Raw genomic sequence first — 113,327 nt, 5'->3', positions numbered from 1 at the left:
GGCAAATTAATCGTCCGCATGCGCGACTAACTGATGGCCTCCTGTCTATGGACAGGGGGCTTCTTGTGGAGGGGATGACATGGATTTACGGACATCGTATCAACAGACGTCACATCAACTGAGCGGTCACGGGAAACGAACTGTCGGCGTCTTGCAACAGGCGTTCGCTGAGGTCGACCCGAATCAGGTGAGCGACCACTATGGGACAGGCGAGGTCATCATGCGGTTCGAGCAAAAAATGGCGCAAGAACTGGGTATGGAGGATGCGATTTTCTTCCCGAGCGGCACGATGGCACAACAAATCGCCTTACGGATTTGGGCGGACGAGACCGAAAATCGAAACGTCGCCTATCATCCGCTCTGTCACTTGGAGATTCACGAACAGGACGGGTTGAAGGAGTTGCATCACCTCGAACCGATTTTGCTTGGGGATGACGACCGGTTGATGACGCTCGACGAAGTGAAGGCGTTACCGGATGTCGCCTGCCTGTTGATTGAGTTACCACAACGGGAACTCGGCGGTTACTTACCGTCATTTACTGAACTTGAGGCGATTAGTCATTTGTGCCAGGAGCGAGGGATTCGTCTGCATCTAGATGGAGCGCGCCTCCTCGAGACGCTCCCATATTATGAGAAGACAGCGGAGGAAGTATGTGCGTTGTTCGATAGCGTCTACGTCTCATTCTATAAAGGCATCGGCGGTATTGCAGGTGCCATCTTAGCAGGACCTAAACCGTTCTGTGACGAGGCGAGAATATGGAAACGGCGGTACGGCGGTGACTTGATTGGACTGTACCCGTACATCATCCCGGCTGACTATTACTACGAGCTACGGAAAGACCGAATGGGGATGTATGTCGAGCAGACGAAGGAACTGGCGCGCCGCTTCAATGCGCTCGACGGAGTGTGGACGACACCGGAAGTCCCGGTGACGAACATGTTCCATCTTCATCTCGAAGGGGACGACGAAGCGGTCGCGGCACGGATTCAATCCGTTCAAGAGACGACAGGGGTCGGCGTCACGGGCTATCTCGTATCACATGACGACTATTGTTCGACCGAGATCAGTATCGGGGATGCGTATGGAGAGATTGATGAACATCAACTCAATCGATTATTCGAACAATTAGAGCAATGATGAGCTAGAAAGAAGGGATATCGGTGAAACTAGATTTAGAGAAGACGGTCGATTCGCAGTACATCCAGCAACATCTCGCCAATGAGCGGACGTTCCTCGCCTGGATTCGGACGGCCATCACGGTCATCGGAATCGGCTTTCTCGTGACGAACTTCCACTACTATCGAAGTGAAAATTTGAACGGGGCCGAGCACCAATTGATTACGGCGATCGGCATCTTGTCGATCATCTTTGGGATCGCGACGATCCTCGTCGGGACCCGGTCGTATTTGAAAAAGGTGCATACGATCAACTCTCAGCAGTTCAAATCGGCGAAGATGAGCCTTGTCGCGCTCGCCATCGGGATGGTTTTCATTTTCACGTTGATTTTGATTGTCAGTTACTTTTTATTTTGACGACAAACAAGCACCGTGCCTCGAGAGGGACGGTGCTTGTTGTTATCGAGAGATGATGGCGTCGAGCCGTTCGAGTTGCGAAGAGAAGCCTTCGACGGCCCCCATCTCGACGACTTGCTGGAGCGACTCGGCGTCCGTGAATTCGGAGCGGCTGATGAACAGTGTGCCGTTCGGGATGTCGACAAACTCGTTCGTGATCGTCATGACGGGAAGTTCGGGATTGACGTGTCCGTCCGCGTCCGAAAATGCGTCCGTATAGACGATTTTTCGGTGCGGATCGATTTCGAGGAACGTCGATTTCCCCCATGACTCCATACCGTAATAGTCACCCTGCTCCTTGTCGACACACGTCATTTTGTAATGCCATGTGCCACCTGGTTCGAACTCGAACGTACGAACCTCTGTCTTCCATCCGGCCGGTCCCCACCATGCTTCGAGGTGGGCTGGTGTTGAGAATGCCTCAAACACGAGCGCACGCGGCGCGTTAAAACTGCGTTCGACGACTAATGTTTTGCCTTCGATTTGAGATTTCACTTTTTCCATTAGAAAGACCCCTTTCTCGAGAAAGAAGATACATCTGTCTGATCAATGTAGTCTCTATTCCCGATTCATGGACCTCTTCAACCTCTTCCGTCAAATAACAAATCGAGCACGGTCTCGCCGATCGGTCGTTCCTTGCCTTCGTACGGGAAGGCGTGGATATGGATGGCCGGATTGAAGTTCAGCTCGATGATGCCGTAGTCACCTTCACGCGCGAGCGACGGAATCATCATGTCGACGCCGCATATCGTCGCGCCAATCGCTCGGGCTGACTCGACCGCGATCCGTTTGTATGAATCGGAAATCTGGTCTGTATAGTCGATACTGTCACCGCCCGTGCTGATGTTCGAGTTCTCACGAAGGAAGACGAGTTCGCCATCGGCGAGGACACTGTCTGGCGTCTTGCCTTGTGGACGCAGGAACGCGACGACGATGTCATCGATGTCAATTTTTTCGAGCGGTGTCTTATAGCCTTTCCCGCGGAGCGGATCCTCATTCTTTTTGGCGACGAGTTCACGAATCGTCGATACGCCGTCCCCGGTCACGTTCGCCGGGATACGGTGTAAAATGCCTGCGACCTCGTCACCGATGACGAGGAAACGATATTCTTTCCCGGGTAGGAACGTCTCGAGCAGGACGACGTCGTCAAACGCAAGAGCGTGACGAAACGCCTCGAGCGCCTCCTCGAACGTCGTCCCGTCCTTGAAGATGTGAATGCCGATCCCGAAGTTCGTCGATTTTGGTTTCAAGACGATTGGTTCATTCGCGAACATAGTCCAGGCGTCCTGTAAATCGGCTTCACTGCGGAGTTCGATTCCTCCCGGAACGCGGATGCCATGTTCGGCGAGCACGTGTTTCGTCACCGTCTTATTTTCCATCATGAGGACCGACACGTAGTTGTCTTTCGACGTCTTCGTCGCTTGTTTGACGTACTCGGTCTGGTTGCCGTTCCGGATTCGGATGAACTGATCATCCCGGTCAATCACGTCGACGGCATAGCCGCGTTTCAGGGCCGCCTTCATCAAAATCTGCGTCGACAGCTCCATATCCGTGTAGCCGTGCATCCGGAACCGGTTAGCGTATGCGTCTTGATAGAACAGTTCGGCTTGTCGGAGCGACCACTTTGTATAGCCGTCTGTCATCATGGCGGAGGTGAGGCGTGACGCGTAAGTCGCCTCGACACGGTTAATCCGATTCCGGACAGAGGCGAAGACATCGTCGAACCCGAGGGTGTACCGTTCATTGAACGCTTCAATTTCGTCGAGCAAATCGCGTGCGTACGTCTGAAGTGGCACCGCCTCGCCATTGCGGTACAGCATGAGTGTTGGCGATAGACCTTCTTTCGCGACGCGTTGCTGGTTGTGGAACGCCTCGGCCTGCCAATCCACAAATCGTGTCTCGTCTTTCAACGTCAAGTAGAGCAAGAAGACGTGCAAGAACTTCAAATCGGACAGGGCGATACCGGTCTTCTCGAACGGGTTCAAATCGATATTGCGAATCTCGATGTAATCGATGCCGTTCGTCTCGAGTCGTTCCAAGTCATTGCCTCCTCGTGACGTCTTCAACCGAATCGGAGAGTAGAGCTCGTTCGGGTTGGCGATGTCGCCTTGAACGATGAAGCGACGCACGCTCGCGGTGTAGTCTGAGAGTGTTGAATAGTCCGGATAGAGCGGCTCGACATTCGTGTAGCCGCAGTCACTATTCCGGTACGACAACGCCGTCGTATTCGAATACACGTCCTCGCTGAGTGCCTGCATTTGACTGACGCAACGTTCTTCATAGCTCGTATGGACAGCCGGTGTCCCGCCTAACAGATAGACGACGAGCCAACGCGTCCGTAAATAGTTGCGGACGAGTTTTAAATAAAGGTCGTTCTTGAAACGGTCGTAGCGTTCCGGCGATCCTTCATAGAGGGCGGCAATCAACTCGTCTGCGAACGAGAAGTTGAAATGGATGCCCGAGATGAGCTGTTTCTTCGCCCCGTATTTTTGGAGCAGGTGTTCCCGATAGCGGCCGGCCTCGAGTCCTGAATTGCCGAAATCCGCGAGCGGGATGACCCCACCGTCCGGAAGCGCGCACGGCATCGACTGTGGCCAAAGCCGTTCATCGCCGATGTTCAGTGCCGTGATGTCGTACAGTGTCTCTAAGAAATTGTGCGCCGCTTCGACGGTCGGAAACGTCGGGGTAATCAGCTCGATCTGACTTTCCGAGAAGTCGGTCGTAATATACGGGTGCGTCGCCTTGTCACCGAGTCCTGCCGGATGCTTCGTTACGGCGAGCGTCCCTTCAGGTGTCACGCGGAGCATTTCACGCTCGATGGCGAAACGCCCGTGCAACAGTTGTTTGGTTAGTTGATTAAATTGCTTCTGCAAGGGAACTCACTTCCTTTTTCATTAGTCGGACATAGAGTACGGAGACGAGCCCTTTGACGATGCTTGAGATGGCGATGCTCCACCAGATGGCATCGAGACCGAGATAGGGCTCGAGGGCAAGCGCGAGCGGGATGCGGGCGACGGTGAAGACGATCGAGATCGTCGCTGGGATTTTAGGGAGTCCGAGCCCCGAGAAATAACCGTTCCCGATCATCTCGAAGGAGGCGAAGATGAGCGAGATTCCGATGATCCGTAAATAACTCGCGCCGATTTCGATTGTTCTCGGATCATCGACGAACAGCCCGATTAGGACGTCCGGTACGAATAAAAACACGAGGGTGATCAGCCCGGTATACAAGACACCGAGTCGTGTCGTCACCCGGTAGCCTTCATGGACCCGGTCCACTTTGCGGGCGCCGAGATTTTGCCCCGTGTAACTTGCGATGGCACCGTTCAGTCCACCAATCATCATATAGGCGATCGACTCGATTTGAAGCCCGATGCGCTGGGCCGCGATCGCTTCGGTCCCGTATGAGCCGATCATGCGGGCGAGGAAAATGCTGATGACCGTGAACAAGACGCGCTGGGTCGCCATCGGGAAACCGAGGCGAAGAATTTCTCTATAGTCCGTGCGATTTGGTTCGACCGTCTCTTCCCAATCGAACAAAGCGCGGGCCCGGTGCCAGAAGAAACCGAACATGACGACGTTCGCGACGAGCGTCGCGAGACCGGCTCCGACGACGCCGAGTCCGAGCGGATAGATGAAGAGCGGTGACAGGATCATATTGAGGGTGACCCCGGTCGCGTTGATACGCATCGCCGTCGTCGTATTGCCATAGGCACTGAACAGACGGGCGAACAGCAAGTTGAAGAACGAGAACACGAGCATCGGTGCACTGACGAGCAAATAGCTGTAAGCCAATCGTTCGACAGCCGGTGCGTCCATGTTCAAAAAGCCGATAAGCGCCTGGCCGAACGCGGCGAGGACGGTGACGAATAACAGGCCGAGACCAAGGTTCATCCGCCTCCCGGCCCGGACGTAGCGCTGAATCAACGCCTGATCCCGCCGTCCGACGGCTTGCGACACTTTGATGCCGGCGCCGACGACGATAAGGGATTGAATCGCCTGACCGAGCATGATATAAAAGCTGGCCGCGCCGATGCTGGCGACGGCGTCGCTACCGAGCGCACCGACCCAGAACATATCGACGAGACTATACGTGAACTGTAAAAGCGAACTGCCGACGAGCGGGAGGGCAAGCGCCACGATGACGCGTTGAACCTGACCGGTCGTCAAATCGATGGTTTTCACGATGAAAGACCCCTTCAATACATTTAGTATATAACCGTTTAGTTATATATAAGCACGACGTGACCGAATTCGCAATCGTAGGGAACGACTCGACGAAAAATCGACACAAAAAAAGGAATTCGAGGTGAATTCCTTAACGGGTATAGGCGCGGATCCAAGTCGTCATATAGACGAGTGTCGAGATGATCAGTGTCGAGGCGAGCGCGTAAATCGGATAGGCTGGGAGCGCGTTCTCGAACAGCGGATAAAACATGAACGACGCCATGAGGAGCGGTACGGTGATCCCGAATGAGACGTAGGCCGCTTTCGTCGCTTTCGCCGTGATAATCTGTTCCCGCTCGTCGACTTCGCTAAATTCCGTCATCCGGACCGACCATTGGCCGAAGCTTAAGTTTTGGTTCGGGCGTGTCTTGAACGAATAGATTGTCCAAATGATAAAGAAGCCGACTAACAGCAAGAGCGGTAACAGGTTAAACTCAATCTCGAATCGGTCGGTCTCGATGACGGTCGACACGTTAGACAAGAACGAACTGAACAGAAAAGCCATCAGGACATACAAGATGATGCTGGAGATGGATTGGATGACGACGTGTTTCAATTTGTTTCCTCCTCGATTGTGAAAATAGATTCGACCGGTTCCTCGAACACGCGGGCGATTTGCATCGCCAGCAGAAGCGACGGGGTGTAGCTCCCCTTTTCGAGCGAGATGATCGTCTGTCTCGTCACACCGACCTTGGCTGCCAAGTCGCCTTGGGTCAATTGATGCCGGGCCCGCAACTCTTTGACGCGATTGATTAATGGCATGCCGCCACCTCATTTCTTGTTTCTATCTTCATTGTAAGTAAACTTTACTTAATGTAAAGCTAACTTTACTTATTTGTGGATGGTACAATATAATCAAAGTTGAAAGGGGAGAAGTCGGATGAAGGCGATTTTAGGACAACATCACGTATCGGCGATGACAGGGGACGCGTTGAAGAACTTGCGATTCTATGCGGAGGTACTCGGGATGCGACTTGTCAAAAAGACGGTCAACCAAGACGATCCATCAATGTATCACTTGTTTTACGCAGATGAATCGGGGACACCGGGGACGGATTTGACGTTCTTCGAGCTGCCTTTTCTCGGGCAAACGTATAAAGGGTCGAGCAGCATCTCGCGGACAGCGCTTCGGGTGCCGGACGGGGCATTGTCGTACTGGCTTGAGCGATTTTTCGAATTCGATGTACTCCATGATCCGGTCGAGGAAGTGCTCGGTCGTCCGACGCTTTACTTCGAGGACGAGGAGGGGCAACGGCTCTGTCTCGTCGAGGGCGGATCAGGGACGCCGCGGAAAAACGGACCGGTGCCGGCAGACGTCGCCGTCTTCGGCCTCGGATTTAGCGAGTGGACGGTGCGGCGAATTGAGAAGACGGAGCGGGTACTGACGGACGTGCTTGGTTATCGGTTCACGTCCGAGTTCGAACGGAACGGCCAATCGGTTCGTGTGTTCGAGACGGGGGACGGGGGTGTGGCGACCGAGATTCATCTCGTCGACCGTCCAGATTTACCGTCGGAGCGTCCAGGACGAGGCAGTGTCCACCACATCGCGATCCGCGTCGAGGATGACGACGAGATGGCGCGTTGGGTCGAGCGGCTCGATTCATTCGGCATCAGTCATTCGGGCCTGATCGACCGTTATTATTTCAAATCGATTTATTTCCGTGAGCCGAGCGGGATTTTAGTGGAACTCGCGACGGACGGGCCGGGCTTTGCGACCGATGAGCCGGTCGAGTCACTCGGGGAACGCTTGGCGCTGCCGCCGTTTCTCGAGCCGCGACGAGCTGAAATCGAGGCGAAGTTGAAACCGCTATAATTGGTTACACGGCTAACATAAGTGAGAGGATGAAACGATTGGACGAGCAGGAGGTCAATTTGGTCATTTCTAAACTGTTAGGGGACCTCATCGAGAAATATCCTCCGTATCAATGGGTCAAAACAGTAGAGTCGTTTCCACACCCCTACCAATTCAATAAAGTCAGCTATGACTATTCTGGGGACGTTGAGCCGATGACGAAGGAAGTGTTTCAAACCATCGTAAAAAACCTTGGAGAAAAAGAATGGTACTCGTCTCCATTTGAGGAGTTGTTGCACAACATCCATATTAATCAATGGAAACCGACTTTCATCTCAAATTTCGGAAGGGATTGGATATCTTATCACGATTTGCTTCAAGACGCATATGATGACTGGAAGTATGGACACTTCGAGTTGTACGATGAGGACGGGAATGAACTTGATGAAAGCCTCGAGATTGATTTGAACAATTGTTTATATCATTTCCTGGAATATACTTCTCCTGAGTTATACGTGAAGAAAATTATGAAGCGTTGGTGGGGATGACATGCAAACATCATACCGACATACAAAGAGGCTGGGACATAACTCAGTAGATTTATAACAAAGAGGCCCCCGGGAGCGACTTGTTCGCTCCCGGGGGCCTCTTGTCATTTTTATGGGTTCGTGCACACATTTTGGACTAAACAGATAGGGGCGACCTTTGATAAAGTTAAAGTGACCAAACCATAACTTTGGAGGTGCCCCCATGTACAAAGAGTATACCATGAACCAATTGGTTTTGCCCCTAGATTTAGAAGTCCGTCTCCAGGAAAACGATATCGCCTTCGCCGTCCACGATCTCGTCGAACAGATCCCCGACGAGGCCTTCGAGCCGTTCTGGCGAACGACGGGCTGCCCGGCCTATCATCCACGCATGATGATGAAGATCGTCCTTTGCGCCTACACGCAGTCCGCTTTCTCGGGCCGAAAGATCGAAGGCCTACTCAAGGACAGCCTTCGGATGATGTGGCTCGCCCAGGGCCACGAGCCGAGTTATCGGACGATCAACCGTTTCCGTGTCCACCCGGCCGTCGCCCCGATCCTGAAGGCCGCGTTCGTCGCCTTCAGATGCCATCTCGTCGAGACCGGCGAGATCGACGAGGAGGCGATCTTCATCGACGGCACGAAGATCGAGGCGAACGCCAACCGTTATACGTTCGTCTGGCGGAGGGCGATCGAGCGATACAGCGCCGCGCTCGTCGAGAAGTCGAACCAACTGTACGACGAACTGATGGCCGACCAGGTCATCCCCGAAATCGAACGGGAGAGCCCGGACGCGCTCTCGGTCCAAGAACTCGAACAGGTTGCCGCACGACTCGAAGAAAAAATCGAGGCCATCGACGAAGAGATCGCCTCGACGACCGACGTCGCCGAACGGAAACGATTGCGTGCGGAACGGAAGGTGCCCCGTCGTCTCCACAAACAGGCCGCCGATTTCGCCGCCCGGAAACGCCGATATGAGGAGCACATGGCCATCTTCGGCACACGGAACAGTTACTCGAAGACCGACAGGGACGCGACGTTCATGCGGATGAAAGAAGATCACATGAAGAACGGCCAACTGAAGCCCGGCTACAACGTCCAGATCGCAACCGAAGGTCAGTACACGCTCGCCTATGACGTCTATCCGAACCCGACCGACATGAAGACGTTGATCCCGTTCCTCGACGAGGTCGAAACGTTCCTCGACCTGCCCGCCCATATCGTCGCCGACGCGGGATACGGGAGCCAGCCGAACTACACAGACATCCTCGAGCGCCGGGGGCGCCTGCCCTTGATCCCGCACACGATGTACCGGAAGGAACAGAAGAAGAAATGGCGCGAGGACCCGTTCAACATCGCGAACTGGGCGTACGATGGCGAGACCGACACGTTCACGTGCCCGGACGGGAGACGGCTCCCGTTCAGCCATGAGTCCCAAAGGACCGACCGGGACGGCTTCACCCGCGACTTCCGTGTGTACGAGTGCGAGAGCTGCGACGGCTGCCCGTTCCGAGAGTCGTGCACGAAGGCCGAACCGGGGAGACACCGCCAGGTCAGCGTGAACGGGGCCTGGGAAGAACAAAAACATATGATGAGAACGCTGCTTTCGGATGAGAAAACCGGTGCCCTCTACGCCCGACGTAAGACGGACGTGGAACCAGTTTTTGGATATCTGAAGGCCAATTTGGGTTTCACCCGCTTCTCCGTCAGGGGAAAACAGCGCGTGAAACGCGAGCTCGGCTTCGCCCTCATGGCGGTGAACCTACGGAAGTTCATCGCCAAAGGCATCGGGGGAAGTGCAAAGAAGGGGTCCGGCCACCGAAAATCGGTGACCGGACCCCTCTTTTTATTAAAAAGCTTTAAAGCCGGCTAGTTATGTCCCAGCCTCTTTGTATGCCTAGCAACATGGCGAGTTCGTTCGTCCGGTTGGCGACGAGGTCGGCGATTGTGTAGCGGTCGAGCACGTGCAGGAAGGCGAGCATCGCCTCGTTCAAGACGCTCCGCAAATCGCATGCGGGCGCGATGACACATCGTCCTTCGCCGAAACATTCGACGAGCTCGAACGGTTCCATCGTCCGGACGACGTCGCCGACGTTGATGTCCTCCATCGGTCGGGCGAGCCGGAAGCCGCCACCACGGCCACGCACCGATTCGAGATAACCGTGCTTGCCGAGCTCATAGACGACTTTCATGACGTGATTCTTTGAAATCTGATATTGGTCCGCCACTTCTTGAATCGTTACGAGACGATGGGAGAACGTGGCGCTATACATGAGTGTTCGGAGTGCGTAATCGCACGTTTGCGTGAGCCGCATGATGTTTCACCTCTTCATCCGTTCATTGTACAAGACATCTGACGAAAGCGCGACGATGGAAGATGTGAAAAAAGCGTGGCGGATTCAAGGCGGAAATTTGAACTTGTGTCTAAACAAGTATTTTATATATTGCTTTTGAAGTGACTTACCTCACATAATGGACGTGTACTTTCAAAAAGGGGGAAACAATATGTTAGATCAACAAACCATGGATATCGTCAAAGCAACCGCACCGGTCTTGAAAGACCACGGCGTTGCCATCACGAGTCACTTCTATAAGCGCATGTTCGAAAACAACCCAGAAGTCCGCCACTTCTTCAACCATACGAACCAAAAACGCGGTCGTCAGCCAGAGGCGCTCGCCAACGCTGTCTACGCGGCAGCCGTCCATATCGATCGTCTCGAAGCGATTCTTCCAGCCATCCAACCGGCGCTTCATAAACATAAGAGCTTGAACATCCGTCCGGAACATTATCCGATTGTCGGCGAGAACTTACTCGGCGCGATTCAAGACGTGCTCGGTGAAGCAGCCACGCCGGACATCATTGACGCGTGGGCGAAAGCATATGGTGTCATCGCCGACGTCTTCATCTCACTCGAGAAACAGATGTATGCCGATGCGCCATGGATCGGTTTCAAACCGTTCACGGTCGCTGAAGTGATCGAAGACACGCCGGAAGTGAAACGATTCCGGATCAAAGCGAACGATGGCGTCGTCGGGACGGCCATCCCAGGTCAATACATCTCGGTCCAAGCCCGTATCGCTGGGGAAGACATCTTGCACCATCGTCAATATAGCGTCGTCGAGACGACAGAAGACGGCTACTGGATCGCTCCGAAGGCGGAAGGTCTCGTCTCAAACTGGCTCCATGAGCAGACGGTCGGCACGGAAATTCCAGTGAGTGCCCCAGCTGGCGAATTTGTCCTCGAAGAGACAGATCGTCCGCTCACACTCGTCGCTGGCGGCATCGGCATCACACCGCTCTTCAACATGGCGAAAACGGCACTCGGCCAAGGGCGTTCAGTCACGTTATTGCACGCGGTTCGCAGCACGAACCTCCGTCCGCTCGGTGAAGAGCTCGATGAACTCGTAAACGCTGGTCTCCAGCTCATCACACACGTCGATGACGTATCAGGCTGCATGAGTGCGACACAACTCGAAGCACTTGATGTCGAGGGACACGACGTCTACACGTGCGGTCCGACCGCGATGATGGAGACGGTCGTCCAAACGATTCCACAAGCCCGTTATGAGTTCTTCGGTCCATCGGCCGTACTTGCCAAAGCATAAGAAAAGACGACTGCCAAAACAGTCGTCACATCACCGCAGACCGGTCATCGGTTTGCGGTTTTTATAATTGTTCAGAATGAAGCACATTTCTGTCGCCGTCGAGCGTCTCAAGTGTCTCGAATCTACCCCGTTGTGATTCACCGAGCGTGATCAAATAAGACATGACGTACCCTTCGCCTCGAGGGTCGTTCACGGTGTATGTCTCGCTCCAATCCGAACCGCTCAGTCGCACGTAAGACACATCTTCCGGTTTTTCGTTGAAGCGAATCCCGATGTATTCATCAGTCGTATTGCCAAAGTGAATCGAATCGAATGGTTTTTCTTCAATCGTGTCCCATGTCGACACGTTGAAGCCTCCATCTGAATTCATGATACCGAGACCGAGAATCGTCTCGTCTTCATTCGTAAATAAGACGACGGTGCTGCCTTCTACGTATGTGTACCAGCCTTGGGCGGTCATGTGCTCATGCAGTTTTTGTTGCGCCTGTGCCAAAGGTTGTTTTCGTTGCTCGTCCTGATAATACCCGACGCCGGCCGTGACCGAAATCGCGATGACGATGAGCATGCCCATCAGCAATAGTACGAGTCCACGTTTTGACATCTTTCTCCCCCTTGCCTCAATTTTGATTTCAGATTAATGAATGGTGTCGAGAACTTGCCCATGTTGTTTTAACGTTTGAAGGGTAAAGCTCTTCTTTGGGGCGTTATCTAATATGATGATGTGGGTTGTAGAAAAGTCGTCATCATCAATGGCGTTTAAAGCATGCCTCTCTTGATAATGATTGCCGGTTATTTGAATAAAGGCGACATCTTGAGGACGTTCATTTGCGAAACAAATGAGCAAAGCCCAAGTCAGTCTGCGTGTAGACGTTTTATTCTTCCTCTACAAGTACAGCCCATGCCTCAATCCTGAGCGCATGGGCTGTTTGATTAGTACGTCAAGCTCGCGGCGACGATGATGCCGACGACGAGTGAGGCGGAGAAAAGACTGATCCCGATGGCGAGGTTGCCGTTCTCGACTTCTTTCTCTAAGTTCACGCCTGGCGTCAGGACGTATTCAAACGTCCAGAAGGCGAGCACTTGAGCGAGAATCCCGACGAGTCCCCAGATGAAGGCATCGAGCAAGTTAACGCTGTTCGCCCACACCGTGTAGATGACGATGGCGAGTCCAATCGCTTTTCCCCAAAGTTTCAAGGCGACGGCGACGTTACCTTCTTTAATCAATTTACGTTCCGAATACTTCGTCGTAAGGGCGAAGACGACAAGTCCGGCTAAAATCAGGCCAAACCCTGTGCCGAGGTGAGCGAGGAAGCTCAAGATGGAATCGAGCGTGATGAACGTCATAAGTTATTCTCCTTTGTTGTGCCGATGGCTAAGTAGTAAGACTGGTTGTTCGTGATCATGCTGCCGGCGCGGACACCGAGAGCGGACGGATGGCCGTTCAAGCAAAAACAGCCGACCATATAGTGCGTCTCAAGCGGACCGTTGACCGTGTTCGTCAGACGGGTCGGCAGCTCGATGAACTGTTGATACACCGCCGTCTCGTCCGCGTACGTCTGGAGCGCCTCTTTATGGAACGGGACACCGGCTTGGTCATATAGGATGACCGAGTCGCCTTCCCGGCCGAAGGCGGGCTTTTGTACGTATGCGCTCTTGCCGATAAACGGCTCGGCCTCGAGATACGTCGGTAAAAAATACGTCTCGATGATAGAACGCTCCGCTTCGTCGAAATATGTATCGGCCTCATACAGTTCCCAAATGAGCGCTTGGACGCCTTTGGACTGCATGAGAAACGCCGAGAGCGGATTGAGGAGCGAGACGTGTTTGGCCGCGTTCAGTTCGAGCAGGCGGATGCCGATTAAATCGCCATCGGGTGCCCGGTCGTCGATCAGATGTTCAATCGGGTACGTCTGACGATACAAGACGTCAATCCGCTCCCCGGACGGTGTGAACACGCCGTCCGTATCGACGAGCAAACGGTCGAGCGGGACGAACTCCGACGGCAAGTCGAGCGTCTCTTGGAGGAAACGCGTCGTCCATTTGTCCTCGATGTTGTCATCGTGGGCCGTGAAGACGATTTTCGGTGTCCCGTCCCGGCCGAGTCGTTGCCACGCCGCGATGACGGCTTTTCGAAGTTCGGTCTTGAGCTCGTCGGTCGACGTCGCGTTCGGGTCATCGAGTCCGAATTCTGTCGTCACATAGCCGTTCACATCGAACAGTTCTTTGATGAACGTCGGCGTGTCGGCATTGAACTCCATCAATTTGATGGTGCCGTCTTTGACAATCCAGTCATAGCGGCCAATCACCGTCTCTTGCGGCAGCGCCTTGTCCCGAAGGAACGGCAAGCTCGCCTCGGGATAACCGAGCAAGCGGAGCGTATCGTCCGGGAGCGTTCGCAACAGCCGGTTCGTCTTACGAAAAATCGCATCGACGTCACGCGTCGCCTTTCGAATCTGCCTCACCGCGTCATCCGACATGGAGAGACAGTCGTAAAGGGCGTATTCTTCGTCGTTCAAGTCAGGCCAAAAGAAAGGGATTTGGCCGAATAATGCGTCCCGTTTCATCCCCCGAAGCCGCCTCGTGAGCCGCTCCCGAGTCCCGATTTGGAACTTGAGTTTGATTTGTTCGGGGTGATGCTGTTGGCGCCGCCATTCGAACGGTAATTCTTATAAGACGAGGAGTTCTTCAATGCACTCTTTGAATTGAACAAGCTACCGAGTAAGAAGAAGCTCCCGAAGTGAGGGGAGCGCTCGTCGTCACAGTAATATGACTCCGTCTCATCATCCCAGTCCCAATCGTCGCACTCATAGCCCGTCGGTTCTTCCGGTAACGTTGCTTGTTCGGTTTCGTCGGTGCCACACGCCGCGAGTGAAGCGGTTAATACCGCGGCTGACAGACTGCTCAAGATTTTTTTGCTTGTCTTCATGTTGATTCCTCCAATGTATAACCTGTAGGGGTGACGTAAATGACATAGACGCCACGATCTTCGTCCGCCTCGGCCGAGTCACGTTCATATTCTTTGCCGGCGACGTACAAGTACTGGCTGCCGAGCATGGCGAGCGCGTCGAGATGGCGGTCGACGTAATACGCCTCGAGCATCGGATTGTCGAAGCGGTCGTCGAGCGTGCGAATCTCAACTTTGATGTCGCTCGTCTCGTGTTTGTCGACGGGGCCTTCCGTGTAGCGGTCGACGTAAATCAAGAAGTATTGCTCGCCTTCGAGCGCCGAGGAGCGCTGTTTGTAGGTCATGCCGTCCTTGACGAAAAATTCGCATTCGCGGCGGGCGAGTACTTCATCGAGGCCGAGCGATGTATAATGGTAGAGTGGCTCGAAGGAAAGCTCATTTTTATAAAGTCGATATTCTAAAACGATTGAGTTCATGACGTCGTCCTTTCTTTTTTCTTTCTATACGGAACCGAACGTAACGTGGTTTCGTAAATCAAGTAAGTTGTCTCTAGTATATAGGAAAAGGAGGGAATTTTCTGTGCATATCTTTTTTCGTGTCTGGCGCGGATTATCGAAATTATCGTTTTTGAACGTCGTCTTGGCATCGCTAGGCATCATCTTGACCGGTACCGTCCTCGGGTTTGTGCTCGAGCCCGAGACGTTCCCGTCGATGTTCGACTCGTTTTGGTGGACAATGACGACGCTCACGACCGTCGGATACGGTGACTTTTTTCCGACATCGGTCGCGGGACGTTGGCTCGGGATTTTCTTGTTCCTGTTCGGGATCGGGATTATCGGGGCGTTGATTGGAAAACTCGTTGAAGTCGGTGCGACGTTTCAACGGTTAAAACGGGAGGGGAAGTTAGTGTATCGAGGAGAAGGGCATTACGTCTATATCGGCTGGTCGCCGAAGACGAAAAAGGCAATTGATGAAGTGCTCGTCTATGAGCCAAAGGCCGAGATCGTCTTAATCGATCAGTTGAAGCAAGAACCGTACGACCACGATCACGTCCACTTCGTCCACGGTGACGCGTCGGACGAGTCCGTGCTCTTGCAGGCCAATATTTTAAAGGCGCGCCGGGTCGCCATCTTCGCGGATGCCCGCATCACGGAGACGCTCCTCGCCGACGGCAAGTCGCTCCTCATCGCCTCGGCGGTCGAAGCGCTCTCGTCTGAACGCGGCGTCGATTTGCATACGGTCGTCGAGGTGTGCGAAGAACGGAACATCTCGAAATTCAAACACGTCCGAATCGACGACTTTATTCTCGCGAACGACTCGGTGTCACTCCTCATGGCGAAAGCGACGCTGCAGCCGGGGACGACATCGATTTTCCGTCAGCTGCTTAGTAAACAGTCAGGCGGCAACATCCAGGCGCTCGCGCCGAAACCGGAATGGACGACCATCCGGGACGCTGCGGAAAGCTTGTTGCATCAAGGCGTCACGTTAATCGCCGTCAACGACCGTCTCGATTACGCGACGGTGCTCGATACACCGCTTCAGGCGAGCGATATGCTTTACATCGTCTGTCACGATGACTCGTGGGAGCGACTGAACCAAGGAGGAATTTGATGTATAACGGAACGTTTATCCGCAAGATGACACGCATGCAGAACGTGCAACGATGGGACGAGTATGCACCGCATTATCATGACAATGCGGCAAGCCACAGTTTCCGCGTCGCTGTCTTCAGCTTAATCGCGGCATATTACGAAGAGAACAAAGGACGGGACGTCAACTTGCTCGACGTGCTCGGCAAGGCGCTGTTCCATGATATGAACGAAGTGCAGACCGGTCCAATCATGCACCGGACGAAAAAAGAACCGACGCTCAAAGAACATATCGAACGGATGGAGCGGACGGCGAGTCTCGGACTCGTCGAGTTGTTGTCGCAGTCGCTCCGGCCGCATTTTTATCGTTTCCTCGTCGAGGCGGAGGACGACTCATTCGAAGGACGGCTCGTCGATGGAATCGATTCGTTCGACGCGATGCTGTTCGTCCGCCGGGAAGTCGGACACGGCTCGCCCCATTTCGTCGCGAAGCTTGAAGAGATGAAAGCAGCCCTGCGCAATCATCCGCTCGAATCGGTCCGCTGGCTCTATGAACAAGTCGAGGCCGAGACCGACGTGGCGACGTTCATCGAGAACGTCATGCGGATGGACAGTGTAAGACGGTGGAAAGGCCGTTTCAATACGATCGACGATAACGACGCCATCCATGGATTCCGGGCGGCCGCGCTCGGGCTGTTCAGCGGCTTGTTGGAGCGCGAGAAATATGACGTCGACGTCGATGTCGCCGAATTGACGGCCCGTCTTCTCTGTCACGACCTCGTCGAAGGGGTGACCGGGGACGTGCTCGGCCCGGTGAAACATTCGACCGCCGAGACCGGTGCGGCGTTCGAGGCGTATGAACGAGCCGAGAGCGAGGCGCTCTTGTCGCTCCTCCCGGACTATATGCAGCCGGCGTTCCGCCGCTATATGGCCGATTCGAAAGATGATACGTATGAAGGCATGCTCGTCGATATGATGGACAAACTCGACGCGCTCATCAAGATGAACATGGAGCGGAAGATGAACGGGGCTGAGTACGAGGTCACGTATCGGGAGCAACTTCGTAAAGTGCAGATGCGCTACGAGAACCCGAGCATGTTGTTCTTTTTAGCGTACATCTTGCACGATTTAGATTACGTCACTAGTTAACAAGGTCGCAGACGAACTGTCTGCGGCTTTTTTATATCATTTATTGACATATATCATTAAACGATATATATTTAGAGTAAGATATATCAATGAATGATATAGGAGGTGGCGGGATGCCACGTAACGACACAATCGAGCTCGGAGAATTGACCGACAGCATGCTCTATATCCTGCTCGCCTTGACCGAGGCGCGTCACGGCTATTTGATTATGCAGTTCGTCGAGGAGTTGACGAACGGACGAATCAAAATCGGACCGGCGTCGATGTACACCATCATCAAGAAGCTCGTGAACGCGCAGCTCATCGAGCCGCTCGACGGGGACGGGAAGAAGAAGAGTTATGTGATTACGACCCAAGGCCGCGCACTCGTGGCTGAGGACTTGAAACGACGACAAGCAATCGTTGACGATGCACGCTTCATTTTGGAAGGGGAGGGACACCGATGAAACGGAAATATATGTCGAGTTGGGGACTGGCGTTCGCCGAAGAGCGGGAGATGAAAAAGCTAGGGGAGATGGCAGCCCGGGGCTGGCATTTAGAGAAGTTCGCACCGTTCGGCTATACGCTCGTCGAAGGGGAGCCGATGGACGTACGCTACAGTCTCGATTATCGCAAACAGCCTGACGAGGATTACTTTGAGCTGTTCGCCGCGAGCGGGTGGGAGCACGTGACGTCGACCGGTGATGAGATTCACGTATTCAAAGGCAGTCCGGACGCGACACCTCTCTATACCGATCGCCAGACGACCGAAGAGAAGTACGGGCAAGTCGAACGGACGATGGGCCGGGGGGCGCTTATTTGCTTACTGTTATCACTGGGATTCGTGTTCATGCTTCAACTAGATTGGCCGCAGACGGCGGAAGCCATCATCTTGGTGCTCCAGACGCTCGTCGTCATCGGACTCGTCTTCACCGGTCTGCCATATCTCGGCTTCCTCGTGAAGCGAAAACGTTTGGAACGGAATGACTGACTAGGCGGATGGCACAAGCCATCCGTTTTTGTTTTGGTCGACTGAACGATTCAAAAGATTAAGTAGAAGATGACCATCTCTTTTCGAAACCTTTATATCAAAAAACGAGTCTCGCGACTCGTTTTTAGCGTTTCCAGACCCACTCATCACTCTCATACTTGGCGACGAGCTCCTGAATCTCTTGTTGTTGCGCCTCGGTGAACGTCAGCGGTTCGAACGTCAAATCGAACGCGTCACGGAACCCGTCCGTGAACGCCGCCGCGACCTCGTCGAAGGCGACCGGTCGGCCGAGTGTCTCGTTCAAGGAGACGGCCTTGTCACCAAATCGGGCTTTCGCCTCCGCCTTCGCATCGGCCTCGAGATTGAAGCAGTCGAACAGGACGTCATCGTCAATCGACAATGGGATTGACCCGTGTTGCAAGACGGCGCCTTGGTGGCGCACTTGGGCGCTCCCGGCAATCTTTTTCCCGCCGACGGCGAGCTCGTAGTACGAAGCGGCGTCAAAACAGACGGCCGACTTCGGTTTTCGGAGTGCCTCGCGGTCTGCCTCGGTCAATGGTACCGAGAATTCGGCCGGGACGCCGAGCGCGTGGTAGCCGCGACGCACTCCTTCGGTCAGGAGGCGATAGCTCTCGATGACGTTCGTCGGCAAGGACGGCATCGTCTCAGGGAGAATGACGCTATACGTCAGCTCGTCCGCGTGCAAGACGGCCCGTCCCCCGGTCAAACGGCGGACGACCGGGATGCCATTCAACGCGAGCGCGTCGCGGTCGAGGTCGCGCGTCGCCCGTTGGAAGCGCCCGACGCTGATGGCGTGCGGGGCCCAGGCGTAAAAACGGAGTGTCGGTTTCATGTCGCCGCGTGCGACCCAGCCGGCGATGGCCTCGTCGATGGCCATGTTCTCGGCCGGGGACAGCGGGGCGGTGTGAAGCAAATGCCATGTCGTTCCAGTCATAAACGTCTCTTCTTTCTCTTAGTCGATTGGCAACATCGTATGACGACGCGCCTTGTGGACTTGTTCGTCCGCATGATATGAAGAACGGACGAGCGGTCCGGCTTCACAGTGGGAGAAGCCTTTCGCCAACGCAATCTCTTTCAACTCGGCGAACTCATCTGGATGGTAGTAACGCTCGACGTCGAGATGCTTCTTCGTCGGCTGCAAGTATTGGCCAAGCGTGAGGATATCGACGTGGTGGGCCCGCAGGTCATCCATCGCCTCAATCAACTCTTCGCGTGTCTCGCCGAGTCCGACCATGATCGACGACTTCGTCGGGATGTCCGGGTTCAGCTCTTTCGACCGTTTCAAAAATTCGAGCGTCCGGTCGTACGTCGCTTTGGCGCGGACTCTCGGCGTCAAACGGCGGACCGTCTCCAAGTTGTGGTTCATGATGTCCGGTCCGGCATCGATGAGCGTCTGGAGCGCCGAGAAGTCACCCATCATATCGGACGGGAGCACTTCGATTGACGTCTCCGGGTTCATGCTACGGACAGCGCGGACTGTCTCGGCGAAGACGGTCGCCCCGTAATCGTTCAAGTCGTCGCGGGCGACGGCCGTGATGACGACGTGCTTCAAATTCATGAGACGGACCGATTCGGCGACGCGTTTCGGTTCTTCCCAGTCGAGCTCGTTCGGTTTGCCTGTCGTGACGGCGCAGAAGCGGCAAGCCCGCGTACAGATACTTCCGAGAATCATGAACGTCGCCGTACGGCGGACGGCCCAACATTCGTGGATGTTCGGACATTTCGCTTCCTCACAGACGGTATGTAGATTTTTCTCGCGCATCATGTTTTTGAGACCGGTGTATGTCTCGTTCGTGTTCAGTTTAATCTTTAACCATTCCGGCTTTCGTTTGATTTCCCCTCTTGCCAAGATGATTTCCCCCTTTGTGAAAGTTAACCCCTAACGGAATGAGTTTACCAAAGATGGGGCCGAATTCGAACCAGCGAAATTATTGGCTTTGCCAATACAGGTCAGCTGTGTGTCAAAACAGAACATATATTTCAAAATGGTTACGCTTTCACGTGAAGTGTTGTTTCCCATTTTTTGAATTGCTATACTGACGTTGACCACCTGAATAAGGACCATATGTAACTGATACGATCAGGCATGGGGTGAACGAGCGTTGGTGAGGCAACGCTTCTTCCTCCATGCCTTTTTGTTTGGGGGTCGGGGAAACTTTCAAAAAGGAGTGAAGGAATATGAACAAGGCACTGAACTGGACGGCGACACTCGGACTGACGACAGCATTACTCGTCTCATCGGTCCCGATGGCGAACGCGGTCGTGGCAGAGGAGACGCCGGCCCCGTCGATTGAGCAGCGTGTCGACGCCAAGCTCGATTCGATGACGCTTGAACAAAAGCTCGGCCAAATGATCATGCCAGACTTCCGATTATGGAACGGGGCGAACCATACCGCACTCGCGACAGACGTGGCGCGGGTCGTCGATCGGTTTGACCTCGGGGGTGTCATCTTGTTCGCGGAAAACGTGACCGAGACCGAACAGACGACGAAACTCGTCCACGACCTCCAAGAAGTCGTCAAACAAGACGAAAGCAACGATATACCGCTCTTCATCACGATCGACCAAGAGGGTGGGATTGTGACACGGCTTGGAACGGGCACGAACTTGCCGGGTAACATGGCACTCGGGGCGACACGGAGCAGCCAGTACGCATACGACGCGGGGAATATCATCGGTTCTGAGTTGAACGCACTCGGGGTGAACGTCAACTTCGGTCCGGTGCTAGACGTCAACAACAATCCGGCCAACCCGGTCATCGGCGTGCGCTCGTTCTCGAGCGACCCGGAACTCGTCGGCGAGCTCGGCTCGGCGATGACACAAGGAATTCAAGACCAGGGTGTCGCCGCGACGGCGAAGCATTTCCCGGGTCATGGTGACACGGCGGTCGACTCGCATTACGGGCTTCCGATCGTCGATAAGTCGCTCGAAGACTTGCGCGGTCTCGAACTGTTACCGTTCAAACGGGCCATCACGGAAGGCATCGACATGATTATGACGGCGCACATCGGCATGCCACAAATCGAGGATGAGGTCGTGAACTCGCCACGCGGCACGTTCCCGCTCCCAGCGACGCTCTCGGACGATGTCATCACCGGCGTCTTGCGTGAAGAGATGGGCTATGAAGGCATCGTCGTCACGGACGCCTTGAACATGCAGGCGATCGCCGACAACTTCACGGAAGCGGAAGCGGTCATCAAGACGTTCGATGCGGGCGTTGATATCGCGCTCATGCCGACGATTTTACGGTCGAACGCGGACGTCGTGAAGCTCGAGACGATTTTTGAAGACGTCATGGGCGCTGTCGAGGACGGACGCCTGTCAGAAGAGAAGATTGATGCAGCGGTCGAGCGCATTTTGACGCTCAAAGCGAAACGTGGTATTTGGGACGAGTCGGTCGACACGACGACGCTCGAGGCGAAGATTGCCGAGGCGAACGCGGTCGTCGGCAGTGCCGAGCATAAAGCGAAAGAACGTAAGATCGCCGAAGCGGCCGTCACGCTCGTGAAGAACGACGACAAGACGCTTCCGTTCAAACCGAAAAAAGGTGAGACGGTCCTCGTCTTGTCACCGGCGAAAGACCAGACGGACAGCATGATCAAGACGATCAAGTCGCTCGAGAAGAACGCCGGCAACATGAAAGACGTGAACGTCATCGCCGCGAACTATACGGCATCGACGAAACACTTAGATCAAAACCCAGACTTGAAAGTGAAACTCGATGCGGCCGACTATATCATTGTCGGTTCGAACGTGAACAACAGCGCCAAGCTGAAATCGACGTCGGCGGACAACTACGTGCCGGCCGAAGTGTTCCGTTACGCGAACGAGACGGGCAAGAAGTCAGTCTTGCTCAGCCTGCGTAACCCGTACGATGTGGCGGTTCAGCCGGATGCACCGGCCCAGCTCATCATCTACGGTTTCAAAGGTGACCCGAACGGACCGGATTCAGAGGCGGGCAATGCCAAATCGGCAGGACCGAACCTCCCGGCCGGCATTCGCGCCATCTTTGGTGAAGTGAAACCGACGGGCAAACTCCCGGTCGACGTACCGACGTTCGAGAACGGCGTGTTCGGAGATGACTTGCACCTCGAGTTTGGTGACGGATTCCGTAACTGGAACAAGTAAACTAAAACCGCGAACGCCCCATGAGGATGCTCGCGGTTTTTCGTTTGATTGTCACGCCTCGAAATAGCCGACGACGAGCAAGCCTGGGCCTGTGTGCGCCCCGATGGCCGAACCGACAATCGTCTTCGTGACGCTCGCCGGGTTCACATGTTCCCGTAACAACGCCTCGAATTGGTCGGCTTTGACTGGATCATCGCCGTGGCCGATGAAGACGTGCCCACCCTCGACGAGCGGTTTCGACTCGGTCATCCATTCGACGATGCGGCGTAACACTTTCTTGTGACCGCGCACCTTCTCGATTGGGACGAGCTTGCCGTCTTCGACTGTCAAAAGCGGTAGAATCGTCAACAAATCCCCGATGAACGCGCTCGCTTTTGAGACACGACCGCCGCGCATCAAATATTCAAGCGATTCGACCGTGAACAAATGACGGATTTTGCCGACGAGCGACGTCGCGTAGGCGACCGTCTCTTCATACGTATGATCTTGGCCATATTCAGCGACCGTCTTGACGAACAGTCCTTGGCCGACGGACGCGGCACGCGTATCAAGAATATGGAACGTGCCGTTCGGGTATTCTTCTTTAAGTAGGTTGCCGACCATGACGGCCGTCTGATAGGTGCCTGAAAGCTCACCGGAGAAGGCGAGGTACAGGAACGGGATTTCCGATTCGAGATGTTGACGGAAACATTGTTCGAGGCGGGCCGCCTCGATTTGGAACGTTTTCGGCGTCTTCCCGGCACGCATCGCGTCGTACACGTCTTTTGGTTGAATCGTCTCACCGTCTAAAAATTCGTCGTTGTCGATGACGACACCGAGCGGTAGCATTTCGAGACCGTACTCGACGATCTGGTCTTGGGTCAAATCGGCGCCGGTATCGGTTATGATTTTAAACATGCGGTCACTCCTCTATTAATTGTTGTTCAATCTCACGAATCGGTTCATTGCGCTTCCACATCCGGTCGAGCTGGGTCACGAGCATCGCCTGCTCGTCCGCGTCGAGAGTGCCAGGTATGAGCCGGCTCACGTCACTAAGGACGGTGTAGGCGCGGCGCAACACGTCATCGACGGTGAGCGGGATACCGAGCAAGTCCTCGAGTGACGCCATCGTCTCAGGGACGATGGCCGGGTAGGTGAACTTTGTCGCTTCGCCTTGGATGGCGCGCTCATAAAAATCACGGATGAGGGCGGCGCGTTCGCTCCCGCTCTTGCGGACGCTCAAATAAATTTGGACGGCGACACCGCCACGGACACGGCGCTGTGAGATGCCGGCGAACTTCTTGCCGCCGATGGATAAGTCGAAACTGCCGGGGCAGTAAGACCCAACGATTTCGCCAGCGACAATGTCTGTCGTCACGTCTTGAAACATGAGTTGGATGAGCGACGTCATCGCCTCGTAGCCGCTATCGATTTGAATCCCGTCTTTTTCAGGTAAAATCAGGGATAAGTTCAATACGTCTTCATCCAAGACGACGGCAAGCCCTCCTGAATTTCGCACGACGGGACGGAATCCATGTTCATGTAGAAAACGGATGCCGTCTGACAAGTGAGGCAGGCGGGCATCTTGAATGCCGAGCACGACCGTGTTTAGATGAACCCAGGCCCTGAGGACGGCACCAGACGTTGCGGTCGACGCACAGAGCGTGTCGTCCGTCGCGAACGATTGCTCGGCTTGAAACGCAGGACCGAGCGAGGACTGATCGATGACACGGTAGGTCGGTTGTTGTAATAATGGATGGGTCATATACATAATTCCTTTTCAATAAATAATTTCCTCCCCATTATAGCATGGGAGGAACCACGCGCTAGAAGTCGAATCCAATCATTAATGAAATGTAGGGGGAAACGTCATGTACACGTCACGAGGTCAATTATCGGGGTCGAAAGTGTTCAAAGATCCGGTTCACCGCTATATATATGTCTATGATCATCTCGTCTGGGAATTGATCAACACGAAAGAGTTTCAGCGCTTGCGGCGCATCAAACAGCTCGGGACGTCGTTTTTGACGTTCCATGGTGCCGAACATACCCGGTTCCATCATTCGCTCGGCGTCTATGAGATCGCGCGGCAGCTGATCGACCAATTCCACGAGTATCCAGAGTGGGACGACCGCAACCGGGAGCTGTTGCTCGCAGCGGCGCTTCTGCACGATGTCGGCCACGGTCCGTTCTCACACGCGTTCGAGCACGTCTTCGCCGTTCGTCACGAGGTATGGACCGAACGAATCATCCTTGGCGACACGGAAGTGAACAAAGTGCTGTCGGAGATGGGCGTTGGTTTCCCGGAAGAAGTGGCGGCCATCATCAATAAGACGCACCCGAACCGCTTGCTCGTCAATATACTGAGCTCGCAGCTCGATGTCGACCGGATGGACTATCTGCTTCGCGACGCCCATTTCGCCGGTGTCAGTTATGGGAAGTTCGATCTTGAGCGGATGTTGCGAGTGCTGCGTCCTGATGAAGATCAAGTCGTCGTCAAACAGTCGGGGATGCATACGATTGAGGACTATATCATGCGCCGCTATCAAATGTATTGGCAAGTCTACTTGCATCCGGCGACGCGATCGAGCGATTTATTGCTCAAAGCCGTGCTCGAACGGGCGCAAGAACTATACGAATCGGGTTATTCTTTCGAGATGACTCCAAAGCATTTCTTGCCGATTTTTAACCATGAAGACATGACGCTCGAGCATTATTTGAAGCTCGATGAGACGATCGTCTATTTCTATTTCCAGGAATGGATGGATGAGGCAGACCCGATTTTGGCCGACCTTGCGAGCCGCTTCGTCAACCGTCGTTTGTTGAAGTATAAAAACTTCCCGGAAGCGAACCGCGTCCGCTATATGGACCGCTTGCGTTCAACGATGGAGGCAATCGGTTTACCGACCCGCTACTACTTGCTCGAGGATCAGCTCAGCCAATTGCCATACGATTTGTATAAAGGGCACGGGACATACGAAGGCATCTATCTCAAGATGAATGACGGCGACCGCCGGGAAATTTCGGAAGTGTCGATGCTCGTCCAATCGATTTTAAACTCACGACAGTCCGACGAGAAAATCTATTATCCGGAGGACGTACTGCTCAACTTGAAAGATCACGCATCAGAAAAAACATGGATGTTGTCAACGTTACGAGGCGATTGAATCGTTGAAAAGGAAGTGACACCATGGGAATCGGTACATTGGTCGGGGGAGTCGGCATCTTCCTACTCGGGATGATGCTGTTGACGGATACGTTGAAAAGCATGGCCGGGGAACGCCTCCGGCAACGATTGAATCGCTTGGCTGAAGGACCTGTTTCGGGTGCCTTTCTCGGAGCGACGATGACGACGTTGTTTCAGTCCTCGACCGTGACGACGCTCATGACAATCAGTTTTGTCAGTGCCGGCCTGCTGACGTTCACCCAAGCGCTCACACTCGTCATCGGAGCGAACGCGGGTAGCGCGACGACCGGATGGATCGTGGCGCTCTTAGGTTATAACGTCGATATCCGCGAGCTGTTGCTCCCGCTCATCGGGGTCGGCATGGCGCTGCGCTTGGTTGGGCGGCGCGTCAAACGCATCGGCATGCTCATGGTCGGACTTGGCCTCATTTTTGTCGGCATCGGAACGCTCCAAGAGGCGATGCGGGAAGTTGTCACGTTCTCGTTCGCCAGTTGGGAAGCGGACACACCGCTCCACCAACTTGCGCTTCTCGGTACGGGCCTCTTGATGACTGTTTTATTGCAGTCTTCAAGCATCGGTCTCGTCTTGACGATGACGGCGCTCGCGACCGATACGGTCACCCTTGCCCAAGCGTGTCTGCTCGTCTTAGGGCAAAGCGCCGGTACAAGTCTCGTCGTCGCGCTCGGGTCGATCGGAGGCTGGAAGTCGGCCCGCCGCATCGTCTTGGCGCACGTGCTCGTCCACGGCTCGATTTTACTTATCGGCTGGCTAACCTTCCCGCTCTTGTTCGGCGTCGTCAACGGTGTGGCCGACCGTCTCAATTGGAATGAACTGTTGCGGCTCGCCTTGTTCCACACCTCGTTCCATTTGCTCGGTGTGTTCACGTTTTTGCCGTTCCACGAGGCGTTCAGCCGTCGGTTGCTGAAGTGGGTCCCGAGCCGGGCTGAGAAGCTGACCCGGTTCTTGAACCCGAACATGGCCCGCATCCCGACGGTCGCGCTCGAAGCGGCCCGACGCTCGTTGATTGAAATCGAGCGCTATCTCGCCAAAGAGACGAAACTGTTGCTAGCGGAAGGACGAAAGCGCGACGACGAGCTCCAACTCGTGGAGAAGACGCTCGGGGACGTCCGTGTCTTTTTGAGCACGATTCAATTGGAGGAAGGGCGGGGCCGCAATGACTATGGGCAACACTTGTCGCTGCTTCATACGATTGATCATTTGGAGCGGTGGCTGTTCGTCATGCGAGAAGTCGACCCGGTCGACGCGCTCCGGGACACAGACTTCCTGGTCGCGCGCCAGCTCGTCTTGCATGAACTCGACATGTTGGAGACGCTCAACCATCACACGCCCCCGGAAGAGTCTCGGCAGTGGAAGACGGCCTCGAAACAGCTCGCCGAATATCGAAAAGCACACCGGGCCGAACTGCTCGAGGAGACGGCGGCCAATCAACTCGAGATGGACCAAACAATTCAAAAGGTGCAAGCTCTCCTCTGGCTCGACCGAATCGGCTATCACATTTGGCGCGCGACGCGTCACCTCATTAAACCGACCGTCCCGAGCGAGCGGTTTGAAGTGAATTTAGAAGACTAAACAACGACCGCCCTCCGATTTGGAAGGGCGGTCGTTTCGATTACTTCTTGTCCGCGTGCATAACGCCGGCTTGACCGTAGTGCGTCGCGTCCATTTCTTCGATGAAGACGGTGATGTTTTCTTTCGGTGCGTTCGTCGTCTCCGAGACGGCTTCCGTCACTTTTTCAATCAACGCACGTTTTTGTTCGACCGTGCGGCCTGGGAGCATTTTAACAGTTACGTATGGCATAACATTTCCTCCTTTTAGTTCGTTCCCTTTCATTCTAGTGAAAGGTGGGGCGGGTGGAAAGCAGAAAATCGATTGAGCGGACAGTACAAAGAAAAAATGCAGGTGCGAAATATGTGAAAACGGGGTAATGAACAAGACAGACTAGACGTAGGAGGAACAGGCGGATGAAATGGAAGGGTAGACAAGCAAGTCGTAACGTTGAAGATCGACGGGGACAACGTGTCGGAGGGAAAGGGATTGCCGGGATTGGCGGAGGCTTCGGTCTCATCTTGGTCATCGTCTTCACGTTGCTGAACGGGGGCAATCCGGCAGACATTGTCAACAACATCGGGATCGGCGAACCACAGTCGTCCGAGACGTACCAAGGGTCGGCACGGGAAGAAGAGATGGCGGACTTCGTGTCGGTCGTGCTAAGGGATACCGAGGAAGTATGGACCGATATATTCGCTGAGAACGGATTGACGTATCGGGAACCGACGCTCGTCTTGTATAAAGACCAGGTTGAATCTGCCTGCGGTATCGCGGGATCAGCTGTCGGACCGTTCTACTGTCCCGGTGACCAAAAGCTATACATCGATTTAAGTTTCTATGATGAACTCAGTCAACGTTTCAACGCACCGGGTGACTTCGCGATGGCGTATGTCGTCGCCCACGAAGTCGGCCACCACGTCCAGACGTTGCTCGGCACGACCGATGAGATCATGCCGCTCCGTAACGAGCTGAGTGAGACGCAATTCAATAAATATTTGGTCCGCTTCGAGCTTCAGGCCGATTATTATGCGGGTGTCTGGGCCCACCACGCCCAAGGCATGGGCTACCTCGAGGCTGGCGACGTCGAAGAGGCGATGAATGCGGCGCACCAAATCGGGGATGACACGCTTCAAAAACAGGCACGCGGCTATGTGACGCCAGACTCGTTCACCCATGGGACGTCCGAACAGCGGAAACGCTGGTTCGACAAAGGGTTCCAAAACGGGACGATTCAAGGCGGCGATACGTTCAATGCTAAAAACTTATAACGATCAGGTCAAGCTTCGGCTTGACCTTTTTCATATCCAAGTTGGCTTGTGCAGAAAGAATCCGCTATCATGGAAACAGAAACTAGAAGTAGGAAGGGGATGACCCGATGGAATCCTTACTCAAAAAAATCGAACTCGCTAAAAGTGAGATGACGTCTGTCGAGAAGAAAATCGCAGACTATATTTTGACCCACTCGACGCTCGTTCCGAACATGACGACGAAAGAACTTGCTCAAAAGACGGATGTGTCAGAGGCGAGTATCGTCCGGTTCGCCCGTGTCGTCGGCATCGACAGCTTCAAGGCGTTCAAGCTCGCCCTCGTCAAAGACTTGGCCATCACCGAGACGACACTCACCGACTTCAACGTGTTACAGCAGAAAGACACACCGTACGATTCGTTTCAAAAAGTCATCCATGTGAACAAGATGGCGATCGAGGCGTGCGCCGAGGCGATGGACAAGCGTGAGCTCGAGCATGCAATCGATACGTTTGCCCGAGCGAACCGGGTCGTGTTTTATGGGGTCGGCGGTTCGTCAACGGCTGCCTATGACGCGCAATATAAATTCACAAAGCTCGGCTATGCGGCCCAGACGTCGCAAGACTTCCATTACATGTTGTCACTCATCCCGCATCTCGGACCGAACGACGTCTTTGTCGCCATCAGCACGTCGGGTCGGACGAAAGATGTGCTCGAACTCGTCCGCTTCGCCAAAAAGAAAGGGGTGCCGGTCGTCGCCATCACGGACCTCGATAAATCTCCGCTCTATCGGGAGGCGGACGTCCGTCTTTGCACGCCGAGCGTCGAACGTGACTTCCGAATCGCGAGCATCGCGTCACGGATGACCCAGTTGACGATCATCGATACGCTCTATATGGGTCTGTTGCACCGAAAAGGCGAAAGTTTGATTGACCGTTACGCCGAGGCGCGTGATGAGATGGTGAAGTTGCGCCGATGATTCACGTCTATGATGCGACGTGGCGCGACAAAGTCGCGACGTTCTTATTGCGGCAGTCGGCGTTCGCGAGCTTGAACGGACAGACGCCTGAAGCGTTTCGAGACGAGAATTTGACCGACTTTGAAGCCGAAGGGACCGTTAGCCTCGTGTTTGAAGAAGGGGGCGTCATCGCGGTCGCTGATTTGTTGAAAGAACATCCAGTCGACGGATCGCTCTGGCTCGGCCTGTTCGTCGTCGACGAGCGATTTCATGGTACCGGTGTCGCGCAACGGCTGTATGAGCAACTTGAACAGGAATATATGCGCCCTTTCCAGACGGTGTTTCGGCTCGGAGTCTTGCCGCACAATGAACGGGCACATCACTTTTGGGAACGACAAGGTTATGTGTACGAAAAAGATTCCGTCACGGCATGGGGCGACCACGTCCACGTGATGAAGAAACTGGTCGAATGAAGGGCTCGGTCCGATATGGGCTGGGCTTTTTCTATGGACTGGGAGGCATCCTCATTTCTTTTATGAAATTTTACTTCCTTATTTTTTTAAATTAATTTGACTTTTAATTTCAAGTTAGTACAATGAAATCAGAGAGAAGAAAGGATGGTGGCGATGTTAGACAAACTGGCTACTGAAAGACGGAATGAACGAACGATGCACTTGGACGAGATGGCGGTCGAGGAGTTCCTCGCGGTGATGAACGAGGAAGATCAGTCGGTCCCCTACGTCATTAAAGAAGAGCTATCGGTCATTGCCGAAGTGACGAAGCGTGCCATCGAATCCTTCAAACAAGGCGGGCGTTTGATTTATATCGGCGCAGGGACGAGCGGACGGCTCGGTATCTTGGATGCGGCAGAATGTGTGCCGACGTTCGGCGTATCACCGGACATGGTCGTCGGACTCATCGCCGGAGGCGAGCGTGCGCTCATCAAAGCCGTCGAGGGAGCAGAAGACAGCAAGGATTTGGCAGTCAATGATTTGAAAGCGCTTCACTTGAGCGAGAAGGACACGGTCGTCGGAATCGCCGCGAGCGGCCGGACACCGTACGTCATCGGCGGGCTCGATTACGCCCGTGAAGTCGGGGCGACGACAGCTGCGTTATCATGTAACAAAGGATCAAAAATCAGCGATCATGCCGAGTATAAAATCGAGGTCGAGACGGGACCGGAAGTGTTGACCGGTTCGACCCGTTTGAAAGCAGGGACGGCGCAAAAACTCGTCCTCAACATGATTTCGACGGCATCGATGATTGGGGTAGGGAAAGTGTATCAAAACCTGATGGTCGACGTGCAGCCGACGAACGAGAAGTTGGAAGTGCGGGCCAAACGGATGATTGCGGAAGCGACAGGGGTCGATGAACAGACGGCCGCGCGTTATTTTGATTCATCCGGTGGGCACGTCAAGACGGCGATCGTCATGATTTTAGCCGATGTCCCGCATGCGGAGGCAGTCGAGCGATTAGAGCGTGCGAACGGATTCGTCCGTGACGCATTATAAGGGGGAATCGAGATGAAGAAAGAAGAGGTTCTTGCGCATGCGATACTCGAGCATGTCGGGGGAAAAGACAACATTCGTCAACTCGCTCACTGTATGACACGTGTGCGTTTGGCGCTCAAGGATCCGACGAAAGCGGATCTTGCCGCCTTGAAACAAATCGATGGTGTCATGGGTGTCATCGATGATGAGACGTTGCAAATCGTCGTTGGCCCGGGGACGGTCAACCGCGTGGCGGACCATCTCAGCCGCGAGACGGGGCTCGCCATCGGAGAAGAATCGGTCGACGCGAACTTGACGCCGGACGAACGGGCCGCCATCGAACGACAAAAAGTGAAAGACAAACAGAAGTCGCCGTTCAAGCGCTTCTTACGTCGCTTAGGGAATATTTTCATTCCGCTCATTCCAGGACTTGTCGCTTCAGGTATCATTAACGGAGGAGCCAACTTCGCGAAGAACGCCGGGGTTGACCCGACGGAAACGTGGATGCAAATCCTCTTATTGCTCGGTAGTACGGTATTCGCCTATCTCGCCATTCTCGTCGGTTGGAATACGGCAAAAGAGTTCGGCGGGACGCCGGTACTCGGTGCCATCGCCGGGGGGATTCTCTTCAACCCGGTGCTCGCGGACATCACCATTTATGGGGAACCGCTCGTCGTTGGGCGGGGTGGACTGTTCGGGGTCATCTTTGCCGCTTGGCTCATGACGTACATCGAGAAACATGTCCGTCGCTTCATGCCGACAGCGGTTGATATCATCTTCACACCGCTTCTCACGGTGCTCGTCGTCGGTTTCACGGCGCTCTATGCGATCATGCCGGTCGCAGGCGTCTTATCGGACGGTATCATGCAAGGTCTTAACGCCGTGCTCGAAGTCGGTGGACCGGTCGCAGGAGCTGTTCTTGCTGGATTCTTCTTGCCGCTCGTCATGGTCGGATTGCACCACGGACTCACACCGATTCACTTGGAGTTGCTCAACACGGTCGGTAACACGGCACTCTTGCCGATCTTGGCGATGGCCGGGGCCGGACAAGTCGGGGCAGCACTTGCCATCTTTGTGAAGACGCGCAACCAACGCCTCCGTAACATCATCAAAGGGGCGATCCCGGTCGGATTCCTTGGCATCGGTGAGCCGCTCCTCTACGGGGTCACGCTTCCGCTCGGTCGTCCGTTCTTGACGGCTTGTATGGGAGCAGCGGTCGGAGGCGCATTCCAAGCGACGATGAAGACGGCAGCACTCGGGATTGGGGTCTCGGGTCTCTCGCTCACACCGCTCATCGACAACGGCATGTACTTGACGTACATCGCAGGTCTTGTCATTTCGTACACGGCAGGCTTCGTCTTCACATATTTCTTCGGATTCAAAGAAGAGATGGCGGACGGAATTTAACAACCGAGGCGGCTCTTTGGAGTCGCCTTTTCATTTAATGAGGAGGTTTTCTGATGAAAGGATTATCGGTATATTTGAGCGAACCGCTCACGTCAAACTTCAAGGCATGGGTCGGACGCATGCGTGAGATTGGCTTTACGTCGATGTTCACGTCCCTACATATTCCAGAGGACGACCCATCCGTTTATACGGAACGATTGCGACAGCTCGGCACACTCGCACGTGAACTCGACATGGAGCTGTTCGCCGATATTGCGCCAACGTCGCTTGCCGCGTTCGGCAAAACGTGGGATGATGCCCACACGCTCGTCGAGTGGGGTGTGACCGGACTGCGCGTCGATTACGGCGTGACCCCAAAACAAGTCGCCGACTTGTCGACGCGGATGACGGTCGCCTTGAACGCGAGCACGCTCACAGAAAGTGAGCTCGCGGAGATGAGGCGGCACGGTCTCGTGACGGACAACGTCGAGGCATGGCACAACTTCTATCCGCACCCAGAGACGGGGCTTGATCGAAACTGGTTCGACGACAAGAACGATTGGTTGAAACGCCAAGGATTGAGCGTTCAAGCGTTCATCCCGGGAGATGGGTCACTCCGCGGACCGCTGTTTGAACGGTTGCCGACGCTCGAAGACCATCGAACGTTTTCGACGTTTGCTTGTTACTTGGACCTCGCCGATTCGGTCGATCGCATTTTAATCGGTGATCCGGGACTTGCTGACGAGACGATTGAACAGTTCGCTTCAAACGCCGACGGGATGCTCGTCCTCCGGGCCGAAGCGGAGACGACGATTGAGGCCGCCTTCTATCGCGTCCAGACGAACCGGATGGACCCGGCGCGTGACGTCGTCCGTTCGGTCGAGTCTCGGGCTTACGGCCGACCTGGGGACCGCTTGCTTGAACCGATGGATGCGAGACCGCGTCCGCTTGGGACGATCACGGTCGATAATGCGGATTACGGGCGCTATGCCGGCGAGATGCAAGTGACGAAACGGAATCTTCCGCCTGATGCACGAGTCAACGTTCTCGGCCGGGTCGTTGAGGCAGACCGGCCGCTCATCCGTGCCATCGGACCGGGTACGACGTTTCGGATTGAATGGTGCTGACGTTCCGGATTGCCACATTCCCTCGTCTTTGTGTACAGTAGAGAGGGAGGGAAGTCTATGAAAGAGATTAATTTTAACATCGTCGCTGACGATTCGACCGATGGCCACGGTGGTTTTGGGGTCGGTTCGCTCAGTTTGAACAATATGTCTCCCGTCATCATCGATGTCGAGGCGGGGACCGCGGTCATCGATATGGGGGCCATGCATGCCAAATCGGCGATCGAGAAACGCATCAAGTTTTTGACGGATCCGGAAGCGGTGCCGAACGGCAAACCGTACTGGATCGTCTGGGTCACGGTCGGTCGAAAGCCGGAAGGGTTCTATTATGGCGGTGTCGCGGCCTGTGACATGTCGGTCGACCTCGAGGCACGGCGCGGATACAAGCTGTTGCCGTACCACGTCAACCAGATGGACAAATCGCTCAAAGGCCGTATTCTCATCGATATGATGGACGCTCCGTCACGCAACGTGCTAGCCGCGTTTCTGAAAGAACATCGTCCTGAGATTTGGGAGCAATCGACCGAACTTCAAACCGAACTTGCGCGTCTCGATGCCGAGTGAAAAGATTGGACCGTTTTGGTCTCCAATCTTTTTTGTTTTCGTTCAAGTGAAGATGGGAACATGAACTTGTTATGATGTTGTGATTTCACCGTAATTGTATGAATATTCAGCATTATGCTATACTAAACGCACTGTGCAAAAAAGAAAGGGTGACACGATGAGTGAAACGAAGAAAATTTTAATTGGTCTCGCCTTAGGGGTCCTTGTCGGGCTAGGGCTCGCCGGTCTGTCCGGTAACGTATATGACATCGTCAATACGTATATCCTTTCCCCAGTCGGTACTGTATTTTTGAACTTGATTAAAATGCTGGTCGTTCCGATCGTCTTCTTCTCGATCATTCTCGGCGTCATGGGTCTCGGGGACCCGAAAGAGCTCGGTCGGGTCGGATCGAAGGCGCTCCTCTTCTTCTTGACGACGACAGCGCTCGCCATCATCTTGGCGATGGGTGTCGCTTCGGTCATCAAACCGGGAGAACGTGGTGACTTCCAAACGGCAAACCTTGAATTCGAATCGGGTGCGGCTGAAGAGTCATCAAACATCGTGCAGACATTCGTCAACATGATTCCGACGAACCCGATTCAAGCGCTCGCTGAAGGCAACATGCTTCAAATCATCGTCTTTGCGGCTCTCATCGGATTTGCGATGATCGCTCTCGGCGAACGGGCCAAAACGTGGCGCCGTTTCGTCAAACAAGGCGACCGCATCATGATGCACTTGATTCACTTGGTCATGAAGCTCGCCCCATACGGCGCGTTCGCTTTGATCGCCTCGGCCATCGGAGGGATCGGTTTCGATGCTGTCAAAGCGATGGCGTGGTATATGTTCGCGGTCGTCTTGACGCTATTTTTACACTCGGTACTCGTCTACGGCGGGGCGCTCGTCCTGCTCGGGAAGATGAGTCCGGTCTTCTTCTTTAAAAACTTCTACGAAGCGATCACGCTCGCGTTTTCGACGTCGTCTTCGAACGCGACGCTCCCTGTATCGATGGAACTCGCCCAGAAGAAACTCGGCGTGCCGCGTTCCATTTCCTCATTCGTTCAGCCGCTCGGCGCGACGGTGAACATGGACGGGACGGCGATCATGCAAGGGGTCGCGACGATTTTCATCGCCCAAGTATTCGCGGCTGATTTGACGATGACCGAACTCGTGACGGTCGTCATCACAGCGGTACTCGCCTCAATCGGGACGGCGGGTGTACCTGGTGTCGGGCTCATCATGCTCGCGCTCGTCTTGCAGTCGGTCAACTTACCGGTCGAAGGGATCGCCTTGATCATCGGTGTCGACCGTATTCTCGACATGCTCCGGACGTCGGTCAACATTACCGGCGACGCGACATGCGCGGTCGTTGTCTCGAAACTTGAAGAGAAACACCTTCCACCTGTCGACGAAGACGCGTGGGATGAAGTCGAAGCAAAATAAACAGAAGGCTGACCCGTCATTGACGGGCCAGCCTTTTCACTTGAAGTGAGGGAATTGTATGGAATGGGAAGTGTTACCGCTCCCGTTGTTCATTGTCATCAGCCTTATATTGAATACACTCATCGCCGTCGCCGGTATATTACCGAGCGCATTTTTGACGGCACTGAACGTGCAACTGCTAGGATTTGGACCGGGTGTCGCCGTCTCTATCGTCGGCGAGGCCGTGGGTGCTGTGCTCAGTTTTATTCTTTATCGCAAAGCGCTCCACCGGTTCACGTCACCGGATGGGGAGCGTTTGAAACGGCTCCGCGAAGCAGATGGCGTTGAGGCATGGTTTCTTGTCCTCGGGCTGAGGCTGATGCCGTTCGTACCGTCCGGACTCGTCACGCTGTCGGCCGCGTTCAGCCGAATGTCGCTCCCGTCCTTCGCCGTAGCGAGCACGATTGGGAAAGTGCCGGCATTGTTGATCGAGGCGCTCGCGGTCGCGGCGGTCTTACACGTGGCCGCGGGCTGGCAACTCGGTCTCATCGCGTTGCTCATCGTCCTGTATGCGGTTTGGCGTTTGTCTCAAAGGAGTGGCGAGAAGATATGACAGAACGCTTCGATGAAACGTTTGCCGCTCGATTTCTTGCGAAGCATTGACCAGTCGATGAGAATCGACTCATCAAAGTCTTTCAAGAACGCTTCTTGCAGCTGTTGGATGGACGACGTCTCATACTGGGCGATTGTCATCTCGTGGTTCAAATACATGCTCCTAAAATCAAAGTTAGCCGTCCCGACGAGCGCAATCTTGCCATCGATGAGGACGGTTTTTGCATGGATGAAATGGCGATTGTATTTATAAATCCGAATGTTCCGTTTGAGCAGTTGTTCGAAATAATATTCGGTCGCATGGAAGCTGAACCATTCGTCTCCTTTTCCGGGGACGACGATTCGCACATCGATGCCACGCCGGCCGGCGACTTCTAACAGCGCGAGCAATTCGGGAGGCGGAATCAAATATGGCGTCGTGATCCAAATCGACTCCTTCGCCTCCATCAAAAGCGTAATGAGCCCGTCTCGGATCGTGACATCTTTTCCAGGAGACGTGACGAGTAGCTGGGTCGCCCCGTTATCCGGTTGCGGGTCGTCGATGAAGTATTCTGGCAAATGTTTGCTGTCGGCGAACAAGTCCCAGCGTTCTGTATCGTCTTCATGACCGGCATACAGCCAATTCTCGACGAACAAACGCTGAAGTTCCCGGACGAGCGGTCCTTCGAGGCGCAGATGGGTATCACGCCAAAATCCAAGCTTTTTATATTTCCCGAGATATTCATCCCCGACGTTCAGTCCGCCGGTGTAAGCGATTCGCCCATCGATGACGATCAACTTTTGATGGTTGCGGAAGTTGGCGTTAAAGACGAGGAGCGGGTGGATGACCGGGTCGAACGCTTCGACGTGGACGCGGGACTCGCGGAGCGGTTCGAGAAACGCTTCGCTAATCTCTTGACTGCCGAGGCCGTCATACAAAAAACGGACGGTGACATTCTCGTTGGATCGTTTAATGAGAGCGTCACGAATCTTGAGCGAGATTTCATCGGTCCGGAATAGATAATACTGGACGTGGATATGATGGGTCGCTTGCTCGATATCTTTAATCACCGCATCGAATTTTTCCTCGCCGTTGACGAGCAGTTTCGTCGACGTGTGACCATCCGCACCGGTCGCGCCGAGCTTCTCGAGTGTGCGCGTGAGAGGAAAGCGATCCGACACGTCGTTTGCCGTCTCGATCCGTTCGGCCTCGATTGCTTGCCGGAACATCCGAATCTCGGTCGAGGTCCGTTTGATGCGTCGGTGTCGTCGAGGTGTTCGGCCGAACAGTACCCAGGCGAGGGCACCGAGGAACGGAATGAACAAGACGGCGAGCAGCCAGGCGAGCTTGGCCTGCGGTTGGACATGGTCAAATAAGATATGCCAGCCGACGATGAGCGGAATGAGAATTGCGGCCCCAACTAGGAACGGGATGAGCCCATCGATCGAGTAAAGCAAACCAAGAAGGAAGATGCCGAGTACAATCATGATGAGGAGTTGCCAGACGCGTTGTTTCAACAAGTACACCTTCTTTCTGTTCAGTTGTCATCACTAGATTCATTCCACCGTTTACACGTTCTTAACCTAAAAAACGTTTCAGCATGAAGCGCGAGGGAATTAACCGTACTGTACGACACAACGTGAAAAGGGGTGTTCATGATGAAAAAGAAAGGTGCATTGGCCGCGTCGCTGTTGGCGACGGGCATCATCCTCGGGGCTTGTGGGGGAGCAGAGGAAGAACCGATGAACAACGAAGATACAGAGATGCAAGAAGACATGGACGAAGAGGAAGACGAGGATTAAAAAACGGCCTAGAGCGGGTGCTCTAGGCCTTCATTGCGTCAAAGCGCATAAGGAGACGGTTTACCGAAGTAATAGCCTTGGGCGAGGTCGAACCCGAGTTCGCGACAGACGTCGACTTCTTCGGAGCGTTCGATTCCCTCGGCGAGGATGGTGATGCCCATTGAGCGTGTCAATTGACGTACGTTTTTCAAGAACGCTCGTTTCTCGGCGTCTTGGTCGCAGAAGGAGATGTACGACCGGTCGATTTTGACATAGTCGGGCTCAAGTCGCTTCAACATATCGAGCGTCGAGAAGCCAGCGCCGACATCATCAAGGGCGACTTTCATACCACGCTTCTTATATGTAGAGAACACATGTTGCAAATGGGCGACATCTTGGACTTTCTCCGTCTCAACGACCTCGAAGATGAAACGATCGGGACTGAGTCCGTACCGGTCGATAATCTCGAACGTGTGTTGGAGACAGTAGTCTGGGTTATAAATCGTCGAGGGCAAGAAGTTGATGAACGTCTTCTCGTGCGGCTCGACGGCGTGATACGTCGCTTTGATCGCTTCGGCGCGAGCGCGTTGATCTAGCTTCGAGTGAAGCCCGAATCGGTTCGCGGCCCGGAACAGTTCGCCCGGTGAGACGTTGTTCTGGCTTCTGAGAAGAGCCTCGTAGCCGAATCGTTCTCCGGTGTCGAGATGGATGATCGGTTGCAAGTGGCTCTCGAAGTCACCGTGTTGAATCAATTCGATCGTGTCGCGGTTGGCGATTTGTTCAAGCAGGTCGCTCGCCGAGACGACGGCGGTCTGGCGTTTTGTGGCCGGGTCGACACAGTACACGTCTTCCTCGACAGCGGCGAGGCGTTCCGTCAATTCGTCAAACGAGTCGTACGGGTGGGGCTTGTCATTGACGACGACGAGGCCCCGTTCAAAAAATGGGATGGTCGTGGAGCAGGCGGTACAAGGAGACCACATAGGATCCCTCCTTTCAAATAATCGAAATACTCTCTAATCAATTTATCGGACAAAACTCACCTAAAACTCACACATCGAGATAAATAAATAAAAAAATCGTGCAAAACGGGTACAGTTTTTGTATACTTCCTATCGTATGAATAAGAAGCGCCTCAAAACGCCACTCGCATACGAACAACTTTTTGAACAGAAAGGGGTTCTATCGATGGACCAAAAATTAAAATTATGGTTTACGGAGCACCAAACAGAAGATTACGGAATCACGTTCCGTGTAAACCACGTTTATGAGAGCGAACAAACGGAGTTTCAACGACTAGAAATGGTCGAAACGGACGAGTTCGGAACAATGTTGTTGCTTGACGGAATGGTCATGACGACGGATAAGGACGAATTCGTCTATCACGAGATGGTGGCTCACGTCCCACTCTTCACACACCCGAATCCGAAGCATGTGCTCGTTGTCGGTGGCGGAGACGGTGGCGTCATCCGTGAGATTATGAAACACCCATCAGTCGAAAAAGCAGTTCTCGTCGACATCGACGGGAAAGTCATTGAATATTCGAAGAAATACTTACCAAATATCGCAGGCGAACTCGACAACCCGCGTGTTGAAGTCATCGTCGGTGACGGCTTCATGCATATCGCCGAATCAGAGAACGAGTATGACGTCATCATGGTCGACTCGACAGAACCGGTCGGCCCAGCGGCCAACTTGTTCACAAAAGGATTCTACGCCGGCATCTCGAGAGCGCTCAAAGACGATGGCATTTTCGTCGCGCAGACGGACAACCCATGGTTCACGCCGGAGCTCATCCAAACGGTTCAACGTGACGTGAAAGAGATTTTCCCAATCACGAAGCTCTACACGGCCAACGTACCGACGTATCCGAGCGGCATGTGGACGTTCACGATCGGTTCGAAGCAGTATGACCCGGAAGCAGTGGCTCCGGAGCGTTTCCATGACATCGAGACGAAGTACTACACGCCGAAACTTCACAATGCGGCCTTCGTCCTTCCTAAATTTGTGGAGGACTTGACGAAATGATTAAACGTTTCGATGAAGCCTACTCAGGCAAAGTGTTTATCGCGAGCTTGCCGGAAGTGACGGACGCGAAGACGGTCCTTTACGGTATGCCGATGGACTGGACGGTCAGTTTCCGTCCAGGCTCACGCTTCGGTCCGAACCGAATCCGTGAAGTCTCGATCGGACTCGAAGAATATAGCCCTTATCTTGATGGTGATTTGACGGAAGCAGCTGTCTATGACGCCGGCGATATCCCGCTCCCGTTCGGAAACGCCCAGAAGTCACTCGACATGATCGAGTCGTTCGTCAAAGACATCATCAAAGAAGGCAAGTTCCCACTCGGTATGGGGGGAGAACACCTCGTCACATGGCCGGTCATCAAGGCGATGCATGATGCGTATGGGGATGACTTCGTCATCTTGCACCTCGATGCGCACACGGACCTCCGTGACGACTATGAAGGTGAGCCATTGTCGCACTCGACACCGCTCAAAAAAGCGGCCGAACTCATCGGACCGTCGAACTGCTACTCGTTCGGAATTCGTTCTGGGATGAAAGAAGAGTTCGACTGGGTCAAAGAAGTCGGCTATAACATGTATAAATATGAAGTGATTGAACCGCTCAAACGCGTGTTACCGACGCTCGCCGGGAAGAAAGTGTACGTCACGATCGACATCGACGTCCTCGACCCATCGGCTGCACCGGGAACGGGTACGCAAGAAATCGGTGGCATCACGACGAAAGAATTGCTTGAAGCAGTGCACGCCATCGCGAACGCCGACATCGACATCATCGGTGCCGATCTCGTCGAAGTGTCACCAGCATATGACCAATCGGACATGACGGCCATCGCCGCCGCGAAGATTCTTCGCGAGATGATGATCGGATTCGTGAAGTAACGATGCCGAAAAAAGGTCAGCTCGAAATGGAACTGAGTGCTCGGATCACCCAATGGGAGAAAGAGTATCTCGGGCGCGGCTCATTGACGTGTAAAGCAGACCTGCTCCGCGACTTGGCCATCGTGACGCTTCAGGGCGTCTTGACCCCGGCCGAGTACGAACTGGCCGCCAAATCGGCCGGTCGTGAGCAATTGAAGAAATATCGCAATAACCTCGTCGAATCAGGACGGGCCCAACTCGAGGCGATTTTACATGACTTGCTCGGTCGGCGTCTCGTCTCGCTTCACACGGATATCAGCACGAAGACAGGGGAACGCCTCATCGTCTTTCGACTTGATGCACCATGGGATGGCGGGATTGACAAGCCGTGACGACATTTTTACACTAGAAGCAGAGACGGTTCAGGATTGGGAAGTGTCCGTGCGACATTCCCGTCGTCCTGTCCCGGAGCTGACGAACTAAATACCCGACAGTTGTCGGCTAGACGGAGCGAACGTGTTCGAGCCGTCGGCATGCAGCGCACACCCTTCTTTGGTGTGCGCTTTTGTCGTCCAGGAGGAAAAGATGGAACAATTGATGTTTTTATTGACGAGTGCCCCGGTGCTCCTATTCGTGACAGGTGTGATTGCCGCTCTCGGCAAATCGAATTTGAAGATTCCTGAGTCACTCAGCATCACGCTCAACCTATACTTACTGCTTGCCATCGGATTGAAAGGAGGGATGGGGCTCGCCTCGGTATCGATGGACGAGTTGGCGTTCCCGCTCGCCGTCACGCTCGTGCTTGGTCTCGTACTTCCGCTCGTCGCGTTCGGCCTTGGAGCGTTCTTGAAGTTCACGTTTCCGGAGCGCATTGCCATGGCCGCGACGTTCGGTTCGGTCTCGCTCGTGACGTATGTCGCCGCGACGGCGCAGCTCGAACGTCTCGGCATCAGTTATGAGCCGTTCATGACAACACTCGTCGTCGTCCTCGAAATTCCGGGTCTCGTCGTCGCACTGTTGTTATACAATCAAAGCCGCGTCCTCGGCATCACGGCGGCACCGACCCAATCGCTCACCGTCATTCGTGACAGTCTGCTCTCGAAAAGCATCTTGCTGCTTTTGGCTGGTCTCATCGTCGGGCTGGTCACCCCGGATACGTCGGCATTAACCCCGTTTTTTGTCGATTTGTTCCCAGGCGTGTTGCTGTTGTTCTTGCTCAGCCTCGGCGTAAAGGTCGGTCATCAGCTGAAGACGCTACCGTCGTACGGGATGAAGTTTTTAGTCGTCGGGATGACGTTTCCGCTCGTCGGCGCGGCCATCGGTTTTCTCGCTGCCGGAATGGCTGGACTGTCTGATGGGGGAACGATTCTGCTTATGACGCTCGCGGCGAGCGGGTCGTACATCGCCGCACCGGCCATGCTCCAAGCATCGGTCCCGGAGGCGGAGCCGTCGTTTTATTTGACGCTCGCCCTCGCCGTCACGTTCCCGTTCAACTTGCTCATCGGCATCCCGCTATTCATTTCGATCGTCACTTGAACAAAAGCCCTGTCTCATCGTGAGACAGGGCTTTTGTTATTGGGTGATCGTCTGTTCTTCCATGCATTTTAATGCGGCCGTCCAACTGCCGAAGAGGGCGTTGATGGTCGACGTGCTCGGCACGTTACGTCCTTCGGCCCATTTCCGGTAATGCAGAATACTGAAGTGTGACAATTCATGTTTCGCGACGCGGAGGGCTTCGATGACATCTTCTTCGTCCCATTTCCGTTTCGGCGGGGCGATGTCGAGGACGAACAAGGCGTAGCTCCAAGATCCATATTTTCGGGCGATCGTCGCGACTGTCGGATAACCGCATTCTTGGGCCCAGATGGCGTAGTGCTGGGACGTAAGACGTTCGAGTTCTTCGGATGCTTCAATCAAGGCTTGGATGATGCGCTCTTCGTTGTTTTTCGCGGCGGTCGTCTGAAGTTTCGCTTCCCGGAGCGCGTTCGACCAAGAGCCGAAACGACTGCTGATCAACGTGAGCGACGGGGAGCGTGTCACTTTCGACCATTCCCGATACGTTTGGCTCGTGAAGAGCGGTAACTCCTCGGCGGCTTGATTCAACGCGCGGAGGATGTCTTCATCCGAGTAGTAATGGAACGACATTTGGATTTGGGCAGCGGCGAGCGCCTCGCGCCAAGACCCGAACTGATGGATGACGGTGGAAAGGGACGGGACATTTTTGGTTTGCGACCATACACTATACCGTTTCGAATCGAGCTCGGCATGTTCTTGAGCAGCTAACTGCAACGCTTGTACGATTTGAGGGCGTGTCCATTTTTTCATCTTGGTGTCTCTCCTTTGGAGGGAGACGCAGCGAGCGTCTCGGAAGGTCTCTTGGTGTGAATGAACAGCATGTATTGGTTGAAGAGTCAACGAGCTAGTCAAAAAGGATACTTACGATCGATTTCTACCTCCTTATGTGGCGTTTTAGCTATGTTCAAAATAATGTAAACGATACCCAATTCGGGTTATATGTATTTCCATTTCCCGTTTGTCCGAAAATTATTCATTATGTGAATGAAATCATGATAATAATTTCGTGAACTCCTTTTTCGCATCTATGTCGTTAATGAGAAAAAGCTCGTTTTATCTTTAAACTTGTTGAGGATAGTCGGGTAGTTTACTAGCATCGACGCATCTTTTGCGCATTCCAACCTACACCACGAACGAACAACTCAGACTCTTGGAGGTGCGAACTACCATGGCAACACTCGTGAACGTCTATCGGAAGAATCAACGCAATTTGCTCTTTTTATGTCTCGACATCTTGATCGTCTCGTTTGTATTGTACGCGACGTTTGAACTGATGTTCTCCACGATCACGTCGTACGCGGCACTCGAATCGAGCGAGATGTTGATGATGGTCGCCATTAAAATCGTCAGCTTCAGTCTCGTCGGGAGCGTCTTGAAGATTCATCGCATCGACTGGCGTTACGCTTCGGTCCATGAGATGAAACAAGTCGCCATCGCCTTACTGAGCAGTGACTTGGTGTTGTACGCCTACAACCAGTTCCACTTCGGGGCTGGCCTTGGGATGATCATCGCCGTACAAGGGTTGCTCGCATTCAACCTCATCTTGTTCACCCGCTTCTTAGCCCGCAACCATGTGTTTGACGTGTTCAAACCCCATTCGAACCATCCGGGACGAAAAGCACTCATCATCGGAGCCGGGGATTCCGGACAGTTGATTGTCCGTGAGTTGAAAGAACATCGGACGACCGTCCTCTGCGTCGTCGGTCTGCTCGACGACAACCCGCAACTGCAGGCACTCTACGTCCACGGTGTCCCGGTCCTCGGGATGACGAACGATTTGGAACGCATCATTCAAGAACATGGTATCGAAGTGGTTATTTTGGCCATTCCAAGCTTGGCTTATACACGGCGTCTCGCCTTGCTGAAACGAATCGAGAAGACAGGAGCCGAATCCCACGCCTTGCCGATGATTTCGGAACTGGCGACCGGAAAAGTCTCCATCAACGAGATTCGCGAAGTGAAAATCGAGGATTTGCTAGGACGTGAGCCGGTTCAATTGGACATATCTGGAATATCTCGCCATGTCGAAGGCGCGACTGTGCTCGTCACTGGCGCCGGTGGATCAATCGGCTCGGAGTTGTGTCGCCAATTGATCAAATTCGCCCCGGCAGAAATGATTCTCCTCGGTCATGGGGAGAACAGTATTTACTTGATCGAGCGAGAGTTGCGTGGGCTCGGTACGGAGACGATCCTGCACCCGGTCATCGGGGATGTGCAAGACGAAGCTCGGCTCGAAGATGTGTTCCGTACGTACCAGCCGGACATCGTCTATCATGCCGCCGCTCACAAACATGTGCCACTCATGGAAGACAATCCGCTCGAAGCCGTCAAAAACAATATTTACGGGACAAAACATATGGTCGATGTCGCGGCCCGGCATAACGTGAGCCGCTTTATCATGGTCTCGACCGACAAGGCGGTCAATCCGACGAACGTGATGGGCTCGACAAAACGAATCGCCGAGATGGTCGTCCAAGAGAAAGCCCGAACGAGCGAGACGATCTTCGCAGTCGTACGCTTCGGAAATGTCTTAGGCAGTCGCGGCTCGGTTGTACCGCTCTTTAAAGAACAGATTCTCCGGGGCGGACCGGTCACCGTCACCGATCCTGAGATGACCCGCTACTTCATGACCATCCCGGAAGCGAGCCGGCTTGTCATCCAAGCGAGCGTCTTGTCCAGAGGGGGAGAGATTTTCGTGCTCGACATGGGCGAGCCGGTCAAAATCATCGACTTGGCGAAGAAAATGATCGAGTTGAGCGGTTTTACGACCGAACAGATCGACATTGAAGTCACCGGCATTCGTCCGGGTGAGAAGTTATATGAAGAATTGCTCGCCGCGAGCGAACTCGGTCCAGAAGCGAACGTCTTCCCCAAAATCTTTGTCGGCCGGACCCGTCCCTTCACGACCGTCGCTTCCGTGCTGCACCTGATTGAGACGTTACGAGACGACCAAGAGGCCCTGACCTACCTGCTGCTTTTTATCGCCAATAGTGACGACCTCGACCGAGACATCGATCGTCTCTTTACACATGGCGTGAAGCGAATGCGTCCTCATATCGCCGGGACACGCCTCGCTGACGGAAATTGAAGGTCATAACGAGTGAAGAGGGGGAGAATGATGGTCGATCAAACGGTTCTTATTGTCGGGGTAGCCAGTTTCCAAGGGTTTCATATCGCACGTCGGCTATTGCAGGAAGGATTTGATGTCGTCGGGATTGACGATGAAGGGCGGCACAAGACGCGAATCGCCAAACAGCGGCTCTACGTTCTCACCCACCCGCAGTTCCATTTGATCCGTTCAACGCTCGCGAACAAGACAGTCATGCGCAGCGTTTTGAATCGACACGAACCGAGACACATCATCTTATGTTCGACCCGTCGCCATAACGGAAGTGAAGAGCCGCTGGAACGTTACGAGTTGATGAAACGCTACATTGCCATCCAAACGAAGCGGGTCCCGGTTGAATCGTTCATCACGTTCGACTTGCCTGTAAAACAGGAGGACGGGGAACGTCCGGTGATCCATCTGTTCACAGAAGACGTATTCGGACCTTGGGACGATGCCTCGACGCTAGTGTCAAAGGCCATTGTCGCCGTCGACCGCGGTGTCCGACTCTCAGGGTATTACGCGACGGATATCATCAACGTCTCCTATATCGATGATGTCGTCGAATCGGTCGTCCGCTTGCTTCGCTTGATTCAAACCGGGATGTCGCCAGTCGGATATTTCCAAATCCCGGCCTCCGACTACGTGAACGTCCAAACGTTACTGTCCGACATCGGACATATCCTCAACAAATCGGCGAAGACGTCGTTGCCGATGCGCGAGTCGGTACTTCGGCAGTCGGCCGTTCAGACGCTCGACACGCTGATCGGCTTCAGCCCGAGCACATCGCTGTTTGAAGGACTCGAGCAAGTCGTCGATTGGTATATCTCGTATAAAACCATGATGAAGGAGGGCATCAAATGAACATCCTATTATCGAAGCCCCATATGTCGGGCCGTGAGATGGCCTACATCGAAGAGGCGTTCGCGAGCAATTGGATCGCCCCGCTTGGACCAAACGTCAACGCGTTTGAGGCGGAAGTCGCCGCTTACGCAGACCATCCGTACGCCTTGGCGACAAGCTCAGGGACGGCTGCCCTCCATTTGGCGCTACTTACGCTCGGCGTCGGGACAGGGGACACGGTCTTCTGTCAGTCACTCACGTTCGTCGCATCGGTCAATCCAATCCGTTACGTCGGCGCCATTCCGGTCTTTATCGACTCGGAAACGACGACGTGGAATATGTCGCCAGACGCACTTCGGAAAGCGCTCGTCCAAGCCGCGACGAAAGGAAAGCTTCCGAAAGCGGTCATCGTCGTCCATCTGTACGGCGTCGTCGCGAAAATCGGTGAGATTCGCCACGTCTGTCGTGAGTTCGGTGTCCCATTGATCGAGGACGCGGCCGAATCACTCGGCTCGACGTGGCACGGGCAAATGACGGGAACCATCGGGGACATCGGGTTTTATTCGTTCAACGGCAATAAAATCATCACGACATCAGGCGGCGGCATGCTCATGGTGCCGAATGAGGAAACGAGACAGTTGGCGCTCAAGTTGGCCACGCAAGCTCGGGAAGACGCGCCGCATTATGAGCACGAACAAGTCGGCTATAACTATCGATTGAGCAACGTCTCGGCCGGGATCGGTCGGGGACAGCTCGAAGTGATTGAGCAGCGCGTTCAAGCACGACGTCGCGTGTTTGCCCGCTATGAGCATATGTTCCGTCAGCTCGGGGCGACGTATCAGCAAGAAGTCCCGCACTCACGGGCCAATCGTTGGCTGACCGCCATGCAGTTGGATCAGACAGACTTGCACCGTGACACGGTGATGGAGCGACTTGCCAGTGCCGGCATCGAATCTCGTCCTGTCTGGAAACCGATGCATCTGCAACCGGTGTATCGCGATGCCGAATATGTGACGGTCGATGGAGAAGATGTCAGTCGGCGTCTGTTCGAGAATGGGATTTGCCTTCCATCGGGATCCGACTTGACCCTCGGGGAACAACAGCAAGTCATCCAGACCGTGCTCGATACGCGCTCGATCGTCACGGAACAAAGTGTCTGAGGAGGACGAACGATGAACCGGGAAGCAGAGATCATTCAAGCGCTTCGAGCCGCTGCATCTCTGACTCCGACCCTCACGGTTAAACAATATCAGCTCTGGAGCCGAGACCGGGACGTCCCGACATTTCTCGACGTTCTCAATTTTTACGGGTCATGGACCGGCGCCTTGAAAGCAGCCGGACTCTTAGAAGCCCGAAAGCGCTATACCCAACAAGAACTCGTTGCAGCACTTCGGCTCGCACTTGAACAGGAAGGGAAGTTGACGAGCACCCATTACCAACAATGGGTCAAAGATCATCCCGGTCCTTCCCTAGGTGATATTATTTCCCATTTCGGGTCTTGGAGTCTGGCCGTGAAAACGGTAGAGCGTTTAGAGGAGCTCCATTTTACCGTCCAGCCAGAACGTGAAAAAGCAGAAATCGTTCAATCGTTGCTAGAAGCAAGTCGGGTCGTCGTGCCATTCAACGCGATCACCTATCAAAAATGGGCGAAACAACATAAACGACCAAGTGTCGCCAAAGTATCCCGTCGGTACGGCTCCTGGAAACGGGCGCTCGCCGAACTAGAGCTTCCTGAGTCGTGTGAAGGAAAGAAGTGAAGACAGAGGAGGGGTCTCGATGAACGGAGCGTTTGTCATCTCACTAGATTTTGAATTGAACTGGGGCACGTTTGACGGTACGACGATTGAGGCGTATGGCGATAATTTACTCGGGGTCCGGCAAGTCGTACCGAGCTTGCTCGACTTGTTTGCCGCGCACCAGATTCATGCGACTTGGGCGACGGTCGGATTCCTGTTCTATGAGACGAAAGCAGAGCTATTGAAAGACTTGCCGACGATTCAACCGGCGTATCGGCATCCCGAATATTCTTCATACAATTGGATGCAGCACGTCGGGGCGGACGAGGCGGTCGACCCGTATCACTTCGGGAAATCACTCGTCGATCAAATCGCGGCGACGCCTGGTCAAACCATCGGGACGCATACGTATTGTCATCTATCTTGTTTAGAAGAAGGAGTGACCATCGAGGCGTTCAAGGCCGATCTCGAGGCGGCGAAGCGGGTGGCCGCACGTCGCGACTTATCCATTCAGAGCATCGTCTATCCGCGCAATCAATCGAGCCCGGCGCATTTCCAAGCGGCACAAGAAGTCGGAATCGATGTCTATCGCGGCAATGAGACCCATTACATTTATCGGGCCGATGCGAGAAGGGATGAGGGATTAGGACGACGGGCTCTTCGTCTGCTTGATGCCTACGTCAATTTGACGGGCCACCACACGGTCTCGTGGGCAGCCATTCGGCAATCATCTCCTTATAACGTCCCATCGAGCCGATTCCTTCGACCTTACGTGCCGGCGCTTCGCTTCCTCGACCGACTCAAAGTGCGGCGCATCAAACGGAGCATGACGCATGCGGCAAAACGGGGGGAAGTGTTCCATCTTTGGTGGCACCCGCACAACTTCGGCAAACATGTATCCGAAAACATGGCCTTGTTGGGTGAAATCATCGCCCATTATGAAACGTTGCATCAAACGTATCAATTTGAAAGTTTATCGATGGAAGAAGTGGCGGACCGTTGCCGCCCGGCCGTCGTCTCGACGCAGGAGCGACACGGATGAGAGGCGTTCGGAGGAAGAGAAAAGGGAGGGACAAAATGGGCCGACCGATCGTACTACTCATTGGAGAACACCGGACATCTGCCTACGTCTATCATGCGATCCGCAACTTAGGGGTGACCCATGTCGTTCAGGAAGATGGGCCGAGCGAGCATCGTCCGGAATCCATCAAGCATTGGCTGACGCATGTATACGTCCGGCTGACGTCGCCTGTCATGCGCCTTTCGAGCCGGACGCGGATCCGAGAACTGAAAGGTCGCTATCCATTGAACGATGAGCCGATTCCGTTCCACCACATTCTACGTGTCACCTCATTGAACGATACGAAGACGACGATGTGGCTCGATCGTCTCGACCCGCAGCTCATCGTCACCCATGAGACGGGGCCGATTGACCCGAGCGTCCTCGCCCGCTTCGACTGCCCGGTATTGACGGTCGCACCGACGATGGCAGAAGGACAACTCCAAGCGTACTGGGCGTTCCGGACCAAACCGGACGTCTGTGAGGCACGAATCGAACAGTGGACCGAGCGGGGCTGGTCTGTGGTCGACCGGGCCGTGCTCTACATCGGCGGGACGGATAATTTTGCCACGTATCCGTACTTACAGCTCACGACGGCGCTCCCGCTCTTGAGACGTCAAATCGAGTTATTGCTAAAGGAAGATGTGTATGACCGTCGAACGGCAAAATAACGGCCAAAGCGCGATGCTTTGGCCGTTTAGCTTTGGGTGATGCAATAGTGTTGGATGGCGTCATTATAATAGACGGCCAGTCCTGGCGCGTACTTGTCATAGAACGCGGTGAAACGCTCGTCCGTGACGTACATCTGACCGAGTCCGCTGAACATGTCGAGCGAGCAGTCATAAAACTGGTCATTGATGAACAGGTGGTTCGCCCGGACGGCCGCTTGGACACGCGGGTCTTCGACCGGGACGCCGGCAGTGAACAAGTCGACGAGCGGCTTGACGAGATCGACTTGTTGTTGACTGAGCGCTTCCCAGTCTTCTTTCGATCGCTTGTCGGCGCGCGCACGTGACGTCTTGTACGCCTCACTCTCGCCCCAACGTTCTTCTGTCTCCGCCTCGTGCTTCGCTTCATGGGCTTTCAGTTCGTCAAACGATAATCCCTTGAACAACGATTTGTCTTCCATTGGAATTCCTCCTCTCAGTGAGGTGAGCGTCGATTCCGCCGTCTCGGCGAGTGTCGCAAAATAGGCGGCTTTCGCGCGCAGGGCGGTCACTTGCTCCTCGAGGGCACGGGTCCGATCGAACGGTTCGGCTTCGAGTAAGCCTTGAATCGTCTCGAGCGGGAAGTCGAGCGAACGATACAGCAGAATCGTCTGCAACCGCTCGGCATCATGCAACGAGTAGCGCCGATAGCCGTTGACGTCACGTTCCGGGACGAGCAGACCGACGGCGTCATAATGACGCAACGTCCTTGTGGTCGTGCCAGAGAGCGTCGCGAGTTGTTGAATCGTGTACATGTCCTCACCTCCTTGAAGTCAGCGTACACGTTGACGTCGCGTCAAGGTCAAGCCTCTTTTTCGAACAAAGAGAATCCATCTCGTTCGCCGACATAATTGAAGCCGAAGCGAGGATAATAGGCGTTCAAGAAGTGATTCGTGGCGACGCAGTCGAGACGGATGCGATTCGACGTCGCTGCAAGTGCATGACGCATCAACTGTTCACCGACTTGTCGGCCTTTCATCCGGTCATCGACGACGAGGCGATGTAAATAGACGGCCGCGTCAGGATCGTCCCACAAGTTTTCGTCCCAAGACGTCGGTGGGATCAAGCTGACCGACCCGGCGATGTCTCCGTTCGCTTCGTATACATAGACGGTTCCGTTCGTGACGTCATGGGTCACAAAATCGGTCCGACTCGGCTCTAAATATTTTTGCCATTGCGTTTTTCCGGCGGCCCGAAACGATTGCGCTTTCGTTAAAATCAGTTGATCGATTGCCGAGAGATCGGCCTGTGTGGCCAAACGGATCATGTAAGTCGCCTCACTTTCATTTCATTTCAAATTCGTGTAGGGTACACGATGAGTAAGCTGTTAAAAACATCTTTGTGTCGTGGAATGATTTTTGGTAAGATAAACTTACTGCAATCGTGCAAACGATTGCGCTAACGAGATAAAGAGACAACAGCACTAATATTAGTATATAGGATGCGCAGTGAGTTTAGGGACAAGGGAGTATCATTGACACATGCAACTTTTACAACGTGACCAACACACACAAACGAAAACACTGAAACGAAACTGGTGGAAAGAAGCTGTCGCTTATCAAATCTACCCGCGCAGTTTTTATGATGCGAACGGGGACGGGATTGGCGATATTCAAGGCATCATCGACAAACTCGATTACTTGAAAGACCTCGGCGTCGACGTCATCTGGATTTGTCCGATGTACAAATCGCCGAATGATGACAACGGCTATGACATTAGCGACTATCAGGACATCATGGACGAGTTCGGGACGATGGAAGATTTCGACCGTCTGTTGACGGAAGTCCATGCGCGCGGCATGAAATTGCTGTTAGACCTCGTCGTCAACCATACGTCGGATGAGCACCCATGGTTCATCGAATCGAAGAGCTCAAAAGACAATCCGAAGCGTGACTGGTACATTTGGCGTGACGGCAAACCCGACGGCTCGAAACCGAACAACTGGGAGTCAATTTTTGGCGGGTCGGCTTGGGAGTTTGACGAGACGACGGAACAATACTTCTTGCACGTCTTCTCGAAGAAACAGCCGGACCTGAACTGGGAGAACGCCGAGATGCGCCAGACGGTGTACAACATGATCAACTGGTGGCTCGACAAGGGGATTGACGGTTTCCGTGTCGATGCAATCAGCCATATCCGCAAACACCCGTCGTTCGGCGACTTGCCGAACCCGGAAGGTCTCGACTTCGTGCCATCGTTCGAAATGCATATGAACGTCGACGGGATTCACGGTTATTTGGAAGAACTTCGCGACGAGACGTTCAACAAGCACGACATCATGACTGTCGGCGAAGCGAACGGCGTCTCACCTGACGATGCCCACCTTTGGGTCGGCGAGAAGGAAGGCAAGATGAACATGGTGTTCCAATTCGAACACATGGGTCTCTGGCGTGAAGACGCCGAGTCGAAGCTCGACGTCGTCCATTTGAAGAACGTCCTCACGAAATGGCAAAAAGGTCTCGAAGCAGACGGCTGGAACGCCCTTTACGTCGAGAACCATGACCAAACGCGGACCGTGTCATCATGGGGTGATGACGAGCGCTATTGGAAAGAGAGCGCCAAGTCGATTGCGATGATGTATTTCCTCATGCAAGGGACGCCGTTCATCTATCAAGGCCAAGAGATCGGCATGACGAACGTGAAGTTCGACTCGATTGACCAGTACGATGATATCGCGACGCGCAACCGGTATTACATCGGTCTCGAGAACGGCAAGAGCCATGACGAGATGATGGCCATCACGTGGAACTCGTCACGTGATAACACGCGCACACCAATGCAGTGGAGCGACGCCCCGAACGCGGGCTTCACGTTCGCGGAGACGCCGTGGTTCGGCATCAACCCGAACTACACGGACATCAACGTCGGCGCCCAGCTCGAAGACGACGACTCGATTCTCAACTTCTATAAAGAGATGATTCGTCTTCGCAAGCAAGATGAGACATTCGTCTATGGGACGTATGACATCGTCTTGCCGGAGCACCCAGAGATTTACGCGTACACACGCACGCTCGGTGACTCGCAATACCTCGTCATGACGAATTTGACAGGGAAAGAAGCCATCTTTGCGACGGAGATCACGCTTCGCTCAGAAGACGTCGTCTTGAAAAACATGCCGCTCGAGCCGCATGACGAGACGACACTGCTTCATTTGAAGCCGTTCGAAGGTCGCGTCTATAAGCTAAGTTGATTCAAAGACAGGGGGAACCCTGTCTTTTTTGTAGTGTGAACGGTCCGCAAACCGGGAAAGAAAAAGTTACCGATTCCGGACCGTTCGCGAGATATGGTACGATGGGACAGCGGAAAGGGGAATCACCATGGCAATTGAACCGAAACGCGTACGTGTGCGCCAAAAGACAATGATCAGTGAAATCGAGGAGCCGATTGAGCTGCAAGTCGACGGGCTCTATTATGAGTTGAAGACCGGCTTCGTCTTGACGTTCGATCAAGAACGAGAAGACGGCGTCGTGCCGACAACGATCAAATATACGACGGGCCGGCTCGCGCTCATCTGTAAAGGACCGATTGAGATGAATCATTCCTTTATTGAAGGGCGCTTGACCCAAAGCCTATATAAAAACCCATACATGTCGATGACGATGGCGACGACGACGGAGCGGCTCGATGTCGCGGACGGACGTTGCCGCTTCGCCTACGAGTTGTCGATGAACGATGACTTGGCAGGTAACTATGTAGTCGACGTCACGTGGACGTTTGAAGGAGGAGAGTTCGCATGAATTTTGCAGAACGCGTGAGAAAGATTGAAGAGATGTTGAACGAGGATTGGTTCGAGATGCTCGAGACGAATGAGGACGAATATGAAGAGTGGCGCGGCCGCCTCGAGGACCACGCCGAACAGGTCGTCGGGCACTACGATAACGAGACCGGCGTCGATATGGACTCGGTCGATAAATTGCTCCAATTGAACGATGAGTTCCCGCTTCTTTACGGGGAAGACACGGTCCGGCTTTACGTCGCCTTGATCGAGGCGCGACCGGAAGATAGATCGGTATACGACCGCTACATCGACTACTTAGCCGCCATCGGTGACGCGACGCACGAGGAGTTTTTACGGTTCCATACGCTCGTCGAAGCGGGCCGTCTTGACGAGGCACGTGAGCTCGCCCCGCAGATGCCAAAACGATTAGGACTCGAAGATTAAGGCCGCTTTGCGGTCTTTTCTATACATAAAAATAGGGGGAAGCGTTATGTTGCGACTAGTGAAGACATCCATGGAGCAGGAAGCGAACGTGCTCGATTTTTTAAAGGAATGGCGGGAATGCTCCGAGACAATCGTCCCGAACGCCGTCGACCGTGACGCGTCTGACTTTGCGTCGTACGTTAAACAGATTCGTGATAAAGAAGTACGGGTGAACAACGTCAGTTGGGTACCGAGCACGACGTATTGGCTGACGGATGGGCACGAGTTGCTCGGGGCGGCGAATATCCGTCACGAATTGAATGACAACCTCCTCAACTTCGGGGGACACATCGGGTACGGCATCAAGCCGAGTGCCCGCGGACGTGGTCTCGCTACGAAACAGCTCGAGCTCGCACTCGAGAAAGCGAAAGAACTCGGGATCGAGCGGGCGTTGATTACGTGCGACCGGACGAACGAAGCGTCACGCCGAGTCATTTTGAACAATGGCGGCGTGCCGGACACGCCGTTCACAGCGGAAGGCGGGAAAATTGTCGAGCGGTTTTGGATTGAACTAAAGGGGTGACATGAGATGGCGAACTGGATCGTGGTCTATTTAGCGCTCATCAATTTTTTCGGAATTTATCTGTTTCCGCGAGACCGGGTGCCGTCTCAAAAATGGTTCTCGTTTTCGAGCGGGATCGCCATCACATACTTTTTCATGTATCTCTTGCCGTCCTTGAACAAGCGGCAAGACACGCTTCAAGTGGATTGGCTCGACCTGGCCTTGCCGTCGGAGATTTATGTCATCAGCCTGCTCGGTTTCACCGTCTTTTACGGGACGATGCGTGTCGTCCGGACGCCCCATTTCAAAGACGAGACGATTGACCAGAACGTGTCGTACTGGCTCCAAGTGACGCTGTTGACCGCATATATGTCGTTCTCGGCTTACGTCGTCACAGCGTCATCCGTCACGTTCGTCGCACGCAGCTTCTACGCGACGGCGCTCGGCGTACACTTCCTCGCCGTCGGCCACGACTTGTATCGCCATTACGGGGAACGGTACATCCGGCAAGGGCGTTATTTGTTGAGCGGCGGGATTCTTGCTGGCGGTTTCTTCTCCCGCTTGATCGACCTCGCCTCGCACGTCGAGGCCATCTTGTTCGCGTTCGTCGCCGGGGCGATGATTCTGAACATCGTCAAGTTCGAGCTCCCGGCCGACCGCAACCTTCACTTCCGGACGTTCGTCCTCGCCGTCGTCGGGTATGGCGGCATCCTCTTATTCTTGAAGCATGTGCTCAATTTTTGACCTCTTCGATAAAAATGAATGACTGTTCATTCATTGTTTGATATACTGAACTCAAGATTGAATCCGTTTTCATAAGGGGGAGTTTTGGGGATGTCTACATTTTTAATCGTCAACTGGATTCTATTCTTGCTCGTCCTCGGCTATGGACTATATTTGTTCGCATCGTTGGTGTACCAGCGCTATACGTTCATCAAGCTCGGGAAAAAGGCAGAGTGGAGCCAAACGAATAAGGAACGGCTTGAACAGGTCATGATCAACGTGTTCGGGCAAAAGAAACTGTTGAAAGACAAGAAGAGCGGCATCATTCACGTCATGATGTTCTATGGGTTCATCCTCGTCCAGTTCGGGGCCATCGACTTCATCTGGAAAGGACTTGCTGTCGGGACGCGTTTCCCGCACATCCCGCTCGGTCCGCTCTATCCGATTTTCACGTTCATGCAAGAAATCGTCATGCTCATGATTCTCGTCGCGGTCGTTTGGGGATTCTACCGCCGTTACGTCGAGAAACTCGTGCGTTTAAAACGAAACTTTCTGGCCGGTCTCGCCCTCATCTTCATCGGTGGGTTGATGGTATCGGTCTTGTTCGGGAACGGGTTCTACCTCGTCTATAAAGAAGAGCTCCCGATGTGGGGCGAACCGGTCGCGACACTCATCGGTTCGGCGTTCGCTTGGGTACCGGGAGGGGTCGCCTTCGCCTTGTTCGTCGTCTTTTGGTGGCTTCACCTCTTGTTCTTGCTCAGCTTCATGATCTATATCCCGCAAGGCAAGCACGCCCATTTGATTGCCGGGACGCTCAACGTCTGGCTCGGACGGACGCACCAGGTCGGTCGTCTCGCACCGGTCGACTTCTCAGCGATGGAAGAGGCCGAGGAGTCGGATGAAGAAATCGTCTTCGGCGTCAATAAGATCGAAGACTTCAACCAAAAACAACTCGTTGACTTGTATGCCTGTGTCGAATGCGGACGCTGTACGAACGTCTGCCCGGCGACCGGGACTGGTAAAATGTTGTCGCCGATGGACCTCATCGTCAAACTGCGCGACCACATGAACATGAAAGGGGCCGCCATCACGCGTAAATCGCCGTGGGCACCGGCGCTCATGTTCCAAAACACGCAAGGGGCCGAGATTGCGGCCGCGGCTCAAGACGGGCATATGCTCGTCGCCGACGAGTTGATTGGCAACGTCATCACCGAAGAAGAGATTTGGGCATGTACGACATGTCGCAACTGTGAGGACCAATGTCCGGTCATGAACGAGCACGTCGACAAGATCATCGACCTTCGTCGTTACCTCGTCATGATGGAAGGCAAGATGGATCCTGAGGCGCAACGTACGGTCGCGAACATCGAACGTCAAGGCAACCCGTGGGGGATGAACCGGAAAGAGCGCGAGAACTGGCGCAAAGACCGGGAAGAACTTGTCATCCCGACGGCGAAAGAGAAGAAAAAGGCCGGCGAAGAGTTCGAGTTCCTCTTCTGGGTCGGGGCGATGGGCTCATACGATAGCCGCAGCCAAAAAGTCGCCCAAAGCTTTGCGAGCGTCTTGAACAAGGCCGGCGTCTCGTTCGCCATCCTCGGGAACGAAGAGAAGAACTCAGGGGACACGCCACGCCGCATCGGGAATGAGCTGTTGTTCCAAGAGCTTGCCGAGGCGAACATCAAACTGTTCGAGAAGTATGGGGTCACAAAAATCGTCACGGTCGACCCGCACGCGTACAACACGTTCAAAAACGAGTATCCGGACTTCGGACTGAGCGGTGTGAAAGTATATCACCATACTGAGCTCCTCGCCGAGCTGCTCGATACGGGCCGGGTCAAACCGGACTTCTCCGTGAACGAACGGGTCGTCTATCACGACTCGTGCTACCTCGGGCGCTATAACGGCATTTACGACGCCCCACGTTTCGTCTTGGAACGCATCCCGGGTGTCGAACTCGTCGAGGCGGACCGGAACCGTGAGAACGGCATGTGCTGCGGTGCCGGCGGCGGTCTCATGTGGCAAGAAGAGAAAGTCGGGACGCGCGTCAACGTGGCTCGGACCGAGCAGCTGCTCGAGACGAAGCCGACCGTCATCGGCTCGGCATGTCCGTACTGTTTGACGATGCTCTCGGACGGGACGAAAGCGAAAGAAGTTGATGAGACGGTCGGCACGTTCGACGTCGTCGAATTGCTCGATCGCTCCCTCGCTCCAATCGAAGTACCAGAACCGATTGTCCAATAAAAACAAGGCACGGTCCGCGGACCGTGCCTTGCTTTGTCGTCAGTGCATTTCGGACGTAGCTAGTAAAGAAGACGTCAAGTGCGATAAGCCTTGCGTCGTCTCGTTGATGGCTGAGATCGTCTCGACCATTTGGCCGAGGTCTTGCTTGTTCCGTTCGAACGACAGGACGTAATTGCCCATCTCGTCTTTGACGGTCGAGAAGCCTGCTTTGACGGCACCGAGTTGACGCATCGCCTCGTCGTTCGTCCGATGCATCTGTCCCATCTGGTCGAGCAGGGCGGCGATGTTCGTCTCGTTCTCATGGATGAGGACATTGATTTGACTGCTCAACTGCTTCGCGTTCTCGGCGAGCGTGCGCACCTCGGTGGCGACGACGGCGAAGCCTTTACCGTGCTCACCGGCCCGGGCCGCTTCAATCGATGCGTTCAAGGCGAGCAAGTTCGTCTGATTGGCGATCTGTTCGATGCTCCGGGTCATGCTGACGATGTCTTGTGAACCGTCCTTGAGGGCGGTGATCCGTTCGAGCGAAGCATCGACGTACGTCGCCGATTGCTTGAACTCGGTCTCCATCTGTTCGATTTGTTCGCCGTTCGTATGCGTCAAGTTCATCAAGTGGCGGCTCATCTTCTCCGTCTGTTCGGTTTCGGACAAGACTTGATGGGCCCGCTTGCTCGTCTCGGACATGGCGTGACCGGTTTGTTCCATCGTCGTCGCGACTTCTGTGCTGACGCGGCTCACGTCATGAAGTAGCGCCGCCCGAGCGACGTTCGCCGATTCGATTTCATCGAGGCGGGCGTCGACATATTGTTCGGTGACGATTTGAGCGTCCAAGTTCATCGCGTGAGACAAAGCGAGGAGCGACTCAGTCATCGTGGCCGGGTCGTGTTGATACGCCTCGACGATTTTTGGGATGAGCAACGTGTTGAAGGCGGAATACGTCGCGAGGAACCAGACGACCGGTACCGAGAAGTGATGATGCGTTTGCCCCATCCGCTTGCGCATGGCGAGGAACTTGTCATCGATCTTTCCGGTCAACAGGCTACGGAAGTAGTCGGCGAACACTTTTTTCAGACGCTCACGCGTCGATGAGGCGTTGGCGAGTTGGACCATCTCGGGTTGCAACATCAAGTGGTCGAGCACGTTTTCAAGGACGTCATCTAACACCGCTTCGACGAGCGGGGCCATGTTTTGAAGTTGTTTCACTTGCGACGCCGTATAACCCATATAATGGGTGCGTCCGTTCAAATTCGGGTCGGTTGGTTGCGCGATCGTCGCCACATCGGGAAAGCCGATCGACGCGGCGTAGGCGGCAGGTTTTGCTTTACGGAACAGTGCCATGATTCATTCTCCTTTTTCTCATACAGCTAAAATAGCGTTCTCCTTTATATCGGCAAACATGTGAAAAAACTGAGAAATCGATGTGCGATGAAGCTGGTTGTTTTCGCACTAGAAGCGGGAAAGAGAAGAAAGAGAGATGGATTCGGCCATTTTTGAGAAATGAGGTGTTCCGTTTGAAGAACACGGTCGTGTTATTGACGATTGTCAGTGCCCTCAGCAGTCAAATTTTGCCTCAAATCTTATTTTTATCACTTATGGCAGTGGAAGAAGGCTCAGGACGATTAATCCCGTTCATGATTTTTTATGTGGCGAGTATGTCGGGGCCGTCCTTCTATTCCTCGTCAGTCTCGTTCTTCCATGGTCGTTTGTCAGAAAGTTGCCGCTCGAGAAAACGGCGACGTGGACGTGGGCGACCGGGAAGTTCGTGCTTGCCTTCATCACCGTCACCGTGTTCATGTTGGTGAGCCGTCTCCTCAGCCTGTTGGAAGGGGCGAGCGGGTACGTGGAATCTTTTTATTGATGATTATTCTGCTCGGGTACGTCGGATGGGTATTGTTCCAGGAGCGGACGAGAACGTACGTCAGTGCGACCAAAACACGGCAAGTCCAGTTGCTCTCGTTCGTCGTCGGATTGTTCGGCGGTTGGACGTTGATTGGCGCCGTATTCGTCAGTCTGGCGCTATATTCGTTTCAAGTGCTCTTGTTCTATGTGTTCATGCCGTTCTTGGCGGGCGTCATCGGCTGGATATTATTGAACCGTGTGTTCGACGTGGCGCGTCATCCGTACTACGTCCTGCTCGTCACGTCGTTGCTATTCTTCCTCGGATTCTTGGAGCCGCTCGTGTTCATCCCGGTCTTGTTTGTGAGTGGGTACGTCCAGACGATGTATGCGAGTGCGGGTCACGTCTATCTATATGCATCGTATGGGGGCAATAAAGAGTTTGCCTCGTTGCTGTTGCAACTATGGAAACGGTTCGGGATGGTCGTCGCGTATTCCGCGCTCATGGTCGGATTGCTCGGCTACGGTCTATATACCGGCTAGTCGGTCAATGCGGAGTTGTCCTTCAAAGTCCCACGCGATTGGATGCTTGGGGTGCTCGGACTGACGTGGATCTTCAACGTTGGATTGATTACGCTCTATTGGTTAAGCATCCAAAAAAACGTTGAAACTTCAAAATAATTTCCTCTAGCTTTTTCATATCGGTTTTGTTTATAATGAGGAGTGATGTTTAACTAGTGACGGAAAAGGAGTGTCCTTTAATGAATAAATCGTTGATTGATTTCGTTTACGAAATTCTTCAAAAGACTGGCGAGCAACCAGTGTCATTTGATGAGATCCGTGAGCTGATCAGACAAAACTATACGTTCGCAAGTGAAGAGGAAGAGCTCGAGAAAATCGCGCAACTCTACACGGACATGAACATCGACGGACTATTCGTCAACTTGGGAGCTAACCGTTGGGCGCTTCGTGTTTGGTATCCGTTCGATAAGTCAGACGAAGATCTCGTCATCGAAGCACGCCAACGCGGTGAGCTCGATGAGTTCGAAGAAGGGATCGATGAGACAGATGAAGGCATCGTCGACATTGAAGACGACCTTGACGTCTTTGCAAAAGGTGAAGATTTTGACGCATCTGAGTTCGATGCCGAGGATGAAGCCGAAAAAGTGGAAGGCCTTGACGAGTTCGAGGACGAAGACTTGGACGACGACCTCGACCTTGAAGACGAGGATGATTTATAAGAGACCGCAAAAAGCCGGGCATTTGTCCCGGCTAGGCGTGTCTCTTTTTCTTTTTTGATAGTTGAAAAAAAGAAAAAATAATGACTTGACGACTGCATCGTCTCTGACGTAAATTAGTCATGGGCTAGTTTAGCACGTAACGATGCAGCAAAAGTGTCCTCCATTTCAGTGGGGGCACTTTTGCTTTTTTTGTTTTTTCGTTTCCCGTTGTGGCATTCAAGAGAGGAGAATGATGATGACAAAGTATATTTTCGTAACAGGTGGGGTAGTATCTTCACTCGGTAAAGGGATCACAGCCGCTTCGCTCGCACGTCTACTCAAAAACCGAGGTTTGAACGTGACGATTCAAAAGTTTGACCCATATATCAATATCGACCCAGGGACAATGAGCCCGTACCAGCACGGCGAGGTGTTCGTTACAGATGACGGCGCCGAGACGGACCTTGACCTCGGTCACTACGAGCGCTTCATCGACATCAACTTGTCGCAAAACGCCAACGTGACGTCAGGTCGCATCTACTCGACGGTCTTGAAAAAAGAACGCCGTGGCGATTATAACGGGGGTACGGTCCAAGTCATCCCGCACATCACGAACGAGATTAAAGACCGTGTCTTCCGCGCCGGTCGCGAGACGAATGCAGATGTCGTCATCACAGAGATTGGTGGAACAGTCGGGGACATCGAGTCGCTTCCGTTCATTGAGGCCATTCGTCAAGTGAAGAACGACATCGGCAAAGAGAACGTCATGTACGTCCACTGTACGCTCGTCCCTTACCTTCGCGCTGCCGGTGAGATGAAGACGAAACCGACGCAGCACAGCGTCAAAGAGCTTCGTAGTTACGGGATTCAACCGGATATCATCGTCCTCCGTACCGAGCACGACATTCCGGAAGATATGCGTGAAAAGATCGCCTTGTTCTGTGACACGCGCAAAGAAGCGGTCATCGAAGCACAAGACGCATCAACCCTTTATGAAGTACCGCTCAACCTTCAAAAACAAGGGATGGACCAACTCGTCAACGACTACTTCGGCTTCAACACGCCAGCTGCGGATATGACGGCTTGGAAAGAGCTCGTGCACACGGTCACGCACCTCGAGAAGAAAGTGAAAATCGCCCTCGTCGGGAAATACGTTGAACTTCGTGACGCGTACATCTCGGTCGCGGAATCGCTCAAACACGCCGGTTACGCCTTCAACGCGGACATCGATATCGATTGGGTCAACGCAGAAGACGTGACGGCGGAAAACGTCGAGACGATTCTCGGGGATGCTGATGGGATTCTCGTCCCAGGCGGATTCGGAGAACGTGGAATCGAAGGGAAAATCGAAGCGACACGTTATGCCCGTGAGAACAACGTCCCATTCTTCGGGATTTGTCTCGGCATGCAGCTTGCGACGGTCGAGTTCGCCCGCAACGTCTTGAAGCTCGATGGCGCCCATTCGGCGGAGATCGATCCGACGACGGACTACCCGATCATCGACCTTCTCCCAGAGCAAAAAGATATTGAAGACCTCGGTGGCACGCTCCGTCTCGGCCTCTATCCATGTAAGCTCGAGCCAGGAACGAAAGCGCACGCCGCTTACAATCAAGAGCTCGTCTATGAGCGCCATCGTCACCGTTACGAGTTCAACAACGAGTACCGTGAGGCGTTCGAAGCGGAAGGGTTCAAGTTCTCAGGAACGAGCCCGGACGGCCGTCTCGTCGAAATCATCGAGATTCCAGAGCACAAGTGGTTCGTCGCGTCACAGTTCCATCCAGAACTCATTTCGCGTCCGGAGCGTCCACAACGCTTGTTCCACGATTTCATCCAAGCTTCACTCGGCGAGTGAGTGTTAGGTCACAGTCTCTCATCAGACTGTGGCCTTTTTTCTCGGGCAAAAGGCTGATACATTCCGTAGCCCCAGATGGATACATCGAGGCAGGAATCCGGGTACACTAAGAGTAGAACGGGGAGAGGGCGATGCGACATGCAGAAACGAATGATGGTGTATATCGGATACGGAGGCGCGCTCGTCGCGCTCAGCCTGTTGCCGTTCGTCGTCTTGCCGACGCTATTGCTCCCTTATCAACTTGGATGGACCGGGATCGTGTTGCTCGCACTCTCGATCGGTCTATTGCGATCGATTCGTGAAGGGTCGAATACGTACTTGAAACAGATGTTAAAAGTGACGTTTACACTATTTCTTTTGTTTGTCTTCTTATATTACGTTTCATTTGGGCTCGTCCTGTACGATTCATATGGACTTGAACGATTGCTCGAACAGTATGGGGAGCAGGCCATGTGGGTGTTCGCCGCATTCAGTTTTTTACAACCGATTGCACTCCCTGTACCAGAGGCGGTTAGTATCCCGATTGGGAGCGTCGCACTCGGTCCGCTTCGAGCGGCTTTGATCGGTAGTATCGCCACGACGCTCGGTATTCTCGTCATGTACGGGATCGCGCGCTTCGGTCGAGAGCGAATGATGCGGCTTATCGATGCCGACAAACTTGCGACGTATGATCGGTACGTCGATCAATATGGGCTCGGTGTCCTGCTCGTCTTGTTCGTCATTCCGATTTTGCCTGATGAAGTGATTTGTCTCGCTGCCGGATTTAGCCGGGTTCCATTTCCACGCTTTGCATTGATCGCAATCGGGGCGAAACTTGTCACGTCGTTCGGGCTCGCTTACTCGGTCGCACTAGGCGAGTTATTCCTCACCGGGGCAAGCCCGTTCGCGATCATTTCCGTGATGGCGAGTCTCATTCTTGTTATCCTTGCTTTTATCTGGCGTCAACGCAGGAAAGGGAACTCCAACTGATGGTTATAAAATGGATGTGGAGCGAGAACGCGATTCAAAACGCAACGTCTCAATTGGAGGCGTTGCGTTTTTTCTGATTTGGAATAGTGACGTAAGCGTCTTTCCTTCCATAATTGAACCACATTGATCGTAGCGCATTGAATGAATAATTGATGCCAGATTGATAATTTTTCTAGAATTGGATTTGGTAAACTCATAACGTCTAGATGATCTGTGAATAGGAGAGAGAACGATGAAACGCAATAGGTGGATTATGCTCGCGTTTTTATTGATTAGTGCGGGCACATGGTATTACATGGCAGATGCTGCCCCGACAACGAAAAAAATTCTGACGCCATCCTTTACAGGGAACTATCCTGGTCTCTATTTGACCGTCGAAAGCGTTCAGACAAAAGCGTATACGATGGCAATATCGGTTCCAAGAACTGACCATGATGCAGTGAACGAGAAACTTGATGCTTTTATAGCAGAAAAACGAGCACTATTTGAAGCAGAACTAGTAGAACACGATAAGCGTCAAGGGCATTTGAATATTCAAACCGACACGGTTCGAGTGAGTGAGACGGTCTACGCACTCGTCGTCCATACATATGCATTCACTGGAGGTGCAAACGGCACGGCAACGGTGAACGTATTTCGATTTGACGTTGCGACAGGGGAATGGATCGGATGGGACGACGTATTTCAAACAGGGAATGAATCGAAAGACTGGTTCAAAAAAGTGGTGTCCGAAGAAGCTCAAAAAAATGACTACGTATTCGAAGAGCTCTTAGACGAAGCACTTAGAACACCCGAAACGACGAACTGGTTGCTCACGTCGTCTGGACTGACGGTCTGGTTTGATGAGTACGAAGTAGCAGCTGGGGCGGCTGGGGTCATCGAAGTGAACATCCCGTTCGAGGTCGTCAAACCGTATGTTACGATGGATGTGGATGAGGAAAAGAATGATCGAGAAGATGTGGTGACGCCATATCCGGATCGGAAACCGCTTGACCCAGATGGAAAGTATGTCGCTTTAACGTTTGACGATGGTCCGCATCCGACGGTGACGCCACAGGTGCTCGCTGCGTTAAAACAGTATGACGCTCGGGCGACGTTCTTCATGCTCGGTAGTCAAATGGCATTTTATCCAGATGTGGCAAAAGCAGTCGCTGCGGCAGGACATGAATTGGCGAACCATACGGACCATCACCCAAACTTGGCACAACTATCAGCCGATGCGATCGATGTCGAACTTACTGCTGTCGACACTCAAATCGAGGCGATCATCGGTGAGCCGGCTCATCTCGTCCGTCCACCATATGGTTCAAAAAATGAGGTGGTGGAACGAACGATCGAGTCGAGAGGACAGACGCTCGCCTTGTGGACTGTCGACTCGCTTGACTGGAGTCATCGTGACGCTTCACAGATGCATGAGTTGATCATGGGAGGGATCCATCCGAACGCAGTCGTACTCATGCATGATATTCATGAGTCGACAGCAGAAGGGCTCCCGCGTGTTCTTGCTTCCTTGCAAGAGGAGGGATATGAATTTGTCACGATGAGTGAACTGTTGACGATCAAATGACAGGAGAAAACCCGCTCGTTGGCGGGTTTTCTTGTTTACTTCACTTCTTGGTCTTTGACTGGGAACCAGCCGGCGCGTGTCGTGATGGCGTTCCAGAGCGGAGCCGGTACGGCGAGTTCGGCTTGCTTGTTCAAGTCGAGTTCGGTCTCGATCTCGTCTTCTCGGTCGTCTTTCACTTTCTCGAGCCAATCCGGGTCGATGATGAGTTCGCGGCCTAGCGCGGCGAGGTCGATGACGTTCAGTGCGTCTTCGACTTGACCTGGGCGCTGGAGCTGTCCGACTCCGATGAGCGGGATGGCACCGTTGATGCGTTTGGCGATGCGATCAATCGACCGCTCCGTCACGTTCTCGTTCCGCATTGAACCGATGTTGAAGTTCCAGAGCGAGGCGTGGAGGTAATCGAGGTTTTCTTCGAGCAACATATCGATCAATATGTCCGTATCGTCGAGCGTGATACCCGGCTCCTCGACTTCTTCCGGTGAGAAGCGGTAACCGATCAAGAAGTCGTCTGTGCCTTCGGCCGCACGTTTCACCGAGCGGATGACTTCACGCGGGAATGTGAGACGTGCGTTCACGTCGCCGCCGAAGCGGTCGTCGCGTCGGTTCGAGTGGGGTGAGAAGAACTGCTGAATCAAGTATGTGTTCGCCCCATGAATCTCGACGCCGTCAAAGCCGGCCTCGATGGCACGACGTGTCGCATCGCTGAACGCCTCGATGATGGCTTCGACTTCCTCGGTCTCGAGGGCACGTGGAGTGGCGGCCCCTTCACGGACCGGTGCGACGGCACTTGCGCTTACCGGTTGTTCGTTCGGTACGAGTTCCGGAGGAGACATGCGTCCCGCATGGAAGATTTGGAGAATCGCTTTCGCGCCTTCCGCTTTTAGACTTTCGGCGAGCTGGCGCAGCCCTGGAATGAACTTGTCGTCGTTCACACCGAAAGCGTTCGGGAACCCTTTGCCGTCCTCGGTCACGTAAGCACATGCCGTGATGGCGAGTCCGACGTTCTTGGCCCGCTTCCGGTAGTAGGCGAGTTCGTGCTCTGACACTTCACCCGTCGGTTCAGACGAATAGTGCGTCATCGGCGCGAGTACGAGCCGGTTGTGGAGCTCGACGCCGTTTTTAAATTGGAAAGGTTGTAACATGCGTTTCATAAAAACTCCTCCTTGTTGGTGATACCTTGAAGTCTAGTCGTCTCTTTTCGAAATTGCGAGCAGGACGCTTTCTGAGGAGCACGTTGCGCACTTGGTGAGCGGGTCGATGGTTGAAGACGTGAGAATAGGGTATAATACAGGAGAAAAGTTGATAACCGGTTGGAGACTACAGAGAGACCACGACATGGGGGGCGAAGCCTTGTTTTGTTGTGGTCTCTTTTCATATACATCTGACCGGATTCATTATAGGAGGGGACAAGATGGAAATCAGAAATTTCTCAGCGAAAGAACGTGCCAAACGATACGAACAATTGACGGGGGAACGCCATGATATTCTCGTCGTCGGCGGAGGCATCACTGGTGCCGGGATTGCGCTCGATGCCGCATCCCGTGGGATGAAGACGGCCGTACTCGAGATGCAAGACTTCGCGGCCGGAACGTCGAGCCGCTCGACGAAACTCGTCCACGGAGGTTTACGTTATTTGAAACAGTTCGAAGTCGCACTCGTCGCCGAAGTCGGTAAAGAGCGGGCAATCGTCTATGAGAACGGGCCACACGTCACGACACCGGAGCGCATGCTGTTGCCGATGCATAAAGGCGGCACGTTCGGACCACTTTCGACCGCGGTCGGCTTGATGGTGTACGACTTCTTGGCCGGCGTCAAACGCGCAGAGCGCCGGTTGATGTTGAAACCGGATGAAGTCATTCAAAAAGCACCGCTCGTCAAAAAAGACGGTCTTGTCGGTGGCGGATATTACGTCGAATATCGGACGGATGACGCTCGGATGACGATTGAAGTTGCGAAAGAGGCGGCCAATCACGGTGCCCTCTTAATGAACTACTCGAAAGTGACCGGTCTCATCTATGAGCAAGGCAAAGTCGTCGGCGTGCACGTCGAGGACCAAATCGACGGCAAGACGTATGAGGTCTATGCGAAGAAAGTCATCAACGCGACCGGTCCTTGGGTCGACGTGCTCCGCGAGCAGGATGGCTCGAACAAAGGGAAGATGCTTCGTTTGACGAAAGGGATTCACCTCGTCATCGACCAATCGAAATTCCCGCTCAAGCAAGCGATTTACTTCGATACACCGGACGGACGGATGGTGTTCGCGATTCCACGTGACGGCAAGGCGTACGTCGGGACGACGGACACGTTCTTCGATAAGGATAAGGCTCACCCACGTATGACGACCGAGGATCGTGATTATATTTTAGAGGCGATTCACTATATGTTCCCAGATGTCAACGTGACGGCAGACGACGTCGAGTCGAGCTGGGCCGGGATTCGTCCGCTCATCTATGAAGAAGGCAAAGACCCGTCTGAGATTTCACGTAAAGATGAGGTCTGGCAGTCAGAGAGCGGTTTGATTACGATTGCCGGTGGGAAGTTGACGGGTTACCGCAAGATGTCAGAGACGGTCGTCGATTTGGTGGCGAAACTGCTCAAACAAGAAGAAGGTATCGTCTTCCTCGCCTCGCGTACGAAGCATATGCCGATGTCGGGCGGCCATGTCGGTGGCTCGAAAGGGTTCGATGACTTCTTGACGAAGAAGAAGGCAGAACTGAAAAACCTTGGTCTCGATGACGTCAAAGCCGAGCAGCTCGTTCGTCTATACGGATCGAACATCGATCGTGTCATCGAGCGGATGGACTCGAACGCGTACGACCTTCCAGAGTACGTCTATGCACAACTCATGTACGGCATCGAAGAAGAGTCGGTCGTTCGGGCCATCGACTTCCTCGTCCGCCGGACCGGGGCGATGTTCTTCGACATCGATTTCGTCCGCGACCATAAAGATGGCGTGCTCCGTTGCATGGCTGACGTCTTCAAATGGTCGGATGCTCGTCTCGCTGAAGAGCGGTCCGAAGTCGAGAAAGAGATTGATCTCGCCATCGTCCCTGTGACGGTCGATTGAAAACGCATCTTCTGATTCAATAAGAAGACGCGTGAAAACACACCATTAGGTTTTGAATGAGGAGCGTCATCCAGCAATGGAAGACGCTCTTTATTTGGATATGCCATCATATGCAAAAGAGTGTCGAAAACGAGGACTTGCGAGCACTTACTGTGGCACGATTCGAATCGCTCGAATCTGACCGCCCCCTATACCAAGGAAGCCTTTGCTTTCCTCGATGACAATCAGTGAATTCTGGTATGGGAACTCATAAAGTCGTGAAAGCACAATATCTTGTTCATAGCTCGGTGCACCGAGTGCATCGACAAATGTTTGCCGGGTGAGTGTGTCGATTGAACCACTCACCGTGATTTCAGCTAATTGTTTTGAACCATCCATGGCTTGATAAGAAAAATAGCGATTGTTGATCCAAAAAGTCGTGTAATCTTGTTCTTCTTTCACACGTTCGACGTCTTCTCGGTCTAACAGTTCTTCTGAAAGGGCAGATGGAACAGAAACTCCTTCAATGTTCAATGGTGTATTTGTCTTTACTTGGCCTAGTAGAGTTTGACTGAACGCGTCTAAATCACCATCAGGAGGTCTTGCCATCAACCAAATTCCTCCACTGACAGCCAAAAACAGAAGTAAGAGCAACCATTTTTTCATAAGCATCCTCCTTGTTTTATAATCTATGATATTCGCTGTCCCTTGTGAAAATCCTATATATGCATCAAAAAGATAAGCGTTCAACTAATCAATCTCTACACATCCTTTGCATGTTGCTGATTTGAATGGAAAAGACGTTTACAAAATAGAAATAGACGGGAAGAAGAAATCATCATGTAAGAAACACGGGAATGTGCGATGAAACGAATGTTGACCATTGGAGGCAGCGTCCTTCTTCTATTACTCGGATGGCGGTGGATAAACATAAATCGCCTTTTCGCCGACATAATATGATGCGAAAGTGCCCAGTCGAGGAGCGGCGGAACCAAATAAGACTATACGTATGAAGTAATCAAGAAACGCCCGCTCACAATCAAAATGCCGGGACGACTGAGTGAAGGTAGATTTTTGAAAGTGTACGTCAAGGACGAACAACGGGTGACCGCCTATGAAGCGGTAACTGAATCCGAGGTTCTAGCTCCATTGAAAAAGGAACGAACGGAAGAAGCAATCATCGTCCCGTTGCCTTGATTTCAAAATCGTCGCGTCGCCAAATGAAATCGGATTTGGTATGGTTAGGGTATTGCAAACTATGGAGAGAAGGTAGATGGATGTCACGGATGTTGATCGCAGACGACCAAGACGGGATTCGGTTGATGTTGGCTCAAGTATTTCAAAACCTCGGTATAGAGGTCGACACGGCGAACGACGGACTGAGCGCCTGGGAAAAGCTCGAACAGAACGGATATGACTTAGTATTGCTCGATATGAATATGCCGCGCATGTTCGGCCACGAGGTGCTTCGCAACATGCGCCAACGAGACATCGATACCCCGGTCATGATCATGACCGCGTTCGGAGAAAAATCGACGCTCGAAGAAGTGCAACGGCTAGGCATTACTGCGCAATTTGAGAAACCATTTGATATTTATAGCATGATTGAAAAAGTGAAAGAAGTCTTGAAAATTGAGTAATTCGTCACGAAGATGACATATGTAAACGCTTGCGCAGAGCTATTTCTATGCCTGAATAGCATAGGCACACGTTTCGACGTGTGTTATAATGGGAACGAATTGCACGGGGGCATTTTTCCCAAAGTGCACAATAGCGAACAGACAGGAGGATGTCATTATGCCATTAGTATCAATGACAGAAATGCTTAACAAAGCATTCGAAGGCAAGTATGCAGTCGGCCAATTCAACATCAACAACCTCGAGTGGACGCAAGCGATTCTTCGCGCTGCGGAAGACGAGAAATCACCAGTTATCCTCGGTGTATCAGAAGGTGCAGCGAAGTACATGGGTGGCTTCACAACAGTTGTTAAAATGACTGAAGGTCTCATGCACGACTACAACATCACTGTTCCAGTTGCAATCCACCTCGACCACGGTTCATCTTTCGACAAGTGTAAAGCAGCGATTGACGCTGGTTTCACATCTGTTATGATCGATGGTTCACACCACCCGATCGAAGAGAACATCGAAATGACGAAACAAGTCGTTGAATACGCACACGCTAAAGGCGCTTCAGTTGAAGCAGAAGTCGGCACAGTCGGCGGCGAAGAAGACGGCGTCATCGGCGGCGTACAATACGCTGACCTCAACGAGTGTGTACGCGTCGTCAAAGAAGCGAAAGTTGACGCTCTTGCGGCAGCACTCGGTTCTGTACACGGAGAATACCAAGGCGAGCCAAAACTCGGCTTCAAAGAGATGGAAGAAATCGCAGAAGCGACAAAAACTCCACTCGTTCTTCACGGCGGTTCAGGGATCCCTGAACACCAAATCAAAAAAGCAATCGAGCTCGGTCACAGCAAAATCAACGTGAACACAGAGTGCCAACAAGAATGGACTCGTGCCGTACGTGAGAAGCTCAACACAGACTCGAAAGTATATGACCCACGTAAAGTCATCGGCCCTGGTGTCGAAGCGATCTACAACGTTGTTACTGGCAAAATGCGTGAGTTCGGTTCAAGCAACCAAGCATAATCCTGTCACATCAGTCGGTTCTCCCTGTGAGAACCGGCTTTTTTCATGGAGCGCTCATCGGCTTGACGTTCGACACCGCCGCCTTAACGTAAAGGGTGTAGCAATTCCATGACAATTTCCTCATAATAAGAAGTGTAAGCGATCACAACACCATTCGAGGAGGAATTGTACATGCGTTTTTTCATTGATACGGCAAACGTGGAAGACATCAAGAAAGCTCATCAGATGGGCGTCATCGGGGGCGTGACGACGAATCCATCGCTCGTCGCCAAAGAAGGCGTCGATTTCCATACGCGGCTACGCGAAATCTGTGAGATCGTCGGGGATCTCTCAGTCAGTGCGGAAGTTATTGCGCTCGACGCAGCGGGTATGGTGGAAGAAGGAAAGGAACTTGCGGCCATCGCGCCGAATATTACTGTCAAGGTACCGATGACGCCAGCAGGGATGGAAGCGGTCAATACGTTTTCACAGCTCGGCATCAAGACGAACGTGACACTCATCTTTAACGCTAACCAAGCCTTACTTGCGGCTCGGGCCGGCGCGTCATACGTCTCACCATTCATCGGTCGTTTGGATGATATCGGTCAAGATGGCCTCGATCTTGTCGAGACGATTGCCAATATCTTTGCCATCCATGGCATCGAGACAGAAATCATCGCAGCTTCCGTTCGCCATCCGGTCCACGTGACGAAGGCGGCCCTTCTTGGCGCTGACATCGCCACGGTACCATATAAAGTCATCGAACAGATGATGAAACATCCGCTCACTGACAAAGGGATCGAGCAATTCTTAGCGGATTGGAACAACGCTCAATCCAAATAAGTTTGTCGCAGAAAGGTTTGATCATCGTGGAAATTCTCCATATCGTAGGACAGCAAAAGCTTGAAGGAACAGTTGACATTAGCGGTGCCAAACAGAGCGCCTTGCCTTGTCTCGTCGCAGCACTGTTGACGGAAGAACCGGTGACGATTGAGAACGTCCCCGTGATCGAGGACGTCGAAGTGATGCTCAGTCTATTACAAGAACTCGGGGTCGCGATTGAACGGGACGGGGAGCGGATGACGCTTCATGCGAAAGACGCTGTCGCCATGCCGCTACTCGGCTCAGAAACGCGTAAAGTCCGAGCCGCTGTCTATTTGCTCGGGGTGTTTGCGGCTCGTTTTGGGAAAGGGGCCGTCGGGCTTCCCGGTGGATATGCGATTGGTCCACGACCGATCGATTTACATTTGAAAGCACTCGAACGTCTCGGGATTAAAGTCGAGAACGAATCGGGACTCTACCATGTGAACGCCGAAAAATTGGAAGGGAATCGAATTTATCTCGACCTTCGCTCGTTCGGGGCGACGGTAAGTGCCATGCTCGCGGCCGTGCTCGCTGAGGGGACGACCGTCATCGAGAACGCGGCCATCGACCCGGAAATTGTCGACGTCGCGACGATGCTCACTTCGATGGGGGCACATGTCATCGGGGCAGGGACCGATGAGATTCGCATTAAAGGGGTCGACAAATTACACGGCTGCACGCACACGCTCATTCCTGACCGCTTAGAGGCCGGGACATTCATGATTTTTGGTGCTGTGGCAGGGGAAGTGACGGTTCGAAACGTCATCCCGACCCACTTAGAAGGTGTCATCCAAAAGTTGATGGATTACGGGGCTGAAGTCGAAGTGGACGAAGAATCGATTACAGTACGGGCGAACGCCTTCCAGCCAATCGATATTCGCGTCTTCCACTATTCGGGATATCCGACCGACCTGCAACCAATCATGTCGGCCGCGCTGTTGAAAGCAGACGGGACGAGTGTCGTCACGGATAAACTGTACGCCCAACGTTTCCGCCATATCGCGGAAATGCGACGGATGAACGCACAGATCACGCTCGAGGACGCTTCGGCCGTCATCCGTGGTGGGACGACACTCGCCAATGCGGAAATGGAATGTGCGGACGCACGGAGCGGGGCGGCACTCGTCTTGGCAGGACTTCAAGCGAGTGGTGAATCCACGGTGATCCATGCGGAAAAATTGAACGATTCTTATGTCGATTTCGTCGGCAAACTAAAACAACTCGGCGCCCTCGCCTGGGTCGATGAGGTGTCCGAGTAACAAAGGGGAGAATTCGGGTGGAACGTAGTTTATCAATGGAATTGGTCCGAGTCACAGAAGCGGCAGCGCTATCTTCGGCTCGCTGGATGGGTAGAGGCTTGAAAGAAGAAGCGGACGACGCGGCGACGACCGCGATGCGTGAAGTGTTCGATACGATCCCGATGAAAGGGGTTGTCGTCATCGGTGAAGGTGAGATGGATGAGGCGCCGATGCTCTATATCGGTGAAAAAGTCGGGAACGGCTACGGCTCACGCCTCGACGTCGCCGTCGACCCGCTCGAAGGGACGAGCATCGTCGCGACGGGGACGTGGGGAGCGCTCGCCGTCCTCGCTGTCGCCGATGCCGGTGATTTGCTCCACGCGCCGGACATGTATATGGACAAGATTGCCGTAGGTCCGGAAGCGGCTGGATTGATCAGTCTCGACAATTCGATTGAAGAGAATATCGCCATCGTCGCCAAGGCGAAGAACAAGAACGTCGAAGACGTCGTCGTGACGATCTTACATCGTGACCGTCACGAAGAGATGATTCAACGCGTCCGGGCGACCGGTGCTCGCATCAAATTAATTCCAGACGGTGACGTGGCCGCGGCCATCAACACGGCGTTCCCGAAAACGGGGGTCGATTTATTGCTCGGTTCGGGCGGTGCGCCGGAAGGTGTCATCGCGGCCGTCGCGATGAAGTGCCTCGGCGGTGATTTCCAAGGCCGTCTGCTTCCTGAAGACGAAGCCCAAGAGAAGCGTTGCCAAGACATGGGCATCGCCGACACGGGCCGGATTTTGCTTCTAGATGACCTCGTCAAAGGTGAGGATTGCATCTTCGCGGCGACGGGCGTGACGGACGGGGAGTTGCTCCGCGGCGTTCAGTTCACCGGACAAGGCGGTCAGACACATTCGGTCGTCATGCGTGCCAAGTCGGGGACGGTCCGTTTCGTCGAAGGCATCCACTCCTTGAAGAAAAAACCGAAAATGGTCATGAAACCTTAATTCTCTCGAGTCGCGGACGTGATGTCCGCGGCTTTTTTGATGTGTTCCTACATATTTACAATGCACGCAGAAAGGGAAAGGAGGGGCAGGAGGTGTGTGAGGATGATTGAAGTGGAGTCACTCGTCAAGACGTTCGGAGATGTCCCTGCCGTCGATGGCATCTCGTTCTCGGTCCAGGAAGGGGAAATCTTCGCATTTTTAGGACCGAACGGGGCCGGGAAGTCGACGACCGTGCAAATGTTGACGACGCTCGTCCGGCCGACCGAAGGGAAGGCGCGGGTGAACGGATTCGATGTCGTCAAGCAAGAGAAAGACGTCCGGTTGTCCATCGGTGTCGCCCTGCAAGAGACCGGGATCGACAAAGTATTGACCGGGCGGGAACTGCTCGTCCTGCAAGGGCGATTGTTCAAGACGACCAAACAAGAGGCGGAGATGCGCGCCGAGGAACTGCTTCGTGTCGTCTCGCTCACCGAAGCGGCCGACCGGAGAAGCGGCACATATTCGGGCGGGATGCGGCGTCGGTTCGATTTAGCGCTCACGCTCGTCCATCGCCCGACCGTGTTGTTTTTAGATGAACCGACGACCGGGCTCGATCCGGCGAGCCGCATCGAGATTTGGAACGAGGTGAGACGGCTCAACGAAGAGTTCGGCACAACGATTTCTTTGACGACTCAGTACTTAGAAGAGACGGCCGCAGCCGCTGCGCTGTTCGGTCATACGGCGATCGGGCAACACGTGGCATTCGAGCTCGTCAATCGTACGCTGATGGAAGTCGTGCGCCAACTCGATGAACGGTCGCTTCAACCAGAACGTCTGATCGTGAAACAGCCGTCGCTCGATGACGTCTTTTTAAAAGTGACCGGGGAATCATACGAAGGTGGTGTGCCCGATGCGGACTGAGACATGGCTCTTCACGAAACGGAGTCTCGTCACGACGATTCGAAATCCGTTCTCGTTCATCCCGAACTTGATCATCTCTGTCTTCTTCTTACTGGTTTACACGAGCGGACTGTCGAGCGTCGCGTCGCTTCCTCAGTTTGAAGGGAGCGCTTATTTGAACTTCATCTTACCGGTCTCCATCGTCTCGGGGGCGGTCGGTGGGGCCGGTGGGACGGGACAAGCGCTCGTCCGGGATATCGAGAGCGGGTACTTCGCCCGGTTGCTCCTCACGCCAGCGACGCGGACGGCGATTGTGCTCGGACCGATGATTGCCGGCATGTTGCAACTGCTCGTTCAGACACTCCTCATTTTCGGCGTCGCGTTCTTGCTCGGCTTGTCGATTCCGATCGGTCTGCCTGGTTTCTTGTTCACGGTGTTGCTCGCCATCGGGTTCGGTCTTGGCTTTGCCGGGTATTCGGTCGGTGTCGCGCTGAAAACACGGAACGCTCAGGCCGCACAGGCCGGTCCGCTCTTATTCTTCCTGCTCATCTTCTTATCGACGACGTTCGTCCCGAAAGAGTTGATCGAGGCCGAGTGGCTCAAAGTGGCGGCGACGTTCAATCCGACGACGTATATTTTTGAAGGGATGCGTGCCGTCTTGACGCAACCGACGATCGATTGGAGCGCGTTATCGGCTGGACTCGCCGTCGCCGGGGCGATGAGCGTCATCATGGTCGTGTTCGCGGCGACGAATGCGCGCGGCGCCTTAAAACAAAAATGACGAGCAGGATTTAACCCCGCTCGTCCTGGTCGATCATAAACGTGACAATCAAAAAGAGAATGAAACTGATCAATGAGACAGTGCCCCCGATAATGAAATAGACGAGGGTGACGGTCTCATTCCATTGGAACGGGTTCATCGTATAGAGCCACATCCCGCTCGTCAATCCAATCGATCCGAGCACGGCCGTCCATCCGTGAATCGTCACGAGCAGTTGGTTTCGGACCGAATAGACACGATAGAACACGCCCCAAGCGAAGGCCGATAACCAACCGGCGAGCAAGATATGGGCGTGAATCGGGCGGAAGGCGTAACTGCCGGCCCCCGACATATGCGAACCGAGCGCCGTCCCGATGACGCCGAACAGAGCGGCGAGGCGAATCAAACGAAGACTCCAAATCTTTTCCATGGCGTAGAACAACTCCTTCAAGGTGATGGCTCCATCGTAGCGAATCCAGATGAACGGAAGATGAACAGGGATTGAATCGATGCGCTTCGTGGAACAGCAGTAGAGAAGGAGGGAGACGATGGACCAACTGCGAACGATGCTACAAATCATACTGACCGGGGTGGGGGCCTATTTGGCGATCATCCTCATCTTGCGAGTCTCCGGAAAGCGGACACTCGCCAAAATGAACGCCTTCGATTTTATCGTCACCGTGGCGCTCGGATCAATTTTGGCGACGACACTCACGAGTCGCCAGACGCCGCTGCTGAACGGACTGACCGCGTTTGCGACGCTCGTGTTCATGCAATACGTCATGGCCAAATTGGCGACCCGCTCGAAACGTGTGAATCAACTGATCAAGTCGACGCCGGCACTGCTTTACTATGACGGGACATATTTAGAGGAAACGATGCGTCGGGAACGGGTGCTCGAGATTGAAGTGTTGCAGGCGATTCGATCGAGCGGGACGGATTTCGATCAAGTCGAGGCTGTCGTCTTGGAGACGGATGGGACGTTCTCGGTGTTGACGAGCACGGATACGGTGTTACGAAACGTCCAGACGAAAAAAACGACTCGGTTCCGATGAACCGAGTCGTTTGATCGTTTAAATTAGAGGTACGTGCCTGCACCGACATAACGTGGTGCCCAGTAACCTGATGTGAAGCTCGCGTATTTAACGCCGCCTGTTTCAGAGTTGATCATTTGTGTTTTGCTGAGTGCCATTCCAACGTGTTGGATCGTGCGGCCGTTGTGTGAGAAGAACACGAGGTCGCCGGCTTGAATCGCTGACTTCGAAACTTTTTTCGAGTTTGCGTATTGCGAACGTGAATCACGTGGAATCGATTTGTTGATGGCTTTTTTGTAGACATGACCTGTGTAGCCTGAGCAGTCAAATCCTGAAGTTGTAGTTCCGCCGTAACGGTAAGGTGTACCAAGGTACTTCTTCGACTCGGCTACGAGTTTCGTGCGGGCGCTTGACGCAGAAGACGTTGTGACTTTAGTGGCAGTTGCAGTTGCTGCTTTCAAGTACGTGAAAGTCGATGAAGCTGAGATATAACGGTGAGTCCCTTTATAGTTGATTTTGTAGAACGAACCAACTTTACCGAGGTATGTATAGCGTTGGCCTTTGTTCATCGTTGTCGTGACTTTTGAATTGAGCGACGGTGCTGTACGGATGTTCAAGCCGTTCACTTTCGAGTAAGCGAATGTTCCGGTAGCGGCTTCTGCTTGTTCACCTGTTGTGAAAGCAAGACCCGAGAAAGCGAGAGTGGCAGCGACAATGATAGATGCGAAACGCTTTAACATAATGTATTTCCCTCCGTTTTTTAAAATAAAACCCTAAGTGGCTGTATATGATCGATGTGTGTAAACAATAGTCGAGCACAAGTTGCGGATATTACCCGGTTTCCTGTGCAAATAAACTATATCATGCGCAAGACCGATGGCATTTTTCAATCGCGAGACAAAAACGGTTTTCTTGTAACATATTTGAAACAATATGCGAGAATAGAGACTTGTTTGTTACATAGAAAGGGAAAAGACTGTTATGTTTTCAACAATAGGGGAATAGACTGTCATGAAGCCGTTTTTCAAACAGTGACGGCTCGACAGAATTGTGATTAGATGAATGAGGATTGAACGTTTATTTTTGAAATATAGAATCATGAAAGACAGGTGACTTGAATGAGTCAAACGACAGAACCCGCTAAAAACTATACGCTTCGAGAACTCGAGACGAAGACGTTAAAGGAATTATATGAAATCGCGAAAGAAGTGAACGTGCCGCAATACCGTGAAGCACGCAAGCGCGAGCTCATGTTTCGGATTTTAAAATCACAGGCCGAATCGAAAGATCTTTACTTCCTCGAAGGCATCCTTGAAATCATCCCGCCGAACCCGCAGTCCCAAAACGATGGCGGCTTCGGGTTCCTCCGACCAATCAACTATTCCCAATCGTCTGAAGACATCTACATCGCCGCCTCACAAATCCGCCGCTTCAATCTTCGTAACGGCGACCTTGTGACGGGAAAAGTCCGGAAGCCAAAAGAGAACGAGCGCTTCCAAGGACTGCTCAGTGTCGAAGCGGTCAACGGTGAGACGACCGACTCGACTCGGAATCGGGATTACTTCCCGGCGCTCACGCCGATTTACCCGGAACAGCAGATGGTGCTCGAGACAGAGCCGAATCACTTGTCGGTCCGCGTCATGGACATGATCGCGCCTGTCGGATTTGGACAGCGTGGGTTGATTGTCGCCCCGCCGAAAGCCGGGAAGACATCGCTTTTAAAAGAGATCGCCAACTCGATCACGACGAACCATCCGAACGTCGAGTTGATCATTCTCTTGATTGACGAGCGGCCAGAAGAAGTGACGGACATCCAGCGCTCGGTGCCGGGCGCAGACGTCGCCTACTCGACGTTTGATGAGACACCGGAGAACCACGCCCGGATTTCAGAGCTCGTCTTAGAGCGGGCGATGCGTCTCGTGGAACACAAGAAGGATGTCGTCATTCTGCTCGACTCGATCACGCGTCTGACACGAGCGTATAACTTGTCTGTCCCACCGAGCGGGCGGACGCTCTCCGGCGGAATCGACCCGGCCGCGTTCCATAAACCGAAGAAGTTCTTCGGGGCGGCCCGTAACATCGAGGACGGCGGCAGTTTGACGATCCTCGGTACGGCGCTCGTTGACACAGGGTCACGCATGGACGACGTCATCTATGAAGAGTTCAAAGGGACGGGCAACATGGAGCTCCATCTCGACCGGAAGCTCGCGGAACGCCGAATCTTCCCGGCCATCGACATCCGTCGTTCGGGAACGCGCAAGGAAGAATTGCTGCTCGGCAAAGGCGAGCTCGACTCGCTTTGGACGATTCGACGGACGATGAACGAATCGCCAGATTTCGTCGATCAGTTCTTGCGGCGGGTCCGCGAAACGAAAACGAACCTCGACTTTTTTGCGGCGCTTGAGGCCGATAAGAAAAAGAGTCGACGCCCGGTGAAAAAAACGAAAACAGACTTGTAAATCCGTGAGCCGGGTGCTATTATATTCTAGTGAACTTTCTCTAGGTTGAAAGAATACTTAGGGCAGAAGGAGTTGAAAAGCAATGAAACAAGGAATCCACCCAGAATACCGTAAAGTCGTATTCATGGACTCGACGACTGAGTTCAAATTCATCTCTGGTTCGACTCGTTACTCTAACGAGACAATCACGATGGAAGATGGTAACGAATACCCACTCATCCGTGTCGATGTATCTTCTGACTCGCACCCGTTCTACACAGGTCGCCAGAAATTCGCATCTGCAGACGGTCGTATCGAGCGCTTCAACAAGAAGTACCAACGTTAATCGTCAACTTGTATGCACACCGCCTAGGGATTGCCCTTGGCGGTTTTTTGTTGTCTTCTGATGGGTAAAGAGACGAAAGACTGACGTGAGGGGGCTTTTATGGAATTCATACTGATTAGTATCAGTTTATTGATTGGCGTCGGTATTCTGTCACAATGGTTGGCCTGGCGCTATCAAATCCCGGCCATCATCGTCATGACGGTCGCCGGTGTACTGGCCGGGCCGATGCTCGGATTGTTCGACCCGCGAGAACTGCTCGGTGAACTGTATAGCCCGATCATTTCTTTTGCCGTCGCTATCATCTTGTTTGAAGGGAGCCTCGGCCTCCATTTCAGTGAAATCAATCAATTTCGCCGTTCCATCGTCCGCATCGTGACGATCGGGGTGACGCTGTCGTTCGTCGGGGCCTCACTGTTGATTCAATACGTCGGAGGTCTCCATTGGGTCGTCGCTTGGACGATGGGCGCACTTTTCGTCGTCACCGGTCCGACGGTCGTCATCCCGTTATTGCGCCAAGCGCATTTAAAGGGTCGGGTCGGTGCCATTTTGAAATGGGAAGGAATCATCGTTGACCCGGTCGGCGCCCTGCTCGGTTTGTTCGTCATCCGCATCGGTTATATCGTCTATGAAGGAATGGACTTGTGGATGCAACTCTTGTTCGCGGGCGCTTGCCTCGTCGGGATCGGTCTCGGTTACTTGTTCGGGCACGTGTTGATGGGCTGGTTTGTCGGTGAGAAAATCCCTCGCTATCTCCGGGCCTCGGTCACGTTGACGGCCGTCTTGATCTTGTTCTCATTGAGTGAATTCATGATGCACGAAGTCGGTCTGCTCGCCGTGACGGCGATGGGAATGACGATGGCGAACACGAAACATCGGGATGAGGAGATCATCGAGGAGTTGCAATCATTTAAAGAGGACATCTCGATCTTGCTCATCTCGTCGGTGTTCATCCTGCTGACGGCGTCGTTATCACGCGATGAACTGCTCAACATCTTCCAATGGCCGCTTCTTTTGACGATTGCCGGCATTTTGTTTCTCGTTCGTCCGCTCGCAATTTATGGATCGACAATCGGCGTCGGGCTTCCGCTCAGCGAACGTGGTTTCATCGGATGGATTGCACCTCGTGGCATCGTCGCCATGACAGTCGCCGGTTTCTTCGCAGAAGAAGTGGCGCATCTCGGGATTGACGACGCGTCGCAAATGCTACCGCTCACGATTGGACTGGTCTTTATTTCTGTGACACTACACGGGCTGACGATTCGACCGCTCGCTCGAAAACTGCATTTGATCGATAATAAACAAGAAGAAGCGGCAGACGAATGAAGCGAAATCGGGACGGGAGCATGCCGTTCCGATTTTTGTCAGAAGTCAACCCTTTTCCTGTGACCGAAAGATGGTTATAATCGGAAAGCGATTAACGAAGGAGAGGGCGAAGTAGAATGATGCATGTGACGAACCGTTACGGTTGGATAGAAGTGATTTGTGGGAGTATGTTTTCTGGGAAATCGGAGGAACTGATCCGCCGTGTCCGTCGGGCGCATTACGGGAAAATCCCTGTCCAAGTGTTCAAACCGGCGATTGACGACCGTTACCATGAGGAAAACGTCGTTTCCCACAGCGGCAATTCGGTCGTGGCCGTACCGATTCAATCGAGTCAAGATTTGTACGATGCGGTGCGCGAAGAGACGCAAGTCATCGCCATCGACGAGGTTCAGTTCTTCGACGAAGGGATCGTCGATGTGATTGAGCAATTGGCGTCAGAAGACAAACGTGTCATCTGCGCTGGACTCGACATGGACTTCCGAGGCGAGCCGTTCACAATGATGCCGGAACTGTTGTCACGTGCCGAATTCGTCACGAAACTGCAGGCGATCTGTCTGTCATGCGGGGCGCCGGCGTCCCGGACGCAACGATTGATTGACGGGGAACCGGCCCGTTTCGAGGATCCGGTCATCTTGGTCGGTGCCTCGGAGTCGTATGAGCCGCGTTGCCGCCATTGTCATGACGTCCCGAATAAACCACGCCCAGTCCGCCATACAGTGGCCGACTGACGTCCACGGACCGCCCTCGGCGGTTCGTTTTTTGCTATAATGAAGACAGTTCGATTTGACGGAGAAAGGACGGATCATCATGTTTGACCGTTTGAGCGTATTAGAAGAACGCTATATGCAATTAAATGAGATGCTCGCTGACCCTGAAGTGCTCAGCGATGCGAATAAATTACGACAATATTCAAAAGAACAGTCCCAACTCGAGGAGACGGTACAGGTATATCGCCACTATAAAGAAACGAGCACGGCGTATAAAGAAGCGAAACTCATGCTTGAAGACCGCACACTCGATGCCGACATGCGGGAGCTCGCCAAAGAAGAGATGGCGCTCCTCGAGCCGGAAGTGAAGGCGCTCGAGGCGAAACTTCGCGTCTTGCTGTTGCCGAAAGACCCGAACGACGACAAGAACGTCATCGTCGAGATTCGCGGAGCGGCCGGTGGGGACGAAGCGGCACTGTTCGCAGTCGACTTGTACAAGATGTACACGCGTTTCGCCGAGCGGCAGAACTGGAAGACCGAATTGATCGACGCCAACTATACAGAACTCGGCGGCTTCAAAGAAGTGACGTTCCTAATCAACGGGACCGGCGCCTACTCGAAATTGAAGTTCGAGAATGGGGCGCATCGGGTTCAACGCGTCCCATCGACCGAGTCGGGTGGACGCATCCATACATCGACGGCGACCGTCGCGGTATTGCCGGAAGCCGAGGACGTCGAAGTGCATATCGATATGAAAGACGTCCGTGTCGACACGTTCACATCGTCAGGACCAGGGGGCCAGTCGGTCAACACGACCCAATCGGCCGTGCGGTTGACGCACATTCCCTCGGGACTCGTCGTCTCATGTCAGGATGAGAAGTCGCAACATAAGAATAAAGACAAAGCACTCAAAGTGCTCCGGGCTCGGCTCTATGACAAGATGCAGAGCGAACACCTCGAAGAACTGTCAGCGCAGCGCAAGTCTGCCGTCGGGACAGGGGATCGCTCGGAGCGGATTCGGACGTATAACTTCCCACAGAGCCGCGTGACCGATCACCGCATCGGACTCACGCTTCAAAAGCTCGACCGCGTCCTCGCTGGGGAACTCGAGGATATCATCGACGCCCTCGTCATGGACGAACAGGCCCGTCTCATGGAGGACGTGGATTGATGCGAATCGCTGCGAGATTGAAGCAAGCGGAGCGGGAACTTCTTGACGCGGGGCGCGATGCCTCGACCGCGGCGTGGTGGCTCATGCACGTCCTTGACGTCGATCGGACGGGACTGCTCATCCGTTTATCCGACGAATTGACAGATGATGAAGAATCTGAATTCCGAACAGGATTCGAGCGCCTGCTCGCAGGCGAGCCGGTCCAGCATTTGATTGGGCACGCCCCGTTTTACGGGCGGATGTTCGAGGTCAATCGAGACGTCTTGATTCCGCGTCCGGAAACGGAAGAGTTGATCGAATGGGTCGTTGAGCACGTGACCGACGTGGCCGATGATGACATCGTCGATATCGGGACCGGTAGCGGGGCAATCGCCATCACGCTCAGTCTCGAACTCGGTGTCCGCGTCCAGACGGTCGATATTTCCCGGGAAGCGATTGCTGTCGCCAAGCGGAACGCAACAGCGCTCGGGGCGGACGTGTCCTTCCATGAAGGAGATTGCCTCGCTCCGATTGCCGACGACTCGATTCGTGTGCTCGTCTCGAATCCGCCCTATATCGAGGCGGACGAACTGCTCGATGAGACGGTCGCAGGCTATGAGCCGCACCTCGCCTTGTTCGGAGGAGCAGACGGGCTCGATTTTTATCGGAAGATTATCGCCGACTCGATGCGCGTCTTGTGTGCCGATTGGCAATTGATTGCATTTGAAATCGGGTATAATCAAGGACAAGTTGTGAAATCGTACCTGTCCGAACGTTATCCTGAAGCAGAAACGGGTATTTTAAAAGATATAAACGGCAAAGACCGAATCGTCTACGCCGTGAGGGAAGGGATTGCGCATGGAAACGAAATGGATCAAGCCGACAGAAGTTGAGGAAGGGGTACGTCTCTTGCAGGCGGGCGAGGTGATCGCCATGCCGACGGAGACCGTCTACGGACTCGCCGGAGATGCGACGAACGACGTCGCCATCAAAAAGATTTTCGAGGCGAAAGGAAGACCGTCGGACAACCCGCTCATCGTCCACGTGGCCTCGGTCGAACAGGCCGAGCATTTCGCGCAAACCATCCCGCCGGTCGCCAGACGCTTGATGGAAGCGTTTTGGCCTGGTGCCTTGACCATCATCTTACCGTCGAACGGCCGAGCGTCTTCGTTCGTGACGGCTGGTCTTGATTCGATTGGACTCAGAATGCCGAATCATCCGGCCGCGCTAGAATTGATCCGTACGTCCGGTCTTGGACTGGCGGCACCGAGCGCGAACCGTTCTGGACGTCCATCACCGACGTCAGCCCGGCACGTGGCAGATGATTTGACTGGCCGAATCGCGGGTATTATGGATGGGGGACCGACAGGCATCGGTGTCGAATCGACCGTGATCGACTGCACGACGGAGCCGGCGACGATTTTACGTCCGGGCGGCGTGACGAAAGAAGCGATTGAGGCGGTCATCGGCCCGGTCATTCTCGATGCCAACTTGAGCGATGAAGCAGCTGCGCCACGATCACCAGGAATGAAGTACACCCATTACGCCCCGAGCGCCCCTCTTTATTTAGTCGAAGGAGGACGCGATGACCTCGTCCGTGTCATCACGACACGACAGGCGACGGGCAAGCGAGTTGGCGCACTCGTATTCGATGAAGCGACGACCCCGGCGGACGTCACCCTCTCCCTCGGTATTTCGATGGAGACGGCGGCCCAGCGTTTGTATGAGGCGTTGCGAAAGTTTGATGAGACGGATGTAGAAGAGATTTACGTGAATCGGATTGAACCGACGGGAGTCGCTCTTGCCGTATATAACCGCCTCTACAAGGCGGCAGGCGGTAAAGTCATCCGTCCACAGGAAGAGGCTTAAGGACATAGAGGAGGATCACGCGATGTCAATGAAACGCGTATTATTCATATGTAGTGGGAACACATGCCGAAGCCCAATGGCGATGGCCCTGCTCCGCTCGAAAGTCACGGGGGACGAGTTCGATATTCGTTCGGCCGGGCTGCGGACGATGCAAGGGTTCGACGCCTCAGAAAATGCACTCCAAGTGTTGCGTGAGCGAGGAATCGAGCTCGATCACGTGACCCAGACATTCGACGACGTCCTCGGACGTTGGGCGGACGTCATCTTGACGATGACACGGGCGCATCGTGAACAGATTCGAGACACGTACCCGGACTTGGCCGACCGCACGTTCACGTTATACGAGTTCGTCACCGGACTCGAGCGCGACATCAATGACCCGTTCGGAGGGTCGATGAACGTCTACCGCCAAGTCCGAAACGAACTCGAACCACTCGTGAATCGACTTGTGCTAAAATTGACGAATGACGGGTCAAAGGTGACAAAACCACCGAGACGCCTACCAAAGAAGACGGGGGAATGAACGAATGAAAATCGCAATTGGCGCCGATCATGGCGGATTTAACTTGAAAAAAGACATCATCGGACTATTGGAAGAGCTTGGTCACGAGTATAAGGACTTCGGCACACACTCGGCCGAGTCAATCGATTATCCAGACGTGGCGATTCCGGTCGCTGAAGCCGTTGCGGCTGGTGAGTTCGACCGTGGCATCTTGATTTGCGGGACAGGGATCGGCATCGGCATTGCCGCCAACAAAGTGAAAGGCATCCGGGCGGCACTCGTCCATGACTCGTTCAGCGCGAAAGCGACACGTCAACACAACGACTCGAACATCATGACGATGGGCGAGCGCGTCATCGGACCGGGTCTTGCACTCGATTTAGTGGCGACATGGCTCGATACAGATTTCGAGGGCGGACGCCACTCGAACCGTGTCGATAAGATGAGCGCTTACGAAACGAAGTGACAGCGATGAAGGCGGAACTTTTGAACTTATTGACGGAATTGCACGAACGGTTTCCGTTAGATGAGGACAAGATTCTCGTCATCGGTTGTTCGACGAGCGAGGTCGTCGGTAAGACGATTGGGAAAGCGGGCTCGATTGATGTGGCGTCGGACTTCATCGAAGCGTTTCTGACGTTTCGCGACAAGACCGGCGTCCATCTCGCCTTTCAAGGCTGTGAACATATTAATCGGGCGCTCACGGTCGAACGACGGACGCAGAAACAGTTCGGTTTGACAGAAGTGACGGTCGTCCCTGTGCGCGCAGCGGGCGGGGCGATGGCGGAGAAAGCGTACGAAAGCTTCGATACGCCTTGCGTCGTCGAATCGATTCAAGCGGATGCAGGGATCGATATCGGGTCGACGCTGATCGGTATGCATTTGAAGCCGGTCGCGATCCCGGTCCGCTTATCAGCGAAGCAGCTCGGTGAGGCGTATGTCACGTTCGCCGTCACGCGGCCGAAACTGATTGGCGGCCCCCGGGCCCACTATCCAGCGAAATAAACGAAAGCCGGTCGCGAGGACCGGCTTTTTTTTGCGTTATAACTCTTCACTGAACAAGTAGGAAAGGACCATCGGGAACCGTTCACGCCAAGCGAGCTCGTTATGCACGCCTTCCTCGATGATCTCGAAACGGATATGGTCGACTTTGTCGCGGAGGAGCGCATAGACGCGTTCGCTCGACTCGAGATACATTTCGTTCGTCGGACCGTCCGCTGACGGTTGTTCGACTTCTTTCCGACCGACGTCCATATATAGACGTTCGACACCGCTCAAATCGCTCGACTCGATTAACTGTTCAAGCTCGGTCTGGTTGAACCAGAACGCCGATGATAGCGAGGCGACGCGTTTGAAGATGTCGGGATAGACACATGCGGCGTAAATCGAGATCAAGCCGCCCATCGAACTGCCCATCATCGCCGTCTCGTCCGGATTCGTCCGATAGTTCGCATCGATCATCGGTTTTAACTCTTGGGCGATATATTCGATGTAGGCCGACCCTTGGCCGCCGAGTGTCACGTCTTGACCGAGCAGGCTCTCACCGATGTATGGGTTTTCCCACGGTCCGTATTCGTCGAGTCGCATCTCGCCCGGGGCACTGTCGATGCCGACGATGATCAAGTCGCGTTTCGAGGCGTCCACATACTCGCCGGCGCGCCAACTCATCTTATAGCTCGCGTCCTCGTCGGCGAACACGTTCTGGCCGTCATGCATATAGAGCACAGGATAACGTTTGTCCGTCGTGTCGTAATCCGCAGGTGTATAAATCCGAACCGTCCGCTCGCGTTCAAACGGGGTAATCGTAATCTGTTTTGTCTCAATCATAAACATCCTCCTCTGATCGTCTTCTTCATTATGATACCCAACTTGACCTCTGATTAGACGATACCCAAAATAAGAAGCATATGTTACGATGGGGGTGTTGATTTTTAGACATTCAGAGGGGGTTTCAACATGGTAAACACGACGAAGTTGAAAGTACAGGATGCGGAATTGTTTGAAGCGATGCAACACGAGCTCGGTCGCCAACGCGAGAACATCGAACTCATTGCCTCGGAGAATTTTGTCTCAGAAGCAGTCATGGAAGCGCAAGGAGGCGTGCTCACGAACAAGTACGCGGAAGGTTATCCAGGCCGCCGCTACTACGGTGGTTGTGAGTTCGTCGACGTGGCCGAGAACTTGGCCCGCGACCGTGCGAAAGAGCTGTTCGGTGCAGAACATGCCAACGTGCAGCCGCATTCGGGTGCCCAAGCGAACATGGCCGTTTACTTTACAGTACTTGAAGCCGGTGACACGGTGCTCGGCATGAACTTGTCGCACGGTGGCCATTTGACGCACGGAAGTCCGGTCAACTTCTCAGGCGTTCAATACAATTTCGTCGAATACGGTGTGGACAAAGAGACAGAACACATCGATTATGACGTTGTCGCAGCCCTCGCGAAAGAACATAAACCAAAACTCATCGTCGCTGGTGCCTCGGCGTACCCGCGGACAATCGACTTCGCTAAGTTCCGTGAGATCGCCGATAGCGTCGATGCTTACCTCATGGTCGACATGGCGCATATCGCCGGTCTCGTCGCGGCCGGGCTTCATCCGAACCCGGTCGAGCACGCGCACTTCGTGACGACGACGACACACAAGACGCTCCGCGGTCCACGCGGCGGCATGATCCTCTGTAAAGAGGAGTTCGCCAAGGCGATCGACAAGTCGATCTTCCCAGGGATTCAAGGCGGTCCGCTCATGCACGTCATCGCTGCGAAGGCAGTGGCGTTCGGAGAAGCGCTTCAACCTGAGTTCAAAGATTATCAGGCACAAGTCATCAAGAACGCACAAGTGCTCGCGCAAGGATTAGAAGAAGAGGGACTCCGTATCGTATCGGGCGGCACGGATAACCACCTTCTCCTCGTCGACCTCCGTGGCATCGATATCACCGGGAAAGCGGCCGAGCATGCGCTCGACGCGGCCGGCATCACCGTCAACAAGAACACGATCCCATTCGATCCGGCCTCACCGTTCGTGACGAGCGGGATTCGAGTCGGGACGGCCGCGATGACGACACGCGGATTGAAAGAAGACGATATGCGTGAAGTCGCTCGTTTGATTGGACGCGTCTTGACGAACCATGAAGATGAGGCGGTGCTCACCGAAGCGCATGAAGCCGTGCGCGCGTTGACGGCGAAGTTCCCGCTCTATCCTGAACGAGGCTGACGAATGGACGTACGGACACTCGCAGATCGGGAACTCGCGGAACTACCGCTCATCGATATGACCGAATGGCTCGTCCGAAAAGGCGAGCACGACCCGACGTTTCGCCTCGTCGCGAACGAGTTCGAGGTCGTCACGACGCTGCTCGATCATGGCTATTATATCGAGGCAAGTGAACGGATCGTACCGCTTCTCGGGATGAAAGTGCCGGCGGCGTTTCATCGGCTCGGGCTCGCACTCGAAGTGAAGGCGAACGGAAAGAAGGCGGCCAAGCGCCGCTTTCGTTCGTTCTCCCCGGCCGTCATCGGTCATGCGGACTTGTCGGATTGGAAGAACGCGTTCAAGTGGGACAAGACATGGCTCGGCCTGCCGCTCGTCGTCGGACTCGGGCTGGTCGCGCTCGCCTTTTGGCCGGACCAGGCGCCACCCCCAGTGACGCCGTCCGCTTCCGACGAGCGGGTCGTGACGGTGACGGAAGAAGAGGCACTCGCGAAACGGTTAGAAGAACTCGAGAAAGAAGTCGCCCGGCTTGAAGAAGCGAACGAGGCGCTCCAAACCGAGGACGAGACGACCGAGTCACCTGAGGCACCGACCGTCATCCCGCTCGCTAAAGTCGAGACACTCGTCTCGGACAAACGATACGAGGAAGCCGATGCGCTCCTCGTCGGCAAGGCGAAAGCCGGTCAAGAACAGGCGGTCGGATTTTATCGCTTGCTCGTCGACAACAAGCTCGGTGAAGCGGAGATCCAAGACTATGCCGCCTATGTCGAGACGTATCCCGAATCAGGGTATAAAGCGGACGTCTTATGGATGAAAGGCATCGCCGAGAAGAAGGCCGGGGACGACATGTACCGGACGACGCTCGCCGAGGTCGCTGCCATGGATGGAACGTATTGGGCGCCGATTGCCAAATCGGTGCTCGAGGAAGAATGAGGTCGCAGCGTGCTGTGGCCTCTTTTTCTCATCAAATTCTAATCTGTTTCACCGCTCTTTCTCAGTTCGCTCCCGTACAGTAAAGAAAGAAAATAGACAAGGGAGAGGGATTTATGCGCTCAACTAGCAGAGGAAAGATTGGAAGAATGATTCGAAGAGTGGCCGTCGGTGCGCTCGCATTGACACTCATGGCGGCAGGGGTCGCCGGGTTCCTATTATTCACCTTGACCGGCAACGCGTGGCTCGACCAAATCGCTCAAGTCGGGACTGATTTGGCGTTTCAGGCGGAAGGGATTGAAACGACGTTTGACCGGATGGGCGATTCACTCGAATTGCGTATCGAACAAGCGATTCCAGAAGCAGTTCGTCCGTTTTTTGACTGAGGAATCCGGGAACATTTAGAATGATGCGTCGGGCGGACTGCTCGGCGCTTTTTTGAGAAAGGATGAATGCCATGCCTACGATTCTCGTCGTCGAAGACGATGCTAAAATTGCCAGACTGCTCGAACTTGAACTTATGCATGCCGGTTATCAAGTCGAGGTCGCTCATGACGGGCGGGCCGGGCTCGACTTGGCGCTCGCCGGTGGGATTGACCTCATGTTGCTCGATGTCATGCTGCCGCAGATGAGCGGTCTCGAAGTCGTGCGCCGCGTCAAAGAAGAGCAGCCGCTTCTCCCGGTATTGATGGTGACGGCACGCGGGGACCGTTACGACAAAGTGAGCGGGCTCGACCTCGGGGCCGACGATTACATCACGAAGCCGTTCGAGATGGAAGAGTTGCTCGCGCGGATTCGGGCATTCTTACGGATGCGGCAACACGTCCACGTCGATACGAGCGAACGGGTCTTATCGTATGAAGGGCTGACCGTCGACGTCAATCGCCATGAAGTGATGTGCGAAGGGCAAAAAGTCGACTTGACCCGGAGAGAGTTCGATTTGCTCGTCTATCTGCTCGAACATCCCGAACGCGTGCTCACACGCGACCAACTCGTCGAACACGTCTGGGGCTTCGATTATTATGGGGACACGAACGTCGTCGATGTGTACGTCCGCTATGTCCGGAAGAAACTCGGTGGTTCCTGGATTCAGACGGTCCGAGGCGTCGGCTATATGTTGAAGCGTGGTGAATAAGATGAAGCTACGGACGAAAATCGCTTTGGCGATGGCGGGGTTCATGTTGTTCCTCCTGATCACCTCGTTCGGTGTCGCCTGGCTCGTCTCGCGTCAACAGATCGTCGACGCCCGCTATGACGTCTTGCGCCAGGCACTCAGCTTGCTCGAGGAGGACGAGCGGAATCGCCAGGCCGTCTTGTCGTTACACGAGGACAGTGTCGTGCTCGAACGGCAAGCGAACGGTGACTGGGGCATCATCGGCGGAGAGGCCGAGGAAGGATTGCGGTTTCCCGTCAATTTCGGCGAGCCGGCCCTCATCGACGACTGGTTCGTCATCGCGACGTCGAATGGGCTCGGCTACGCGTTTCAAGACGCGGCGGTGAGTGAGACGCTGCGGACGCTCGCGACCATTTTTCTCATCATCTTTTTGATCGCCGTGGCGATGACGTTCATCGGCAGCCTGTGGATCGTGCGCCAGGGACTCGACCCGCTCCGCCGGCTCGAGACGACGATGGAACGGATCACGGAATCGGGAACCCTTGAGACCATCGATGTCGGGACGAGCCAAGACGAAGTGTCGACACTTGCGACTGGCTTCAATCAAATGATTGGCCGGGTCGAAGGATCGATGGAGCAACAACGGCGTTTCGTCGCCGATGTTTCACATGAACTGAAGACGCCGCTCACGGTCATCGAAGGGTACGCCAAACTGCTCCGGCGCTGGGGACAAAGCGACCCGGCCGTCCGTGACGAGGCGATCGACCATATTTTGACCGAATCCCGGCAAATGCGCGAAGACTTGATTGAACCGATGCTTGAACTGAGCCGCTTCTCCTCACTTGAAGAAATCGAGGCTGAAGCGATTGAATTAGCCGAGCTCGCCGACCAATTGACCGAGCGGTTCGAGCGTTCGCATGGCGTCCGGGTTCCAATCGAGGCGACAGGAACGTGGTACGGGCACCGTGATTCGCTGCAACGGCTCGTCGTCATCTTCATCGACAACAGCTTGAAGTACGCGACTGACACGCACGTGACGATGACACCGAATCGAATTGAAGTGCGTGACCATGGGACGACGCTGAGCGATGACGCCAGGGCGCGTCTGTTCGACCGCTTTTATCGACTCGATGAGGCGCGGGACCGGAGCGGCAGCGGACTAGGGCTCGCCATCGCCAAGGAAGTGGCCGACATGAACGGTTGGTCGATCGGCAGTTATGCGAACGCGCCGGACGGCAGTATTTTCTTCGTCGCAAAATGACAAACCTTTCGCAGATTCTCATCGTTTTCTAATGGAATCCTCGTGGTGCTCTAAGGTCACCGTTCTATGATGAAGATGTAGAACAAGTTCACCACATGAAACGAGGAGGAAACATCATGAAACTAATCGGATGGATTTTAGGCGTCGGCTTGGCGGTCCTCGCCGTCGCAGGAATCGGGTTGTATGTTGCGAACGACAACACGGACACGGTCATCGTCCCACGGTCGGTCGACAGTGTGAACAGTGGGACGGATGATGCCGCAGATGACGCACAGGACGGTGCGAACAAGGAAGCGGCCGCGTCGACAGAAGGATCAGCATCGAGTGATACACCGGTCCGCTCGGTCGATGACGATGATTATAAATTGTATGGTACCCTCGTCAGCCTATCAGACCGTGACGTGACGATCAGTTTCAGCGGAAAGGAAGCGACGTATCCGCTCGCGGCCCGTCACGAGATTGACGATGATACGCCGAAAGCCGGAGACCGTGTCAAACTCGAGTTCAATCAAAACGAGGAAGTGAAGGAAGTCGACCGCGAGAGTGACGACTTTGACATCTACGGCACGTTCGTCAGCTTGTCGGACCGTGACGTGACCATCGAGCGTGACGGCAAGTCCGAGACGTTCAAACTCGCGAGCCGCTACGAGCTTGACGATGAGGCGCCAAAAGCCGGTGACCGCGTCAAACTCGAGTTGAACCTTCAACAGCAAGTGAAAGAGATTGAACGTGACGATGACCGGGATGACCAAGACGATCAAGATGATCAAAACGACAATCAAAATGATGACGACCAAGATGACGATCGGGACGATAATCAAGACGACGACCGAGATGACGACTAAAAAAGTGCCACGCAAGTGGCATTTTTTGTTTGTTCTTCTAACTATATAAGTAATTATTATTGTATGATAAAGTGAAAAAGAAAATTTTAGGTGATAGTACCCAAATAAATGTGAAAGGAGGGGGCGGAATGAAACACGTCTTATGGATGATGATCGGTGCCATCATCTTTTTAAGCGGATGTGGCGCAAACGAGACGAACGCGCTCAACTTGCGGTCATTGTCGACGTATGCGATTCACCAAAACCGAGACATCCCGTTGACGTCTGCGCTGAAGTCGCGATTATTAAACTACTGTGAGCAAAAACCGACGGACGTGTTGCCGATGCGGCGGGCTGAAGTGGCCTCCATTACATTCCGTCATCCTTTCTACGACGAATTAGGCAGCAAGACCGTCAAATATTGGCGGAGCGGGGAGTCTCACTACGTCTCGTGCTTGAACAGTGACGAGCAAAACGCACGGGTCTTCCGCACGGACAAGATCGCAGCGTTCGAGGCTGCCGTTACCGCGAATCCTGTTGAAATCGAAGTCGGAGATACGCTGTCGTTCATTCCTGAACCGAACGTCGAAAATGTGGTACAGTCCTTCTCGGTCAATAAGGCACACGAGACGATCATCCCAGAATCCGTCTTCCGGTATGAGACACCGGACCGGGGGGCGCTCCACGTCACGTACCAAGTCTTTCAGGATGGGGCAGCAAAAGGGCAAATGATTGAGCCCGGATTGTTCGTCTTTGAGAGCGGAAAGAACGAAGGGGTCGCCTTCTTGACTCAATTGGCCGACAATCGAATCACGTTACAGATGGGGAGGGAAGAAGCATGGGAACGTACCGTGCTACCGGCCGTCTTCACGGGCGAATATGTCGCCATCGACTCAACGGAAGCCGTTTTTGCATCAACTGCGAATGAGCGCAGGCTGCTGAAGCGGGTCGTCCTAGCGGATGTGCCCATCCGTGATTTCACTGAACGGGCATCGGTCGAGTTGTCGGAACGTTACGGAACCGTAATCGAGGTGTGGGGCACAGTGAAACGGCCGGGCGCCGGTGAATTGACGATCAAATCGGAGCAAAAAGATGCGATGCGTTTGGCGACATACGAGACGGAGACGAAAATCGCCCATCTTGGTGGACCGAGTACGAGCGAGCTATTTGAATTGTTGTCCCATGTAAAGCCGAGTAGTGGACAGCCGACCGGGGAACGATGCGGGACGCTCGCGCTCTATGAGCAGTTGACCGAACAACGGTTTGACGTCTGGATGGAGGAAGGGCAAGACACCCTTCAATTGATGGACGTCGAGACGGAACGAGTCTATTTGATTGATCGTCTCGAATTAGAGTCAACGCTAAATACTTACATATAATCGAATAACTTATCGTTTTACCCGTTTCATGACACTTTCATGTCGTGAAGCGGTTTTTTGTTGTCAAATTGACACTATGTTTTCGTGAAAAACTATCCTATAATTTTTTTTGCGAAGGTTCAACATTACATACACGAATCCGATACATCCATAAAACACACAGCACTAACCTTCTCGTCATTTGAATATAAGAAAAGGGGGAGCCACGAGACACAACTCCATTCAACCATCATCGTCCGTCACCACGTTTTGTCAGTCATCAGGAGAGGAATAGGTAGTGAAATTGAAAAAGTTAATTATGTCTCTAATGGTAGTGTTGTTAATTGTTAGTCTGAACATGTCCAAAACGGGGGCACAAACCATGAACCCACTCGACGGCGTGAAGAACTATCAAGTGTATTATGGTCATCCAACGGCAGCGATTTTGAAAGATATGCAAAACTATGACCTCGTCATCATTGAGCCACTCCATTACACGAAAGCGCAAGTGGAGCAAATCAAAGCACGCGGGACAAAAGTACTCGGATATATTAGCGTTATGGAAGTCGCGACATGGAACACAGGTCTCATGTCAAAACTTCAGTCAGGTGACTTCTTTACGCGTAACGGACAACGTGTCCATTACTCGGAATGGGATTCGTACTTGACGAACATCGCCTCACCGCACTTCCAAGGGTTGCTCCTCACGGAAATCCAGAACCAAGTCGTCGCCAAAGGCATCGATGGCGTGTTCATGGATACGGTCGGTGATATCGATAACGAACATTTGAACAATCCGACCGTGCTCAAGCAGCAACGGGACGGACTCGTCAACTTCTTGAAACAAGCTCGGGCGCGCTATGGTGATATCGCCATGGTTCAAAACTGGGGCTTCGACACGTTAGAAACGTCAACGGCACCTTACGTTGACGGCATCATGTGGGAGAGTTTCAACGCCGACACGATCAAGAGCGACGCTTGGTCACAAAACATGATTAAGAAATTACAAGCAGTCGACGCGAAGCATTCGGTCAAGACGCTCACGATTTCGACACGTCTTAGCGCGGACAGCCACAAGCTCGCCAAAGATTCTGGGTTCATCCATTTCCACGAAGCGGATGCTTACGTGAACTGGAACGCAGGTCTCGTGACGCGTACACAGGATACGGCGCCGGCACCGGTCGCAGTAGCACCGACGACGAAGCCAGCTGAAACGACAACGACGAAGCCAGCTGAAACGACAACGACGAAGCCAGCTGAAACGACAACGACGAAGCCAGCTGAAACGACAACGACGAAGCCAGCTACAACGACTGCAACGAAACCAGCTGCAACGACAACGACGAAGCCTGTAACAGAAACGGCGACAAAGCCTGTCACAAAGCCAGTCTCAGCTCCGAAAGCAGATGCCTCGACGGACAAACCGACCGAGTCGAAACAAAAAGAAAAAGCTGACTGGAAGCAAGAGAAGAAAGACAAAAAAGAGAAGAAGAAGGCGAAAAAGCATGCCAAAAAATATGCTAAAAAGCATGCCGGCAAGCACAGCTCGTCTAACGACCATCACGCCGCCAAAGGAAACATGTGCGGAAAAGTGAAACACAAGACGGCCGGTTTCTTAAATTTCTTCAAATTCTAAACCATGTGTCACCTGAACCCCGAGGGATTGATTTCGTTCCTTCGGGTTTCGTCTGACCTCTTAAAAAACAGAAGTTGACCCTACCTTTCTCAGAAAAGTTAGGGTACAATGCTCAAGAGAGATTGAGAGAGGAGTGAAGCATGATGGGCAAAGTACACGTTTATGACCACCCATTGATTCAGCACAAGATGACGATTATGCGTAAAGTAGAGACGGGGACGAAGCAGTTCCGTGAACTCGTAGACGAGGTTTCGTCACTCATGGCATATGAAATTACACGCGACCTTCCGCTTACTGATGTGGAAATCGAGACACCGGTCTCTGTATCGACACAGAAGATGATTGCCGGCAAGAAATTGGGAATCGTCCCAATTTTACGGGCAGGCCTCGGCATGGTGGATGGCTTCCTCAAAATGATGCCGAACGTCAAAGTCGGTCACATCGGTTTATACCGTGACCCAGAGACGCTCGAGCCGCACGAATACTATCTCAAGTTGCCGACGGACGTCACAGAACGTGACTTCATCGTCGTCGACCCGATGCTCGCGACAGGCGGTTCAGCAGCCGACGCGATTGCCGCGCTTAAAAAGCACGGTGCCAAGTCGATTAAGCTCGCTTGCCTCTGTGCAGCCCCTGAAGGTGTGGAACGTGTTCAAGCCGAACACCCGGACGTCGAAATCTATCTCGCCGCACTTGACGAGAAGTTGAACGACCATGGCTACATCGTACCAGGACTCGGTGACGCAGGTGACCGTCTGTTCGGAACGAAATAAGCATGAACCCGATGAGAGGATCCTGGTGATCCTCTCTTTTTTTGTGGGAATGTGCACCAATCGATTCAAATTAGTTGAGACGATCGAAGAGACGGCCGATAGTAGAAGAGACCGTAAGTCGGTCCGACGTCGGGATAAGGGAAGAGACACGATAAAGACTAAATTCTCGCTACTGCAAAGATACTTACTCATCTCCTTGATGGCGTTGTTTTTAACGAGCGTCTGGAGCTATAGCGCGTTTCAGGACATCGAGCAGGAAAATCGACGGATTGTCGAGGAAGCCATCCCGATTTCGAACGCTGTCTCGGAGCTGTTTCGGCTATTGCTCGACCAAGAGCTATCGGTTCGGGGCTATACATATAACCAAGACGCGCAGTCGCTCGAACAGTATGAGGCGACGAAACAATCATTTATAGGGCGATGTGGTCTCGAATGAATTTAAAAATAAGCCCGGCACCCGCCGGCATTTTGACTAGCTATTACATATAGGCGTCTCCCAGCAAAATTATCCATTTTTCTGCGCAAACAATTTCAAAAAGTTGAGCGGCCGTGGATTGACCGCTCCAACACGGAGGCGCAATGCCTCGACAAACCACGCGCTTGGTACGTCGCTCCACCGTTTTCGCAGAGGGACTCGGCTACATTTGGCTGCCTAACTATATTGACGGTAAATTCTCGTTTTGATCACGTACCGTCTATTAAATCGTAGGTGGTTAAAGGCGAGGGTGTTACAGATATATCCGATATTGTAACGCATGATGACGGCAATCAAGAAGAAGGGGTCCGGCCACTGAAAATCGGTGACCGGACCCCTCTTTTTATTGAAAAGCTTTAAAACCGGCTAGTTATGTCCCAGCCTCTTTTTGTTAAATCGCATGATGATCCATCGCCTCGACGAGCAAATCGGCTAGATGGACGGCACGCATCGAGTCGGTCCCATGTTCTTGAATGCCGAGTTGCATCTGCATGTGACAGCCCGGGTTCGATGTCACAATCGTTTGTGCCGCCGTGACGTTCACGTGACCCATCTTCATCTCGAGGATGTCGTTCGCAATCACCGGTTGCAATAGATTGTAGACGCCGGCCGAGCCACAGCAGTGGTCGGCATGCTTCTGTTCGATATAGACGGCGCCTTCGATTGCCTGAAGCAACACCCGTGGGGCGAGTGCCCCTTTTTGCACATTGCGGAGGTGGCACGAGTCTTGGTACGTAATGAGCTGCTCCGGTAGGGAGAGCGGTACGCGGTCGAGGAAGCCGACCTCAATCAAAATCGAGGCGAAGTCTTTAATCTTGGCCGTGAACCGTTCCGCGCGTTCGGCCCATTCCGGGTCGTGCTTCAACAGATGGTCATAACCGATGAGGAACGCCCCGCAACCGCCTGCGTTCGTGATGATGTAGTCGACGTCCTCGGCCTCGAAAGCGGCAATATTCTGCTTGGCGAGCGTGACGGCGCCCGTCTGTTCGCCGGCATGGCCGTGAAGCGCCCCGCAGCACTGCTGCGCTTTCGGGATGACGATATCGCAACCTGCCGCTTGGAGCAGTTTGATCGTGTTCGCGTTCGTCTCATAAAACATCGTATCCATCAAGCAACCGCTGAAGAAAGCGACCCGGGCCGTCGTCGCGCCCGTCGCTTGAATCCGCTCGGGACGACGTCTGCGCTCCGTCTTCGCTGGGACCGTCGGTAAAATCGTCTCCATCTTTTGGAGTTGGTCTGGGAACCAGTCGAGGATGCGGAGTTTATGGGTGAGCGTCTGGACACCGGACTGTTGATAAAAGCGAAGGAAGCCCGTCGCCGTCTCCATCTTCGCTTTATTCAAGAACAGCCCGTCAAAGACGACTTTCCGGACAATCCGCTCGCGGACGGGCATCTGTCCCGTCGCACGTTTATGTTCGGTGATGGCGGCGCGTGCGTCCTCGAGCAGAACGCTATAGCGCACCCCGGCCGGGCATGCCGGCTCACAGGCGAGGCAACCGAGGCATTCGTTGATCGTCTTCTCGACGCCCTCATCCGGTTCGATCAACCCGTCGACGACTCCTTTCATGATGGCGATGCGTCCGCGCGGGGAGGCGGACTCGTCTTTCGAGCGGATATACGTCGGGCACGTCGGCAGGCAAAAGCCGCAGCGCATGCAGCCGAGCATCTCTTCGTAATCGAGCTTCTCGGTCATGCGGGTAGCGAGTTCGGTTCTTTGCTTCATGACAGCCCTCCTTGGACGATTCGTTTCTTCGCCGCTTTGGCGAACATCTTCTGCGGGTTCATGATACCGTGCGGGTCGAAGGCGAGCTTGATGCCTTTCATGACGTCTATCCCGGCCGGTCCGAGCTTCCATTCGAGATACGGGGCTTTCATCGCCCCGACCCCATGCTCGCCGGTGATCGTCCCGCCGAGGTCGAGCGCGGCGGCGAAAATATCGGCGAACGCGGCCTCGACGCGCTTCATCTCTTCGTGGTTCCGAGCATCGGTCGCGACCGTCGGATGCAGGTTGCCGTCCCCGGCGTGGCCGAACGTGGCGATTTGAATGTCGTATGCCCGCCCGATCGCTTCGATGCGGCGGACCATCTCGGCGATCTCGCTCCGTGGCACGGTCGCATCCTCTAAAATCGTCGTCGGGCTGAGGCGGGCCAGGGCGGATAAGGCGATGCGCCGCGCATAGCGCAACGTCTCGGCGTGCGCTTCGTCCCGGGCCACTTCGACCGACAAGGCCCCTTCCTCGAGACAAACAGCGTGCATCGCTTCGATATCGCGCCGGACGACGTCAAGTGGACCATCCTGTTCCAATAGAAGGAGAGCACCGACGTCTGTCGGCAATCCGATGTTCGCATACGCCTCGACGACCTCGATCGTCTTTTTGTCCATGAACTCGAGCGTTGCCGGGATGACGCGGTTCTCGATGATGCGACTCACTGTCCTGGCCGCGCTGTCCAAGTCCTCGAAATAGGCGAGCATCGTCTGTTTCGTCTCGGGGAGCGGGATGAGCTTGAGCGTCGCTTGCGTGATGACGGCGAGCGTCCCTTCCGATCCGACGAGGACACGGGTCAAATCATAACCGGCGACGTCTTTGGCGAGCTTCCCGCCCGTACGGAGCACTTCGCCGTTCGGGAGCACCGCTTCGAGCGCAAGCACATAATCGGCCGTGACCCCGTATTTCAGTCCGCGCAAGCCGCCGGAGTTCTCACTGATGTTGCCGCCAATCGTCGAGATTTTCATCGAACTCGGGTCCGGCGGATAAAACAGGCCTCTCGCCTTGACGGCTTGTGCCAAATGGGCGGTGATGCAGCCCGGTTCGACCGTCACCGTCAAATTCTTCTCGTCAATCTCGACAATCTTGTCCATATGACGGAAGTCCATGACGACACCACCTGAAAGCGGCGTCGTGCCGCCGGCGAGATTTGTCGCCGATCCGCGTGGGACGACGGGGATCCGGTGTTCGTGGCACAGCCGTAACACGGCCTGCACGTCCTCGGTCGAGCGGGGGGCCACGATCGCGTCTGGCATCGCTTGATAGTTCGGCGTCGCGTCAAATGAATAGGCGAGTCGGGTCGTCGAGTCCGTGAAGACGACATCGGCGCCGATTTTCTCGCGTAGTTGGGTCATCCAATCCATTCTAGTTCCTCCTCACACGCATCAACATGCATTCGATGCGGGCGTCGGTTTCGAAAGTCACAAAATCGACACATTTTTAGATAGCGCTTACATCGTAATCGTATCCATTCGAACTGGTATTGTCCACCCATTTCGGGTTGATAGGAAGGGCTTTCCAGGCGATTGACCGCTCGGAAAAGGCGGTGTGATATTCATCACTACAAATTCGTCAGAACCCCTCGACATGACAAAAAGATAATCGGTATACTGATACAGGACGATGTAAACGATTTCAAAATCGGGTCAACGTTTGTTTCAAAACCTTTTGTGAACGTAAGCCGTTTTGCATTGTAATTTCCAAAACGTGAAGGTATAACTGAACTATTCTTCATCTGGTTCGTAATGTGAAATGTTATAAAGTCAACATTTTTATTTCACCGTTTCTTCATACTTTCTTAAAATTTGATGATTTTAATTTAGTTTATGAACTGCGTAAAAGCCTTGATACGACTTGATTTAAAGCGCTTTTATAATTGTGAAATCAATTGACTTCTTATGCCATTTCCAGTACTCTGAACTTGTGTGACTTTTGATGGTCACGCGAGTGTGAATCCGATGGAGAAGATGCATGGCTCGGCAGCTCGAAAGGGGGATGGGGATGACGAAAAAAGACAATCGTTACCTATCTTATGCCTCGCTCGCCTCTCAAATCTCGACCGCGCTCGCTGGACCGATCGTCATCGGTTATCTCGTTGGCCAATACGGGGCGAGACGTGAAATTTGGGGCACGTTTGGTTGGAATGTGTCAGTGCTTCTCGGAATGGCTTTCGGGATCACGGCGCTAGTTCTCACCCTTCGAAGTTTACTGACAGGAGAGGACGAATGAACTTACAACAAGTGCAAGCAGACAGAAAAGCACAACAGCAGTTGATGAAACGCTATACGAAGTGGTTTATCGGATGGTTCGCCATTCTCCTCATCGGAGCGCTCATCGTCCCTATGTACAAACCGGTATTTCTCGGCTTGTTCTTAGGCGGGGTCGCCAGTCTCATCATTCTACATATGCAGAATCGAAGCGTCATTCGGATGTTTGACGTGATCGAACATGGACGACGCCCGAAGTCGCACGGGACTGTTTCAAGGATGGCAGTCGGTGCACTAGCCGTGATAGTCGGTCTCTTTTATGAGGATCGAGTATCGCTGATAGCGGTGGTAACTGGTCTAATCGCCGGCCACATCATACAATTTGGCGAGTTCACACTTGCCCAGCTCAGCAGGAAAAGAGGTGAATACTAATGGGTCATGAGTTTCCCACATATTCTCTACAACTCGGAGATTATACGTTATATGGGAGCTGGACGAACGTCATTACGGTGCTGATCGCATCACTACTCGTATTTACGTTTGCCGTTTGGGGAACGCGACGCTTGGCTATGAAGCCGACTGGTAAGCAGAACTTAATGGAATTCTTCGCAGAATTTACACGCGGGATTATCTCGAGTGCGATGGACTGGAAGACTGGGGGCCGTTTCATCGGGTTTGGAATGACGTTGATTTTGTTCATTCTCTTCTCGAACTTGATGGGTCTACCGTTTAACGTCATTTCTGGTCACTATCTATGGTTCAACTCACCGACGGCCGATCCTTACGTCACGTTGGCATTGTCGACACTCGTCGTTGCAATGTCGCACTATTACGGCGTGAAGCTACACGGTTTGAAGCACTACTCGGCGGAATTCGTGAAGCCGGTCTGGTTCTTATTGCCGATCAAGCTCATCGAGGAGTTTGCGAACACCTTGACGCTCGGTCTGCGTCTTTACGGTAACATCTTTGCCGGTGAAATCATGATTACCATCATCTTGGGACTCGCAATTACCGCAGAAGGGGCACTTAACCCGCTCGGTGCTGTGTTCGCAATTCTCCCAATGATTTTATGGCAAGGTTTCTCAATCTTTATCGGGGTTATCCAATCCTACATTTTCCTGACGCTTGCAATGGTGTATATCGGGCATAAAGCTTCTGCCGAGCATTAATTTGGGCAGGTCTCGCCAAAGCGTTGAACAAAAAAACTATTTACTTAACTTTTAGGAGGAATATACACAATGGAACAAATGAATCTTCTCGCAACAGCACTCGTTATCGGTCTTGGAGCACTCGCGGCTGGTATCGGTAACGGTCTCATCGTATACGGAACAGTACAAGGACAAGCACGTCAGCCAGAACTCAAAAACGAACTTCGTCAAACAATGTTCATCGGTATCGGTTTGGTTGAAGCCCTCCCGATCATCGGTGTGGCTGTCGGTTTCCTTCTCCTCAACTCTTGATTACGAGTTAACGAGAACAACGTAAGAGGGAGCGTGTCTCCCTCACTTATTTAGTCAAGAGGAGGGTATGCATGGATACGATGATGATTGCAGCTGGTGCTGGCGGCGAAGGCCTCCGCATCCTGGATATGATCTTTACACTTTTCACATTCCTCGTACTCTTGGCCCTGTTGAAGAAATTTGCTTGGGGACCACTCCTTGGAATGATGAGACAGCGTGAAGAGTATGTAGCGAACGAAATTGAGCTCGCTGAAAAGAGCCGCAAAGATGCGGAAACATATGTAGTCGAACAACGTGACGCGCTCAGCGCCGCACGTACAGAATCGAAAGAAATGCTTGATTCAAGCCGTCGTCAAGCAGAAGCGGAACAAGCACGCTTGGTGGAGCAGGCGCGTTTGGAAGCCGAACAAATCAAGATCGAGGCGGGTAAAGCGATCGAACGTGAGCGTGAGCTCGCGAAGCAATCGCTCCAGACCGAAGTCGTCACACAGGCGCTCTCGGCCGCACGCCACGTCCTTCAGTCAGACCTTAAAGGCGACGAAGTGAAACAACGTGCCCTCGTTACAGACTTCCTGTCTAAAGCGAAAGGTGCTAACTGATGAACACATCGTTAGCAAAACGCTATGCCAAAGCGCTCTTCGACTTAGCGCGGGAACAAGGCACGCTCGACCAAGTCGAAGCGGAAGTGCGTCTGCTCGATGAAGTGCTCCACGAGACTCCTGAACTCACGGATCTCTTAACGAATCCGGCAATCAGTGACAGCGAGCTTGCACAGCTTTTAACACATAGCTTTGGTGACATGACAGATATCGTGCTCAACACACTTCTCGTCATGGTCGAAAACGACCGTGCGAGCGAAGTTCGCGGCTTGTCGCGCTACGTCCTTGATTACATCAACGACTACTGTGGCATCGCCGAAGGGTTCGTCACGAGTGCTTACCCGTTGTCGGCAACAGAGTTGAAAGAAGTCGAACTCGTCTTCGGTCAGAAGATGAACAAGACGCTTCAATTGAAGAACGTCGTCGATGAAGACGTCATCGGTGGACTCCGTGTCCAGATCGGCTACACGACGTATGATGACACAATCGAAAACAAACTAACACGCCTCGAGCGTGAATTGTTGAATGCGTAAGAAATAGGGGTGAATTCAATGACGATCAAAGCTGAAGAAATCAGCGCCCTGCTAAAAGAGCGGATCGCTTCGTACGGTTCTGAAATCGAAGTCAGTGAGACAGGTACAGTCATTCAAGTAGGTGACGGTATCGCTCGTGCATACGGACTCGATAACGTTATGGCGGGGGAACTCGTAGAGTTCTCTAACGGCGTAATGGGCTTGGCGCAAAACTTAGAAGAAGGTAACGTCGGGATTATCATCCTTGGCGACTACAAAGGCATCAAAGAAGGCGACTCGGTAAAACGTACGGGCCGCATCATGGAAGTTCCAGTCGGTGAAGCGCTCCTCGGACGCGTCGTCAACCCGCTCGGACAACCGATCGACGGTCTCGGACCGATCGTGACGGACACATACAACCCGATCGAGCGTAAAGCTTACGGCGTTATGGCCCGTAAGTCAGTTCACGAACCGCTCCAAACTGGGATTAAGGCGATTGACGCCCTCGTACCAATCGGTCGCGGTCAGCGTGAGCTCATCATCGGTGACCGTCAAACTGGTAAGACTTCGATCGCAATCGACGCGATCATCAACCAAAAAGAAGAAAACATGGTCTGTATCTACGTCGCAATCGGTCAGAAAGAATCGACTGTCCGTGGCGTAGTTGAGACGCTCCGTCAAAACGGCGCCCTCGATTACACGATCGTTGTTTCGGCATCGGCTTCACAGCCAGCCCCACTTCTTTACCTCGCACCATTCGCTGGGGTATCGATGGGTGAGTACTTCATGGACCGCGGACAACACGTCCTCGTCGTGTATGATGACCTCTCGAAACAAGCGGCAGCTTATCGTGAGCTCTCGCTTCTTCTCCGTCGTCCTCCAGGCCGCGAAGCCTACCCAGGGGATGTCTTCTACCTCCACTCACGCCTTCTTGAGCGTGCGGCGAAGTTGAACGACGAACTCGGCGGCGGTTCATTGACAGCACTTCCGTTCATCGAGACACAAGCGTCGGATATCTCGGCTTACATCCCAACGAACGTAATCTCGATCACAGACGGTCAAATCTTCCTTCAGTCGGACCTCTTCTTCTCAGGGGTACGTCCAGCGATCAACGCCGGTCTCTCGGTATCGCGTGTTGGTGGTTCGGCTCAAGTGAAAGCGATGAAGAAAGTTGCGGGTACGCTCCGTCTTGACCTCGCGTCATACCGTGAGCTCGAAGCGTTCGCCCAGTTCGGGTCGGACCTCGACAAAGCGACACAAGCGAAGCTCAACCGTGGACAACGGACTGTTGAAGTCTTGAAACAAGACTTGAACGCACCGCTTTCGGTCGACAAGCAAGTCATCATCATCTACGCTCTCACGAAAGGTCATCTCGATGACGTCCCAGTCGAAGACATCCGTCGTTTCGAAAAAGAAATGAACGCATGGCTCGACCAAAACCGTGCGGACCTCTGCCGTGAAATCCGTCAAACAGGAAACCTTCCTGCTGACGAGGCGATGGTCGATGCACTTACGGAATTCAAAAAGACGTTCTCGCCATCGGTTTAATCCGGTGACGAGCGTCTATTAAGGTGGTGAATCGAAATGGCATCATTACGTGAGATCCAGATGCGGATCACCTCGACCCAAAGCACGAAGCAAATCACGAAAGCGATGAACATGGTGTCGGCCTCGAAATTGAACCGCGCTCAAGGGAGCAACGCCAACTTCAAGCCGTACATGACCAAGTTGCAGGAAGTCATCTCGTCGATTGCCGGCGGTACTTCAGGCGCAACACACCCGATGCTTCAAGTCCGTCCCGTCAAACGGACCGGCTATATCGTCATCACGTCAGACCGCGGACTTGCTGGTGGATACAACGCCAGCGTCCTTCGTGACGTGTATCGCGAGTTGAAAGCCAAACACGGTTCAACAGACGAATACCGTCTGTACGTGATCGGGAAGGTCGGCGTCCAGTTCTTCAAGGCCCGTAACATTCCGGTGTACAGTGCCATGACAGGACTCAACGACCAGCCATCATTCGTTGAAGTCGCAGAGATCGTCAAACAGACGGTCGGCGCGTTCAGTGAAGGCGAGATCGATGAATTGAAGCTTTGCTACAACTCATTCATCTCTGTCATCAGCCAAGAAGTGAAGATCGCTCGATTGCTTCCGCTTGGGAATATCGAACAGACCGCATCTAATGTGATGTATGAATACGAACCAGAAGAAGAAACGATCTTAGCAGCGCTCCTCCCGCGTTACGCGGAAGGACTCATCTATGGCGCGCTCCTCGATGCGAAAGTATCGGAGCACGCGGCTCGGATGACGGCGATGTCGAACGCGACGGACAACGCGGATGAACTCATCCGTGGACTCAAGCTCAAGTTCAACCGCGCGCGTCAAGCGGCGATCACACAAGAAATCACAGAGATTGTCGGAGGTGCGGCTGCGCTTGAATAAGCGCACGCCCTCTAGATTGTAGGAGGCTAACACGATGAACGAATACGGCATGAAAGGCCGCGTAGTCGCAGTCATGGGCCCAGTTATCGACGTTAAGTTCGACAACCACTTACCGAACATCTACAACGCCCTCAAAGTCACGCATGTGGCTGAATCGGCGCAAGATGTCAGTGTCGACTTGACGCTCGAGGTGGCGATTCACCTTGGGGATGACACGGTCCGTACGATTGCGATGGACTCAACGGACGGCGTTCGCCGCGGCATGGAAGTACTTGACTTAGGTTCACCGATTTCAGTACCGGTCGGAGAAGAGACGCTCGGTCGTGTCTTCAACGTACTTGGTAACCCGATTGACGATAAAGAAGTATCACCGACTGTCCGTCGGTCACCGATTCACCGTCTCGCACCGACGTTCGATGAATTGTCGACAAAAGTTGAGATCTTGGAAACAGGGATCAAAGTCGTCGACCTTCTCGCACCTTATATCAAAGGTGGTAAAATCGGCCTCTTCGGTGGTGCCGGTGTAGGTAAAACCGTTCTCATTCAGGAACTCATCAACAACATCGCGCAAGAGCACAGCGGGATTTCTGTATTCGCAGGAGTCGGCGAGCGTACGCGTGAAGGAAATGACTTGTTCCACGAGATGACGGACTCAGGCGTTATCAAGCAAACGGCGATGGTCTTCGGTCAGATGAACGAGCCGCCGGGCGCGCGTCTTCGCGTAGCCTTGACGGGTCTTACAATGGCAGAATACTTCCGCGATGAACAAGGACAAGACGTTCTTCTCTTCGTCGATAACATCTTCCGTTTCACACAGGCAGGTTCGGAAGTTTCGGCCCTTCTCGGTCGGATGCCATCTGCCGTAGGTTACCAGCCGACACTCGCGACGGAAATGGGTATGCTTCAAGAGCGGATCACGTCAACAGCTAAAGGATCGGTTACATCGATTCAAGCCGTATACGTACCAGCCGATGACTATACTGACCCGGCTCCAGCGACAACGTTCGCTCACCTTGATGCAACGACTAACTTGGAGCGTCGTCTTTCGGAGATGGGGATTTACCCAGCCGTTGACCCGCTCGCATCGACTTCACGTGCCCTCTCGCCTGACATCGTCGGACCAGAGCACTACGAAGTAGCCCGTAACGTCCAGCAGACGCTTCAACGTTACAAAGAACTTCAAGACATCATCGCAATCCTCGGTATGGACGAGTTGTCTGAAGACGATAAGCTCACGGTTCACCGTGCGCGTCGCATTCAGTTCTTCTTGTCACAAAACTTCCACGTGGCTGAGCAGTTCACAGGCCAAAAAGGTTCGTACGTACCAGTTAAAGAGACAGTCCGCGGCTTCAAAGAGATCCTCGATGGTAAACACGACGATCTTCCAGAAGATGCATTCCGTCTCGTTGGTCCAATCGAAGACGTCATCGAAAAAGCGAAGACGTTGGTCTAAGACCTACACGGAAGGGGGAAACTAGACGATGAATACTCTTCACGTCAACGTCGTCACCCCGGATGGTGCAGCCTATGAGGGCGAGGCACGGATGGTCGTCGCAAAATCGGTGACCGGTGAACTCGGTATCTTACCGAAACACATCCCGATGGTGACACCGCTCGACATCTCAGTTCTCAAACTGCGCCACGAAGATGGTGGACGCACGCTGATCGCACTCAGCGGCGGTTTCATGGAAGTTCGTCCCGACACGGTGACGATCTTAGCTGAAACGGCCGAAATGGCGGATAAAATCGACTACGACCGCGCTTCTGCGGCGAAAGTTCGTGCCGAGCGTCGTCTCCAAGACACGAAGCTCTCGGACCTCGAATTCCGTCGCGCGGAGCTCGCGCTCAAAAAAGCGATCAACCGCTTGAGCATTCGCGATATCAAAGAATAACCAACATCTCTCCTGCAGCCGCAGGGGAGATTTTTTGTGTCTAGACCAAATGGATAACGTTCCTTCTGTATATATAGGTCAAAAGCATCAGAAGTTTCACGCCCAAATAGTGGAAGGGAGGGGCGCCTTATCCGATAATATAGGTGGGAACTACGGTAAAGGAGCTAAAGGGAATGAAAGTTTATGTTGCACGCCAACCAATCTTTGACCAAAAACTACGTGTCTGTGGCTACGAACTGTTATATCGCCGCAGCGAGAAAAACATATTTGAGCACGTCGACGATTCGCTCGCGACCGCTGACGTCATCCATAACGCTTATATGGTGTTCAACTTTCGAGAGCTAACAGAAGGTACGCGGGCGTTCATCAACTTCCCGCAAAACTTGATCGAAAGTGAAGTGCCGGCCTTATTGCCACGCCAGACACTTGTCATCGAAGTGCTCGAGCACGTCGAACCGACCGAGAAAGTGTTGGCCGCTTTGCGTTCATTACGTCGGAAAGGCTACACGATCGCGCTTGACGATTTCGTGTTCGAGGAAAAGTATCGCCCACTCATCGGGCTCGCCGATATCATTAAAATCGATTATCAAGCAACACCGATCGACCAACAGAAGCGGCTGATCGATGCGCTCGGGCATCGCGTCGAATTTTTAGCGGAAAAGATTGAGACGCCGTTTGAATATAAGATCGCCAAAAAACTCGGCTATCACATGTTCCAAGGCTATTTCTTCAGCCGGCCGACGGTCGTCCACGGTGCCGAGGTTCATCCGCTCCGGCATACGCTCGTCGAAGTGTTGAAAGAGCTCGACAAGCCAGAGCCGAACTTCCGCCGCATCGCGAGCCAAATCGAACGCAGTGTGGATTTGTCGTATAAGATGTTGCGTTCGGTCAACACGGTCTATCAGAAAGGTCGTCATACGATTCAATCGATCGAGCAGGCCGTCGCACGAATCGGTCTCGATGAGATGCGACGCTGGTCGTACTTGATGTTGCTTCGGGAGCTGCAGACGTCCGAATCGAAAGAATTGATTAAACAGAGTGTGATCCGGGGCAAGATGATGGAGCTGATCGCTGTCGAGACGTTGCCGCAAGTGACGGCGTTCGATGCGTTCATCACCGGGATTTTCTCGTCACTCGATGTGATTTTGGATGAGGAGATGCAGACGCTCGTCTCGGAGCTGCCGGTCGAACCAATCGTCAAGGCAGCGCTCCTCGGAGAAGACAACGAATTGCGCGGTTTACTCGACATGGTCCTCGCCTACGAGCAATTGACCGTGCCTGTCGAGGAGACAGCGCCTGACTTGTCACGTTACTATGTCGAGGCGATTCGATGGAGCCAAACGTATGATGGCGAAGTGAATAATGTTTGAAATGTTGAAGGGACGTCAATTACTGTACTAAGGCCATGCGCCGATTGACGTTCCTTTTTGTATGCGGTTTATGGAGAGAAAGCGAGTTGATCGGATGAACCCATTCCACCACTCACTTAAACGCTAAGTCTTTTTTTCTCTGACGTGACATGCTATGATTAAAAATGGTACGAATTTTTGAAAAGAGGGGAATCGTCGATGTTGAACACCGTGTTATCGCTCGTCATTTACGTCGTAGCGATCTACGTCGCTTGGTGGGCGCTCATGCCGGTCAAATGGGACCGCTTGCTCAATCAAGTGAGGAGTCCGCAAGCAGCAGTCTTGCGTGTCCTCGTGGCCGTCGTCTTCGGTTCACTGATCGCCCAGTTCTTTTTGGAGTATATCCGATTGGCCCAGGCGCTCGCACCATTACAGTAGGAAGGGAAACGATTACTAAACTGTAATCCTGCTGTAACGTTTCTTATATGTTTATCGTGTAGGATAAATTCGTCTGACATGACGAATTTTTCATCAGAATTTTATGATTGCTTTTATTATTATTTTTCTCTCTGATGAAGCGTCACGTGTTACAAACCATCGTAGTAATCGACATAACCACATCCTGTAGCGGATATCGACGTATAAAACAAAAAAACAACGAAGTTGGAGGACAAAGAGAGATATGAAGGATTTGATTGTAGTCCGTGGAGGACGTAAATTGTCAGGTACTGTGCGTGTTGAAGGAGCTAAAAACGCCGTACTCAAAACATTGGTTGCCACTCTTTTAGCAAGCGAAGGAAAGTCGGTACTTCAAAACGTGCCGCGCCTCGCTGATGTGTACACGATTAACAAAGTACTTCGCCACCTCGGTGCAGAGGTTGCGTTTGACGAAGCGAATAACGAAGTCACTGTCGATGCGTCGGGCACAATCAAAGACGAGGCGCCGCTTGAGTACGTCCGCAAGATGCGTGCCTCGATCCTTGTCATGGGTCCTCTCCTTGCTCGTCTTGGGCATGCGCGTGTCGCAATGCCAGGCGGTTGCTCGATCGGTTCACGTCCGATTGACCTCCATTTAAAAGGCTTCGAGGCAATGGGCGCGAAGACGGTCATCGGCAACGGTTTCGTCGAAGCTTCGGTCGACGGTCGCTTGAAAGGTGCGAAGATCTACTTGGACTTCCCATCTGTCGGCGCGACAGAAAACATCATGATGGCGGCAGTCCTTGCTGAAGGAACAACGGTCATCGAGAACGTTGCCAAAGAACCTGAAATCGTCGACCTTGCCAACTTCTTGAACGGTATGGGCGCACACGTCCGCGGTGCCGGTACAGAAACGATTCGAATCGAAGGCGTGGAGAAACTCCATGGTGCCGAGCATTCAATCATCCCTGACCGCATCGAAGCCGGTACGTTCCTCGTTGCTGGAGCGATCACAGGTGGCGACATCGAAGTCATCGGCGCTGAGCGCGAGCACCTTCGCCCACTCATCTCGAAGATGGAAGAAATGGGCGTCAAGTTCGAGGATACGTCAGAAGGCATGCGTGTCATCGCACCGGATGTGTTGAAGCCGGTCGACGTGAAGACGATGCCACACCCTGGTTTCCCGACTGACATCCAAGCACAAATGATGGCGCTCGTCTTAAAAGCTGGCGGCACATCAGTCATCACCGAAACGGTGTTTGAAAACCGCTTCATGCACGTGGAAGAGTTCCGCCGCATGAACGCAGACATCAAAATCGAAGGACGTTCCGCAATCATCAAAGGTGGCGTTCGCCTCCAAGGTGCCGAAGTCGTCTCAACAGACCTTCGCGCCGGTGCAGCACTCGTGCTTGCAGGCCTCATCGCGGACGAAGAGACACGCGTTGGCGATCTCTACCACATCGACCGTGGCTACGTCGACTTCCACAAGAAACTTCAAGCACTCGGTGCCGACATCGAGCGCATCGAAGGAACAGTCGAAGTCGCTGAAGAAATGGTCAACAACTAATTAATAGACTCATAGGAGCGAGGAGATTCTTCTCGCTCTTTTCAATGAGGTAATGAACGGAGGAACCTATACATCATGTTTTCAAAAGATATCGGGATTGATTTAGGAACAGCAAACGTCGTCATCCACGTCAAAGGCCGCGGCATCGTCCTTGACGAGCCATCCGTCGTCGCCATCAAACGCTCGACGGGGAAAGTCCTCGCCGTCGGCACAGAAGCGTACGAGATGGTCGGTCGTACACCAGGTGACATCGTCGCCATCCGTCCACTCCGTGACGGCGTCATCGCCGATTTCGCGACAACGGAAGAAATGCTCCGTCACTTCGTCGAAAAGATTCAAGTACGCGGTTTCTTTGGCGGCATCCGCATGCTCATCTGTACACCGGCAAACGTGACACCGGTTGAAGCGAAAGCGATCCGTGAGGCGGCCGAGAAGGCCGGCGCGAAAGAAGTCTTCCTCGCCGTAGAACCGAAGGCAGCAGCGGTCGGTTCGGGCATGGACATCTGGAAGCCGGTCGGCCATATGATCGTCGACATCGGTGGCGGGACGACAGACGTTGCCATCCTCTCGATGGGCGATATCGTCTGCGGTGAAACGATTAAAATCGCCGGGGACCGTTTCGATACGGACATCCTCCGCGCCATCAAGGACAAGCATAAGCTCGTCATCGGTGAGCGGACGGCCGAGCAAATTAAGAAAGAGATTGCGACGGTCTTCCCAGGCGGCCGTAACGAGACGATGGATATCCGAGGTCGTGACATGGTGCGTGGGCTTCCGCGGACAGTGACCATCACGTCGGAAGAACTCCGTGAAGCGATGGCCGAATCGGCGAACGAGATCGTTGAAGCGACGAAGCGCGTTCTCGAACAGACGCCTCCAGAGCTTGCGGCCGATATCATCGACCGCGGCATCATCATGACAGGTGGCGGCTCGCTCCTCCACGGCATCGATCAGCTCGTCGCCGAGCGTGTCGGTTTGCCGGTCATGATTGCCGAAGAGCCGACGCTCAGCGTCGCTCATGGCACGGGCATCATGCTGGAGCACTTGGATCGTTTGAAGTAAGAAGAGGGAGGTACGACGTCTACAGGCGTCGTACCTTTTTTGCGTGAAGACTGTTCAAATTTCCTATAAATGGATAGACTGAGGATAGGAGGAGGGTCAATACGTGCCTTGCTAGCACGCGAAAGGGGAGGACTCAATGACACGACCACTCACACTCATCACCGGGGTCAGTCGTAGCAAAGGTATTGGCGCCGCTGTCGCTCGAAAGCTTGCTGCGGCAGGCCATGACTTGTATCTGACGCACTGGAGCCCCTTTGACGGGACGGAAGGCGTCGGAGCGGAACCGGACTTTATTGAAAGCTTCATCGACGAATTACAGACATCAGGGGCTCGCGTTGCCCATGAACCGTACGATTTGTTGTCTGGAGACGCAAAAGGATTGCTCGATCGCGTGGAGGCAGCGCTCGGTACACCGAGCCGCCTCATCAACAATGCGACGTATGAGCGGCACGTGAATGTCGATACGTTCACGACCGAGACGTTACGTCGCCATTATTTCATCAACAACGAAGGAACACTCGATCTGACGTTTGCCTTCATCGAACGATACAAACAGGCGGGGCATACGGACGGACGCATCTTGTTCATGGTGTCCGGGGGAGCGGATGCTTCCAACTTGGCCTATATCGCCATAAAAGGCATGTTGATCGCCATCACGCCAGCACTGGCCAATGGGGCAGGGCAGTACGGGATCTCCGTGAATGCACTCGACCCGGGTCCGACCGATTCGGGTTGGATTGATGACGCGCTTCGCGAACAACTTGCGCCGCTCTTCCCCCATGGACGTGTCGGCACGCCAGAGGATACGGCGCGTTACGTCGCTTTCCTCGTGGGGCCGGACGGGGCATGGATCAACGGCCAACATCTTCATGTCGACGGTGGTTTCGTCGGACGCTAAAAAGAGCTTGTCCCACGATGTCGGGAAGAGCTCTTATTCAATACCATGTATAATCTTTATCGACATAGAGCCGGGTAGCCAAGTCCGTTTGCGGGAACGGTTTATCTTTCGCATCCAGCCAGTCATGATAATCGCAGGCACACGCATCATCCAAGTGGAGCGAGTAACCGTTGTTGATCGTTTGGACCGAGATGCTCAAGTCGTATTCGGCGAGCGTCTTCTTCAACCGATAGACGAGATTGTAGACGTTGTGGAGCGCACGTTGCGGTTCGTCAATCTCTGGATAGAGCGTCTCTGCGATGAGCCATTTGTTCACGACTTGATCGCGATGGAAAATCAAATGGGCGAACAACTATCAGCCGTTCCTTGGGTGACGGGGACAGAATCTTCGATCGTCTGTCCTCGCGTCAAGACTAGTCCGCCTCCGAGCGCAAGGATCACCATCAACAGAATCCAGCCCAATCGATTTAGGGGTCATCTGAATATTCCCTTCATGATTTGTGAGTTTCTTGTGAGAAACGAACGATATACTGACCCTGTTCGTTCACATATAAAAGTGATGAATGTTTTCTTATCGTACACGAAACTGACTTTTTTGAATAGCCGAACATACTGTATTGCCCAATCCAATCAATCCCTGATACGAAAGAAGGCCACATATGAAACGCTGGATCGAACAACGAATTAGCCGCCAAGTCCTCACGGTGTTTTACAGAATTTGCGAACGAGAAAGCCCACTGCTTCAGTGGTGGGATGAACGTGAGCTTGATTTCGGAGTTCCGCTAGTCGGAATTTCAGAAATCAACAAGTATGATCTTATCGCGAGAAAGTGTATCTCTTAAATAAACGAAGTGATACAATGAACGTATGAACAACTATCGAAGAACCAACACCACCGTGTCGATGCTCCATTATCATTTCGTGTTCTGCCCGAGGTATCGCCGAAAACTGTTCGATGACGACCTGTTCGAGCGACGGTTCAAAGAGATCGTCCACGATGTCT

The 113,327-nt window shown here is 53.5% G+C and carries 122 protein-coding genes (1 of these 122 running past the window's edge); 92 read left to right on the top strand and 30 right to left on the bottom strand.

All coding sequences use genetic code 11. The features are described from left to right. The 3 genes in view from KNP06_RS05145 to KNP06_RS05135 are tightly spaced (at most 49 nt apart) and all read left to right on the top strand, a layout consistent with a single transcriptional unit that may run on beyond the window. Positions 1-30, top strand: partial view of a zinc-binding dehydrogenase gene (locus KNP06_RS05145; RefSeq protein ID WP_214711281.1) — the final stretch only. Its footprint begins 951 nt before the window's first position; 30 of the gene's 981 nt are visible here — the last part of the coding sequence; the start codon falls outside the window, past its left edge; it ends in the stop codon at positions 28-30. 49 nt (positions 31-79) lie between these two features. After that, positions 80-1,138 carry a threonine aldolase family protein gene (locus KNP06_RS05140; protein WP_214711282.1) on the top strand — a complete coding sequence of 353 codons (1,059 nt, stop codon included), beginning with the start codon at positions 80-82 and terminating at the stop codon, positions 1,136-1,138. A gap of 23 nt (positions 1,139-1,161) precedes the next feature. Further along, entirely contained in the window at positions 1,162-1,533 is a 372-nt protein-coding gene (locus KNP06_RS05135; RefSeq protein WP_214711283.1) for a YidH family protein, read from the top strand. Between the two features lie 42 nt (positions 1,534-1,575). Here the strand turns inward: KNP06_RS05135 and KNP06_RS05130 are convergent, their stop codons facing one another. From KNP06_RS05130 to KNP06_RS05110, 5 genes are all read right to left on the bottom strand, one after another. Further along, positions 1,576-2,076, bottom strand: coding sequence for an SRPBCC family protein (locus tag KNP06_RS05130; RefSeq protein ID WP_138858704.1), 501 nt, complete (start codon positions 2,074-2,076; stop codon positions 1,576-1,578). Positions 2,077-2,153: 77 nt separating this feature from the next. Further along, entirely contained in the window at positions 2,154-4,445 is a 2,292-nt protein-coding gene (gene gshAB / locus KNP06_RS05125) for a bifunctional glutamate--cysteine ligase GshA/glutathione synthetase GshB (RefSeq protein WP_214711284.1), read from the bottom strand. Next, the gene (locus tag KNP06_RS05120) at positions 4,429-5,757 is read right to left on the bottom strand and encodes an MATE family efflux transporter (RefSeq protein ID WP_214711285.1); all 1,329 of its coding nucleotides are present in this window, start codon (positions 5,755-5,757) and stop codon (positions 4,429-4,431) included. The genes gshAB and KNP06_RS05120 overlap by 17 nt, the downstream gene beginning before the upstream one ends. Positions 5,758-5,890: 133 nt before the next feature. Next, on the bottom strand, positions 5,891-6,355 hold the full coding sequence (locus KNP06_RS05115) for a hypothetical protein (RefSeq protein ID WP_214711286.1): 465 nt from the start codon (positions 6,353-6,355) through the stop codon (positions 5,891-5,893). Beyond that, positions 6,352-6,561: a helix-turn-helix transcriptional regulator gene (locus tag KNP06_RS05110; RefSeq protein WP_021066034.1), complete on the bottom strand. Its 210-nt coding sequence runs from the start codon at positions 6,559-6,561 to the stop codon at positions 6,352-6,354. The genes KNP06_RS05115 and KNP06_RS05110 overlap by 4 nt, the downstream gene beginning before the upstream one ends. 118 nt (positions 6,562-6,679) lie before the next feature. On the opposite strand from KNP06_RS05110, the gene KNP06_RS05105 reads away from it, so the two are divergent. The 3 genes from KNP06_RS05105 (at position 6,680) to KNP06_RS05095 (ending at position 9,991) form a co-directional block, all read left to right on the top strand. Then, a complete protein-coding gene (locus tag KNP06_RS05105) occupies positions 6,680-7,612 on the top strand; it encodes a ring-cleaving dioxygenase (RefSeq protein ID WP_214711287.1) in 933 nt (310 codons plus the stop codon). Positions 7,613-7,671: 59 nt separating this feature from the next. Next, positions 7,672-8,139, top strand: a complete 468-nt coding sequence (locus KNP06_RS05100; protein ID WP_251129680.1) for a hypothetical protein — start codon at positions 7,672-7,674, stop codon at positions 8,137-8,139. Positions 8,140-8,341: 202 nt separating this feature from the next. Beyond that, positions 8,342-9,991, top strand: coding sequence for an IS1182 family transposase (locus KNP06_RS05095; protein WP_240731281.1), 1,650 nt, complete (start codon positions 8,342-8,344; stop codon positions 9,989-9,991). Here the strand turns inward: KNP06_RS05095 and KNP06_RS05090 are convergent. After that, on the bottom strand, positions 9,978-10,433 hold the full coding sequence (locus KNP06_RS05090; RefSeq protein ID WP_214711060.1) for an RrF2 family transcriptional regulator: 456 nt from the start codon (positions 10,431-10,433) through the stop codon (positions 9,978-9,980). The genes KNP06_RS05095 and KNP06_RS05090 overlap by 14 nt on opposite strands. Positions 10,434-10,623: 190 nt before the next feature. On the opposite strand from KNP06_RS05090, the gene KNP06_RS05085 reads away from it, so the two are divergent. Beyond that, on the top strand, positions 10,624-11,724 hold the full coding sequence (locus KNP06_RS05085; RefSeq protein WP_138858710.1) for a globin domain-containing protein: 1,101 nt from the start codon (positions 10,624-10,626) through the stop codon (positions 11,722-11,724). A 61-nt stretch (positions 11,725-11,785) separates the two neighbouring features. Here the strand turns inward: KNP06_RS05085 and KNP06_RS05080 are convergent, their stop codons facing one another. The 5 genes from KNP06_RS05080 to KNP06_RS05060 all read right to left on the bottom strand — a co-directional run bounded on the left by KNP06_RS05080 (position 11,786) and on the right by KNP06_RS05060 (position 15,105). Next, positions 11,786-12,325 (bottom strand): hypothetical protein, encoded by a 540-nt coding sequence (locus tag KNP06_RS05080; protein WP_214711061.1) that lies wholly within the window; start codon positions 12,323-12,325, stop codon positions 11,786-11,788. A gap of 329 nt (positions 12,326-12,654) precedes the next feature. Next, complete coding sequence (locus tag KNP06_RS05075) at positions 12,655-13,068, bottom strand: DUF350 domain-containing protein (RefSeq protein WP_021066039.1); 414 nt, start codon at positions 13,066-13,068, stop codon at positions 12,655-12,657. Further along, a complete protein-coding gene (locus KNP06_RS05070; RefSeq protein WP_214711062.1) occupies positions 13,065-14,288 on the bottom strand; it encodes a glutathionylspermidine synthase family protein in 1,224 nt (407 codons plus the stop codon). Before KNP06_RS05070 ends, KNP06_RS05075 begins: the two co-directional genes overlap by 4 nt. After that, on the bottom strand, positions 14,285-14,650 hold the full coding sequence (locus tag KNP06_RS05065) for a hypothetical protein (protein WP_214711063.1): 366 nt from the start codon (positions 14,648-14,650) through the stop codon (positions 14,285-14,287). Before KNP06_RS05065 ends, KNP06_RS05070 begins: the two co-directional genes overlap by 4 nt. Then, complete coding sequence (locus KNP06_RS05060; protein ID WP_214708348.1) at positions 14,647-15,105, bottom strand: hypothetical protein; 459 nt, start codon at positions 15,103-15,105, stop codon at positions 14,647-14,649. Before KNP06_RS05060 ends, KNP06_RS05065 begins: the two co-directional genes overlap by 4 nt. A gap of 103 nt (positions 15,106-15,208) precedes the next feature. Here KNP06_RS05060 and KNP06_RS05055 point away from each other — a divergent pair, with 103 nt between their 5' ends. The 4 genes from KNP06_RS05055 to KNP06_RS05040 all read left to right on the top strand — a co-directional run bounded on the left by KNP06_RS05055 (position 15,209) and on the right by KNP06_RS05040 (position 18,337). Further along, complete coding sequence (locus tag KNP06_RS05055) at positions 15,209-16,240, top strand: ion channel (RefSeq protein ID WP_214711064.1); 1,032 nt, start codon at positions 15,209-15,211, stop codon at positions 16,238-16,240. Next, positions 16,240-17,367, top strand: a complete 1,128-nt coding sequence (locus KNP06_RS05050; protein ID WP_214711065.1) for a YfbR-like 5'-deoxynucleotidase — start codon at positions 16,240-16,242, stop codon at positions 17,365-17,367. The genes KNP06_RS05055 and KNP06_RS05050 overlap by 1 nt, the downstream gene beginning before the upstream one ends. A gap of 113 nt (positions 17,368-17,480) precedes the next feature. Further along, the gene (locus KNP06_RS05045; RefSeq protein WP_214711066.1) at positions 17,481-17,813 is read left to right on the top strand and encodes a PadR family transcriptional regulator; all 333 of its coding nucleotides are present in this window, start codon (positions 17,481-17,483) and stop codon (positions 17,811-17,813) included. Then, positions 17,810-18,337, top strand: coding sequence for a DUF2812 domain-containing protein (locus KNP06_RS05040; protein WP_214711067.1), 528 nt, complete (start codon positions 17,810-17,812; stop codon positions 18,335-18,337). Before KNP06_RS05045 ends, KNP06_RS05040 begins: the two co-directional genes overlap by 4 nt. A gap of 124 nt (positions 18,338-18,461) precedes the next feature. On the opposite strand, the gene KNP06_RS05035 is transcribed toward KNP06_RS05040, so the two are convergent. Together KNP06_RS05035 and lipA are read right to left on the bottom strand one after the other, a co-directional pair. Next, on the bottom strand, positions 18,462-19,292 hold the full coding sequence (locus KNP06_RS05035; protein WP_214711068.1) for a lipoate--protein ligase family protein: 831 nt from the start codon (positions 19,290-19,292) through the stop codon (positions 18,462-18,464). 18 nt (positions 19,293-19,310) lie between these two features. Further along, on the bottom strand, positions 19,311-20,210 hold the full coding sequence (gene lipA, locus KNP06_RS05030) for a lipoyl synthase (protein ID WP_308162274.1): 900 nt from the start codon (positions 20,208-20,210) through the stop codon (positions 19,311-19,313). Positions 20,211-20,536: 326 nt separating this feature from the next. Here lipA and KNP06_RS05025 point away from each other — a divergent pair, with 326 nt between their 5' ends. Further along, the gene (locus KNP06_RS05025) at positions 20,537-22,486 is read left to right on the top strand and encodes a glycoside hydrolase family 3 protein (RefSeq protein ID WP_214711070.1); all 1,950 of its coding nucleotides are present in this window, start codon (positions 20,537-20,539) and stop codon (positions 22,484-22,486) included. A gap of 51 nt (positions 22,487-22,537) precedes the next feature. Here KNP06_RS05025 and KNP06_RS05020 read toward each other — a convergent pair whose 3' ends face one another. Both KNP06_RS05020 and KNP06_RS05015 read right to left on the bottom strand, forming a co-directional pair. After that, complete coding sequence (locus tag KNP06_RS05020) at positions 22,538-23,383, bottom strand: DegV family protein (protein WP_214711071.1); 846 nt, start codon at positions 23,381-23,383, stop codon at positions 22,538-22,540. A gap of 4 nt (positions 23,384-23,387) precedes the next feature. Then, positions 23,388-24,236 (bottom strand): lipoate--protein ligase family protein, encoded by an 849-nt coding sequence (locus KNP06_RS05015; RefSeq protein ID WP_214711072.1) that lies wholly within the window; start codon positions 24,234-24,236, stop codon positions 23,388-23,390. A gap of 100 nt (positions 24,237-24,336) precedes the next feature. Between KNP06_RS05015 and KNP06_RS05010 the strand changes: the two genes are divergently transcribed. Continuing rightward, positions 24,337-25,632, top strand: coding sequence for an HD domain-containing protein (locus KNP06_RS05010; protein WP_138858727.1), 1,296 nt, complete (start codon positions 24,337-24,339; stop codon positions 25,630-25,632). Between the two features lie 23 nt (positions 25,633-25,655). Next, complete coding sequence (locus tag KNP06_RS05005) at positions 25,656-27,242, top strand: Na/Pi cotransporter family protein (RefSeq protein ID WP_214711073.1); 1,587 nt, start codon at positions 25,656-25,658, stop codon at positions 27,240-27,242. Between the two features lie 40 nt (positions 27,243-27,282). Here the strand turns inward: KNP06_RS05005 and KNP06_RS05000 are convergent, their stop codons facing one another. Then, entirely contained in the window at positions 27,283-27,471 is a 189-nt protein-coding gene (locus KNP06_RS05000) for a 2-hydroxymuconate tautomerase (RefSeq protein WP_138858730.1), read from the bottom strand. A gap of 164 nt (positions 27,472-27,635) precedes the next feature. Here KNP06_RS05000 and ypfJ point away from each other — a divergent pair, with 164 nt between their 5' ends. From ypfJ to KNP06_RS04955, 9 genes are all read left to right on the top strand, one after another. Next, the gene (gene ypfJ / locus KNP06_RS04995) at positions 27,636-28,490 is read left to right on the top strand and encodes a KPN_02809 family neutral zinc metallopeptidase (protein WP_214788002.1); all 855 of its coding nucleotides are present in this window, start codon (positions 27,636-27,638) and stop codon (positions 28,488-28,490) included. Between the two features lie 107 nt (positions 28,491-28,597). Beyond that, entirely contained in the window at positions 28,598-29,446 is an 849-nt protein-coding gene (locus tag KNP06_RS04990; RefSeq protein ID WP_034779356.1) for a MurR/RpiR family transcriptional regulator, read from the top strand. After that, on the top strand, positions 29,443-29,898 hold the full coding sequence (locus tag KNP06_RS04985; RefSeq protein ID WP_214711074.1) for a GNAT family N-acetyltransferase: 456 nt from the start codon (positions 29,443-29,445) through the stop codon (positions 29,896-29,898). The genes KNP06_RS04990 and KNP06_RS04985 overlap by 4 nt, the downstream gene beginning before the upstream one ends. Positions 29,899-30,042: 144 nt before the next feature. Next, the gene (gene murQ / locus KNP06_RS04980) at positions 30,043-30,936 is read left to right on the top strand and encodes an N-acetylmuramic acid 6-phosphate etherase (protein ID WP_214711075.1); all 894 of its coding nucleotides are present in this window, start codon (positions 30,043-30,045) and stop codon (positions 30,934-30,936) included. 12 nt (positions 30,937-30,948) lie between these two features. Then, a complete protein-coding gene (locus tag KNP06_RS04975) occupies positions 30,949-32,322 on the top strand; it encodes a PTS transporter subunit EIIC (RefSeq protein WP_034779348.1) in 1,374 nt (457 codons plus the stop codon). Between the two features lie 53 nt (positions 32,323-32,375). Beyond that, positions 32,376-33,428 (top strand): DUF871 domain-containing protein, encoded by a 1,053-nt coding sequence (locus KNP06_RS04970; RefSeq protein ID WP_214711076.1) that lies wholly within the window; start codon positions 32,376-32,378, stop codon positions 33,426-33,428. 57 nt (positions 33,429-33,485) lie between these two features. Next, positions 33,486-33,989 (top strand): YwhD family protein, encoded by a 504-nt coding sequence (locus tag KNP06_RS04965; RefSeq protein ID WP_034779343.1) that lies wholly within the window; start codon positions 33,486-33,488, stop codon positions 33,987-33,989. Positions 33,990-34,146: 157 nt separating this feature from the next. Then, complete coding sequence (locus KNP06_RS04960; RefSeq protein ID WP_138858736.1) at positions 34,147-35,409, top strand: dicarboxylate/amino acid:cation symporter; 1,263 nt, start codon at positions 34,147-34,149, stop codon at positions 35,407-35,409. 58 nt (positions 35,410-35,467) lie between these two features. Then, a complete protein-coding gene (locus KNP06_RS04955) occupies positions 35,468-36,001 on the top strand; it encodes a TVP38/TMEM64 family protein (RefSeq protein WP_214708382.1) in 534 nt (177 codons plus the stop codon). Here KNP06_RS04955 and cls read toward each other — a convergent pair. Then, a complete protein-coding gene (gene cls, locus KNP06_RS04950) occupies positions 35,977-37,506 on the bottom strand; it encodes a cardiolipin synthase (protein ID WP_214711077.1) in 1,530 nt (509 codons plus the stop codon). The two genes, KNP06_RS04955 and cls, sit on opposite strands and share 25 nt — an antisense overlap. A gap of 132 nt (positions 37,507-37,638) precedes the next feature. On the opposite strand from cls, the gene KNP06_RS04945 reads away from it, so the two are divergent. Continuing rightward, entirely contained in the window at positions 37,639-37,782 is a 144-nt protein-coding gene (locus KNP06_RS04945) for a hypothetical protein (protein ID WP_161787553.1), read from the top strand. A 38-nt stretch (positions 37,783-37,820) separates the two neighbouring features. Here KNP06_RS04945 and KNP06_RS04940 read toward each other — a convergent pair whose 3' ends face one another. Then, a complete protein-coding gene (locus KNP06_RS04940) occupies positions 37,821-38,741 on the bottom strand; it encodes an EAL domain-containing protein (protein WP_214711078.1) in 921 nt (306 codons plus the stop codon). Between the two features lie 205 nt (positions 38,742-38,946). On the opposite strand from KNP06_RS04940, the gene speE reads away from it, so the two are divergent. The 4 genes from speE to KNP06_RS04920 all read left to right on the top strand — a co-directional run bounded on the left by speE (position 38,947) and on the right by KNP06_RS04920 (position 42,179). After that, a complete protein-coding gene (gene speE / locus KNP06_RS04935; RefSeq protein WP_114165210.1) occupies positions 38,947-39,786 on the top strand; it encodes a polyamine aminopropyltransferase in 840 nt (279 codons plus the stop codon). Further along, on the top strand, positions 39,783-40,664 hold the full coding sequence (speB, locus tag KNP06_RS04930) for an agmatinase (protein WP_034779331.1): 882 nt from the start codon (positions 39,783-39,785) through the stop codon (positions 40,662-40,664). The genes speE and speB overlap by 4 nt, the downstream gene beginning before the upstream one ends. A gap of 2 nt (positions 40,665-40,666) precedes the next feature. Beyond that, positions 40,667-41,035 carry a Na-translocating system protein MpsC family protein gene (locus KNP06_RS04925; protein ID WP_214708388.1) on the top strand — a complete coding sequence of 123 codons (369 nt, stop codon included), beginning with the start codon at positions 40,667-40,669 and terminating at the stop codon, positions 41,033-41,035. A gap of 193 nt (positions 41,036-41,228) precedes the next feature. Further along, positions 41,229-42,179, top strand: a complete 951-nt coding sequence (locus KNP06_RS04920; RefSeq protein WP_214711079.1) for a sodium-dependent bicarbonate transport family permease — start codon at positions 41,229-41,231, stop codon at positions 42,177-42,179. Between the two features lie 36 nt (positions 42,180-42,215). Here KNP06_RS04920 and KNP06_RS04915 read toward each other — a convergent pair whose 3' ends face one another. Beyond that, positions 42,216-42,968, bottom strand: coding sequence for a homing endonuclease associated repeat-containing protein (locus tag KNP06_RS04915; RefSeq protein ID WP_214708392.1), 753 nt, complete (start codon positions 42,966-42,968; stop codon positions 42,216-42,218). Positions 42,969-43,386: 418 nt separating this feature from the next. Between KNP06_RS04915 and KNP06_RS04910 the strand changes: the two genes are divergently transcribed. The 6 genes from KNP06_RS04910 to KNP06_RS04885 are packed head-to-tail and all read left to right on the top strand — an operon-like array spanning position 43,387 to position 49,634. Continuing rightward, complete coding sequence (locus KNP06_RS04910; RefSeq protein ID WP_214788000.1) at positions 43,387-45,306, top strand: polysaccharide biosynthesis protein; 1,920 nt, start codon at positions 43,387-43,389, stop codon at positions 45,304-45,306. 30 nt (positions 45,307-45,336) lie between these two features. Beyond that, a complete protein-coding gene (locus KNP06_RS04905; protein WP_214787997.1) occupies positions 45,337-46,188 on the top strand; it encodes an NAD-dependent epimerase/dehydratase family protein in 852 nt (283 codons plus the stop codon). After that, positions 46,185-47,327, top strand: coding sequence for an aminotransferase class V-fold PLP-dependent enzyme (locus tag KNP06_RS04900; RefSeq protein ID WP_138858743.1), 1,143 nt, complete (start codon positions 46,185-46,187; stop codon positions 47,325-47,327). Before KNP06_RS04905 ends, KNP06_RS04900 begins: the two co-directional genes overlap by 4 nt. Before the next feature lie 12 nt (positions 47,328-47,339). Further along, positions 47,340-47,924 (top strand): hypothetical protein, encoded by a 585-nt coding sequence (locus KNP06_RS04895; RefSeq protein ID WP_138858744.1) that lies wholly within the window; start codon positions 47,340-47,342, stop codon positions 47,922-47,924. 19 nt (positions 47,925-47,943) lie between these two features. Next, the gene (locus tag KNP06_RS04890) at positions 47,944-48,945 is read left to right on the top strand and encodes a polysaccharide deacetylase family protein (protein ID WP_138858745.1); all 1,002 of its coding nucleotides are present in this window, start codon (positions 47,944-47,946) and stop codon (positions 48,943-48,945) included. Between the two features lie 35 nt (positions 48,946-48,980). Then, positions 48,981-49,634, top strand: coding sequence for a hypothetical protein (locus KNP06_RS04885; protein ID WP_138858746.1), 654 nt, complete (start codon positions 48,981-48,983; stop codon positions 49,632-49,634). A 26-nt stretch (positions 49,635-49,660) separates the two neighbouring features. On the opposite strand, the gene KNP06_RS04880 is transcribed toward KNP06_RS04885, so the two are convergent. Together KNP06_RS04880 and KNP06_RS04875 are read right to left on the bottom strand one after the other, a co-directional pair. Beyond that, a complete protein-coding gene (locus KNP06_RS04880; RefSeq protein ID WP_138858747.1) occupies positions 49,661-50,425 on the bottom strand; it encodes a MerR family transcriptional regulator in 765 nt (254 codons plus the stop codon). A gap of 47 nt (positions 50,426-50,472) precedes the next feature. Next, positions 50,473-50,937 carry a GNAT family N-acetyltransferase gene (locus tag KNP06_RS04875; protein ID WP_214787994.1) on the bottom strand — a complete coding sequence of 155 codons (465 nt, stop codon included), beginning with the start codon at positions 50,935-50,937 and terminating at the stop codon, positions 50,473-50,475. Positions 50,938-51,151: 214 nt separating this feature from the next. Here KNP06_RS04875 and KNP06_RS04870 point away from each other — a divergent pair, with 214 nt between their 5' ends. The 6 genes from KNP06_RS04870 (at position 51,152) to KNP06_RS04845 (ending at position 57,338) form a co-directional block, all read left to right on the top strand. Continuing rightward, positions 51,152-52,861, top strand: a complete 1,710-nt coding sequence (locus KNP06_RS04870; protein WP_285801369.1) for a glycoside hydrolase family 13 protein — start codon at positions 51,152-51,154, stop codon at positions 52,859-52,861. A 127-nt stretch (positions 52,862-52,988) separates the two neighbouring features. Further along, complete coding sequence (locus KNP06_RS04865) at positions 52,989-53,408, top strand: YwiB family protein (protein WP_214708410.1); 420 nt, start codon at positions 52,989-52,991, stop codon at positions 53,406-53,408. Then, positions 53,405-53,833: a hypothetical protein gene (locus tag KNP06_RS04860; RefSeq protein ID WP_138858750.1), complete on the top strand. Its 429-nt coding sequence runs from the start codon at positions 53,405-53,407 to the stop codon at positions 53,831-53,833. The genes KNP06_RS04865 and KNP06_RS04860 overlap by 4 nt, the downstream gene beginning before the upstream one ends. A gap of 46 nt (positions 53,834-53,879) precedes the next feature. Next, positions 53,880-54,395: a GNAT family N-acetyltransferase gene (locus KNP06_RS04855; RefSeq protein ID WP_214711087.1), complete on the top strand. Its 516-nt coding sequence runs from the start codon at positions 53,880-53,882 to the stop codon at positions 54,393-54,395. A gap of 6 nt (positions 54,396-54,401) precedes the next feature. Next, the gene (locus tag KNP06_RS04850; protein ID WP_034779293.1) at positions 54,402-55,118 is read left to right on the top strand and encodes a hypothetical protein; all 717 of its coding nucleotides are present in this window, start codon (positions 54,402-54,404) and stop codon (positions 55,116-55,118) included. 90 nt (positions 55,119-55,208) lie between these two features. Further along, a complete protein-coding gene (locus tag KNP06_RS04845) occupies positions 55,209-57,338 on the top strand; it encodes a (Fe-S)-binding protein (protein ID WP_214708416.1) in 2,130 nt (709 codons plus the stop codon). A 39-nt stretch (positions 57,339-57,377) separates the two neighbouring features. Here KNP06_RS04845 and KNP06_RS04840 read toward each other — a convergent pair whose 3' ends face one another. Further along, entirely contained in the window at positions 57,378-58,676 is a 1,299-nt protein-coding gene (locus KNP06_RS04840) for a methyl-accepting chemotaxis protein (protein WP_214711088.1), read from the bottom strand. 376 nt (positions 58,677-59,052) lie between these two features. Between KNP06_RS04840 and KNP06_RS15275 the strand changes: the two genes are divergently transcribed. The 6 genes from KNP06_RS15275 (at position 59,053) to KNP06_RS04815 (ending at position 64,782) form a co-directional block, all read left to right on the top strand. Beyond that, positions 59,053-59,196, top strand: a complete 144-nt coding sequence (locus KNP06_RS15275; RefSeq protein WP_251129659.1) for a hypothetical protein — start codon at positions 59,053-59,055, stop codon at positions 59,194-59,196. Next, positions 59,193-59,717 (top strand): hypothetical protein, encoded by a 525-nt coding sequence (locus KNP06_RS15270; protein ID WP_251129660.1) that lies wholly within the window; start codon positions 59,193-59,195, stop codon positions 59,715-59,717. The genes KNP06_RS15275 and KNP06_RS15270 overlap by 4 nt, the downstream gene beginning before the upstream one ends. Positions 59,718-59,935: 218 nt before the next feature. Continuing rightward, the gene (rpoE, locus tag KNP06_RS04830) at positions 59,936-60,415 is read left to right on the top strand and encodes a DNA-directed RNA polymerase subunit delta (RefSeq protein WP_214708420.1); all 480 of its coding nucleotides are present in this window, start codon (positions 59,936-59,938) and stop codon (positions 60,413-60,415) included. A gap of 235 nt (positions 60,416-60,650) precedes the next feature. Next, positions 60,651-62,246 (top strand): CTP synthase, encoded by a 1,596-nt coding sequence (locus KNP06_RS04825; RefSeq protein WP_034779284.1) that lies wholly within the window; start codon positions 60,651-60,653, stop codon positions 62,244-62,246. A gap of 138 nt (positions 62,247-62,384) precedes the next feature. Next, a complete protein-coding gene (locus tag KNP06_RS04820) occupies positions 62,385-63,215 on the top strand; it encodes a TVP38/TMEM64 family protein (RefSeq protein ID WP_214708424.1) in 831 nt (276 codons plus the stop codon). 232 nt (positions 63,216-63,447) lie between these two features. Continuing rightward, on the top strand, positions 63,448-64,782 hold the full coding sequence (locus tag KNP06_RS04815) for a polysaccharide deacetylase family protein (RefSeq protein ID WP_214711089.1): 1,335 nt from the start codon (positions 63,448-63,450) through the stop codon (positions 64,780-64,782). Between the two features lie 35 nt (positions 64,783-64,817). Here the strand turns inward: KNP06_RS04815 and KNP06_RS04810 are convergent, their stop codons facing one another. Beyond that, positions 64,818-65,933 (bottom strand): NADH-dependent flavin oxidoreductase, encoded by a 1,116-nt coding sequence (locus tag KNP06_RS04810; RefSeq protein ID WP_214711090.1) that lies wholly within the window; start codon positions 65,931-65,933, stop codon positions 64,818-64,820. Positions 65,934-66,193: 260 nt separating this feature from the next. On the opposite strand from KNP06_RS04810, the gene KNP06_RS04805 reads away from it, so the two are divergent. Next, positions 66,194-67,849, top strand: coding sequence for a glycerol-3-phosphate dehydrogenase/oxidase (locus tag KNP06_RS04805; protein WP_251129661.1), 1,656 nt, complete (start codon positions 66,194-66,196; stop codon positions 67,847-67,849). A gap of 147 nt (positions 67,850-67,996) precedes the next feature. Here the strand turns inward: KNP06_RS04805 and KNP06_RS04800 are convergent, their stop codons facing one another. After that, on the bottom strand, positions 67,997-68,494 hold the full coding sequence (locus KNP06_RS04800; protein ID WP_214711091.1) for a hypothetical protein: 498 nt from the start codon (positions 68,492-68,494) through the stop codon (positions 67,997-67,999). 408 nt (positions 68,495-68,902) lie between these two features. Here KNP06_RS04800 and KNP06_RS15395 point away from each other — a divergent pair, with 408 nt between their 5' ends. The 8 genes from KNP06_RS15395 to KNP06_RS04765 all read left to right on the top strand — a co-directional run bounded on the left by KNP06_RS15395 (position 68,903) and on the right by KNP06_RS04765 (position 75,228). Further along, on the top strand, positions 68,903-69,025 hold the full coding sequence (locus KNP06_RS15395; protein WP_285801368.1) for a hypothetical protein: 123 nt from the start codon (positions 68,903-68,905) through the stop codon (positions 69,023-69,025). A gap of 80 nt (positions 69,026-69,105) precedes the next feature. Beyond that, on the top strand, positions 69,106-69,468 hold the full coding sequence (locus KNP06_RS04795) for a response regulator (RefSeq protein ID WP_232819456.1): 363 nt from the start codon (positions 69,106-69,108) through the stop codon (positions 69,466-69,468). Between the two features lie 157 nt (positions 69,469-69,625). Further along, positions 69,626-70,480 (top strand): class II fructose-1,6-bisphosphate aldolase, encoded by an 855-nt coding sequence (gene fba / locus KNP06_RS04790; protein WP_214711092.1) that lies wholly within the window; start codon positions 69,626-69,628, stop codon positions 70,478-70,480. 171 nt (positions 70,481-70,651) lie between these two features. After that, positions 70,652-71,302 carry a fructose-6-phosphate aldolase gene (gene fsa / locus KNP06_RS04785; protein ID WP_128123504.1) on the top strand — a complete coding sequence of 217 codons (651 nt, stop codon included), beginning with the start codon at positions 70,652-70,654 and terminating at the stop codon, positions 71,300-71,302. 26 nt (positions 71,303-71,328) lie between these two features. Then, entirely contained in the window at positions 71,329-72,582 is a 1,254-nt protein-coding gene (murA, locus tag KNP06_RS04780) for a UDP-N-acetylglucosamine 1-carboxyvinyltransferase (protein WP_034780140.1), read from the top strand. 17 nt (positions 72,583-72,599) lie between these two features. Continuing rightward, positions 72,600-73,568, top strand: coding sequence for a class II fructose-bisphosphatase (gene glpX / locus KNP06_RS04775; protein WP_214708438.1), 969 nt, complete (start codon positions 72,600-72,602; stop codon positions 73,566-73,568). A gap of 102 nt (positions 73,569-73,670) precedes the next feature. Next, on the top strand, positions 73,671-74,468 hold the full coding sequence (locus KNP06_RS04770) for an ABC transporter ATP-binding protein (RefSeq protein ID WP_214711093.1): 798 nt from the start codon (positions 73,671-73,673) through the stop codon (positions 74,466-74,468). Continuing rightward, positions 74,458-75,228: an ABC transporter permease gene (locus tag KNP06_RS04765; protein WP_214711094.1), complete on the top strand. Its 771-nt coding sequence runs from the start codon at positions 74,458-74,460 to the stop codon at positions 75,226-75,228. Before KNP06_RS04770 ends, KNP06_RS04765 begins: the two co-directional genes overlap by 11 nt. A gap of 10 nt (positions 75,229-75,238) precedes the next feature. Here KNP06_RS04765 and KNP06_RS04760 read toward each other — a convergent pair whose 3' ends face one another. Further along, positions 75,239-75,637, bottom strand: coding sequence for a hypothetical protein (locus KNP06_RS04760; protein WP_214711095.1), 399 nt, complete (start codon positions 75,635-75,637; stop codon positions 75,239-75,241). Positions 75,638-75,755: 118 nt separating this feature from the next. Between KNP06_RS04760 and KNP06_RS04755 the strand changes: the two genes are divergently transcribed. Then, positions 75,756-76,262, top strand: a complete 507-nt coding sequence (locus KNP06_RS04755) for a DUF421 domain-containing protein (protein ID WP_138858767.1) — start codon at positions 75,756-75,758, stop codon at positions 76,260-76,262. 23 nt (positions 76,263-76,285) lie between these two features. Here KNP06_RS04755 and KNP06_RS04750 read toward each other — a convergent pair whose 3' ends face one another. Further along, entirely contained in the window at positions 76,286-76,981 is a 696-nt protein-coding gene (locus KNP06_RS04750; RefSeq protein ID WP_214711096.1) for a C40 family peptidase, read from the bottom strand. 378 nt (positions 76,982-77,359) lie between these two features. Between KNP06_RS04750 and rho the strand changes: the two genes are divergently transcribed. The 10 genes from rho (at position 77,360) to KNP06_RS04700 (ending at position 85,581) form a co-directional block, all read left to right on the top strand. Beyond that, positions 77,360-78,700, top strand: coding sequence for a transcription termination factor Rho (rho, locus tag KNP06_RS04745; protein ID WP_021066108.1), 1,341 nt, complete (start codon positions 77,360-77,362; stop codon positions 78,698-78,700). A gap of 82 nt (positions 78,701-78,782) precedes the next feature. Continuing rightward, a complete protein-coding gene (locus tag KNP06_RS04740) occupies positions 78,783-79,025 on the top strand; it encodes a type B 50S ribosomal protein L31 (protein ID WP_021066109.1) in 243 nt (80 codons plus the stop codon). Positions 79,026-79,124: 99 nt separating this feature from the next. After that, positions 79,125-80,348, top strand: a complete 1,224-nt coding sequence (locus KNP06_RS04735) for a cation:proton antiporter (RefSeq protein ID WP_214711097.1) — start codon at positions 79,125-79,127, stop codon at positions 80,346-80,348. Positions 80,349-80,464: 116 nt separating this feature from the next. Then, positions 80,465-81,076, top strand: a complete 612-nt coding sequence (locus KNP06_RS04730) for a thymidine kinase (protein WP_021066110.1) — start codon at positions 80,465-80,467, stop codon at positions 81,074-81,076. Positions 81,077-81,155: 79 nt separating this feature from the next. Next, positions 81,156-82,226, top strand: coding sequence for a peptide chain release factor 1 (gene prfA / locus KNP06_RS04725; protein WP_214711098.1), 1,071 nt, complete (start codon positions 81,156-81,158; stop codon positions 82,224-82,226). After that, complete coding sequence (gene prmC, locus KNP06_RS04720; protein ID WP_214711160.1) at positions 82,226-83,098, top strand: peptide chain release factor N(5)-glutamine methyltransferase; 873 nt, start codon at positions 82,226-82,228, stop codon at positions 83,096-83,098. Before prfA ends, prmC begins: the two co-directional genes overlap by 1 nt. Next, the gene (locus KNP06_RS04715; protein WP_034779243.1) at positions 83,064-84,074 is read left to right on the top strand and encodes an L-threonylcarbamoyladenylate synthase; all 1,011 of its coding nucleotides are present in this window, start codon (positions 83,064-83,066) and stop codon (positions 84,072-84,074) included. The genes prmC and KNP06_RS04715 overlap by 35 nt, the downstream gene beginning before the upstream one ends. 22 nt (positions 84,075-84,096) lie before the next feature. Then, the gene (locus tag KNP06_RS04710) at positions 84,097-84,597 is read left to right on the top strand and encodes a low molecular weight protein arginine phosphatase (RefSeq protein ID WP_034779240.1); all 501 of its coding nucleotides are present in this window, start codon (positions 84,097-84,099) and stop codon (positions 84,595-84,597) included. 4 nt (positions 84,598-84,601) lie between these two features. Beyond that, the gene (gene rpiB / locus KNP06_RS04705) at positions 84,602-85,042 is read left to right on the top strand and encodes a ribose 5-phosphate isomerase B (RefSeq protein WP_021066115.1); all 441 of its coding nucleotides are present in this window, start codon (positions 84,602-84,604) and stop codon (positions 85,040-85,042) included. After that, positions 85,039-85,581, top strand: a complete 543-nt coding sequence (locus tag KNP06_RS04700; protein ID WP_214711099.1) for a TIGR01440 family protein — start codon at positions 85,039-85,041, stop codon at positions 85,579-85,581. Before rpiB ends, KNP06_RS04700 begins: the two co-directional genes overlap by 4 nt. 36 nt (positions 85,582-85,617) lie before the next feature. Here KNP06_RS04700 and KNP06_RS04695 read toward each other — a convergent pair whose 3' ends face one another. Next, positions 85,618-86,403, bottom strand: a complete 786-nt coding sequence (locus tag KNP06_RS04695) for an alpha/beta hydrolase (protein ID WP_214711100.1) — start codon at positions 86,401-86,403, stop codon at positions 85,618-85,620. A 129-nt stretch (positions 86,404-86,532) separates the two neighbouring features. Here KNP06_RS04695 and glyA point away from each other — a divergent pair, with 129 nt between their 5' ends. The 10 genes from glyA (at position 86,533) to KNP06_RS04645 (ending at position 96,115) form a co-directional block, all read left to right on the top strand. Beyond that, positions 86,533-87,786, top strand: a complete 1,254-nt coding sequence (gene glyA / locus KNP06_RS04690; RefSeq protein ID WP_138858774.1) for a serine hydroxymethyltransferase — start codon at positions 86,533-86,535, stop codon at positions 87,784-87,786. A gap of 3 nt (positions 87,787-87,789) precedes the next feature. Beyond that, positions 87,790-88,716, top strand: a complete 927-nt coding sequence (locus tag KNP06_RS04685) for a hypothetical protein (protein WP_214711101.1) — start codon at positions 87,790-87,792, stop codon at positions 88,714-88,716. A 146-nt stretch (positions 88,717-88,862) separates the two neighbouring features. Continuing rightward, positions 88,863-89,099 carry a hypothetical protein gene (locus tag KNP06_RS04680; RefSeq protein ID WP_034779230.1) on the top strand — a complete coding sequence of 79 codons (237 nt, stop codon included), beginning with the start codon at positions 88,863-88,865 and terminating at the stop codon, positions 89,097-89,099. 71 nt (positions 89,100-89,170) lie between these two features. Next, positions 89,171-89,848 carry a response regulator transcription factor gene (locus KNP06_RS04675; protein WP_114165163.1) on the top strand — a complete coding sequence of 226 codons (678 nt, stop codon included), beginning with the start codon at positions 89,171-89,173 and terminating at the stop codon, positions 89,846-89,848. Between the two features lies 1 nt (position 89,849). Continuing rightward, positions 89,850-91,088: a sensor histidine kinase gene (locus tag KNP06_RS04670; RefSeq protein ID WP_214711102.1), complete on the top strand. Its 1,239-nt coding sequence runs from the start codon at positions 89,850-89,852 to the stop codon at positions 91,086-91,088. 116 nt (positions 91,089-91,204) lie between these two features. Further along, the gene (locus KNP06_RS04665; RefSeq protein WP_251129663.1) at positions 91,205-91,933 is read left to right on the top strand and encodes a hypothetical protein; all 729 of its coding nucleotides are present in this window, start codon (positions 91,205-91,207) and stop codon (positions 91,931-91,933) included. 128 nt (positions 91,934-92,061) lie between these two features. Continuing rightward, entirely contained in the window at positions 92,062-93,291 is a 1,230-nt protein-coding gene (locus tag KNP06_RS04660; protein ID WP_214711104.1) for a hypothetical protein, read from the top strand. Positions 93,292-93,652: 361 nt separating this feature from the next. After that, positions 93,653-94,906, top strand: coding sequence for a glycoside hydrolase family 191 protein (locus KNP06_RS04655; RefSeq protein ID WP_214787991.1), 1,254 nt, complete (start codon positions 93,653-93,655; stop codon positions 94,904-94,906). A gap of 143 nt (positions 94,907-95,049) precedes the next feature. Beyond that, on the top strand, positions 95,050-95,679 hold the full coding sequence (gene upp / locus KNP06_RS04650) for a uracil phosphoribosyltransferase (RefSeq protein ID WP_021066126.1): 630 nt from the start codon (positions 95,050-95,052) through the stop codon (positions 95,677-95,679). 196 nt (positions 95,680-95,875) lie between these two features. Next, complete coding sequence (locus KNP06_RS04645; protein ID WP_205729350.1) at positions 95,876-96,115, top strand: hypothetical protein; 240 nt, start codon at positions 95,876-95,878, stop codon at positions 96,113-96,115. Between the two features lie 430 nt (positions 96,116-96,545). Here KNP06_RS04645 and KNP06_RS04640 read toward each other — a convergent pair whose 3' ends face one another. Both KNP06_RS04640 and KNP06_RS04635 read right to left on the bottom strand, forming a co-directional pair. Further along, positions 96,546-97,877: a (Fe-S)-binding protein gene (locus KNP06_RS04640; protein WP_251129664.1), complete on the bottom strand. Its 1,332-nt coding sequence runs from the start codon at positions 97,875-97,877 to the stop codon at positions 96,546-96,548. Then, positions 97,874-99,274 (bottom strand): FAD-binding oxidoreductase, encoded by a 1,401-nt coding sequence (locus KNP06_RS04635; RefSeq protein ID WP_251129672.1) that lies wholly within the window; start codon positions 99,272-99,274, stop codon positions 97,874-97,876. Before KNP06_RS04635 ends, KNP06_RS04640 begins: the two co-directional genes overlap by 4 nt. 646 nt (positions 99,275-99,920) lie before the next feature. Here KNP06_RS04635 and KNP06_RS04630 point away from each other — a divergent pair. The 15 genes from KNP06_RS04630 to KNP06_RS04560 all read left to right on the top strand — a co-directional run bounded on the left by KNP06_RS04630 (position 99,921) and on the right by KNP06_RS04560 (position 112,324). Then, positions 99,921-100,148, top strand: coding sequence for a hypothetical protein (locus KNP06_RS04630; RefSeq protein WP_029594686.1), 228 nt, complete (start codon positions 99,921-99,923; stop codon positions 100,146-100,148). Then, on the top strand, positions 100,145-100,558 hold the full coding sequence (locus KNP06_RS04625) for an ATP synthase subunit I (RefSeq protein ID WP_029594687.1): 414 nt from the start codon (positions 100,145-100,147) through the stop codon (positions 100,556-100,558). The genes KNP06_RS04630 and KNP06_RS04625 overlap by 4 nt, the downstream gene beginning before the upstream one ends. Next, positions 100,558-101,295, top strand: coding sequence for a F0F1 ATP synthase subunit A (atpB, locus tag KNP06_RS04620; protein ID WP_021066134.1), 738 nt, complete (start codon positions 100,558-100,560; stop codon positions 101,293-101,295). Before KNP06_RS04625 ends, atpB begins: the two co-directional genes overlap by 1 nt. Before the next feature lie 78 nt (positions 101,296-101,373). Continuing rightward, complete coding sequence (gene atpE / locus KNP06_RS04615) at positions 101,374-101,586, top strand: F0F1 ATP synthase subunit C (protein ID WP_024370837.1); 213 nt, start codon at positions 101,374-101,376, stop codon at positions 101,584-101,586. A gap of 71 nt (positions 101,587-101,657) precedes the next feature. Continuing rightward, positions 101,658-102,185 carry a F0F1 ATP synthase subunit B gene (atpF, locus tag KNP06_RS04610; protein ID WP_021066136.1) on the top strand — a complete coding sequence of 176 codons (528 nt, stop codon included), beginning with the start codon at positions 101,658-101,660 and terminating at the stop codon, positions 102,183-102,185. Further along, positions 102,185-102,718, top strand: coding sequence for a F0F1 ATP synthase subunit delta (locus KNP06_RS04605; RefSeq protein WP_214711108.1), 534 nt, complete (start codon positions 102,185-102,187; stop codon positions 102,716-102,718). Before atpF ends, KNP06_RS04605 begins: the two co-directional genes overlap by 1 nt. An 18-nt stretch (positions 102,719-102,736) precedes the next feature. Then, positions 102,737-104,245, top strand: coding sequence for a F0F1 ATP synthase subunit alpha (gene atpA / locus KNP06_RS04600; protein ID WP_029594689.1), 1,509 nt, complete (start codon positions 102,737-102,739; stop codon positions 104,243-104,245). Positions 104,246-104,281: 36 nt separating this feature from the next. After that, positions 104,282-105,139, top strand: a complete 858-nt coding sequence (gene atpG, locus KNP06_RS04595; RefSeq protein WP_214708473.1) for an ATP synthase F1 subunit gamma — start codon at positions 104,282-104,284, stop codon at positions 105,137-105,139. Between the two features lie 34 nt (positions 105,140-105,173). Beyond that, positions 105,174-106,592 carry a F0F1 ATP synthase subunit beta gene (gene atpD / locus KNP06_RS04590; protein ID WP_021066140.1) on the top strand — a complete coding sequence of 473 codons (1,419 nt, stop codon included), beginning with the start codon at positions 105,174-105,176 and terminating at the stop codon, positions 106,590-106,592. 28 nt (positions 106,593-106,620) lie between these two features. Next, positions 106,621-107,031 (top strand): F0F1 ATP synthase subunit epsilon, encoded by a 411-nt coding sequence (locus tag KNP06_RS04585; RefSeq protein ID WP_021066141.1) that lies wholly within the window; start codon positions 106,621-106,623, stop codon positions 107,029-107,031. Positions 107,032-107,204: 173 nt separating this feature from the next. Further along, complete coding sequence (locus KNP06_RS04580) at positions 107,205-108,401, top strand: EAL and HDOD domain-containing protein (protein ID WP_214787988.1); 1,197 nt, start codon at positions 107,205-107,207, stop codon at positions 108,399-108,401. Positions 108,402-108,599: 198 nt separating this feature from the next. Continuing rightward, positions 108,600-108,818: a DUF1146 family protein gene (locus tag KNP06_RS04575; RefSeq protein ID WP_021066143.1), complete on the top strand. Its 219-nt coding sequence runs from the start codon at positions 108,600-108,602 to the stop codon at positions 108,816-108,818. 244 nt (positions 108,819-109,062) lie between these two features. Next, complete coding sequence (gene murA, locus KNP06_RS04570; protein WP_214787985.1) at positions 109,063-110,364, top strand: UDP-N-acetylglucosamine 1-carboxyvinyltransferase; 1,302 nt, start codon at positions 109,063-109,065, stop codon at positions 110,362-110,364. A gap of 75 nt (positions 110,365-110,439) precedes the next feature. Further along, positions 110,440-111,426, top strand: a complete 987-nt coding sequence (mreB, locus tag KNP06_RS04565) for a rod shape-determining protein (protein WP_214751084.1) — start codon at positions 110,440-110,442, stop codon at positions 111,424-111,426. Positions 111,427-111,562: 136 nt separating this feature from the next. Then, entirely contained in the window at positions 111,563-112,324 is a 762-nt protein-coding gene (locus KNP06_RS04560; protein ID WP_214787982.1) for an SDR family oxidoreductase, read from the top strand. 37 nt (positions 112,325-112,361) lie between these two features. On the opposite strand, the gene KNP06_RS04555 is transcribed toward KNP06_RS04560, so the two are convergent. Continuing rightward, a complete protein-coding gene (locus KNP06_RS04555) occupies positions 112,362-112,676 on the bottom strand; it encodes a helix-turn-helix domain-containing protein (RefSeq protein ID WP_240731288.1) in 315 nt (104 codons plus the stop codon). Between the two features lie 515 nt (positions 112,677-113,191). Between KNP06_RS04555 and KNP06_RS04550 the strand changes: the two genes are divergently transcribed. Then, a partial coding sequence (locus KNP06_RS04550; RefSeq protein WP_214788210.1) for a transposase occupies positions 113,192-113,327 on the top strand: 136 nt, incomplete at its 3' end.

Origin of the sequence: Exiguobacterium sp. s21, from assembly GCF_018617975.1 — a bacterium.
Classification (GTDB): domain Bacteria; phylum Bacillota; class Bacilli; order Exiguobacteriales; family Exiguobacteriaceae; genus Exiguobacterium; species Exiguobacterium mexicanum_A.
The sequence above is the reverse complement of the archived record's forward strand: the minus strand, read 5'-3'. Positions and strand labels throughout refer to the sequence as shown.

What these genes read in the sequence shown, in the direction of transcription:
- KNP06_RS04665 (WP_251129663.1), top strand. Translation starts at nt 91,205, where the DNA reads ATGAAACTAATCGGATGGATTTTAGGCGTCGGCTTGGCGGTCCTCGCC.
- KNP06_RS04890 (WP_138858745.1), top strand. Translation starts at nt 47,944, where the DNA reads ATGAACGGAGCGTTTGTCATCTCACTAGATTTTGAATTGAACTGGGGC.
- atpG (WP_214708473.1), top strand. Translation starts at nt 104,282, where the DNA reads ATGGCATCATTACGTGAGATCCAGATGCGGATCACCTCGACCCAAAGC.
- rho (WP_021066108.1), top strand. Translation starts at nt 77,360, where the DNA reads ATGAGTCAAACGACAGAACCCGCTAAAAACTATACGCTTCGAGAACTC.
- KNP06_RS04965 (WP_034779343.1), top strand. Translation starts at nt 33,486, where the DNA reads ATGAAAGAGATTAATTTTAACATCGTCGCTGACGATTCGACCGATGGC.
- speB (WP_034779331.1), top strand. Translation starts at nt 39,783, where the DNA reads ATGATTAAACGTTTCGATGAAGCCTACTCAGGCAAAGTGTTTATCGCG.
- murA (WP_214787985.1), top strand. Translation starts at nt 109,063, where the DNA reads ATGAAGGATTTGATTGTAGTCCGTGGAGGACGTAAATTGTCAGGTACT.
- KNP06_RS05015 (WP_214711072.1), bottom strand. Translation starts at nt 24,236, where the DNA reads ATGTATATGACCCATCCATTATTACAACAACCGACCTACCGTGTCATC.
- KNP06_RS04960 (WP_138858736.1), top strand. Translation starts at nt 34,147, where the DNA reads ATGAGTGAAACGAAGAAAATTTTAATTGGTCTCGCCTTAGGGGTCCTT.
- KNP06_RS04695 (WP_214711100.1), bottom strand. Translation starts at nt 86,403, where the DNA reads ATGATTGAGACAAAACAGATTACGATTACCCCGTTTGAACGCGAGCGG.
- KNP06_RS04875 (WP_214787994.1), bottom strand. Translation starts at nt 50,937, where the DNA reads ATGATCCGTTTGGCCACACAGGCCGATCTCTCGGCAATCGATCAACTG.
- KNP06_RS04840 (WP_214711088.1), bottom strand. Translation starts at nt 58,676, where the DNA reads ATGGCACTGTTCCGTAAAGCAAAACCTGCCGCCTACGCCGCGTCGATC.
- KNP06_RS04630 (WP_029594686.1), top strand. Translation starts at nt 99,921, where the DNA reads ATGACGAAAAAAGACAATCGTTACCTATCTTATGCCTCGCTCGCCTCT.
- KNP06_RS04580 (WP_214787988.1), top strand. Translation starts at nt 107,205, where the DNA reads ATGAAAGTTTATGTTGCACGCCAACCAATCTTTGACCAAAAACTACGT.
- KNP06_RS04955 (WP_214708382.1), top strand. Translation starts at nt 35,468, where the DNA reads ATGGAATGGGAAGTGTTACCGCTCCCGTTGTTCATTGTCATCAGCCTT.
- KNP06_RS04900 (WP_138858743.1), top strand. Translation starts at nt 46,185, where the DNA reads ATGAACATCCTATTATCGAAGCCCCATATGTCGGGCCGTGAGATGGCC.
- atpA (WP_029594689.1), top strand. Translation starts at nt 102,737, where the DNA reads ATGACGATCAAAGCTGAAGAAATCAGCGCCCTGCTAAAAGAGCGGATC.
- KNP06_RS04990 (WP_034779356.1), top strand. Translation starts at nt 28,598, where the DNA reads ATGGAATCCTTACTCAAAAAAATCGAACTCGCTAAAAGTGAGATGACG.
- KNP06_RS05110 (WP_021066034.1), bottom strand. Translation starts at nt 6,561, where the DNA reads ATGCCATTAATCAATCGCGTCAAAGAGTTGCGGGCCCGGCATCAATTG.
- KNP06_RS04660 (WP_214711104.1), top strand. Translation starts at nt 92,062, where the DNA reads ATGAAACACGTCTTATGGATGATGATCGGTGCCATCATCTTTTTAAGC.
- KNP06_RS04710 (WP_034779240.1), top strand. Translation starts at nt 84,097, where the DNA reads ATGTCAATGAAACGCGTATTATTCATATGTAGTGGGAACACATGCCGA.
- KNP06_RS05140 (WP_214711282.1), top strand. Translation starts at nt 80, where the DNA reads ATGGATTTACGGACATCGTATCAACAGACGTCACATCAACTGAGCGGT.
- KNP06_RS04735 (WP_214711097.1), top strand. Translation starts at nt 79,125, where the DNA reads ATGGAATTCATACTGATTAGTATCAGTTTATTGATTGGCGTCGGTATT.
- KNP06_RS04575 (WP_021066143.1), top strand. Translation starts at nt 108,600, where the DNA reads ATGTTGAACACCGTGTTATCGCTCGTCATTTACGTCGTAGCGATCTAC.
- KNP06_RS04640 (WP_251129664.1), bottom strand. Translation starts at nt 97,877, where the DNA reads ATGAAGCAAAGAACCGAACTCGCTACCCGCATGACCGAGAAGCTCGAT.
- KNP06_RS04635 (WP_251129672.1), bottom strand. Translation starts at nt 99,274, where the DNA reads ATGACCCAACTACGCGAGAAAATCGGCGCCGATGTCGTCTTCACGGAC.
- KNP06_RS04795 (WP_232819456.1), top strand. Translation starts at nt 69,106, where the DNA reads ATGTCACGGATGTTGATCGCAGACGACCAAGACGGGATTCGGTTGATG.
- KNP06_RS04655 (WP_214787991.1), top strand. Translation starts at nt 93,653, where the DNA reads ATGAACCCACTCGACGGCGTGAAGAACTATCAAGTGTATTATGGTCAT.
- KNP06_RS04625 (WP_029594687.1), top strand. Translation starts at nt 100,145, where the DNA reads ATGAACTTACAACAAGTGCAAGCAGACAGAAAAGCACAACAGCAGTTG.
- KNP06_RS04915 (WP_214708392.1), bottom strand. Translation starts at nt 42,968, where the DNA reads ATGAAAAAATGGACACGCCCTCAAATCGTACAAGCGTTGCAGTTAGCT.
- upp (WP_021066126.1), top strand. Translation starts at nt 95,050, where the DNA reads ATGGGCAAAGTACACGTTTATGACCACCCATTGATTCAGCACAAGATG.
- KNP06_RS04870 (WP_285801369.1), top strand. Translation starts at nt 51,152, where the DNA reads ATGCAACTTTTACAACGTGACCAACACACACAAACGAAAACACTGAAA.
- KNP06_RS05000 (WP_138858730.1), bottom strand. Translation starts at nt 27,471, where the DNA reads ATGCCATACGTAACTGTTAAAATGCTCCCAGGCCGCACGGTCGAACAA.
- rpiB (WP_021066115.1), top strand. Translation starts at nt 84,602, where the DNA reads ATGAAAATCGCAATTGGCGCCGATCATGGCGGATTTAACTTGAAAAAA.
- KNP06_RS05005 (WP_214711073.1), top strand. Translation starts at nt 25,656, where the DNA reads ATGGGAATCGGTACATTGGTCGGGGGAGTCGGCATCTTCCTACTCGGG.
- fsa (WP_128123504.1), top strand. Translation starts at nt 70,652, where the DNA reads ATGCGTTTTTTCATTGATACGGCAAACGTGGAAGACATCAAGAAAGCT.
- KNP06_RS04730 (WP_021066110.1), top strand. Translation starts at nt 80,465, where the DNA reads ATGATGCATGTGACGAACCGTTACGGTTGGATAGAAGTGATTTGTGGG.
- atpE (WP_024370837.1), top strand. Translation starts at nt 101,374, where the DNA reads ATGAATCTTCTCGCAACAGCACTCGTTATCGGTCTTGGAGCACTCGCG.
- KNP06_RS05065 (WP_214711063.1), bottom strand. Translation starts at nt 14,650, where the DNA reads ATGAAGACAAGCAAAAAAATCTTGAGCAGTCTGTCAGCCGCGGTATTA.
- KNP06_RS04825 (WP_034779284.1), top strand. Translation starts at nt 60,651, where the DNA reads ATGACAAAGTATATTTTCGTAACAGGTGGGGTAGTATCTTCACTCGGT.
- KNP06_RS05075 (WP_021066039.1), bottom strand. Translation starts at nt 13,068, where the DNA reads ATGACGTTCATCACGCTCGATTCCATCTTGAGCTTCCTCGCTCACCTC.
- KNP06_RS05130 (WP_138858704.1), bottom strand. Translation starts at nt 2,076, where the DNA reads ATGGAAAAAGTGAAATCTCAAATCGAAGGCAAAACATTAGTCGTCGAA.
- KNP06_RS04605 (WP_214711108.1), top strand. Translation starts at nt 102,185, where the DNA reads ATGAACACATCGTTAGCAAAACGCTATGCCAAAGCGCTCTTCGACTTA.
- KNP06_RS04945 (WP_161787553.1), top strand. Translation starts at nt 37,639, where the DNA reads ATGAAAAAGAAAGGTGCATTGGCCGCGTCGCTGTTGGCGACGGGCATC.
- ypfJ (WP_214788002.1), top strand. Translation starts at nt 27,636, where the DNA reads ATGAAATGGAAGGGTAGACAAGCAAGTCGTAACGTTGAAGATCGACGG.
- KNP06_RS04585 (WP_021066141.1), top strand. Translation starts at nt 106,621, where the DNA reads ATGAATACTCTTCACGTCAACGTCGTCACCCCGGATGGTGCAGCCTAT.
- KNP06_RS04880 (WP_138858747.1), bottom strand. Translation starts at nt 50,425, where the DNA reads ATGTACACGATTCAACAACTCGCGACGCTCTCTGGCACGACCACAAGG.
- KNP06_RS05095 (WP_240731281.1), top strand. Translation starts at nt 8,342, where the DNA reads ATGTACAAAGAGTATACCATGAACCAATTGGTTTTGCCCCTAGATTTA.
- KNP06_RS04910 (WP_214788000.1), top strand. Translation starts at nt 43,387, where the DNA reads ATGGCAACACTCGTGAACGTCTATCGGAAGAATCAACGCAATTTGCTC.
- KNP06_RS04810 (WP_214711090.1), bottom strand. Translation starts at nt 65,933, where the DNA reads ATGAAACGCATGTTACAACCTTTCCAATTTAAAAACGGCGTCGAGCTC.
- KNP06_RS04675 (WP_114165163.1), top strand. Translation starts at nt 89,171, where the DNA reads ATGCCTACGATTCTCGTCGTCGAAGACGATGCTAAAATTGCCAGACTG.
- KNP06_RS04905 (WP_214787997.1), top strand. Translation starts at nt 45,337, where the DNA reads ATGGTCGATCAAACGGTTCTTATTGTCGGGGTAGCCAGTTTCCAAGGG.
- KNP06_RS05035 (WP_214711068.1), bottom strand. Translation starts at nt 19,292, where the DNA reads ATGACTGGAACGACATGGCATTTGCTTCACACCGCCCCGCTGTCCCCG.
- KNP06_RS04560 (WP_214787982.1), top strand. Translation starts at nt 111,563, where the DNA reads ATGACACGACCACTCACACTCATCACCGGGGTCAGTCGTAGCAAAGGT.
- KNP06_RS05010 (WP_138858727.1), top strand. Translation starts at nt 24,337, where the DNA reads ATGTACACGTCACGAGGTCAATTATCGGGGTCGAAAGTGTTCAAAGAT.
- KNP06_RS05050 (WP_214711065.1), top strand. Translation starts at nt 16,240, where the DNA reads ATGTATAACGGAACGTTTATCCGCAAGATGACACGCATGCAGAACGTG.
- atpF (WP_021066136.1), top strand. Translation starts at nt 101,658, where the DNA reads ATGGATACGATGATGATTGCAGCTGGTGCTGGCGGCGAAGGCCTCCGC.
- KNP06_RS04770 (WP_214711093.1), top strand. Translation starts at nt 73,671, where the DNA reads ATGATTGAAGTGGAGTCACTCGTCAAGACGTTCGGAGATGTCCCTGCC.
- glyA (WP_138858774.1), top strand. Translation starts at nt 86,533, where the DNA reads ATGGTAAACACGACGAAGTTGAAAGTACAGGATGCGGAATTGTTTGAA.
- KNP06_RS04765 (WP_214711094.1), top strand. Translation starts at nt 74,458, where the DNA reads ATGCGGACTGAGACATGGCTCTTCACGAAACGGAGTCTCGTCACGACG.
- KNP06_RS04855 (WP_214711087.1), top strand. Translation starts at nt 53,880, where the DNA reads ATGTTGCGACTAGTGAAGACATCCATGGAGCAGGAAGCGAACGTGCTC.
- KNP06_RS04895 (WP_138858744.1), top strand. Translation starts at nt 47,340, where the DNA reads ATGAACCGGGAAGCAGAGATCATTCAAGCGCTTCGAGCCGCTGCATCT.
- prfA (WP_214711098.1), top strand. Translation starts at nt 81,156, where the DNA reads ATGTTTGACCGTTTGAGCGTATTAGAAGAACGCTATATGCAATTAAAT.
- KNP06_RS04920 (WP_214711079.1), top strand. Translation starts at nt 41,229, where the DNA reads ATGGAACAATTGATGTTTTTATTGACGAGTGCCCCGGTGCTCCTATTC.
- KNP06_RS05090 (WP_214711060.1), bottom strand. Translation starts at nt 10,433, where the DNA reads ATGCGGCTCACGCAAACGTGCGATTACGCACTCCGAACACTCATGTAT.
- KNP06_RS04845 (WP_214708416.1), top strand. Translation starts at nt 55,209, where the DNA reads ATGTCTACATTTTTAATCGTCAACTGGATTCTATTCTTGCTCGTCCTC.
- KNP06_RS04820 (WP_214708424.1), top strand. Translation starts at nt 62,385, where the DNA reads ATGCAGAAACGAATGATGGTGTATATCGGATACGGAGGCGCGCTCGTC.
- fba (WP_214711092.1), top strand. Translation starts at nt 69,626, where the DNA reads ATGCCATTAGTATCAATGACAGAAATGCTTAACAAAGCATTCGAAGGC.
- KNP06_RS04670 (WP_214711102.1), top strand. Translation starts at nt 89,850, where the DNA reads ATGAAGCTACGGACGAAAATCGCTTTGGCGATGGCGGGGTTCATGTTG.
- rpoE (WP_214708420.1), top strand. Translation starts at nt 59,936, where the DNA reads ATGAATAAATCGTTGATTGATTTCGTTTACGAAATTCTTCAAAAGACT.
- speE (WP_114165210.1), top strand. Translation starts at nt 38,947, where the DNA reads ATGGACCAAAAATTAAAATTATGGTTTACGGAGCACCAAACAGAAGAT.
- mreB (WP_214751084.1), top strand. Translation starts at nt 110,440, where the DNA reads ATGTTTTCAAAAGATATCGGGATTGATTTAGGAACAGCAAACGTCGTC.
- murQ (WP_214711075.1), top strand. Translation starts at nt 30,043, where the DNA reads ATGGTGGCGATGTTAGACAAACTGGCTACTGAAAGACGGAATGAACGA.
- KNP06_RS04925 (WP_214708388.1), top strand. Translation starts at nt 40,667, where the DNA reads ATGCCGAAAAAAGGTCAGCTCGAAATGGAACTGAGTGCTCGGATCACC.
- KNP06_RS04865 (WP_214708410.1), top strand. Translation starts at nt 52,989, where the DNA reads ATGGCAATTGAACCGAAACGCGTACGTGTGCGCCAAAAGACAATGATC.
- KNP06_RS05040 (WP_214711067.1), top strand. Translation starts at nt 17,810, where the DNA reads ATGAAACGGAAATATATGTCGAGTTGGGGACTGGCGTTCGCCGAAGAG.
- KNP06_RS04805 (WP_251129661.1), top strand. Translation starts at nt 66,194, where the DNA reads ATGGAAATCAGAAATTTCTCAGCGAAAGAACGTGCCAAACGATACGAA.
- KNP06_RS05020 (WP_214711071.1), bottom strand. Translation starts at nt 23,383, where the DNA reads ATGTTTAAAATCATAACCGATACCGGCGCCGATTTGACCCAAGACCAG.
- KNP06_RS04800 (WP_214711091.1), bottom strand. Translation starts at nt 68,494, where the DNA reads ATGAAAAAATGGTTGCTCTTACTTCTGTTTTTGGCTGTCAGTGGAGGA.
- KNP06_RS04755 (WP_138858767.1), top strand. Translation starts at nt 75,756, where the DNA reads ATGGACCAACTGCGAACGATGCTACAAATCATACTGACCGGGGTGGGG.
- prmC (WP_214711160.1), top strand. Translation starts at nt 82,226, where the DNA reads ATGCGAATCGCTGCGAGATTGAAGCAAGCGGAGCGGGAACTTCTTGAC.
- KNP06_RS04940 (WP_214711078.1), bottom strand. Translation starts at nt 38,741, where the DNA reads ATGTGGTCTCCTTGTACCGCCTGCTCCACGACCATCCCATTTTTTGAA.
- KNP06_RS05080 (WP_214711061.1), bottom strand. Translation starts at nt 12,325, where the DNA reads ATGTCAAAACGTGGACTCGTACTATTGCTGATGGGCATGCTCATCGTC.
- KNP06_RS05025 (WP_214711070.1), top strand. Translation starts at nt 20,537, where the DNA reads ATGAACAAGGCACTGAACTGGACGGCGACACTCGGACTGACGACAGCA.
- KNP06_RS04985 (WP_214711074.1), top strand. Translation starts at nt 29,443, where the DNA reads ATGATTCACGTCTATGATGCGACGTGGCGCGACAAAGTCGCGACGTTC.
- KNP06_RS05085 (WP_138858710.1), top strand. Translation starts at nt 10,624, where the DNA reads ATGTTAGATCAACAAACCATGGATATCGTCAAAGCAACCGCACCGGTC.
- atpD (WP_021066140.1), top strand. Translation starts at nt 105,174, where the DNA reads ATGAACGAATACGGCATGAAAGGCCGCGTAGTCGCAGTCATGGGCCCA.
- KNP06_RS04740 (WP_021066109.1), top strand. Translation starts at nt 78,783, where the DNA reads ATGAAACAAGGAATCCACCCAGAATACCGTAAAGTCGTATTCATGGAC.
- KNP06_RS05070 (WP_214711062.1), bottom strand. Translation starts at nt 14,288, where the DNA reads ATGAAACGGGACGCATTATTCGGCCAAATCCCTTTCTTTTGGCCTGAC.
- KNP06_RS04850 (WP_034779293.1), top strand. Translation starts at nt 54,402, where the DNA reads ATGGCGAACTGGATCGTGGTCTATTTAGCGCTCATCAATTTTTTCGGA.
- KNP06_RS04760 (WP_214711095.1), bottom strand. Translation starts at nt 75,637, where the DNA reads ATGGAAAAGATTTGGAGTCTTCGTTTGATTCGCCTCGCCGCTCTGTTC.
- KNP06_RS04885 (WP_138858746.1), top strand. Translation starts at nt 48,981, where the DNA reads ATGGGCCGACCGATCGTACTACTCATTGGAGAACACCGGACATCTGCC.
- KNP06_RS05060 (WP_214708348.1), bottom strand. Translation starts at nt 15,105, where the DNA reads ATGAACTCAATCGTTTTAGAATATCGACTTTATAAAAATGAGCTTTCC.
- KNP06_RS04685 (WP_214711101.1), top strand. Translation starts at nt 87,790, where the DNA reads ATGGACGTACGGACACTCGCAGATCGGGAACTCGCGGAACTACCGCTC.
- KNP06_RS05045 (WP_214711066.1), top strand. Translation starts at nt 17,481, where the DNA reads ATGCCACGTAACGACACAATCGAGCTCGGAGAATTGACCGACAGCATG.
- KNP06_RS04970 (WP_214711076.1), top strand. Translation starts at nt 32,376, where the DNA reads ATGAAAGGATTATCGGTATATTTGAGCGAACCGCTCACGTCAAACTTC.
- KNP06_RS04815 (WP_214711089.1), top strand. Translation starts at nt 63,448, where the DNA reads ATGAAACGCAATAGGTGGATTATGCTCGCGTTTTTATTGATTAGTGCG.
- KNP06_RS04715 (WP_034779243.1), top strand. Translation starts at nt 83,064, where the DNA reads ATGGAAACGAAATGGATCAAGCCGACAGAAGTTGAGGAAGGGGTACGT.
- KNP06_RS04975 (WP_034779348.1), top strand. Translation starts at nt 30,949, where the DNA reads ATGAAGAAAGAAGAGGTTCTTGCGCATGCGATACTCGAGCATGTCGGG.
- KNP06_RS04860 (WP_138858750.1), top strand. Translation starts at nt 53,405, where the DNA reads ATGAATTTTGCAGAACGCGTGAGAAAGATTGAAGAGATGTTGAACGAG.
- atpB (WP_021066134.1), top strand. Translation starts at nt 100,558, where the DNA reads ATGGGTCATGAGTTTCCCACATATTCTCTACAACTCGGAGATTATACG.
- KNP06_RS04750 (WP_214711096.1), bottom strand. Translation starts at nt 76,981, where the DNA reads ATGTTAAAGCGTTTCGCATCTATCATTGTCGCTGCCACTCTCGCTTTC.
- KNP06_RS04680 (WP_034779230.1), top strand. Translation starts at nt 88,863, where the DNA reads ATGATTCGAAGAGTGGCCGTCGGTGCGCTCGCATTGACACTCATGGCG.
- KNP06_RS05105 (WP_214711287.1), top strand. Translation starts at nt 6,680, where the DNA reads ATGAAGGCGATTTTAGGACAACATCACGTATCGGCGATGACAGGGGAC.